Origin of the sequence: Actinomycetospora corticicola, assembly GCF_013409505.1 — a bacterium.
Classification (GTDB): domain Bacteria; phylum Actinomycetota; class Actinomycetes; order Mycobacteriales; family Pseudonocardiaceae; genus Actinomycetospora; species Actinomycetospora corticicola.
The window spans coordinates 2,214,986-2,327,349 of the sequence record NZ_JACCBN010000001.1; the positions used below are offsets into that span (position 1 = coordinate 2,214,986).

Below are 112,364 nucleotides of genomic sequence, written 5' to 3' on the forward strand. Positions count from 1 at the left end.
CGCGACCCGGCGCCGACCGGCGAGCCGGAGCCCGCCGTGCCGGCGTGAGCGGGCTCAGTACGCGATCGACCCGGCCTGGCCGGCCTTGGCGGCGGCGAGGAACGCCTGCCACTCGGCGCGGCTGAGCGTGAGCGTGCCCTGCTCGGAGTGTCCGCCGTGGCGCAGCTGGACCTGTCCGCCGTCGAAGCGCCACTCCACCTTGCTGGGGCCGCCGCTCGAGAAGGTGCTCGACTGCCAACGCTGACCCTGCACGTTCACTGCTGACCACTCCGGCCGTGTCGGAAACATGAACGTAACAAGGGTACGCGAAAGCGGCACGGCCCTCGACCTTCACCCGATCGGGGCGCCGCGCTCCATCGCCTCGCGCCACCGGGTGAGCAGGTCGAGCGCGAACGCGCGCTGCTCCGTGGTCCCCGAGCCGCCGGTGACCGCGATCGAGCTGCCGGTCTACCCGGTGTTCGGGCGGAAGTCCGCGACGGAGCTGTCGAACTCGGCGTAGGCGTCGTAGTCGAGGACCCGGTAGAGCTCGTCGCGGGTCTGCATCCGGTCCACGAGCCCGGCCTGGGTCCCCTCGGCGGCGAGCGCCGCGAGACCGTCGGCGATCGCGCCCATCGCCAGGCGAAGCAGGGTGACCGGGTAGATCACGGCGTCGACGCCGACGTCGGTGAGCTGCGCGACGGTGAGCAGCTCGCTGCGGCCGAACTCGGTCATGTTGGCCAGCAGGGGGACCTCGATCGCCGCGCGGAACCGTTCGAACTCCGCGGCGCCGGCCATGGCCTCGGCGAAGATCATGTCGGCGCCCGCGTCGACGTACCGGCGCGCCCGCTCGATCGCGGCGTCCAGACCCTCGACGGCGGCCGCGTCGGTGCGGGCGCAGAGCACGAAGTCGGGGTCACGGCGGGCGCCCACCGCGGCGGCGATCGTCCGCTCCATCGCCTCCGGCGGGCGGATGCGCTTGCCGGCGAGGTGCCCGCAGCGCTTCGGGTTCTCCTGGTCCTCGAGGTGGCACCCCGCGGCGCCCGCGTCCTCGAGGACCTGCACGGTGCGGGCCGCCGAGAGCGGCTCGCCGAACCCGGTGTCGGCGTCGACCAGCAGCGGGAGGTCGGTGACGCGGGCGACCTGCCCCGCCCGGCCCGCGACCTCGGTGAGGGTGGTCAGCCCGACGTCGGGCAGGGCGAGGTCGGCCGCGACCACCGCACCCGAGAGGTAGGCCCCCTCGAACCCCGCCTCCGCGATCAGGCGGGCCGCCAGCGGGTTCGGGGCACCGGGCAGGCGTTGCAGGGTGTCCGACGCCAGGCCCGCGCGGAACGCCCGCCGTCGCTGCGCGGGGGTCGTCGTCGTGTGCAGCACGGGATCCGACTACCCCGGCGCCGGCGCTGTCAGGCTGGACCGGTGACCGGCTCCACGGACCTCGCGCAGATGCTGGCGACGCTCGACGTCGTCGTCCGGGACGGAACGTTCGTCTACGCCACGGTGCCCGCCGGGCACCCGGCGACCGCGCGGGCCCACGCCGTGGTCGTCGAGGACGAGGGCGTCACGCTGGTCCTGCGGAGCACGGACGCCGAGGAGTTCGACGTGTCCGCCACGTTCGACGCGGCGTGGCTGACGCTGACGGTGCACTCCGCGCTCGAGGCGGTCGGGCTGACCGCGGCGTTCTCCCGCACGCTCGGCGACGCCGGGATCCCGTGCAACGTGCTCGCCGGGTTCCACCACGACCACCTGCTCGTGCCGGTCGACCACCGCGACCGCGCCCTCGCGGTGCTGCGGGCCCTGCGCGACGACGCGCGGGAACCACGCGGGGCCGGCGGGCGACCCGGCCGGTAGTCGTCCGGCGGGATCGCCCGTGTTCCCGTCCTCCCCGACCCGGGTCCGCACCGTCGTGTTCGCCGCCCCCGGTCGGTGTCCTCACGTCGGCCCGCCGTGCCCCACATCCACTCGCCGCGCGACGGGATCGCGGTGGGTGCTCACCCGCGCGGGGCGCACACCCCGCAGCGAGCTCACCACCGCGATCCCGTCGGCGCGCTCCAGGTCGGCGGGGTACAGGACCCGTTCGACGAGCTCGCCCCGGTCCACGAGGTCGGCCCGTCCCACGCCGGGCAGCGCGCCGCCGCCGAGCGGGGGCGTGTACCACCGGCCCCCGAGGCGCACCGCCAGCGACGCGATCGTCGTCTCGGTCACCTCACCGTCGGTGTTGACGAGGACGACGTCGTCGGCCTCCGGGCACGCGCGCCGGGCCGCGGCGAGCCGGCGCTCGTACGGGTCGCGGTCGGTGAGCTTGTGGTGCGGCCAGGACGCCCGGGCGTCGACGGGGTCGGAGAGCAACGGCGGGGCGAGGCGGACCGGGCGGCCGTCGTCGACCGGCAGGGCGGCGCACTGCACCTCGACCCGGCCGTCCCGGTGCAGCACCACCCGCACGCGGGCGTCCACCACGCCGGCGAGCTCCGCGTCGAGGACCGGCCGCACGGCGGTGGCGTCGAGCCCGAGGTACGCCGCGGAATCGGCGAGCCGGGCGAGGTGCCGGTCGAGGTGCACGGCGACGCCGTCGCGGACCGCGAAGGTCTCGAGGAGGCCGGCGCGGGATCCGCGGCGGGTGAGGACCGCGGCCTTCGCGCGCAGTTCGGCGTACTCGGCGGCCGCGTCGGAGTCCCACGTGACCCCGCCGCCGGTGCCGTAGACCGCGCGTCCCGTGGTGCGGTCGGCCACGACCGTCCGGATCGGCACGCTGAACTGCACGTCCGGCAGGCCGGTGCCGTGGCCGGGCGGCGCGACCCAGCCGACGGCGCCGCAGTAGACGCCGCGCGCGGAGTCCTCGAGCTCGGCGATCAGGCGCATCGTCGACCCCTTCGGCGCCCCCGTGACCGATCCGCACGGGAAGAGCGCCCGCAGCAGCGCCGTCACCCCGACGCCGGGTCGGGCCGTGGCGGTGACCTCGCTCGTCAGCTGCCACACGGTCTCGTAGCGCTCGGCGACGCACAGGGCCCCGGCCCGGACGGTGCCGTCGACCGCCACGCGCGCCACGTCGTTGCGCAGGAGGTCGACGATCATGACGTTCTCGGCGCGTTCCTTCGGGTCGCCGCGCAACCGCGCGACGACGACGTCGTCCTCGGCGGTGGTGCGCCCGCGCGCGGCCGTGCCCTTCATCGGCCGCAGCGTCAGACGATCGCCCTCGCGCCGGACGAACAGCTCCGGGCTCGCGCTGACCACCACGAAGCGCCCGAGGTCGAGCAGCGCGTGGTGCGCCCCGCGTTGGGCGTGGGCCAGGTCCGCGTAGAGCCCCGTGAGGTCGGGGTCGCCCACGAGGTCGAGCTCGCCGTCGACCCGGGTGGTGAGGTTGGTCTGGTAGGTCCGGCCCGCCGCGATGTGCTCGTGCACCAGGGCGACCCGGCGGGCGTGCGACGCGGCGTCCTCGCGCACGGTCCACCGCCCGGGCGCGGCGCCGGCCGGGGCCACCACCGGCACCTCCCACGGCGCCGTCGTGGTGAGCCCGAACCGGACCAGGGGCGGGCCGTCGGGGTCCGGTTCGCGGGTGACGAGGTGGGCATCGAGTCCGCCGGCGGCCTCGTAGGCGACGTGACCGTAGGCCCAGGCCCCGCGCGCGACGGCCGCGTCGAGGGCCTCCAGGACCGGGACCACCTCGTCCGGCCGGGTCGCGACGAGCAGGTCGTCCGGCGCGGCGAAGGCCAGGGCCCGCCCGGCCCGCAGGTCGTCGAAGCGGGCGCCGACGGCCGGGCGCGGCGTCACCGGTGGGGCCGCCGGACGGGGCCGACCAGCGCGCTGACCAGCACCACCGCGGTGGCCGGCGCCAGGACCAGCCACGGCGCGACGAAGGCGTACGTCCGTCCCTCCGCGAGCATCGCGCCCCACTCCGGCGTCGGCGGCTGCACACCGAGGCCCAGGAACGACAGGCCCGCCAGGGTCAGCATCGCGCCGACGAACCGGGCGGTGAACGCCTCGCGGAGCGGCGCCGCGATCGCGGGCAGCACGTGGACCCGCAGGATCCAGGTCGGCCCGGCGCCGAGCGAGCGGGCGGCGAGCACCCACTCCTCGGCCCGGGCCGCGACGGTGAGGCGGTGCGCCAGCCGCGCGAACGGCGCCCATCCCATCACCACGATCGCCAGGATGGCGGGTGCGAGCCCCGGGCCCAGCACCGCCGCCACCAGCAGGCCGACGAGCAGGGCCGGGAGCGCGACGACGAGGTCGACCACGGACTGCACGAGCGTCGCGACGATCCGCGCCCGCGTCCCGTCCAGCCACCCCGTCGCCAGCCCCAGCGCGGCCCCCAGGACCAGGCTCACCAGCACGGCCACGAGCCCGAGCCCGACGGTCCACCGGATGCCGCCCAGCACACGCACGAGGACGTCGCGGCCGAGCTGGTCGGTCCCGAGGAGGTGCCTTCCCGACGGCGGGTCGAGACGGTTCGCGAAGTCCGTCACGTCGATGGGCAGGTCGATCACGGCGACGACCAGCAGGGCACCCACCAGAGCGCACCGCACCGCGACGGCGGGCCTCACCGGAGTCTCGGGTCCAGGGCCCGCGACGCGACCTCGGTCGCCAGGGTCAGCAGCATCGCCGCCGCGACCACGACGACGAGCCCCGCCTGGACCGTCGGGAGGTCCCGGGAGCCGATGGCCTCGGCCAGCGTCCGTCCGAGCCCCGGGACGTCGAACACGACCTCGACCACCACCGCGCCGCCCAGCGTGCCGGCGAGGAACGGGCCGGCCTCCGCGAGCACGGCGGTGAGCGAGCGCGGGAGCACGTGGACCGCGAGCACCCGTCGTCGGGACAGGCCCTTGGCGACGGCGGTGGTGGTCGAGGGGTGCGCGAGGGCGACCCGGGTCTCGGCGCGCACGAGCCGGGCCGCGAGCGCCCCCGGGAAGAGCGCCAGCGTGAGCACCGGCAGGACCGCCCGGTCCGCGGTGCCCCATCCGAGGGCCGGCAGCCAGCCCGCCCACACCGCGAGCAGGAGCACGAGGGCCGGGCCGACCACGAACTCCGGCACCGCGAGGGCCGCCGCCCCGACGCGGTCGACGGCCCGGTCGGCCGTCCGCCCCGGTCGGTCCGCCGCGAGCACGCCGGCGGGGAGCGCGACCAGCACGGCGACGACGAGGGCCAGCAGCGCGAGCACGGCCGACACCCCGGCCGCGCCGAGGACCTGCGGGGCGACCGCGGCCCTCGTCGTGAAGGACCGCCCGAGGTCGCCGCGCAGCGCGCCCCCGAGCCACGCGAGGTACTGGTCGCGCAGCGGCCGGTCGAGCCCGAGTTCCGCCGCGAGCCGCGCCTCGGCCGCCGGGTCGGGCGCCGAGGCGAGGCTGCGCGACCGGATCACCGACCGGGTGACGTTCCCGCCCAGCAGCCGCGGCAGGCAGAACACGACCGCCGAGACGACGAGCAGGACCGGCGGGATCAGCAGGAGACGCCGGACGAGGAGTCCGGTCACCCGGCCGGCGCGAGCACCGGGAGCACCGGCCGGAGGTCGAGCGGGTCGGGCACGAAGCCGGTGACGCCCTTCTCGGCGGCGGTGTTGCGCGGGTGCACGATCGGCACCCCGACCGCGTCGGCGACCAGCATCCCCGCGGCCTGCCGGGAGAGCTCCGCCCGGGCTATGGGGTCGGACAGGGCGCCCAGCTGCGCCACCAGCGCGTCGAACGCCGGCGAGCAGTACCGGTCGATCGCGTACGACCCCCCGCAGGTGTAGTCCGAGGCCAGCGTGCCCGCGGCGTCCGGGAAGTCGGAGAGGTAGCTGCGCGAGTTCAGGAACATGTCGTAGCGGCCGGCGAGCACCTCGGGCTCCTGGGCGTCGTACTGCCCGACGGTGATCTCGGTGGTGATCCCGGCCGCCTGCAGCTGGCCGGCGATCGCCTGCGCGAGGACCGGGAGCTCCGGGCGGTTGGGGAAGGTCCACAGCCGGACCCGCAGCGGGTTCGCCGGCCCGTGGCCGGCCTGCGCGAGGAGCGCCTGCGCCCCGGCGACGTCGGCGGCGGGCGGGGCCTGGATCGAGCCGTAGGGCACGGCCGGGCCGAACAGGTCCGAGGCGGGCAGCGCGGATCCGCCGAGCACCTGGTCGGCGAGGACGGTGCGGTCGAGCGCGGCCGTGACGGCCTTCCGCACCCGGACGTCGGCGAACGGCGGGGCGGACTGGTTGAGCTGGAGCAGGATCGTGCGGGCCGAGGGGAACTCGGTGAAGGTCACCGCCGGGTCGGCCCGCAGCCCCGTCCGTGAGGTCTCGGGCAGGCCCTCCGCGAAGCCGACGTCGCCGGAGCGCAGGGCGAGCTCGCGGGTCTGCGGGTCGGTCACGTACCGGACGTCGACCCGGGCCGCCGTCGCCGGCTGGCCCCAGTAGCCGTCGTAGCGCTCGAGGGTCGCACCCTCGGTGCCCCGGACCTCCGTCATCCGCAGCGGCCCGGTGGCCGTGCCCACCGGCGACGGCTGCTGTCCCGTGGCGTAGGCGGCGGGCGAGAGAATCGAGGTGGTGCCCGAGCTCAGGCGCAGCGGCAGCACCGGGTCGGGCGCCGTGGTGGTGGCGCGGACCGTCATCGGACCCTCGGCCGCCACCCGGAGGCCGATGTCGGTGATCGCACGCGGCGGGGCGGGGCGACCGAGGACGTAGGTCAGGGCCGTGACGACGGCGTTCGCGTCGAGCGGTACCCCGTCGTGGAACCGCACGCCCTCGCGCAGGGCGAAGCGCCACGAGGTGCCGTCCTGGGTCCAGTCCGTCGCGAGGCCGGGCACCGGACCGCCCTGCCGGTCGAGCGCGACCAGCGGCTCGGCGACGCCGAGCTTCGTCAACAACCCGCCGTCGTCGGCGTCGAAGGCGTAGCCCGCCCGCGGCGGGAACTGCAGGGCGACCGACACGGCTCCGTCGCCGGTCGAGGCTCCTCCCCCGCACCCGGTGAGCAGGAGGGCGAGCACGACGACGACCGGGGCCAGGGCTCTCACGGTCGGGCATCATCTCATCATCCGATGAAGTATTGCGGCAGGGTCTCGGTCACACTGGCCGGGTGCTGCGCCTCCTGGACGAGTTCGTCACCGGTTGGGTGGACGACCCGCTGGCCGGGTTCGCCGTCGGGACCTTCGGCGCGACCGCGGAGTTCCTGCACCCGCCGGGTGTCACCGTCACCGTCGAGCACGCCCCCGGACTCCACACCGCCGTGTGCGACGAGGGCGCCCTGCGGCTCGACCTGCAGCACGGCTGCCTGACCCCGCGCGCGTGGCGCCGCCCGGTCGGGGTGGACGACTGGACGCAGGCCGTCGCGCTCTGCCTGCCCGTCGACCACGCGGCGGGGCCGGGCCGCACGGCCGTGACCGTGCTCGGCGCGGACCCCGACCCGCTCGTCGCCCCCGGCACCCTGATCGACCTCGGCCTCGGCGTCCCGCACCTCGAGGCCTGCATCCGCACGGACGACCGCGCCCTGGTCGACCGCTGCGCGGAGACCTCCGTGCTCGACGGCGGGCTCGTCGGGGCGATCGTCGCCTCCGGGGCCACGCGGGTGTTCCGGACGGTGATCGCCCGGGTCGAGGTGTGCACGCCGATCCCGCCGCCCGACGGGGAGAGCCCGCTCGGGCCGCACACCCACCTGCTGCCCGACCTGCTCGCCCACCGGCGGACCCACGCCGCGACGGACCCGATCCCCGACGGCGAGCTCGCGGTCGCCTCGGTCTTCCCGCCGCACCCGCTCCGGGACGCCCTCGGACGGGCCCACCCCTGGTACGCCCCCGCCGACGCCGCGTTCGACGCCGCTCTGGAGGCCTTCGGTGACCCCGATGAGCTCGCGGCCACGCGCGCCGCCCTCGCGGGCGGGCCCGCCCCTGCCGTCGAGAACGCCGCGACGCGTCGCGGTCGGCGGGTGGGAGCGCTGCGGGCGCACCGGGCGTGAACGCCGGCGATCACGAGCGTGGTCCCGGGAACGCCTCGGCCGCGGCCCGCAGGACGGCCGCGACGTGGCCCGCCTCGGTGACGTCGCGCGGCGGGAAGAGCAGCGTGTAGCTGCGCGGGAGTCCGCCCCGGCCGGCGAGCGGGTGCACCACGCCCCAGCCCCGCTCCTGCACCGTGTCGAGATCAGCGGGTGGGAGGACGACGTGACAGCTGCCGTCGACGGGATGGACGTGGGCGATCTCGTCGGTGCTGCCCCACCAGAGCGCAGCGTGATGCCGTTCCCACCGGCTCGTCGCCATCTGCAGGGGCGGCCGGCGGGCCAGGTCCTCGAGGTGCCGCTGCAGACCGACGACGAGCTCGTCCGGCGCCTGCTGGTCGACCACCCGGTGCGGCACCGGGTGCGGCGCCACGGTCGGTCGGGGCGCCGCGCGCCGCGGGAGGTTCTCGACCTCCTCCGAGGGTGGTCCCTCCTGGCTCCGGGACGGCGCCGGCAGGAGGGCGACCCCGCGCAGGGCGGTCACGCACACCCATCCCCACGGCGTCGGGGGCAGCCCACCCTGTCCGAGGGCGCGCCACGCCCGGTAGTCCCGGCGCGCCCAGGCTCCGGCGACCAGGGCGCCGGCGAGCACAGCTGCGCTCGTCACGGGACCCGTCCCCGGACGCTGCGCCGAGGTCCACTCCTCCACGACCCGCGACCGTACGCAGACGATCATGGTCCGGCCCGGCTGGTGTAGGTGTGGCCGGTCGGGGTGGTGGTCTCGACGGTGTGCGGGTGGTCGCCGAGCCCGTCGTGGACGACCCGGTGGCGCCAGCCGGGCAGTTCCTTGTCCTGGTTGTGGCGCACGCAGCCGCCGCGGCCGTTCCCGAAACTGGTCGGCCCGCCGGCTTTGGAGCCCGTGATGTGGTCGATGTGGCGGATCGGGGCGGTGCAGAACGCCTCACGGCACCAGCCGTGGTCGCGCCAGGTGATCAGCTTGGTGAGGAACCCGTCGAACAGGCGCCGTTGGGACTCCCCGCCGATCAGGGTGCCGTGGGCGGGGTGGGTGAACAGTCGCCGCCACCACCGCCGCCCCTTCGACGAGCCGAGGATGTCCCGGACGATGCCGGCGGGGAGCGGCCCGTGTCCGATGAGTTCCCCGGTGCCCGCGTCCTGGAAGTCGGTGAGCGTGTCGAGGGGCAGGACGATCCCGACCTCGACGTTCACATCCTCCGCGCGGGCCTGTCCCGTCAATCGCTCCACCAAGGCGTCGGCGACGATCTGATCCCGGCTGCGGCCGTCGGTGTCACCGGTGGCGATCAACGAGTCGGCGTGTTTCCGCAGGGCGGCCAGGCACGCGACGCCCTGCTCGACCGGCAGCAACCCGGAGAGCACGCTCATGGTGTCCGGCGCCGGCCGCAGCGTGACCCGCCGATCCTTCCGCGCTGTGCGCGCTCGGGCGACGAACCCGGCCGGGTCGGCTTCGTAGGCCACCTTCTTGATCGCCGCTACCGCTTGCTTGCGGCTCACCTCCTCGAGCCCGGCCTCGGCGCACTGCTTGTCCACGAGAGCGCGGAGTTCCGGGTCGAGGTGGTCGGTCAGCGACACGATCTGCTCGGCGAGGTACTCGCTGATCCGCCCGGCCACCAACGCGGCCCGGGTGCAGGGCAGGTCGGTCGCCAGCGCCCGCGCGACGGACAGGCGTCGGTCGGCGACGTGCGGGGGGACGTGCGCGGCGAGGGCGATCTGGTCGGCGATCCCGCGGCCGAGTTTCTCCGGGTCCAGCGAGCCGTCGTTGATGTGATCGATCTGTGCTTCGACCTGGGCGCGCCCGAAGGTGACCATCGCGGTGTGCTGGGCGGCGGCGACGGTGGAGCGCAGCTGTTCGAGGACCGCGATCCGATCCACGCACCCGGCGCCCTGATCGCCAAGAGCGGGCTCGGTGGGCAGCGAGGCGAGCTCGACCAGGCGGGCGTGGATCGCGGTCAGCTCGGCGCTGACCGCGTCCACCCCCTGGTTCGAACTCATGTTCGCAAGCTAGCAGCGACCCCCGACAATCACGGCCGTCGTGGAGGCCCTCACCTGAGACGACGCGGCGAACCTGTCACTGGACGCCAGCAACGACGCTTTCCTGCCACCCGGGAAGCGGGCCACCCGGGAGGCGGGCACGCGTCAGGAGCCCGGTGTGGCCAGCCCGCCCGCCTCCGGCGTCCCGGGAACGGCGATGCCCGCCGGCGCGGCGGAGGACGCCCCGGCCGTCGAGCCACCGACCGCGGGCACGAACGACCCGGCGCGGTAGTAGACCCACGTGTCGCCCGGACGGTGCCCGGTGCAGCCGGTGTCGGGCACCCGCACCGCCGCCGTGGACACGCAGACCTCGCTCGTGTCGGCGTCGCGCTGGAGCACGGCCGAGACCACGAAGAGCACGACGATCGCGCCGAGGCCGACCCAGACGGTGACGACGAAGCCCCCGCCGGCCTCCCGGATGCGCTCCCACGACGTCACGGGAGCTCAGTCTGCCGGACGGCCGACCGGTGGCAGGCTGGTGGCGCACACGAGGGGGAGGAAATCGGCGTGGCCGGACGCGTGACGAGTGACCTGTTGTTGGTGGGCAGTCTGCCCACGCCGTCCGCGGAGGAGGCGTTCCGGGCCGGCGCCGGTTTCGTCGGGCACCTCGTCCCCGCCCTTCCCGACGGCGAGGCGGGTCCGCTCGGGGCGTGGGTGGGCTTCGACCGGACACAGCTGCTCGAACCGCACCCCGATCTCGAGGTGCTCGCCCCCACCGGCTCCCCCACCGGCCGGGCGCGGCACGCCTACGACACCGCGCGGCTGACCGTGCGCGACGGCGTCGACGCTATCCGCTTCGACGCGTGGCCCCGCGTGCCGGTGATGCTCGAGTCGTACGCCGTGTTCCGCCGTCTGCGCGACGAGGGCGTGATCCCGGCCGGCCGGCGGTTCCAGGTCAACTTCCCGTTCCCGTCGAGCGTGTTCACGGCGGCCTTCAAGGACCACTACGCCCGCGACTGGGCGGTCGTCGGGCCGGCCCTGGAGGATCTGACGCGGCGGTCGATCGACGAGGTGCTCGCCACGGTCCCGGCGGACGACCTGGCCCTGCAGTTCGACGCGGCGTACGAGGTGCTCGACAACGAGCAGGTCCTCGGCTGGACCGAGGGCGGGCCGGACGGCGCGTGGGACCGCTTCGCCGGGCCGTGGTCGCGGCTCGCGGCGCACGTGCCCGCCGACGTCCTGCTCGGGCTGCACCTCTGTTACGGCACGTTCCCGGAGTGGCCGATGTTCGAGGCCCGGGACATGGGCCTGCTCGTGCGGATGGCGAATCACGCCGCCACGCACGCCGGGCGGCCGCTGGACTGGCTGCACCTCGCCGGGCCCCGCTACCTGCGCAGCGAGGACGCGTCGTTCTTCGCGCCGCTCGCCGACCTGCGGGTGCCGGAGACGCGGGTCTTCCTGGGCATCGTCCTGCCGCTCGACGGCGAGCTCGGGCTGCGCCGCCGGCACGCCACCGCGTCGCGGTTCCTCGACGACTTCGGGGTCGCGATGTACTGCGGCTTCGGGCGCCAGCCGGGCCAGGACCCGGCCGAGACGCTGCGCGAGCATGCCGCGGTGGTGAGGGACGTGCTCGGACGATCCTGAGCCGAGCAGGTCGGCCCTCGGCGCGGTCCCGTCAGTTCGCGCTCACTCCACGGTGATCGTCAGGAACGAGCGGCTCTCCCGCCCCAGGGAGTCCACGGCGGTGTAGGAGACCTGGTCCAGCTGCGGGGCGTCAGGGTCCGGACGCGACGAGGCGTCCTTGAGCACGTAGGTGTAGCTGCCGTCGCGGTTGATCGTGGTGGTGCCGTACGTCCCTTCGACCTCCGTGGGGTTCTTCACCGTGAGGGGGTTGTCCGCGGTGTTGGGGGTGTCGTTGCTCAGGACGTTGCCCGTCGCGAGGGGACGGTCGTCGGACACCGTTGCGACGTCGGGGTTCGCCTTCGGCGCGGGGGGCTGCACCGTGATCGACACGGAGGCAGGGGCGCTGGCGCTCCGGCCGTCGCTCGCGGTGTAGGTGAAGCTGTCCGCGCCGGCGTAGCCCTGCTGCGGCGTGTACGTGAACGACCCGTCAACGTTGAACACGAGCGTCCCGCGCGTCGGCGGCGCGGACACGCTCGCCGTGAGCGGGTCGCCGTCGGGGTCGTTGTCGTTGGCCAGCACGCCGGGAGCGGCGACGGTCAGCGCCGTGTCGTTCGGGGTGCTGTAGCTGTCGCCCTGCGCCCTCGGCGCCTGGTTGACGGGCGGGGTCGTGGTGGTCGTCGTCGGGGTGGTCGTCGTCGGGGGCGTCGTCGGGGTGCTCCCGGCGACGACGAGGTTGCCGTTGGAGACGGTGCCCTGGACGGTCCGGCCGTCGACGGTCGCGCTGACGGTGTCCCGGCCGGCACCGTTCGGGTTGGCGCGGTCGGCGACGACGGCGCGGAAGGCGACGTTCTGCCCGCGCGACGTGCGGACCGTGCCGACGACCGTGGCGCTGTCGGACGCCGTGCCCGCGCCCCGGGTGACCGAGGAGATGCCGGTGCACGACGCGGCGAGCCCGGGGCCGCTGACGGCGCAACGACCGGTCCCGCCGGCGGCGGTGCCGCGGACGTCGAGGCTGAGGTTGTAGGTCTGCCCGGCCGAGCGGAACTGGGCGGCCCCGGAGACGGTCACCGTCGGGGCGGTGCTCTGCGCAGGCGCCGCGGTGGCGACGACCGCTCCTCCCACCAGCAGCGCCGTGGCGAGCACACCCGCCGATCCCGCTGCCACCATCGACCGACGATCCATCACGAAACCCACGAACGCTCCTGTCACCACGACCTCGACGGCACGAATCGGACGGGACGTTAACGATCAGGCCGCAGCGGCACCCTGGGGAAAATTCCTAGGTCCTGGCGCGAGGTGGATCGGGACGCCGGCCGCTCCCGACCCGGAACGCACGAACGGCACCCCCGCCGCCCCGAGAGGCGCGAGGGTGCCGTTCGATCACCGCGAGGACCTCAGGCTGCGACGGGCTCCTGCGCCGCGCGGCGCGCGTCGGCCTCGGCGGCCGGCGTGCTGGTCGCGTTCTCGCGGCGCAGCCCCTCCGACTCGTGGGCCTCCTGCTCGGCCGCGAACTTCTTGTTCGGCAGCGCGAGCCGCCAGATGGTGCGGATCGACTTCCAGAACTGCTTCGGGAACGGCCCGATGTTGTACGGGAGGTCGTACTTCGCGCAGATCTCCTTGACCCGCTCCGCGATCTCCGGGTACCGGTTCGACGGCAGGTCGGGGAACAGGTGGTGCTCGATCTGGTAGCCGAGCGAGCCGGACATGACGTGCATGAGCCGGTTGCCGGTGAAGTTCGCCGAGCCCAGCAGCTGGCGAAGGTACCACTCGCCCTGCGTCTCGTTCTCGAGCTGGTCCTCGGTGAACACCTCGGCGCCGTCGGGGAAGTGCCCGCAGAAGATGATGGCGTAGGACCACACGTTGCGGATGAGGTTCGCCGTCAGGTTCGCGGTGAGGGTCGTGATGAAGAACGGCCCGGTCAGCAGCGGGAAGAGGATGTAGTCCTTGCCCATCTGCTTGCGCATCTTGCGCCCGACCTGCTCGAGCTTGGCCTTGAACTCCTCCGGGTCCTGGATGTCCCGGCGCAGCAGGCCCTCGATGTCGAGGTCGTGGATCGCCACGCCGTGCTGGAACAGCAGCATCAGCAGCGTGTTGAAGACCGGCTGCCCGAGGTTGACCGGGTTCCACTTCTGGTCCGAGGTGACCCGCAGGATCTCGTAGCCGACGTCCTTGTCCTTGCCGAGGACGTTCGTGTACGTGTGGTGCAGGTAGTTGTGCGAGTGCTTCCACTGCTCGGCGGGGCAGACGTTGTCCCACTCCCAGGTGGCCGAGTGGATCTCGGGGTCGTTCATCCAGTCCCACTGGCCGTGCATGACGTTGTGGCCGATCTCCATGTTCTCGAGAATCTTGGCCACGCCCAGCAGGGCGGCGCCCGCCATCCAGAGCGGGGGCACGACGCTACCGAACAGAGCCGCACGGCCCGCGATCTCGATGCGGCGCTGGGTCTTGATGATCGACCGGATGTACTCCTCGTCGGCCGCACCGCGCGTCGCCTCGACGTCGCGGCGGATCTGGTCGAACTCCTCGCCGAGGGCCTCGACGTCGGCCTCGGTGAGGTGGGCGAATTCCTTGATGTCGGAGATGGCCATGGTGGTGGCTCCTCTCTTACAGGTCGACAGTGCAGTCACCGGAAGCGGCGGTGACGCAGGTCTGGACGGTGCGGGTGGACTGGTCGGTGTCGGCGACGCGCGACTCGGTGCCGTCGCGCAGGTCGCGGACCGCGCCGCTGCTCAGGGGCGCGACGCAGGTGTGGCAGATGCCCATGCGGCAGCCGAAGGGCATCGGGATGCCGGCCTGCTCGCCGGCCTGGAGGACGGTCGTGGCGCCGTCGGTCTCGACGGTGCGACCGCTGCGGGCGAACGTGATGGTCCCGCCCTCGGCGGAGCCGGAGAACGAGGCCGCGAACCGCTCGAGGTGCAGCGCGTCGGTGCGGCCCGCGTCGGCGAAGGACTTCTCGGCGTCGTCGAGCATCTCGGCGGGGCCGCAGGCCCAGGTCTGGCGCTCGCGCCAGTCCGGGACGACGTCGTCGAGCCCCGCGGGGAGCGCGAGGTGCCCCTCGGTGCGGGTGTGGCGCTGCACGATCCGCCACGACGGGTGGCGGCGGGCCAGCAGGTCGAGCTCGTCGGCGAACAGGGCCCGGTCGGCGTCGGGGGCGGAGTGCACGAGCACCACGTCCTCGCCCGCGTCCGGACGCCGGTCCAGCGACCGCAGCATCGCCATGACCGGGGTGATCCCGGAGCCCGCCGTCAGGAAGAGGACCTTCTCCGGCAGCGGGTCGGGCAGGACGAACTCGCCGGCCGGCGGGGCCAGGCGCACGACGGTCCCGGGCTCGACGCCGTTCACGAGGTGCTGCGAGGCGAACCCGTCCGGCATCGCGCGGACGGTGATCACGAGCCGCTTGCCGTCGCGGGCGGGCGGCGTGGTCAGCGAGTACGAGCGCCACACGAAGCGGCCGTCGATCGCGACCCCGATGCCGATGTACTGGCCGGCGGCGTGCGGGAAGTCCCAGCCCCAGCCGGGCTCGACGACGATCGTCGCCGCGTCCTCGGCCTCGGGGGTGACGCTGACGATACGGCCCCGCAGCTCTCGGGCGGACCACAGCGGGTTGATCAGGGTCAGGTAGTCGTCGGGGAGCAGCGGCGTGGTCAGGCGGGTCGCGAGGTCCCGCCAGCGCCGGGCGCGGCTCGAGAGTGCGGCCGTCACGGTGTCTCCTCTGCCTGGTGAATTGCTAGGTACCAGAAGTACCGGACACCTGAGGTTACCGCTACCCGCGGTACCGAAAACACGGCACGATCCGGCTCACAGTCGCGTCTGTGCGCCCGGTCACCCGGCTCCGAGCCCGGTAATTAGTTCCCGACGACGGGCTCCCACGGCCTGCTCCCCCTCGGTTGACTCGATCTCGACCGACTCGTGAGGAGAACCCGTGACGCTCGTGGATCTGGTGGTGCTCGCCGTCGTCGCCCTCGCCGCCTGGCGCGGCTGGCGGCGGGGCGGGACGTCCCTGGTGCTCTCCCTGGCCGGGGCCGTCCTCGGGGTGATCGCGGGTGCCGCGATCGCCGGGTGGTGGGACGCCGCGTCCACCCCGTTGCTGATCGCCTGCGTGCTGGTGGCCGGGCTGATCGGCCTGGGCCTCGGGCGTCGGCTCGCCGACACCCTCGCCGCACGCGCCGGGGGCCGCTACGCGCGGCCGGTGCTCGTCGACCGCATCGTCGGGGTGGTGGCGCACGGCGGGCTGGCGCTGGTGGTCTGCGTCCTGGCCGGCGCGGCCGCGATGGCGGTCGGCCCGGCGTGGGCCTCGCGGGCCGCCGAGGGCAGCGGGGTCCTGACGACGGCCGCCGACCACCTCCCCACCCCCGCGCAGGTCGCGGGCCAGGTGCCGGGGCTGGAGCGGGTCACCGCCATCGGGGCGGACCGATGACCAGGACGAAGCTCGTCACCGGCGGCGTCCTCGCGGGCGTGCTGCTCCTGTGGTGGACCACCGGCTCGCTGCTGGTCGCGGTGCTGATCGTCGTCCTGGTGGCGCTCGCCGCGGGGCTCGTCGTCGTGGTCGCGGCCTGGGCGCGTCCGCGTCCGGAGCCGCTCGCCACTCCCCCGTCCACCACCGCGACCGTCGACCTGGCGGCGGCCCCGTCCGGGGGCGCCCCGGTCCGCCGTGTCCTGCGCACGCTGCTGGCCCGGCCGTGGGTGCACGGCGACGGCCTGCTGCGGGTCACCGCGGAGCGCCTCGACGGCGACGACGCCCTGGTGTGGACCCCGCGCGGGCAGCAGGTGGCCGCACCGCACCTCTGGGTGGAGTGGAACCCCGTCGACGGCGCCGAGATCGCCGGACGGCGCCCGCTCGAGGCGCTCGCCCGCGAGCTCGCCGAGGGCTACGTCGAGCACGGCCGCGAGCGCGGGGTGCGCCGCCTGGCCGAGCGCACCTGGGTGCACCTCCTGGTCTCCGACGACGTGCCCCTCGGGCGCGCCGTCGTCACCGCGGCCTTCTCGGAGCCGCAACGGACGCCCGTCGCCGCCGCGTGTGCGGCGACGGCGACCCCTCTCGCCCCGGCGCGGGGAGCGGGAGGGGGATCGGCCCGGATCGGGACGGGTCGTGTCGGGGACGGCCGGGGCAGCGGTCCCGTCCCACCGGGGTCCGGGGGCGGGAGGCGCGCCCCCGGATTCCCGGTTCTCCCGGCGCCCCGGTCCGGTGGACGTGGCGAGCCGCTGACGTCCGTCGTCGGCGACGGGCCACGGCCGGCACGCGGGGGCGGCGCCCTCGCGGCGCTCGCCACCCGGGTCGGGGCGGTCCCCGCGGCGCTGCGCACGCTCGTCGTGCGGCGCACCGCGGCGGTGCTCGTCGTGGAGGACGCGGCGGGCGCGCGGCTGACCGACACCGAGCTGACGGGCGCGACCGAACTGGGCCGCGACCCCTCCGCGGGCCTCGTCGTCGAGCACCCCGGGGTGTCCTGGCGCCACCTGCGCCTCGCGCCCGATCGCACGGGCCGCTGGATCGCGACCGACCTCGGGTCCACCAACGGCACCCGCGTCGACGGGCGGCGCATCGAGGGCCCGACCCCGCTGCCGCCCGGGTCCGAGATCACGCTCGGCTCCGACGGTCCCCGGCTCCGCCTGCTCACCGCGGAGGGGACCGACCCGGCCCCGACCACCCAGGTCCTCGCCCGGGGATACTGACGCCGTGCGGCTGCCGGGCGTCGGGCGTCTCCCCCTGGGCGGGTTGGCGCTGCTCGACGTCCGCACCGAGCGGCGGCTCTCCGTGCCGTGGGGCGACACGGCCACCATCGGGCGCAACGCCGCCGGCGACCGGCACGTCCACGTCGACGACGACCAGGTCTCCCGGGTCGCCGCGGAGATCGAGATCCGGGACGACGCCTACCTCGTGATCAACCGGCAGCGCCACGGCGGGCAGCTGACCCTCGTGGTACCCGGCGTCGCCGGTCAGGACCGGATCCGTGCCGGCAACGGTCTGCTCGTCCGCGACTCGCGGGCCTCGCTCGGCCTCTGGCTGGCCGACGGACGCGAGGTGACGCTGGCACTGCTCGCGTTCGCCCCCACCGCCGCGGCGGCCGACCGCGACGACCTCACCGGCGGCCGGACCGTGAACGCCGAGCTGCCCACCGACGAGACGTGGTGGTCGGTGCTGGTCGCCGCGTGCGGGCCGACCCTCATCGCCGCCGCCCTGAGCCCGGACGGGACCGCGCGCGACGTTCACGGTGACGCCGACCAGATCGCGGGCTGGCACCGCACCTCGGGCCGGCCCGTCCCGAGCCCGAAGACGCAGAGCGAGGCCTTCCGGCACGCCCAGCGCTGGTTGCGCGGGGTGCGCCTGAACGACAAGACCCGCGGGTGGCGGGTGGCCGTCGTCGACCAGGTGATCGGCCTCCGGCTGGTGACCCTCGACGACGTCCGGCGGCTCTTCCCGGCCGAGGTCCCGACCCCCCTCGTTCCCCGGCCGTCCTGACGGTTCGCGCCGTGTCCTCTCGCCCCCCGGGGGTGTGAGGTCGTACGGTGCTCAATCGTGTCGCGTCACGCGACGTGAAGGGGGGCCGCGTCACCGTCCATACCGGACGGGTGACGTGCTGTACGCGTCGGACGGAGTGCGCGGTCGGTCTTCACCACCGAGGACGACTCCTCGTGACCGCCCGTACCGCCGTTCGGCGCCCTGGGGGAACGGGGACGAGATGACTGGGGACGACGACCGGAAGGCCGGGAGCGGCGAGACCGACGGGGCGGGGAGGGGCCGGGGGCGGCCCACGACGCCCGACCGGCTGCGGGGAGCACCGGGCTTCCTCGCACGCCGCCTCTACCAGGCGTACGCCGCCGCGTGGTTGCGGCACGTGGACACGACGCTCACCGGACCACAGTTCGCGGTGCTCACGGCGGTCCGCGAGTACCCGGAGGTCGACCAGGGGTCGCTGGCCGCCAGTGTGGCGCTCGACCGCTCGACCATGGCCGACGTGTGCAAGCGGCTCGAGGACCGGGCCCTGATCCGCCGGGACACCGCACCGTCCGACGGTCGGCGCAAGCTGCTGTCGATGACCGACCAGGGCTCCGCGCTCCTGGACGACGTCACCGCCAAGGTCGCCCGCCTCAACGCGGACCTCATGGGCGTGCCCGACGGCGCGGCCGACTCCGACGGCGAGCTCGCCGGCCTGCTCGGTGAGCTGGACCGGCTCTGCAGCCGCTGGGAGAAGGTGGCCGAGGGCTGACCGCGCCGGTCCGGCCGCGGCCGCACCGTCACGCGGCGCCCGCGCAGGCGGCCTCGCCGGGCGGTGGGCCGAGCGGGTCGGACGCGTCGACGTCGACGACGGCACCGGCCGCGGAGCGGAGCTCGCAGCGCACGACGGTGGCCGCGGGACGACCGGGCGGGCCCGCCACCCGCGCCCACAGCCAGTTGCCGTGCTCGTAGGGGACGGGCAGCACGACCGCCGGGCGCTGCGGGGACAGCTCGACCGGTGTGGCGTCGACCCCCTCCCCCTGCAGTCCGGAGGGGTTCCGCTGCCGGGTGTCGAACCAGACGGTCGTCGGCTCGTCGGTCTCCGCGGACACGGTCAGCGTCATCGCCGGTCGGGTGTCGGTACCGACGTCGGCGTCGGTGCGGATGCCGGTGGCGGGGGCGCACCCGGTCAGGAGACACACCCCGGCGCCGCACGTCGCGGCGAGCAGCCGCACGATCCTGGTCCCTGTCCTCGTCACCCGGGCCTCCGCCTCGCCGCCGTCGCCGTCGGTACGCCACGGTGCAGGCACATCGACGGCGGAGCATCGGCTCGGTGGGACACATCCGCGCGGCGGCCTTCCACCCACGGGGTCGGCACGGCGGCGCCCGGCACGCAGGCGGGAAGGGTCGACCGGGGCGCCGCCTCGTCGTGGTGACCCGGGCGTCCCGGTGGATCGCGGTCGGGGCGGCGCTACCGGCCGCGCGGCGCCGGGGAGGCGCTGCCGGAGCCGGCGGACCGGGCGAGCTCGGCCGCCTCGGCCTGCGCGACCTCCTGACGGTGTGCCCGCATCAACAGCAGACCGATGCCGCTGACCCCGGCGACCATCATGAGGATCACCGCCACGAGGTAGGGCAGCCAGCCGTTGCTCACGAGGGCGAAGGTCAGCACGTAGACGGCCGCCAGCGTCGAGAGCGGGAACGTGAGCCGGAACAGGAAGCGGTTCCGGTCGGTGTCCGGCGGGGGCCACGTGATCGCACCGGACAACCGGCCGAGGAGCTCCGCGAGCATGGGGTGACCGTACGCGGGCGTCCTCAGGCGCCGCGCGGGGCGTACATGATGACCGCGACGCCGGCCAGGCACAGCAGCGCGCCGAGCACGTCGAACCGGTCGGGCCGGTACCCGTCGAGCACCATCCCCCACGCCAGCGACCCGGCCACGAACACCCCGCCGTACGCGGCGAGCACCCGGCCGAACTCGGCGTCGGGCTGCAACGTGGCGACGAACCCGTAGGCCGCGAGCGACACGATCCCGATCGCGATCCACACCCAGCCGCGGCCCTCCCGCACGCCCTGCCAGACCGCCCACGCCCCGCCGATCTCGGCGACGGCGGCGAGCAGGAACAGCAGGATCGACCGGGTCGTCACGCCACGATCATCCGCGTCCGGGTCACCTGCCCCCGCTTCACCGCGGTCAGGGTCACGACGACGAGCTCGGTCGGCTTCCCGGTCGGCGGCCCGGGGAGCAGCCAGCTCAGCTCACGGTCGTGGGTGAAGGCGAAGACCTCCTCGTCCACCACTCGGAAGCGGTCGCCGGTGCGCGAGGTCCGGCGCACCGTGAGGTCCCCGGGGACGACGACCTGCTCGGCGACGAACCGCTCGATCTCGTCCGCCCCGGTGGCGCCGACCCCGGACGGCAGGACGTCGAACGTCGCGTCCTCGGCGAGCAGGTGCGCGACGGCGGCGCCGGCCCGGATCGCGGTGTGCAGCGCGTCGTGGACCCGCTCGACCGCGATCATGAGGTCCTGCACCGCCTTGGTCACGCCTCCACGGTGCGCGAGCGGCGTCCGGTGGGCAAGTTCATGACCCGGGAGGTCATCGCGCCCGTGCCGGGGCGCGACCAGGCTCGTCGTCATGAACGCATACGCGGTGGGCCTGCTCCACGACATCGACGCGAACGACGAGATCCTCGACTACCTGCGTCGCATCCAGGCGACGCTCGACCCGTACGGCGGCCGGTTCCTCGTCCACGGCGCGACGCCGGAGGTGCTCGAGGGTCCCTTCGACGGCGTGCTGGTGCTCATCGGTTTTCCCGACGTCTCCTCGGCGCGGGCCTGGTACGACTCCCCCGCCTACCGCGAGATCCTCCCGCTGCGCACGCGGAACACGCGCAGCGTCGCGTTCGTGCTGGAGGGATGCGGTCCGGACCACGACAGTGCGGCGATGGCCGACGAGATGGCGGCGGCGCGGTGAGCGCGGCCGGGTGACGGTGACCCGGGGCGGAGGCGCGGCCCCGGGTCGCCGAGTGTTCACCACGTGACGGGCAGGGCCTTCACGCCGCCGGTGAGGTGCTGGGTGCGCACGTCGATGTCGTCGAGGTCGACGGCGAGACGGAGACCGGGCAGGCGCGTCGCGAGCGTGCGGAACACGGTGCGCAGCTCGGTGCGGGCGAGGCTCGCACCGATGCAGAAGTGCCCGCCGTGGCCGAACCCGACGTGGGCGCGCTCCTCGCGCTCCGGCTCGAACTCCTCGGCGTCGGCGAACGCCTGCGGGTCCCGGTTGGCCGCGTTGATGGAGATGACCACCGCGTCGCCCTCGTGGATCGTCACGCCGGCGATCTCGACGTCCTGGTGGGCGTAGCGCACGAGCCCGAGGTCGCCAGGTGCCCCGAGGCGCATGATCTCCTCGACCACACGGTCGGTGCGGCCCTCGGGGTCCTCGACGAGGTAGTCCCACCGCTCCCGCTGGGTGAGCAGGAGGAGCACGCCCAGGCCGATCCGGTTGACCGTGGTCTCGTGCCCGGCGAACAGCAGGCCGACCGAGAGCCGGATCATCTCCTCGTAGTCGTAGGCGTCGTCCTCCTCCTGGGCGTGGACGAGGTCGGAGATGACGTCCTCGGCGGGCTGCGAGCGCTTCTGCTCCGCGAGCGCCGCCATGTACCGGCCGAAGTCCTCGCGCGCCCCGTGGGCGTCGGCGGCCGGGTCGAAGGTCGCCATGCGGTCGGAGAGGTCGCGGAAGTACTCCGAGTCGTCGGTCGGCACGCCCAGGAGCCGGCAGATCACCGCGACCGGCAGCGGGACCGCGAGCGTCTCGTGGAGGTCCGCCACCCCGTCGGCCTCCCGGGCGCCGACCAGGGTGTCGACGTAGCCGTCCACGAGGCCCTGCACGTCCTCGCCCATCTGCCGCATGCGCTTCGCGGAGAACGCGGGCGTGAGGAGGCGCCGCATGCGGGTGTGGTCGGCCTCCTCGGTCTCGTAGTTGCCGCTCGGTCCGTCGGCGATCGCGGCGTGGGTGATCCGCGCGGCGTGCTCGGGGTCAGGATGCGAGCGGCCGAAGCGCTTGTCGCCGAGGAGGTCACGGACCTCCTCGAAGCGCGTGACCAGCCACGCCGGGTCACCGGCCGGCGTCGTCACGGCGGCGACCGGGGCCTCACGGCGCAGGACGTCGTACAGCGGGGCGATCTCGAGGATGTTCGGACGCTCGAAGGGCAGGTGCAGGTCCGCGGCCCGGTCGGTGGTGGCAGTCATGACGGCTCCTCGATGTGACGGCGACATCACCGACCGTACGTCTTTGTGGCAGTCAGTGCCATTAAAAGGTGGGTAAGGTGTGCGGATGACCACAGCCCGGGACGACGGGCCGGTCGGCCGTCGGGGACGGCCGCCGGTCACCGACGAGCAGCGCCGCCGACGCAGGCTGGAGATCTCGCGGCACGCCGTGGCGCTGTTCCGCGAGCACGGCGTCGGCGAGACCACCGGCGAGCAGGTCGCCCGCGCCGCCGGGGTCTCCGAGCGCACGCTGTGGCGGCTCTTCCGGTCGAAGGAGGCCTGCGTCGAGCCGCTGCTGTCGGTGTCGCTGGATGCGTTCGTCGAGGTCCTGCGCTCGTGGCGGCCGTCGGACGAGCTCGGCGACCACCTGCGCGCGGCCTACGTGGTGTCGCCCGAGGACCTCGAGGCGGTGCTCGCCGTCGTGCGGATGTCGCGCGACGAACCGGGAGTGCGCGCCGTCTGGCTGGTGCTCCACGAGCGGGCCGAGCCGGTCTTCGCGTCCGTGCTCGGGCAGCGCTTCGGCCTGCCCGCGCACGACCTGACGATCCTCGTGCGCGCGGCCGCGGTGAACGCGGCCCTGCGCGTGCTCACCGACGCCCTCGCGTGGTCGGACGACGCCGACCCGTCGTCGGGAATCGTCGACGAGCACCGCGACCGCCTGGCCGAGGAGCTCCGCGCCCTGACGGAGCTCCCGGCACAGCGACCCTGAGTCCGACTAGAGCCCGATCCCGATCCCGAGCCCGAGCACGTCGAGGGCGTTCTTCGCCATCACGCCCTCGCCGACGAAGTTCGGGTGCACCGGCGCGGCGTTGATCGGGACGATCGGCTCGACCCACCGCTTGAAGGGCGACTGACAGGCGTCGTGCCCCTGGGAGATCGCGGTGACGTCGAGGTACGTCGCGCCGGTCTGCTGCGCGGCACGCTTCACGGCGTTGTTGAGGGCGGCCTGGATGCCGTTGAGGTACGGCACGTCGCCCGCGGCGATCGGCATGATCGGGTAGCAGCCCTGCGTCGCGGGCAGGATCGTGAGGTAGCCCGAGATCGCGACCCGCGCGTTCGGCGCCTTCGCCCGCACGTCCTTCAGCGCCTTGACGATGTTCGGGTAGTTGCTCGAGTTGATCGTGTCGACGAACGAGTCGCCGTACGCGCGCTGGCAGGGATTGCCCTGGCCGGCCGTGGTGGCGGCGGCGGTCGCGCACTTCTGGATCGACGATGTGAACACGCTGTTGTCGTTCCCGCCGATCGTCAGCGTGACCAGCTTCGTGTCGGCGGTCAGCGCGTTCAACTGCGGTGCGACCCCGGGCGACTGCGACGCGCGGAAGTCGCTGGTGTCGGCGCCGCTGCACGAGACGTCGACGAGCTGGTAGCGCTTCACCCGGGCGATGTCGTGCGCCCAGTTGAGCTGCGACTGGCTGCACTGGGGCGGCGCCGTGGCCACGGCGGGCTGGATGCCCGCGCCCGAGCTGTAGCTGTCGCCGAGATTGACGTAGCGCAGCGGGGCCTCGTCCGCCCACGCGGCCGTCCCACCGAGGAACAGACCGATCACCGCCAACGCAGCGACCACAGCTCGACGTGCACCCATGCCTCGTCCTCCCCGCCCTCACCCGACCCGGGAGTGACGGTAGAGGGAGACCCCGACGGTCGGCAGGGCGGCCCGCCCGAACGATCAGGCGACGGCGGCCTCGTCGAGCCAGGACACGACCGTGCGCACGGTGAGCCCGGTCGACCGCGAGAGCGCCTCGCGCAGGAGCCGCGCCTTGCGCTGGTCCGGCAGTTCGGTCAGCGACCGCGCGAGCTCCACGACGCGGACCCGCCCGTCGTCGTCCAGCCCCAGGTCGTCGATGTTGACCAGGGTCGACCACGCCGCCAGGCGAGCGCGCTCGCCCCACACCGTCGCTTCGTGCACGAGAGGGATACTAGAACTCTCAACCGATCGAACACCAGCGGGTCGTCCACAATTCAACTGGTCCGGACCAGCCGCACCCTCGTGGCAGCGAAGCGTCGTTGCTGTCGTCCAGTGGCAGTCGCGCCCCATCGTCGGGATGACCCCCCGGAACGACCCCACGGAACGACGAAGGCCCGGCTCCCTGCGCGGGAACCGGGCCTGCCTGCGAGTGGGCGATACTGGGATCGAACCAGTGACCTCTTCGGTGTGAACGAAGCGCTCTCCCCCTGAGCTAATCGCCCGCAGCAGGGATCAGCCTAACTCACGCCATGATCGGGCTGTGCAGCCAGGTCCAGTGTCCGAGCCCGACGATCCGGGCGACGATCCACAGGGCGTCGAGCAGCCAGAGCGTCGCCAGCACGACCACGCCCGTGGCCAGCGCCAACAGCAGCTGCACCGCCGTGTTCTGCCGCTTCACCCACGCCACCCACCGGTCGTAGTAGCGGCGGGCGAAGCGCAGGACGCGGCCGGCCCACTCGAACTCGGTGGACAGGATCCCGAGCCCCGTGAACACGATCAGCCATCCGGGGCCGGGGTACGGGATCGCGATGATGCCCACGATCAGCACCACGGCGCCGATGAAGCCGATGCCGCAGCGCCAGGCGCGGTTCCAGTGCGGGCGGGCACGCACCGTCATGCGGAAGGCCCGCACGCGGACCCGCAGGCCGTGCAGGCGCCTTCTCGACGGCGGCTCGGTCGGCCCGGACGGTGCGGTCTCGGTCGGTCGTGCGGAGGTGGTGCCCTGGTCCTGGGTCATCGCCTTGCCTGGCCTCGTCGTCGGTGCAGGCCCGCGGAGGGTCAGCCCGCCAGCTGACCGCTCGCGACGACCTGCGTCGGCGTGGCGGGCACCGTCCGCCCGGGCTCGTAGGAGACCGCGAACCCGGCGAAACGACGATCCGCCGACATCGAGGGTACGGAAGCCGTCACGGGCCCCGAACCGGACATGTCGAACGCCTGCAGCCCGACCGGTCGCCCGCCCGCGAGGCCCCACAGGACGTAGGTGTGCGCGCCGTCGTTCGGCGGCAGCCCGGTCGCGAGGAACTCCGGGCCCGCGCCCCGGTCCACGACCAGCCCCACGAAGCCACCGCCGGTCGACGCCAGCACCGCGTGCGGCGTCCCCGGCCGCGCCGCCGCGTCGACGAGCTCCACGACCTGCCGGCCCCGGTCGGCCTGCGCGGCCGCCGCGTCCCGTTCCTGCGCGAGATCGCGGTTGGCGTTCACCAGACCGCCGATCACGACGACGAGCGCGGCCGCGGCCGCCACCGCGAGTCCGGCCACGATCCGTCGGCGACGGCGCAGCGGGACGACGTTCGACGACGGGGCGTCGGTGCCACGGGACGACAGCGACGCTCCGCTGTCATCAGGGGCGGCTTCGGCCTCCGCCGCCTCGAGGATCCGGGCGCGCAGCGACGGCGGCGGCTCCGCCGGCTCGGACGCGGCGCCCAGCAGCGCCCCGACCCCCTCGGTCTCCGCCACGATCCGTCGGCACGCCTCGCACGCGGCGAGGTGCTCGGCGAACTCCGCGTCGTCCTGCGGGTCGAGGGCGTGCAGGGCCCAGGCGACGGCGAGCTCGGGGTGACCGTCGGGTGTGCCTCTCATGCCGGCCCCTCCTCCCGCTCGACCTGTCCGTCCAGCATCCCCCGCAGCGACCGAATCGCGGTGAACATGCGCGATTTCACCGTGCCCAACGGGACGTCCGCGATGCTCGCGACCTCCCGCTGCGTGAAACCGCCGAAGTAGGCGAGCGCGAGGGCCTCCCGCTGCTCGGCGGGCAGCCGACCCAGCGCCTCCCGGACCTGGCCGGCGACGACCCGCTCCAGCGCGGCCTCGTCGGCGCCCGGCCCGGCGGGCAGGCCGTCCTGACCGCCCCGGTCGTCACCGTCCTCCACCGGGGGGACGGTGTACTTGCGACGGGTCGCCTCGCGCCGGACGGCGTCGACCGCCCGGTGGTGGACCATCGTCATGAGCCAGGTCGCGACGCTCCCGCGCGCGGCGTCGAAGCGCTCGGGATGACGCCAGACGTGGAGGAAGACCTCCTGCACGACGTCCTCGGCCAGGGACTCGTCCACGCAGATGCGCCGGGCGAGGGCGTAGGCCCGCCGGGAGAAGCGGTCGTAGAACGCGTCGAGCGCACGAGGGGCCCGTTCGGCCACGGCCCGCAGCAGTGTGGTGTCCGCCACGGCCTCGTCGGACACGTCGTCACGCTCCGCAGTCGCCTCGGATCGGCTCCGGGAGGCCTCCGCCACGGGCTCACCTCCTCCTCGTGCTCTCGTGTCCGGGTCGGATGCGGCACAGGTTAGTGCTGTCGGGTAGCGGAGGGCGCTCCGGCAGGGAGGGTCGGTCGTTACGGAGGCGGACCGGGTAAGGGCTCGACCGGGTACTCCTAAGATGGCTTCGGTGCGTGAGCCGGGTGAACCGGCGTCACAGGCTCGGCCGCCGGTCGTTCCCCTCTTCGACAGCAGCGTGCGCGAAAGGCAGCCTTCGAATGCACAACGACCACGTGACGATCCGGTCCACGGCGGTGTTCGACCTCATCGGTCCCCCGAATCCGCCCGTGCCGGTCCAGGTCGAACTCCGGTACGACACCCGCGACCCCTATGCGGTGCAGGCCGCCTTCCGGACCGGTCGCGCCGGCTGGGTCGAGTGGGTCTTCTCCCGCGACCTCCTCACCGAGGGACTGATCGACGCCGCCGGTGACGGCGACGTCCGCATCCGCCCCTCCGAGGGCGAGTCGGTCGAGATCGAGCTCTCCTCCCCCTCCGGGCACGCGACCTTCCGGGCGCTCACCCGGGAGGTCTCGGAGTTCCTCCAGCGCACCCACGAGGTGATCGAGCCGGGCTCCGAGGACGACTGGCTGGACCTCGAGCACGCCCTGGGCCTGCTGCTCTCCACCGACCCGAGCTGATCACCACCCCCCTCATCGGGGGCCGCGCGCGATGCAGTAGAGTTCTCATCATCGGCAGGGAGAACTTCTCCGGAACTTCTTACCGATGACAGGCGGACGTAGCGCAGCTGGTAGCGCATCACCTTGCCAAGGTGAGGGTCGCGGGTTCGAATCCCGTCGTCCGCTCGGGGAGGCAGGCCTCCGAGGATCCCGGCGGAGTGGCCGAGTGGTTTAGGCAAGGGCCTGCAAAGCCCTGTACGCGGGTTCGATTCCCGCCTCCGCCTCGGGCGATTAGCTCAGTGGGAGAGCACTACCTTGACACGGTAGGGGTCACTGGTTCAATCCCAGTATCGCCCACAACAGGCCCTGGTCACCTATGTGACCAGGGCCTTTGTCGTGTCCGGGGTCCTCCCCCGTCCCGACGCCGGGTCGGTGCCGGTCTTCGGCGCCCCGGCGCGACGAGCGGCGCGGCGACACCGTTGCTGAACCGTGACGTCGGCAGACGGAGCAGCCCGACCCGCCGTCCGGAAGAACCTGCCGCCGTTCGCCGCAGCAGACGCCCCCCTGCACGGCGTGTGCGGTCGCTCGCTCTCAGCAAAGCCCGATTCCCGACGACGGGCTCCCTAGCGTTCTGGCTGCGCCGCCGCGGGAAGCCCCCGACTCCCGCGGCGGCACCGCTCCCCAGACCGAGAGGTACCTCCGCCATGCGCCCCGATGTCCAGCAGGACCCGCGACCGGAGTTCGGCATCCCCGTCCCCCGGGACGCACGTCGGTACGACGGCTACGACGCCCCGCGCACCGGTGGGTACCCCGCCGCCCCGTACTCCGGGCCGATCGCCGGACCGGCCTCCGGCCCGCAGCCGGTGAGCCCCTACGGCACCGGGGCGCACGCCGCCCAGCCGTACTCCGGGCCGCAGCCGGTCTCCGGGTACCCGACCACCGGGCCGCGCGGGCTGCCCGAGCGCCCGATGTCCGGGCCGCAGTCGTTCCCCCACGACGTCGGGCCCCGCGGTGCCGCCGAGCCGACCGTCCGTCGGCGGCTGGCCGACGACGTCGAGCCCCGCCGGCGCGACGAGCACCCCAGCGGCCCGCTGCCCACCGGTGGTCACCGCCGCGGCGCGCGGGGCGGACGGGGGCGGACGGCCCTGCTCGCCCTCGTCGCGGCCGGCGCGGTCGCGGCCGGTGCGGCCGGGTACGTCGCGATCGCGCACTGGGGCACCTCCTCGGACCAGGCGGTCGCGACGACGGCGGGCGCGGGTCAGGTGGCCCCGACCTCGCTGACCGGGGCGAACCTCGCCACGCGGCAGACCCCGCTCGGCACCGTGGCCACGAGCGACGGGTACACGCTGTACTCGTTCACGAAGGACTCGAACAAGCCGGCCGCGAGCACCTGCACCGGGACCTGCGCCGAGCAGTGGCCGCCGGTCCTGGCCTCGGACGCCGACCCCTGGCTCAAGGGCATCGACGCCAGCCGCGTCGGCACCGTCGACCGTCCCGACGGCACCAAGCAGCTCACGCTCAACGGCTGGCCGCTCTACCGCTTCGCGAAGGACGCCGCGCCCGGCGAGACCGCGGGCAACGGCGTCGGCGGGACGTGGCGTGCGGTGGGGCCGGACGGCAAGCCGGTCGCCGCCAATGCCGCCGCCCCCGCGGCGGGCGGCAGCAGCACCGGAACCGGGGGTAGCGGCGGCGGGTACTCCGCCCCGGCCGCTCCCGCCGCCCCGGCCGGCGGCGGCTCGTCCTACGGCGACGCTGGCGGGTCCTCCGGGTACTGAGCCCCGCCCGGCGGGCCGGCCTCGATGGTCACCGGGAACGCCACGCTGCGCGCGATGAAGCAGGCCTCGTGCGCAGCGTGGTGGAGCGTGTCCAGGTCGGCCGGCGGACCCGTCGTCGTGACCTCCGGGTGGAGGACGACCTGTTCGAAGGACCACCCGCCGTCGTCGTCGCGCGTCATCCGCCCCACCGCACGGTCGGTGTAGGCGGTGACGACGACGCCGGCCTCGGCGGCGACGTGCAGGAAGCTGAGCAGGTGGCACTCGGACAGCGCCGCCACCAGCAGGTCCTCGGGATTCCAGCGGGAGGCGTCGCCGCGGAAGGCGCGGTCGGCCGAGCCGTCGAGCGTCGGCTTCCCCGCCGCCGTGACGGTGTGGTTCCGCGTGTAGGACCGGTAGTCGACGGTGCCCGGGTCGTCCGACCAGGACACCGTCAGCCGGTACTCGTGCGCCACCCGTCCCCCGTCACCAGTTGTCCCGGTCCTTGCGGTCCTCCTCCTCGGTCCGCTCCCGGGCGATCTCCAACGCCCGCGACGCGGTGTCCCGGTCGGGGTAGGGACCGAGCCGGTCGGCCGCGCGGCAGCCCTCGTAGGGCTCGACCGTGTTGTGCTTCAGGCAGTAGTACCACTCGTTCTCGTGGGCCACGGCCCGCAGCCTGCCACGGATCAGCACCCGTGCATGGGTCAGACCCGGGAGAGTCGCGCGGTGCCGAGGATCAGCTCCGCGGTGAGCTCCGGGTCGTCCGCCATCGGGACGTGCCCGCACCCCGGCAGCACCACGACGCGGGCGTCGGGCAGCACCCGGCGCAGGCGGCGGACCTGGGCGCGCGGGAGCAGGAAGTCCCGGGACCCCCAGCCGACCATCGTCGGCACGTCCGCCCGGCGCGGCGCGGTCCAGGTGTCGAGCGCGGCGAGCATCGTCGCGAACCCCTCGCGCGGACGGGCGAGACCCTGCAGGTCGTCCCCCATCCCGGCGTAGTGGTCCCGCCCGGGGTGGGCGACCAGCGCGCTGAGCAGGGCGTACCGCCCCGCGGGGGTCGAGAGCACCGAGTCGAGCCGCTCGCGCGACCAGCTCTGCAGCACCTTCGACGCGCCACCCAGGAGCGCCTTCGCCCAGGCCCGCCCGACCGGCGACCAGAACCCGGCGGGCGAGAGTGCGGTCGCCGACCGCACGCTGCCCCGCGCCGCCATCTCGAGGGCGATCAGGCCGCCCAGCGAGTTGCCGGCGATGTGCGGGCGGTCGATCCCCAGATCGTCGGCCAGGCCCTCGACCGCCTCGACCAGCGGCCGGGCCGACCCGTCGAACCCGGGATCGACGTCGGCGGACTCCCCGTGGCCGGGGAGGTCGATCGCGATCACCTCGTGCTCGCGCTCCAGGAGCGGGAGCACCGGGTCCCAGCCCTGGCGGCGGTGTGTGATCCCGTGGACCAGGAACAACGGTTCCCCGCTCCCGGACCGGCTGTGGGCGAGCATGATCGGACCTCCCCGACGTCGATGTCGGGGCGACCGTAGCGGGACTACTCGCGGGTGTGGATCACGACCTTGCCCGTCACGCGGCGCTCCGCGAGTTCACCGACCGCCGCGGCCGCCTCCGCGAGCGGGTAGACGCCGCTGATCGGCGGGGCGAGCCGTCCCGCGGCGATGTCGGCGGTGAGGTCGTCCCACTGCCGGCGCATGTAGCCGGGGTTGTTCCAGGCCCACTCGCCCCAGCCCGCGCCGACGACCTCGGTGTTGCGCAGGAGCAGCCGGTTGACCTTCACGGTCGGGATCTCGCCGCCGGTGAAGCCCACGACGACGAGCCGTCCCCCGCGCGCGAGCGACCGCAGCGAGTCGGTGAACCGGTCCCCGCCGACGGGGTCGACGATGACGTCGACGCCCCGCTTGTCGGTGAGCGCCAGCACCGCGTCCTTGAAGCCGGTGCCCTCGGCGTCGGTGACCAGCACGGCGTGATCGGCGCCGGCCGCCCGCGCGACCTCGGCCTTGCCGTCGGTCGAGACCACCGCGATCACCGTCGCGCCGCGGGCCTTCGCGAACTGGATGCAGGCGATTCCGACGCCGCCGGCCGCGCCGTGCACCAGCACGGTGTCGCCGTCGGCCAGCCGGCCGCGGGTGGCGACGACGAACTCGGCGGTCAGGTAGTTCATCGGCAGCCCGGCGCCGACGTCGAACGAGACGCCGTCGGGCAGCGGGAACGTCTGGTCGACCGGGGCGACGACGGTCTCGGCGAACGCGCCGACCACGCACAGCGCGGCGACCCGGTCCCCGGGCGCGAACCCGGAGCCCTCGGGCGCGGTGCGTACGGTGCCCGCCACCTCGGACCCGAGGACGAACGGCAGCTCGGGCCGCATCTGGTACTCGCCCCGGGTCTGCAGCAGGTCGGGGAACACCACACCCGCCGCCTCGACGTCGATCAGGACCTGGTCGGGGCCGGCGACCGGCTCGTCGATCTCGACGACCTCGAGCGCCTCCGGCCCTTCGAGCTTGCTCACCTGCACTGCGCGCATGGGGGCGATCATGCCCCACGGGCCGGTGGGTCGAGCGCTACAGCCCGAGGACGTGCAGGTGGGACAGCGCCCCGATGACGTAGATCGCCAGCAGCACCAGGACCGCCACCACGCCGCGGACCGCGCCGGGCGTCGCGAGCAGGTCCGAGACGGTGCGCCGGCTCTCCTGCTCGCGGGTGCCGTGCTCGTCGGTCGTGCGTCCCGTCGTCGTCATCGTGATCCTCCCGGGGGTCGGCGGCCGTCACGGGCGGCGGCCGGAGGACATCCGACCGCCGCACTCACGTGTAGGACGCACGCCGCGCGGACATCGTCACGGACTCGACCGGATGGAGTACGTCACGATGGCGGGAGGGCCCGTCGTCAGGAAGCCCGGAAGTCCGCCGGACGCTCCGCCGGGGCCTCCGCGAGCGCCTTCCGGACGCCCTCGGCGTCGAGGTCCGCGCCGTAGACCGGCGTGCCGGGCTGCTGGCGCCACGACTCCTCGAGCGGTCCGGCGTCGACCGCGTCGAACCCGAGCTCCTCGACGAGGGCGAGCACGGTGTCCTTGCCGGGCCCGTCGGCCCCCGCGACCGGGAGCGCGATCCGGCCGGCCTCGCCGCGCGGCTTCCCGTTCTCGAGCAGGTGCTTCCAGTAGATGCCGTTGAAGGCCTTGAACACCGGCGTGCCGAGCTGCTCGGAGACCCACACGCTCTCCGGGGTGCCGTCCTCGATCGCGTCGATCCTGCCGTCGCGCTGCGGGTAGTAGTTGTTGGTCTCGACGACGGGGGCGTCGGGCTTCCGGCCCGCGACCACGCCCTCGGGCAGGTCGGGGGTGGCCTTCTGCGGGATGCTCACGACGACGAGGTCCGCGTCCTGCGCGGCGTCCTTCGCCCAGACCGCGGTCGCGCCGGTCTCGGCGGCCAGGTCCGCGAGCGTCTCGGGGTCGCGGGAGTTCGCCACCCGCACCTCGTGGCCCAGGGCGGTGAGCCGCCGCGTCAACGTGCCTGCGATCAGGCCCGCTCCGATGATGCCGATCCTCATGCGCCGGGCAACCCGGGCCCCGCCGCCGGCATTCCACCGGCGACGGTTCCGCGGGTCACGGTTCGGGGGTCACGGTTCGGGGGTCACGGTTCTCGGCTCAGGCCGAACGCAGCATCGCGATCTCGTCCTCCGGGGTCGGGGCCCAGGCACCCGCCGGCGGCAGCCCGATCGAGGCGGCGTGGCCGCGGAAGTTCTCCAGCCAGTGCCGCCAGTCGTCGGGGAGCATCGAGAACGGCGCCTCGTGCCCGAGCTCGCGCGCCGCCCACAGCGGCCAGTGCGGGTTGGACAGCGCCGGGCGCCCGAGCAGGACGACGTCGGTCAGGCCGGCCTCGATCGCCCGGTTCGCGTTCTGCGGCACGCCGAGGTTCCAGGAGCAGACGGTCGGGATGCCGACCTCGCGCCTGACCTGCGCCGAGCGCTCGAGCATGAAGCCCGGGTCGTTCATCGGGGGCTTGCGTTCCATGTCGTCGGTGTTGAACCCGAGGCTCATGTCCGCGGCGTCCAGCCCGTGCTCGGCCATCCATGCGACGGCCTGCAGGGACTCCTCGAACTGCACCCCCTGCGAGTGGAAGTCGTCCGAGCCGAGCCGCATCGTCAGCGGGAGCCGCTCGGGCCACACCTCGCGGACGGCGTCGAGGGCCTCGAGCAGGAACCGTGCCCGGTTCTCCAGCGAGCCGCCGTACTCGTCGTCGCGCCGGTTGGCCAGCGGCGAGAAGAACTCGGCGCCGAGGTAGCCGTGGGCGAAGTGCATCTCGAGCCACTCGTAGCCGGCGTCGGCCGCGCGGCGGGCGGCGTCGGCGTAGGAGCGGTGGAGACTCTGGATCTCGTCGCGGGACAGCGCGTGCACGTCGAAGGGATGGTCGCCGCCGTAGGGGACGTTCGACGGGCCGACGCACTGCCAGCCCCGGTCGTGGTCCGGCGGGAACTGGGCGCCCGGCCCGTACTCGCCGATCCGGTCGTGCGCCGCGACCTCGCTGCCCTTGCGGCCGGTGTGGCCCAGCTGGATCCCCGCGACCCCGCTCTGCCGCTTGATGATCGCGGTGACCCGGGCGTGGCCCTCGACCTGGTCGTCGTCCCAGATGCCCGCGCAGTCGACGGTCGTGCGCCCCTCCGGCACGATCGCGACCTGCTCCGGGAAGATCAGCCCGAAGCCCCCGGCAGCCCGGGCTCCGAGGTACATCACGTGATAGTCGTTCATCTTCCCGCTGCGGTCCTCGCAGGCGTGCTGCGTCATCGGGGACATCCCGATGCGGTTGCGCAGCGTCACGCCCTTGAGGGTGAACGGGCTGAAGAGGTCGGCCACGGTGAGCCTTTCGGGATCGACGGAGGGACTCACCGTCGACAATTGCGCGCAACCGTTTCGCCGGTCGCTCGATGCTGTTGCGTCCGTGTGTCCCGGTGTGAGCTCCTCGCTGCCGTGGAGGACGACCGCTCGGTCCGCCGCACGACCTTCGACGAGGACGCACTGCTCTACGACCGCGCCCGGCCCACCTATCCAGAGGACCTGTTCGACGCGATCGACCGTCGGCTCCCCGCGGACCGGCCCCGGACCCTCGAGATCGGCTGCGGCACCGGTCAGGCCACCGTGTCCCTCGCGCAGCGCGGTCACCGCGTCCTCGCGGTCGAGCTCGGTGCAGCGCTGGCGGAGGTCGCGCGTCGGAACCTGGCGCGCTTCCCTCAGGTGGAGGTGGTGACCGCCGACGTCGAGCGATGGGAGCTCGAGGAGGCCGACTTCGACCTCGTCGTCTGCGCCACGGCGTTCCACTGGCTCGACCCCGCCACGCGGTTCGCCCGCGTCGCGCGCCTCCTCCGCCACGGCGGTCTGCTCGCTCTCGTCCAGACCATCCACGTCGCGGGCTCTTCCGCTGCGTTCTTCACCGAGGTCCAGCAGTGCTACGCCCGATGGGACCCGGCGACCCCTCCCGACCTCCGAATCCCTGCGCTCGGTGACCTGCCTCCCGCGAGCGCCTACGGGCTCGAGGACGCCGAGGAATTCGACGCCGCGGAAACTCGGAGGTTCGGTGTCGACCTGAGCTACGACGCGGCTCGCTACCTGGACCTGCTCGCCACGTTCTCGAACCACCGGAGCCTGCCGACGGCCCAGCGCGAGGGACTCTTCGCCTGCCTCCGACGACGTATCGCCCGGGAACCCGGTGGAACCGTCGTCCGGTCGGTCGCGTTCGAGCTCAGCACCGCGTTCCGGCGTCCGGGGTGATCTGCCAGGGCCGGTTGTGTCTCGGTGTTCGGGTGGGGTCGAGCCAGGCCGGTGGGGTGAACCAGGGCTGGTGGTCGATCATCGCGACGTCCCATCCGGCGTGGTGGACGAGGTCGTGGTGATACCGGCAGAGGCAGACGAGGTTGTCCAGGGCGGTGTCGCCGCCGTGGGCCCAGTGGGTGATGTGGTGGAGCTGGGTGGTGCGGGTTCTGCGGCGGCAGCCGGGGAAGGCGCAGTGGCGGTCGCGGTGGATCACGGCGCGGGCGATCCCGGCGGGGACGGCGCGGGATTTGCGGCCGATGTCGAGGACTTCGCCCTTCGAGCCGAGCACGACGGGGATGATCTCGGCGTCGCAGGCCAGGCGGCGGGCGGTCTCGGGGCGGATCCAGGTGGAGTCCCCGAGCAGCGCGAGCGTCTGGTGGGCGTCGGTGAGCTGTTGGCGCAGGGTCTTGTAGTCCAGGGTGACGGTCAGGGTGACCCGCTCCCGTCCCGGTAGCGACATCGCATCGAAGTCCGGTGGGCTCCACGGCTTGTGCGGCGGCGGTTCGTCCTCGGGCTCATCGTCGGGTGATCCGTCGCTGGGCAGCGGTGACTCGTCCTCGGGCTCGTCGTCGGGTGGCCCGTCGCTGCGCAGCGGTGGCTCGTCGGTGTCGGTGTCGGCGTCCTCGCCCGGCGGCACGGTCGCCGCGTTGCGCTCGGCGCCGTCGTCGGTGTCGTTGCCCTTGTCGGGATCGGTGTCTTCGTTCCGGTCGCTGGCGTCGGGCGGCCGCGGGTTCGCCGGACCATCGTGATGGCGTTCGTCGTCCTCGGACCCCGGGCCGTCACCGCGGTCGTCCTCGCCGCGGGTGGCGGTGGCGTCGGAGCCGCCGGCCGCGTGCCCGTCCTCGGTCGCACGGCGGGTAGCCGCGTCGGCGTCGGAGGACTTGTCACCGGTGTCGGCGTCGGGTGTGGGTTCGGTGGGCCAGGCGGTGGTGTCGCCGTGGTCGTCGAGGTCCGGGAGCGGCATGGAGGCGGTGGGGCTGCCGGGGTGCTGCTCGTCCTCGGAGTGGTCGAGCCCGGCCCGGTGGCTCGCGGAGATCAGGTCCAACAGCCCGGAGGCCTGCCGGTTGGGTTTGGAGTCCCGGGCCTCGACCCGCGGATCGACCCCCACCCGACGACCGCCGTCTGGATCATCGGAGACCGGCGGCAACCCGGTCTCGGGGTCGGCGGTCACCGCCGACGCCGGAGCAGGTGTCGCAGACCGGATGGCGTCGGCGAACAACGCCGCTGCGGCCGCCTCGCGCAGCACCAGCTTGGCGTGCAGGGAGCCGTTGCGGCGGGTGGTCAGGTGCAGCTCGTTGCCGGCCGGGTCGTCGTCCTTCGGGCGGGCACCATCGGGGTCGAGGCGGTCGGCGACCGTCTTCGCCGCCGACGCCAACGCCCGCGGCGAATGCGTCGCGGCCAACCCCGCGAGCTGCTCCTCGGCCACCGCGAGCACCGTCTCGTCGAGGTCGTCGACCTTCCGGAGCCGGTCCATGGTCTTGGCGACGATCTCGACGTGGTGCCCGTCGATCACCCCGTCATCCACCGCCGCGGCGGTGGCGGGCAACTGGGCGGGGGTGGTCGCCCCGGTCGGGGTGACGTGCGGGTGCAGGGCTCCGGCGTGCCGGTCGAGTATCGCGACGGTCTTGGGGTCGAGCCGGACGTGGTCCTCCAACAACCGCGACAGCCGCTGATACCGGGTCTCAGCCAGCACGTCACTGGCCCGCAGCGCCGTCACCGCCCGATACAACCGGGCCCCGGCCAGCCGGTGCGCGGTGGTGGCGGCATCGACCTCGTCCAACACGGCCTGCGACGACGCCGACAACCCGCCCTCGCGGTCGGCAGCAGAGCCTGTGTCGGTGACCCCGGGCACCGCCCAGCCCGGCTCGTCAGCTCGGGACTCGTCGGCACAGGGCTCCTGCGCACAGGACCGATCCACACCCGGACCGTCGGCCGTGGGCACACCAACCCACGGCGCGTGGTCCTGCGGGTCCTCGGGCTCGAAGAACGGTGGCTCGGGTTCAGGCGCCCACGGGAAGAGCGCCTCGAACTCGACGTCGGAGAGCGGGCGCCAGGTGGGCTCGTCGAGGTCCTCGGGTTCCCACGGCGATTCAGGCTCAGGCCCCACGCTGGGGTCCCACGCCGCGTCGATCGCCATGCACCCAATATCGAACACCAGTTCGATTAGATCAACCGGCGAACGGAGCAACTTCGACGACGCCCTGCACCAGACACGCCACTCGAGGGCCTAGGAACGATCGGAAGGTGAACCTGAGCGACGACGGCCCCCGGTGCACCCTCGTCCTGACCCCGAGGGAGTGCTCACCCCCGGGATCGGCCGCCTGCCAAACAGCCGGCACCTCCCTCGGCGAGGTCGCGGACGCCGCGCTCGACGGCCACCACCTCCTCGACGCCTCGGCCGTCGGCTGGGCGCCATCGAGCCGCACCGCGCGCGGGGTTCACGCCCGGCCGGTGACACTGGGCCCATCAACACCTCCGGCACGGCGGACCGGCTCCTCGGACGCCGTCGGTTCCTCGCGTCGCTCCTGCCCGGACTCGGGCTCGGCGTCGGGCTCACCGCCCTGACCGCGGCGGACGCGCCCCGACCCGTCGTCGGGACGAACACGGTCGACGTCCGCGCCTTCGGCGCCCGGGGCGACGGGACCACCCGCGACACCGCGGCGATCCAGGCCGCAGTCGACACGGCGGGGAGAAGCGGCGGCACCGTCGTCCTCCCCGCCGGGAGGTTCCTCTCCGGGACGATCGAGCTCCGGTCGCACGTCACGCTGCACCTCTCCCCCGGCGCCGTGCTGCTCGGTAGCCCGGACATCGCCGACTACCCGGCGCACGACCTCGGCGTCCGCGACCTCGACATCGGCGGACGACAGGTCTGGGCCCTGCTCCACGCGCAGGGCGCCGAGCAGGTCACCATCGAGGGCACCGGCACGATCGAGGGCAACGGCCACGCCTTCCCGAAGGTCCCGACGCCCGATCCCGAGGTCGCCACCGGTCCACGTCCTCGGATGATCTTCCTCCGGGGCTGCCGGTCGGTCGTCCTGCGGAACGTCACGTTGCGCGAGGCCGGCATGTGGACCGTCCACCTCGCCCAGACCACCGGCGTGCACGTCGAGAACCTCACGGTCACCTCCTCGCAGCACGTGCACCAGGACGGGATCGTCCTCGACAGCTGCGCCGGCGCGGTGGTCCGCGGGTGCCGCGTGGACACCCTGGACGACGCCGTCGTCCTCAAGAGCTCCTATCCCCAGCCGTGCGAGGACGTCCTCGTCACCGGCTGCACCCTCAGCTCGCGCTGCGCCGGACTGAAGCTCGGCACCCAGTCCCTCGGCGGGTTCCGCGCGATCCGGCTCGAGCGGTGCGTGTTCCGCGACTGCCGCCTGGGCGGGCTGAAGCTGCAGACGGTCGACGGCGGCGACCTCGAGGACGTCGTCGCCTCCGACCTCGTCATGCACGACGTCGCCGCGCCGCTGAGCATCCGCCGTGGCCACCGCGGCTTCGACTACGGGCGCACCGACGTCGTCCGACCGCGTCCCGTGGGAGCCCTGCGCGACGTGCACGTCCGCGACGTCCGCGCCGTCGTCAGCCGCTCCGCGGGGCCGCCTGCGGGCGACGTCATGAGCATCGCGGGCCTCCCCGGCTTCCCGGTCGAGGGCGTCACGCTCGAACGCCTCGACATCCGGACGCCGGGTGGCGGCACGCCCTCCGACGCGCGCCGCTCCGGCATCCCGGAGCTCGCGACGGCCTACCCGGAACACACGATGTTCGGCGTGCTCCCCGCCCACGGCCTCTGGGTGCGGCACGCGCGCGGCCTCAGCGTCCGCGACCTCCGGATCACGACCGCCGGACCGGACGCCCGCCCTGCCGTCGTGACCGACGACGTGGAGGGCCTCGACCTCCGCTGACCGACGACGCCGACCGACGACGCTGACCTACGACGCCGACCGACGACGCTGACCTACGACGCCGACCTACGACGCGACGGGCGGCAGCCCGATGCTCTCGGCCGGACCGCGGAAGTTCTCCAACCACCAGCGCCAGTCGTCGGGCAGCAGCGAGAAGGGCCGCTCGTGCCCGAGCTCGCGCGCCGCCCAGACCGGCCAGTGCGGGTTGGCCAACGCCGGGTTGCCGAGCAGCACGAGGTCCACCCGCCCCTCGCGGACGGCGGCGTCCGCGACCTGTGGACGGCCCAGGTTCCAGCTGGCCATCGTCGGGATGCCGACCTCCTCGCGCACCCGCGCGGCCCGCTCCGCCATGAACCCCGGCCGGTCGAAGGGCGGCCGGATCGGCGGCTTCGCGGTGTTGAAGCCCATGCTCATGTCGGCCATGTCGAGCCCGTGCTCGGCCATCCACGCCACGGCCCGCACCGACTCGTCGAACTGCACGCCCTCGGGATGGAAGTCGTCCGAGCCGAGCCGCATCGTCAACGGCAGCCGCTCGGGCCACACCTCCCGCACGGCGTCCAGCGCCTCGAGCAGGAACCGCGCCCGGTTCTCCAGCGACCCGCCGTACTCGTCGTCGCGCCGGTTGGCCAGCGGGGAGAAGAACTCGCCCGCGAGGTATCCGTGGGCGAAGTGCATGTGCAGCCACTCGTACCCGGCGTCGGCGGCCCGTCGCGCCGCGTCCGCGTACGACCGGTGCAGGCCGCGGATCTCGGAGACGGTGAGCGCGTGGACCGGGTGGTCGTGCGTCCCGTCGTCGTAGGAGACGGCGGACGGGCCGCTGACCTGCCAGCCGCGGTCGTGGTCCGGCGGCAGCTGGGACCCGCCGCGCAGGCCGTCGATCTCGTCGTGCTTGGCCACCTCGCTGCCCTTGCGGCCGGTGTGCCCGAGCTGGATGCCGGCGACCCCGCCCTGCCGCCGGATGATCCCCGTGACCCGGGCGTGCCCCTCGATCTGATCGTCGTCCCAGATACCCGCGCAGTCCACCGTCGTGCGGCCCTCGGGGACGATCGCGACCTGCTCCGGGAAGATCAGCCCGAAGCCCCCCGCGGCCCGGGCCCCCAGGTACATGACGTGGTAGTCGTTCATGCGTCCGCTGCGGTCCTCGCAGGCGTGCATCGTCATCGGCGACATCCCGATGCGGTTGCGCAGCGTCACGCCCTTGAGCGTGAACGGGGAGAAGAGGTCAGCCACGTGACGGTGCTTACCCCTCAACGCAGCCGGTGCACCGTGGTCGGGGTGACCGACCGGCCCTCGAGGTCCGTCGTATCCGGCACGTCGTAGTTCGCGAGCGCCTCCACCCGCCGCCGGGGCAGGTACTCGCGCCCCGGATCGCCGACGTAGACCTCGATCCCGACCCCGGTCGCCTCGTCGAGGAACTCCAGCATCAGCCGGGCCATCGGCTGCTCGTAGAAGACGTCGCCCGCGAGGATCACGTCGACGTCGAGCTCCGGCCCCTCCCCCGTCATCAGGTCGCCGACGACGTCGACGGTGAGGCCGTTCAGCGCCGCGTTGCGCGCCGTCGCCACGCGGGCGCGGGCGTCGTGGTCGGAGGCGACCACGGAGGCCGCCCCCGCCCGCAACGCGGCGAGCCCGACGATGCCCGACCCGCTCGCCAGATCCAGGACCTTCTTCCCGACGACGAGCTCGGGCCGGTCGAGCACGAAGCGCGACAGCGCCTGCCCGCCCGCCCACGCGAAGGCCCAGAACGGGGGTGCGGCCTCGTCGGTCTCCGACCAGGTCCGGTGGATGTCGTCGGCGAGGAGCAGGGTCACCTCGGGGACCAGCGGGGCCGTCCCGGGGGTGGTCCAACTCGTCACCTGGTCATCGAGTTCGCGCTCGGTCACGACCTCGTCACCCGCCGTCATACATTGCCCCGGACGGACGCAGCGCCGGACCGCGCGCCCACCTACCCTGTTGCGGAACCGAGCGGTGCCGAGGAGGCAGACCATGTCCGACGACGACGACACGGACGCCGTCCTGCTCTACCTCGGCGGCCCGCTCGACGGTCGCGTCGAGGTCCGCGAGGCACGCCACGGCGCCCCGTTGCCCACGGTGACCCACACCCACCTCCACGACGGTCCGAAGGTCGTGCACCACTACGACCTCCATCCGCTCACCGACGGTGCGGGTGTCTACCACCTGCGCGTCGAGCCCGTGCCGCAGACCGTGGACGCCGAGTCCGCGTAGGCGCCCGGCTCAGGCCAGGTACCAGCCGAGCGCGCACAGGGCGCCCCAGGCACCCGCCACCGCGATCGCCTTCGTGCGCGCCTCGCGGTCGGGCAGGCTCGTGCCGAGCAGCACCAGGTCGACCACGTCCGAGCCGACGCGCACGGCCGTCGCCGTCTTCAGCGACTGTCCCTCGGGGGCGAACGCCATCGCGAGGCCGGAGGCGAGGTCCCGCCCGCCGAGCGCGCGGATGCCGATCGCGGTGCCGCGCGAGAGCGACTCACCGTCCTTCGCGAGCTTGGTGGGGCGGGCGAACAGCTCGGGCTTCGCGATGATCGCGACGGAGTAGGCGGCGGTCGCGGCACCGAGCACGCGGGGCAGCCAGGGCGCCTTCGGGGTGGACGTCGTCAAGGTCATGGGCCGCGTGTACCCACTCCGTCAGGCGGCCGCCCGTCGTCGTCCGGACAGCGCACCGTGGACCGGCACGACCACCCGGGCGAGGACCGGGCCGAGGACGGCCATGAGGAGCACGTAGGTCGTCGCGAGCGGCGCGAAGCCCGGGTCGATCGACGCCGAGGTGAGCGCGAGCCCGGCGATGACGATGGAGAACTCGCCGCGCGCCACCAGCGCCACCCCCGCGCGCCAGCGCCCGAGCGACCCCACGCCCGACTGGTGCGCGGCGAACCACCCGGCCCCGATCTTCGTCAGCGTCGTCACGACGGCGAGCGCGAGCGCCACCGGGATGACGGCGGGGATCTCCCGCGGGTCGGTGTTGAGGCCGAACACGACGAAGAACACGGCGGCGAACAGGTCGCGCAGCGGGCTCAGGACCCGCGTGGCGTTCTCCGCGGTGTCCTCGCTGATCGCGATGCCGAGCAGGAACGCGCCCACGCCCGCGGAGACCTGCAGCTGCGAGGCGACGCCGGCGACGAGCAGCGCCACGCCGATCACCCGCAGCAGGAAGACCTCGGAGGTCGGCGAGTCGACCACGGCCGACACCGCGCCGCCGAACCGGAGGGCCACCACGAGGACCACCACGAGCAGGACCAGCGCGATCCCCACCGTCCGCAGCCCTGCGAGGAACCCGAGCGACGCGAGCACCGCCGTCGTGATGGGCAGGTAGAGCGCCATCGCGAGGTCCTCCATGACGAGCACCGACAGCACCGCGGGGGTCTCCCGGTTGCCGAGGCGGCCGAGGTCGGAGAGGACCTTCGCGATGATCCCGGAGGACGACACCCACGTGACGCCGGCCATCGCCAGGGCGCCCACGGGGCCCCAGCCCAGCAGCAGGGCGGCGACCGCGCCCGGCGTCGCGTTGAGGACCATGTCGACGATCCCGGCCAGCCACGACCGCTTGAGCCCGCCGACGAGGTCGGAGGCCGAGTACTCGAGGCCGAGCAGGAGCAGCAGCAGGACGACGCCGACCTCGCTCGCGAGTTCGGTGAACCCCCCGATGCCCGCGAGCGGCAGCAGTCCGCCCTGGCCGAAGGCGAGCCCGCCGAGCAGGTAGAGCGGGATCGGCGAGATCCCGATCCGACCCGCGAGCCGGCCGAGGACGCCGAGGCCGAAGAACAGGGCCCCGAGTTCCTCGAGGGCGAGCGCGGTCTCCACTCAGCCGGCCTCGAGGATCTCCGCCGCCTGCTTCAGGCCCTCCCCGGTGCCGACGATCACCACCAGGTCCCCGGCCGCGAACACGAAGTCCGGGCGGGGCGACGGGGAGACGACGTGGTCGCGGACCACGGCGACGATGGACGTGCCCGTCCGCGTGCGCATCGCGGTGTCCCCCAGCGCCCGGCCCACGTACGGCGAGCGCTCGGCGATCGGGAACTGCGCGGTGTTGACGCCCTCGACCTCACGCTGCTGGTCCTGCAGCTTCGCGACGAGGTTGGGCGCGCCCAGCAGCGTGCCGAGCGCGTTGCACTCGGCCTCGGTCATCGGGAGGGTGGCCACGCAGCTGTCCGGGTCCTCCCGGCCGGCCAGCAGCAGCTCCCGGTGACCGTCCCGGTGGGTCAGCACGCCGACCCGTCGTCCGTCGCCCGTGACGAACTCCTGCTTGGTCCCGATCCCGGGCAGTCTCGTCAGCTCGACGTCCACGCCTGCCCACGCTAACCGTCACGGCGACCGACGGGGACAATGGACCGTGATGACTGCTCCGTCCCTGCTCCCGACCCCCGGCGCCGACCCCGACGACCTGTTCGAGGGCTTCTCCGCCTGGGCGGCCGAGCGCGGGCTGGAGCTGTACCCGGCGCAGGCCGAGGCCCTGATCGAGCTGGTCACCGGCGCGAACGTGATCGTCTCGACGCCGACCGGCTCCGGGAAGTCGCTCATCGCGCTCGGCGCGCACGTGGCCGCGATGTCCCGCGGCGAGCGCACCGTCTACACCGCGCCGATCAAGGCGCTGGTGAGCGAGAAGTTCTTCTCCCTCGGCGCGCAGCTCGGGTACGCCAACGTCGGGATGCTCACCGGCGACGCCGCGGTGAACCCCGAGGCGCCGGTCATCTGCTGCACCGCCGAGGTGCTCGCGAACTGGGCGCTGCGGGAGGGGACGACCGCCGACATCGGCCAGGTCGTCATGGACGAGTTCCACTTCTACGCCGACCCCGACCGCGGGTGGGCGTGGCAGGTCCCGCTGATCGAGCTGCCGCAGTGCCAGTTCCTGCTGATGAGCGCCACCCTCGGCGACGTGTCCTTCTTCCAGGAGGACCTCACGCGGCGCACCGGACGCGAGACCGCCGTCGTCGCGAACACCGAGCGCCCGGTGCCGCTGAGCTTCCGCTGGTCGACCACCCCGCTGCACGAGACGATCTCGGAGCTGATCACCGGGAAGCAGGCCCCGGTCTACATCGTGCACACCACGCAGGCCGCGGCGGTCGAGCAGGCGCAGGCGCTGATGAGCCTCAACGTCTCGACGAAGGCCGAGAAGGAGCAGATCGCCGAGCTCATCGGTTCCTTCCGGTTCACCGCGGGCTTCGGGAAGACCCTGTCCCGGCTCGTGCGCCACGGCATCGGGGTGCACCACGCCGGGATGCTGCCGAAGTACCGGCGCCTCGTGGAGACCCTCGCCCAGGCCGGGCTGCTGAAGCTGATCTGCGGCACGGACACGCTCGGCGTCGGGATCAACATCCCCATCCGCACCGTGCTGTTCACGGCGCTGACCAAGTTCGACGGCCAACGGGTGCGCCACCTGCGGGCCCGGGAGTTCCACCAGGTCGCTGGCCGTGCCGGGCGCGCGGGCTACGACACCGCGGGCTTCGTCGTCGTGCAGGCCCCCGAGCACGAGGTGGAGAACGCGAAGCGGCTCGCGAAGGCGGGCGACGACGTCAAGAAGCAGCGCCGCGTCGTGCGCGTGAAGGCCCCCGACGGCTTCGTGTCGTGGTCCGAGCGCACGATGGAGAAGCTGGTCGAGGCGCAGCCCGAGCAGCTCACGAGCCAGATGCGCGTGACGACGGCGATGCTGCTGCAGGTCGCGCAGCGCCCCGGCCCGTACTTCCCGGCGATGCGGCACCTGCTCGAGGACAACCACGCCGACCGGGCGACGCAGCGGAAGCTGATCCTGCGGGCGATCCAGCTCTTCCGCGGCCTCATCGAGGCCGACGTGATCGAGGTGCTGAAGACCCCCGACGCGAGCGGGCGGACGGTCGCGCTCGTCGACGACCTGCAGGTCGACTTCGCACTCAACCAGCCGCTCTCGCCGTTCGCGCTCGCCGCCTTCGAGCTGCTCGACGACGAGTCCCCGACGTACTCCCTCGACCTCGTCTCCGTCGTCGAGTCGACGCTCGACGACCCGAAGCAGGTGCTGCGCGCCCAGGAGAACGCCGCACGCGGCGAGGCCGTGGGCGCGATGAAGGCCGAGGGGCTCGAGTACGAGGAGCGGATGGAGCGCCTCGAGGAGATCACGTGGCCGAAGCCGCTGGTCGAGCTGCTGGAGCCGGCGTTCGAGACCTACCGCAAGGGCCACCCCTGGGTCGGCGACGCGGAGCTCTCCCCCAAGGCCGTCGTCCGGGACCTCTACGAGCGCGCGATGACCTTCGTCGAGTTCGTCTCGCACTACAAGATCGCCCGCTCCGAGGGCCTCGTGCTGCGCTACCTCACCGACGCCTACCGGGCGCTGCGTCAGACGATCCCGGAGACGGCGGGCACGGACGACCTCGACGACCTCATCGCCTGGCTCGGCGAGCTGGTCCGCCAGACCGACTCGTCGCTGCTCGACGAGTGGGAGACGCTCTCGAACCCGACCGAGCTGGACGCCGCCGGCTCCGCGGCCGCGCCCGTCGACCAGGGGCCGCCGCCGGTCACCCGCAACGAGCGGGCCTTCCGGGTGCTGGTGCGCAACCAGATGTTCCGCCGCGTCGAGCTCTTCGAACGCCGCTGGCCGGCCGACCTCGCCGACCTCGAGGACGACGGCCCGTCCTTCGAGGTGTGGGCCCGCGCGATGGAGGAGTACTTCGCCGAGTACCCCACGCTCGGCGCCGGGCCGGACGCCCGCGGGCCCGCGCTCTTCCGCGTCGTCGACCGGGGCCGCACGTGGGAGGTCCGCCAGGTCTTCGACGACCCGGAGGGCGACCACGACTGGGGCATCACCGCGACCGTCGACCTCGACGCCTCCGACGAGGTCGGCTCGGCGGTCGTGCACGTGACCCACGTGGGGCCGTTCGACGCGGTCTGACCGGTCAGCGGATCCCGGCGGCGAGACGCGCCTCTCGCCGACGCACCATCGCCCTCCGCCACCAGGCCCGGTCCCCCTCACGAGTGGCGACGAGGTGCAGCCCGTGGACGAGGTGGAGGAACTGCCCGGCCGCGCGGGCCTGGCGGTCGGGGCGGTGCAGCGCGTAGGTCCGCACCATCGACCGCACGTGATCCCGGACGGCGATCCGGAACGCCGCGACGATCCGGTCCCGCTCCTCGTGCGGCACGAGCGACACCTCGACGCCCTGACGGTGATCCGCGCCGATCACCCGCCGGACGTGACCGTCCGCCTCGAGCCGCCGGAGCATCTTCGACACCGTGCTGCGCGTGAGGCCCACCCGCTCGCCGACGGCCCCGCTCGACAGGGGACCGAGATGGCGCAGGAGGTCGAGGCACAGCAGTTCGGGCAGCCCGAGCCCCAGTCGTCGTGCCGTCTCGATCCGGAAGCGGTGGACGACCGGGAGGAGGAGGTCGACGACGAGCGCCGTGAGCTCCTCCGTGGCGGCCTCGACCGCTGCCCGGTGCTCGGCCTGGTCCTCGGTCACGACGTCGAGCATCGCGCAGTGACCGCCGTCGCCGGGCCGGAACGACGAAGTACGTCCGACCATCCGAGTCACCGCGACTCGGATCCGAGATAGCAGTCCGGCCCGGCCGCCGGCCAGGCCACGACCCGTCGGCGCCCCTCAGGCCTTCTTCCGCCGCGGGGCGCCCTTCTTGGCGCCGAGCGACGGCGGCGGGACGACGGGGCCGATGTCGCCGTCGGGGGCCTCGTCGAGGTCGACGATCACCGGGGCGTGGTCGGACGGGCCGGTGCCCTTGCGGGCCAGGCGGTCGACCCAGGCGGCCTGCCGGCGCTCGGCGATCGGGGCGCCGGCGAGGACGAGGTCGATGCGCATCCCGCGGTCCTGGTGGAAAGCGCCACCGCGGTAGTCCCAGTAGGTGAAGGCGGGGACGTCGACCCAGCGGTCGCGGACCACGTCGTGCAGGCCGGTCTTCTCGATCGCGGCCAGCGCCTCGCGCTCGGGCGGCGTCACGTGCGTCGACTCGGCGAACACCTCGACGGAGTAGACGTCGAGGTCGGCCGGCGCGATGTTGAAGTCCCCCGCGACGACGGTCGAGGCCGGGTCGCCAGCCTCGACCATGTCGCGCAGCACGCCGAGCCACTCGAGCTTGTAGGCGTAGTGCGGGTCGTCCACCGTGCGGCCGTTCGGCACGTACACGCTGGTCACCCGCATCCCGCCACACGTCGCGGTGACGGCCCGCGCCTCCTGGTGCGGGTAGCCGGGCGCCCCCGGGAGTCCGTTCACCACGTCCTCGAGGCCCACCCGCGAGAGCAGCGCCACGCCGTTCCAGCGGCCCTCGCCGTGGTGGGCGACCTCGTACCCCCGCTCGGCCAGCGCGGCCCCGAAGGTCTCGTCGAACGCCTCGTCGGAGAGCTTGGTCTCCTGCAGGCACACGACGTCGGGCGCGCGGTCGTCGAGCCACCCCAGCAGGCGCGGCTCGCGGGCCTTCGCGGAGTTCACGTTCCAGGTCGCCACTCGCACGACCCCACGCTAACGGGCGACCCCGACGACGTCCTTCGAGGACTCCCGCGCACCGAGCGGCTGCGCCCGGCGCCACACGAGCTCCGCCTGGAAGGCGACCATCACGGCGATCATGAGCAGCACCTCGCCGATCCCGCCCGAGTCGCTGATCCCGGCGAAGTAGGCGACCGTGCCGAGCGCGAACTTCACGACCACCATGCCCAGGAACAGCCCGATGGTCAGGGCCGTGCCCTGCGCGTAGACGCTGCCCCCCTCCGCCCAGATTCGCGTGTAGCGCCCACGGGCGAGCCCCACCACCACCGACAGCGCGACGGACAGGCCGAGGAAGAGCCACGCCAGCCCGTTCGGCGGGACGTGGTAGCCACCGATCGCGATCCCCACGACCCCGTAGATGATCGCGAGCCTGAACCGCGAGGAACCGACGACCTCGTGGCGCTGGGACTGCTTGTAGACGGCGTATCCGACCATCGCGAGGATGATCACCAGGGAGGACGCGGGCATCTCGGGCTCCTGACGGCGGGTGGGACGGCGGGTGCGGTGCGGCTCAGGCCGACACGCGGACGGGGGTGGCGCTCTCGTGGGCGCCGGGGGCGGTGCGGCGGGCCGTGGCGCGGCGCGCGGCCCAGGTCGTGACCGCGGCGATCAGCGGGACCAGGAAGCAGGTGGGGATCGCGCCGACGTTGTCGGGTGCGGTGTTGCCGTGCATCAGCCACTGGGTGACGTGCTGGATGCCGTCGAGCCAGAGCTGCACGAAGGCGATCGCGATGACCGCGCTCATCCAGCCGCCCCGGAAGCGGCGCCACGCGACGACGACGCCGGCGATCCCCACCGCGAGGTCCGAGCCGCCGTTCTCCCACTGGAAGGGCGAGGGCGCCCAGCCGATGCTCTCCGCCGCGGCGGGTGCACCAGGTCCCAGGTGCACCAGGCCGGCCAGCACGCCGTTGACGCCGAGGCCGACGACCACGAACCAGAGGGCGGTCAGTTCGAGGACGCGGGCACCCGTCCGCCGCGCGGGCGACCGGTCGAGGACCACGTGGAGTACCAGCCCCACCAGCAGAATGGTCCACATGAACAGGAAGAACGACATGACCGGCCCTTTCGACGGTGTGCTCAGCACGTAGCGTGACCGGGATCCGCCGTCGGAACATCCGTCTCATGACGTAGACGGAGCCACTCCCCCGTCCCGCTGTCGGGCCGCCGTCGTCGCGAGCTCGACCCGGGTCCGCAGGCCGAGCTTGCGCAACGCGTTGGACACGTGGGTCTGCACGGTGCGCGGCGAGATCGCGAGCCGCGCCGCCATGTCGGGCCCGGCCACGCCGTCCGCGATCAACTCGGCGACGCGTCGCTCCGTCGGCGTCAGCGCCGCCCAACCCTCCGGCGGCCGTCCGCGCCGACCGGCGGCCCCCAGCCGGACCCCGGCGGACCGGAGCCGCCCCGCCAGCCGCCGCGAGACCCCGTCCGCGCCCAGCCCGTCCGCCGTCTCCCGCACCCGGGCGGCGGCGGCGCGGGCGGCGTCCGCGTCACCGAGCCGGGCCGCCAGGCAGGCCACCTCCTCCCGGGCCGCGAGGCCGCCCGCCACGTCGCCGGCCGCGTCGAGGGCGTCGGCCGCGGCGAGGACCGCCGGCAGGTCGTCCGCCGCGAGCCCGGACATCAGGTCGACCACCGGCCGGACCAGCACCCCGTCGGGCGGATCGGCACGCAGCGCGGCGGCGAGGTCGTCGAGCACGTCCCGCCGCCCCGCACGCAGGGCGAGGCGGGCGACGTCGACGCCGAACATCGCGAGGGCGACCGTCCGACCGCCCCGCAACGCCGTGCGCCAGGCGTCGTCCGCACGGCGCAGGGCGGCGTCCGGCGCGCCCCGGGCCTCGTCGAGGAGGGCGGTCGTCATCGCGACGGCGGGGAGGCCGAACTGCTCGGGTCGGCCGGCGGCCCGCTCGAGCACGACGGCGGCCGCGTCGACGTCACCGCGGTCGAGGTCCATCCGGGCCCGCCCGCCCACCGCGAGCGAGGTCCACCCGGTGCCGGTGCCGGCCGCGGCGGCCAGCCCCGAGTCCATCTCGGCCGACGCGTCCGACCACCGCCCGGCGATCACGTGCACCCGCGCCGCCACGAAGTCGTGGTACGGCCCGAGCCAGAGGTGCCCGGCCCGCGCGGCACGGTCCCGGACCTCGCGGGCGTCGCGTTCCGCCGCCGCCGGCCCCTCGGCGAGCAGCCGGCACCAGGCGGGCCACACCGTCGCCGACGCCGCGTCCGCCCACGACTCCCCCGCGCGCGCCGCGACCGACGCGACGGCCTGCTCGGTCGCCCGGGCGGTGCGGCCGCGCAGGAAGGACGCCATCGCCGCGTTGAGCAGGGCGGTGGGGTGGCCCTCGACGGGCTCCGCCGCCGGCACCGGCCCGTCCCCGGCCAGCAGGTCCACCCAGGTGCGGAGGTGGACGAGGCGGTCGTGCTGCTCCCGGGGCAGCGGGAGGGCGAGGACGGCGTCGATCTCGGCCCGGGCGTCCTCCACCCGCGCCGCGCTGATCAGGGTGAAGATCAGGAAGGAGCGGATCCGGGCGCGGACCGCCGGGTCCTCGGCGGCCGCGAGCTCCCCGCGGGCGACCCGGACCGCGTCGTCGACCCGGCCCGCCCCGGCCAGTGTGCCGGCCCGGGAGAGCGCGTCGGCGCTGTCCAGCGCGGCCACGTGGGCGGAGTGCAGGAGGCGGCGCAGGGGCCGGGGGATCGCGTCGTAGGCGACGTCCCGGTCCTCGACGCGGACGAACTCCAGCCGTTCGTCGTCGCGCCAGAGGAGCAGGCCCGCGTCGGTCGCCTCGCGCACGGCGCGCAGCATCGCGCCGGCCGGGAGGCCGGACACGGCGGCGAGGTGGTCGACCGACGCCGCACCGCCCCAGACGGCGAGGGTCGACACCAGGTCCGCCGCCGGGCCGTCGAGCCCCAGCACGTCGGTCCGGGAGGACCCGTCGTCGGGAAGCACCCCTCGATCCTGACGACGGGTGCACGGACCGCCACCTGCATCACCCGGACGGGCGAACGACGGGCCTCAGGCCGCCCGGCCCTCGACGCGCGCCTTCACCGTGGCGAGCGTCTGCGCCATGCCCTCGCGGTTGCGCGCGGGGCTGTCGTTCGTACGGGCCTTCCCGACGAGCGAGGCGATCGCGGTGCGCTTGTCGACCCAGCGCTGGGTGATGCGCGTGCCGGCGCCCTCGGGCTCGAGGGTGAAGCTCCAGCGGGCGACCGACTGCCCCGCGACGTCGACGTCCCAGCTGATGAGCGAGGCGGGTACGTACTCGGCGACGGTGCTCGTGGTGGGCCAGCGCAGGAGGCCCTTGCGGTTCCAGCCGATGAAGCGCGCGCCCGGCTTCGGGCCGGTCGCGCGGCCGAGCCAGCGGACCGAGTAGCACTCGGGTGAGATCTCACCCATGCGGGCCGGGTCGCCGACCAGCTCCCACACCTTCTCCGGCGGGGCCGCGATGGTCTCGCTGACGACGACGTCTGGCGCCTTCTCCGGCACGGTCGACCTCCTGGGGTGCGCAGTGGTACCGCTCGGTACCGCTGCGCACCCTAGAGGATCAGTTGACCTTGACGAGGTCCACGACGAACACGAGGTGGGCGTTCGGCGGGATGACCCCGCCCGCGCCCTGCGGTCCGTAGCCCTGGTGCGGGGGCACGACGAGGATGCGGCGGCCGCCCTCGCGCATGCCCGAGATGCCCAGCTTGAACCCGTCGATGACCTGGCCGAGGGGGAACTCGACGGGCGTGCCGCCGCGGCGCCACGAGGAGTCGAACTCGGTGGAGTTCGACACCAGCTTGCCCTCGTACTGCACCTGCACGGTGTCGCGGTGCGTCGCCTCGGCGCCGCCCCCGACGACGAGGTCGGTGATGTCCAGGTCGTTCGGGAGGGTGTCGGGGGTGACCGACGCACCCGGGGCACGGGTCAGGTCGTCGGTGTTCTCCACGGTGACTGCCATGCGCCCCACCGTAGGCGGTGCGGCTCAGTCCTTCGGCGCGAGGCCCAGCAGCGAGCGGGCCTTCGCGCCGACGGTCTCGCGCACGCCGTTGGCGATGATCGACAGCGCGTCGGGGTCACCGGTCACCTGCGAGCGGGCGGTGTTGAACGCCTGCTGCAGCGTGACGTGCGGCGGCACCAGCGGGATGTCCTTGTCGACCTTCGCGTCGACCACGAAGGGCCGGTCGGCGGCGAACGCGCGGTCCCAGACCGACCCGATCGCGTCCCGCTCGGTGAGGGTCACGCCGTCGAGCCCGAGGAGCTTCGCCCAGTCCGCGTACGGCACGTCGGGCAGCGACTGCGACTGCGGGTCCGGCGCCTCGCCGAGCATCCCGCGGGTCTCCCAGGACACGAACGAGAGGTCGTCGTTGGAGAGCACCAGCACGACGAAGCGCGGGTCGGCCCACGTCCGCCAGTAGCGCTGGACGGTGATCAGCTCGTTGACGCCGTTCATCTGCATCGCGCCGTCGCCGACGAGGGCGACCACCGGCCGGTCGGGGTGCGCGGTCTTCGCGGCGATCGCGTAGGGCAGCGCCCCACCCATGGAGAGCAGGGTGCCCGACAGCGACCCCCGCTGGGTGGGCCGCAGCGTCAGGTCGCGGGCGTACCAGGACGTCGCCGTGCCGCAGTCGACGGCGATCTGCGCGTCCTCGGGGAGGCGGTCGGAGAGTTCCCGGACGACGAGCTCGGGGTTCAGTGCCGAGGTGTGCGCGTGGGCGCGCTGCTCGGAGTACGAGTCCCAGGACGCGGTCCAGCGCTCCACGTGCGCCCGCCAGTCCGAGCTCTCCTTCTCCCGCAGCATCGGCAGCAGCGCCGTCAGGGTCGCGTCGGCGTCGCCGGTGAGGTTGACGTCGGTGTCGTAGCGGATGCCGCAGCGGGACCCGTCGACGTCGATCTGCACCGCGCGGGCCTGGCCGGGCGCCGGGTAGTACTCGGTGTAGGGCATCGTGGAGCCGACGATCAGCAGCGTGTCGCACTCCCGCATGAGGTGCCACGACGCCGTCGTCCCGAGCAGCCCGATCGCCCCGGTGTTCCAGGGCGAGCGCTCGTCGACCACCCCTTTGCCGAGCAACGCCGTCGAGAGCCCGGCCTGCAGGCGGTTCGCCACCTCGGTGAGCACCTGGGAGGCCCCGAGCGCGCCGGCGCCGGCGAGGATCGCGACCTTCTCGCCCGCGTTGAGCACCTCGGCGGCGGCGCGCAGGGCGGAGTCGGCGGGAGCGCCCGGATCGGACGAGGGGACGGCGGAGGTCTGGTAGTAGCCGTGCGCGTCCGGCGGCTCCGGGACCGCGTCCTCCTCCAGCACGTCGCTGGGCAGGATGATCACCGCGACGGTGCGGTCGGCCAGGGCCGTGCGGCAGGCCCGGTCGACGATGTGTCGCACCTGCGAGGGGTCCTTCACCTCGGCCACGTAGCCCCCGACGTCGGAGAACAGCGTGGAGAGGTCGACCTCCTGGTAGTAGCCGCCGGCCTGCGCGGTCTGCGCGGTGTGCCCGAGCAGGGCGACGACGGGCTGGTGGTCGAGCTTGGCGTCGTAGAGCCCGTTGAGCGCGTGGATCGCTCCCGGACCGCTCGTGACCGCGCAGCAGCCGATGGGCGACCCGCGGTACTTGACGTCCGCGCAGGCGGCGAACGCGGCGGTCTCCTCGTGGCGGACCTGGACGAACTCGGCGTCGTCGCGCTTCGGGATCGCGGTGAAGATCCCGCCGATCCCGTCGCCGGGGTAGCCGTAGAAGCGGTGCACACCCCAGGCGGCGAGACGGTCCAGGACGTGCTCGGCGACGTTCTTCGGTGCACTCACGCCGTCGGGCTACCCACTGGCCTCACATGTCGATCGGGCCCAGCGGCCGCAGCGGGTGCTCCAGCGGCGCCGGCGCGGTGCCCTCCGGACCGAACGGGGAGCCGCCGAGCTCCTCGCGGTGGTGCGGGGTGTCCCAGGCCGTCAGCGGTCCGAGCGGGACGATCTGTGTCGGGTTGATCGTCGTCTGGACCTGGTAGTAGTGCCGCTTGATGTGGTCGAGGTCGACCGTGTCGCCGAACCCGGGGGTCTGGTAGAGGTCGCGGGCGTAGGCCCACAGCGCGCCGAACTCGGCGAGCTTCTGCCGGTTGCACTTGAAGTGGCCCTGGTAGACCGCGTCGAACCGGGCGAGCGTGGTGAACAGGCGGACGTCGGCCTCGGTGATGTGGTCGCCCACGAGGTACCGCCGGCTCTCGAGCCGCTCCTCCAGCGCGTCGAGGCGGGCGAACAGCGCCGCGTAGGCCTCCTCGTAACGCGTCTGCTTCGTGGCGAAACCCGCCTTGTAGACCCCGTTGTTCACGTCGTGGAAGACGCCCTCGTTGACCTCGTCGATCTCCGCGCGCAGGTGCTCCGGGTAGAGGTCGGGGGCGCCGGCGCGCTGGTGGGCCCGCCACTCCTGGCCGAGGTCGACGGTGATCTGGGGATAGTCGTTCGTGACGAGCGCCCCGGAGGCCACGTCGACGATCGCCGGCACCGAGACGCCGTTCTCGGTGCCGTCCTCCGGGTCGCGCGCGAGGTAGGCCTGCTCGAGGTGGGTGTAGCCGAGCACGGGGTCGACGCCGCCCTCGTCGAGGGAGAACCGCCAGGACCGGTCGTCCTGCAGCGGGTCGGTGATCGCGAGCGAGATCGCGTCCTCGAGGCCCATGAGGCGGCGCACGATGACCGAGCGGTGCGCCCACGGGCACGCCAGCGAGACGACCAGGCGGTAGCGCCCCGGCTCGGCGGGCCACTCCCCCTCGCCCGACGGGTTCGCCACGATCCGGTCGGTGAACCGGGGACCGCGGCGCTTGAACGAGCCGCTGGAGTCGGCGTAGGCCTTCGTGTTGCCGGCAGTGGTGCTCACGGGGACCGAGATTCCCCCGGGGAGGTGTACGCGAACCGACATCCGGGGAACGATGCCCGACGTCCCCCGTCGACGTGGGCGTCCGACGACCCCACCCACGAGGAGACACGCCGTATGAGCACCGGCCGCCGTTCCGACTCCGTGTCGACCGAGACCAGCGTCTCCTCCGAGTCGGAGCACTCCGCGCTCCGGACCGACATCCGGCGGCTCTCGACGCTGCTGGGGAAGACGCTCGCGCGCCAGAACGGCGACGACATGCTCGACCTCGTCGAGAAGGTGCGCCACCTCGTCCGGGAGGTGCCCGAGCGCGGGGACACCGAGATCCGTGACCTGCTCGGCTCGCTCGACCCCGGTACGGCGGCCGTACTGGCCCGCGCCTTCGCCACCTACTTCCACCTCGCGAATGTCGCCGAGCAGACCCACCGGGCCTCGGAGCGCCGGGCGGTGCACGAGGGCGGGGAGGGCCCGATCCACCTGCTCGCCGAGCGGCTGGTCACCGAGGCGGACCCGGAGGAGGTCGCGACCGCGCTCTCGCGGCTGGAGCTCAAGCCCACCTTCACCGCGCACCCGACCGAGGCGCAGCGCCAGTCGGTGCTCGGCAAGCTGCGGGCGATCGCCGGCATCCTCGGCGACGGGCTCTCGGAGGAGGTGGCGGAGACGAAGCTCGAGCGTCTCGTCGACCTCATGTGGCAGACCGACGAGATCCGCCCGGAGCGCCCGACGGTGCTCGACGAGGCCCGGTCGGTCGCCTACTACCTGGAGCAGCTCGGCCGTCACGCGGTCCCCCAGGTGCTCACCGTGCTCGACGAGGAGCTCGACCGCGTCGGGCTGCACCTGCCCGAGGGCGCCCGCCCGCTCGTGCTCGGCTGCTGGGTGGGCGGCGACCGCGACGGCAACCCGAACGTCACCGCCGAGCTCACCACCGACGTCATGACGGTCTACGCCGACCGCGGCGTCCGGATCCAGATCGGGCTGATCGAGGAGCTGGTGCAGGAGCTGTCGGTCTCGACCCGGCTGGTGGGGGTCAGCGAGGACCTGCGCCGCAGCCTCGCCAAGGACCGGCGCCACCTGCCCGAGGTCTACGACCGGTTCGTGCGGCTCAACGCCGAGGAGCCCTACCGGCTCAAGTGCTCCTACGTGCACGCCCGGCTGGAGAACACCCGCGCCCGCTACGCCGACGGCTCGCCCCACGTGCCGGGACGGGACTACCTGGGCTCCGCGGAGTACCTGCACGACCTGGAGGTGATGGACCGGTCCCTGCGGTCCCACCAGGGCGATCGGATCGCCGACGGGATGCTGCGCGACGTCATGCGCACGGCGAACGCGGTCGGCCTGCACCTCGCCTCGATGGACGTCCGCGAGCACACCAAGTTCCACCACACCGCGCTCGCGGCCCTGTTCGACCGGCTCGGCGAGCTGGAGACCCCCTACGCCGAGCTCGACCACGACGGCCGGATCGAGGTCCTCTCCCGCGAGCTCGCCGGACGCCGGGCGCTCACGCCGCGGCGGAACTGGCAGGCCATCGGCGACGAGAGCTTCCGGGAGACCCTGGAGGTCTTCGACACCATCCGCGAGGTGCAGGAGACCTACGGCGAGGAGGCCCTGCACACCTACATCATGTCGATGGCCCAGAACGTCGACGACGTGCTCGCGGTGGCCGTGCTCGCCCGCGAGGCCGGCCTGATCGAGCTGACCGTCGACGGGGCGCGCTCGTCGATCGACATCGTCCCGCTGTTCGAGACCGCGACCGAGCTGAAGATCTCCGGCGACCTGCTCGACGGGATGCTCTCCGACCCGTCCTACCGCGCGATCGTCGCCGCGCGCGGTGACGTCCAGGAGATGATGCTCGGCTACTCGGACTCCAACAAGGGCGCGGGGATCACGACGAGCCAGTGGTCCATCCACACCGCGCAGCGCCAGCTGCGCGACGTCGCGGCCAAGCACGGCGTGCGGCTGCGCCTGTTCCACGGCCGGGGCGGCTCGGTCGGACGCGGTGGTGGCCCCGCCGGCGAGGCGATCGCCGCGCAGCCGCACGGCGTGGTCGACGCGGTGATGAAGGTGACCGAGCAGGGCGAGGTCATCTCGGACAAGTACTCGTTGCCCGGCCTCGCCGAGGACAACCTCGAGATCATGCTCTCGTCGGTGCTCGAGGCGACGCTGCTGCACCAGACCAGCCGGGTGCCCGCCGACCAGCTCGAGCGCTGGGACGAGGCGATGGACGTCATCTCGGACGCCGCGCAGGAGGCGTACGGGAAGCTCATCGAGCACGAGGGGCTGCCGAACTTCTTCACCCAGGCGACCCCGGTGGACGAGCTCTCGATGCTCAACGTCGGGTCCCGCCCCGGCAAGCGCCCCGGGGCGGGCGGGGACGCCTCGCTCGACGACCTCCGCGCCATCCCGTGGGTGTTCGGCTGGACCCAGACGCGGATGATCGTGCCCGGGTGGTTCGGGCTCGGCTCCGGTCTCAAGGCCGCCCGCGAGGCCGGGTACGGCGACGTCATCGAGGAGATGAAGGACTGGGCGTTCTTCGCGAACCTGCTCTCCAACGTCGAGATGACCCTCGCGAAGACCGACATGCGCATCGCCGGCTTCTACGTCTCGGAGCTCGTCGACCCCGAGCTCACCGACGTCTTCGAGATCATCAAGACCGAGCACGCTCTCACGCTCCGCGAGGTGCTCGCCCTGTCCGCCGGTGACGCCCTGCTCGCGAACAACCCGCTGCTGCGCCAGACCCTCGAGGTGCGCGAGAGCTACCTCGAGCCGCTGCACCACCTCCAGGTGCACGCCCTGGCCGAGCGGCGCACGGTCGACGAGCCCGATCCCGATCTGCAGCGCGCGCTGCTGCTCACGGTCAACGGCATCTCGGCCGGGATGCGCAATACCGGATAGCGCACGACCGAATTCGGGGCCGATCGGATCCCCGACCTTCGACCCGTTGCTTTCCGCCGTGACTCCGATCACGATCGACCGCGATCACATCGTGGCCTGGACATCGTGGCGATCATCTCGGCGGGGAGCACCGGTATGGAATCGATCTTGTTGTTCGTGATCGGCATCGCGGTGCTGGTGTTCAGTGCGGAGAAGTTGATCGGCTATCTCGTCGGGGTGGCGAGTCGCTGGACGATCTCGCTGTTCCTCATCGCCGTGATCTTCACGGGGATCGAATTCGACGACCTCGCGTTCGGGATCGTGCTGAACCTGGAGGATCTGAGCAACGTCGCCCTCGGCACGGTGATCGGGACGACGGTGGCGATGACGGGCGTCGTGCTCGCGATCTCCGCCATCGTCGCCCCGTGCGAGGTCGAGGTCCCGCGCAGTTACCTCGCGCTGTTCGTGCTCGCACCGGTCGTCATGCTCGCGTTCGCCCTCACCGGCTTCTTCACGGTGACGTCGGGGATCGTGCTGCTGGCGGCGTTCGTGGCGTTCGTCGGCTTCGTCGCCTGGCGGGAGTACGCCGCGCGCAAACCGGTGTTCCGCAACGCCGAGGTCTACGAGCAGCTCGAGAAGGTCGGCGCCGGCGTGGGCGGGAGCGGTGGCGCGGTCGCTCTCGGCGACCGGGACGACACCCCGCCCCCGTCGGGCAGCGGCTCCGCGGGCCACGGCTTCACGCTCCCGCCCGACCTCCGGGTCGACCAGGGCTTCCTCAAGGCGCGGGCGCACTCCCCCGGGGTCGGCCTCGGGCTCGCCGTGCTCGCGCTCGTGGGCCTCGTCATCGGGGCCGTCGCCGCGGGCCAGGCCACGGAGGGGGTCATCGAGACCCTCGGGATCGAGGGCACCGTCTTCGGTGTCACCATCGCGACGCTGGCCCTCTCGCTCGAGGACATCTTCCTCACCGCCGAGCCGCAGCGCCGGGGCGCCCCGGAGATCGCGGTCGCCAACGTCATCGGCAGCGTCGTGTTCTCCGTGACCGGCAAGCTCGGCGTCATCCTGCTCACGGGCGGCGCGATCGCGGTCGACGAGGACGTGGTGGCCTGGCACCTGCCGGTCCTCATCGTCATGACGGCGATCGCGGCGGGCTTCCTCGCCACCGGGCGGCTGCGCCGCTGGCACGGCGTGGTGCTGCTCGCCCTGTACGTCGCCTACTTCGTGGTGAGCCTCGTGGCCTTCGGCGGCGTGCCGATGGACGACTAGGTGGCTTCGCCGGGTGAGCAGAAAGTGGGGCTATAGCCCCACTTTCTGCTCACCTGCGAAGCACCTACGCGTGCGGGCGCGCCACCAGCGGCAGCTCGACCGGCCGGGACTCCTCGTTGGCCTCCGCCACGGCCGCCTCGACGATCCCGTGGTCGGGCGCGAGGTGGCAGACCGGGTCGGTGCGGGTGGCGTCGCCGGTGAGCGCGAACGCCTGGCAGCGGCAGCCGCCGAGGTCGATCTCCCGGCGGTCGCAGGACCGGCAGGGGTCCTGCATCCAGTCGGTGCCGCGGTAGGCCGAGAACATCGGCGAGTCCCGCCAGATCCAGGACAGCGCGTGCTCGCGCACGTTCGCCGCCGGCAGCGGCAGGTCGTGCGCCGCGAGGCACGGCAGGGAGTTGCCGTTCGGGACGACGACGAGCTGACGTGCGCCCCAGCCGCCCATGCAGGGCTTCGGGTACGTCGCGTAGTAGTCCGGGATCACGTAGATGATCTCCATGCGCCCGCGCAGCCGTTCCTTCGCCTCGCGGACCACCACCTCGGCCGCCGCCAGCTGCTCGCGTGAGGGCAGCAGCGACGCCCGGTTCACCGCCGCCCAGCCGTAGTACTGGGTGTTGGCCAGCTCGATCCGGTCGGCCTCCAGGTCCTCCGCCGCGGCGAGCACCTCGGCCACGCGGTCGATGTTCTGTCGGTGCAGGACGACGTTGAGCGTCAGCGGCCAGCCCAGCTCCCGCACCCGTCGCGCGGCCTCGATCTTGCGGGCGAACGACGGCGAGCCCGCGATCCGGTCGGACAGCGCCGGCTCGTCGGCCTGCAGCGACACCTGCACGTGGTCGAGCCCGGCGTCGTGCAGCTCGGCGGCCCGGGCCGCCGAGAAGCCGAGCGCGCTCGTGACGAGGTTGGTGTAGAGCCCCTGCTCCGAGGCGGTCCGGACGAGGTCCGCGAGGTCCCGGCGCAGCAGCGGTTCACCGCCGGAGAGGTGGCACTGCAGCGCGCCCAGGTCGGCGGCCTCGGTGATCACCCGCTGCCACTCCTCGGTGGTCAGCTCCTCGCGGTACGCCGAGAGTTCCACCGGGTTCGAGCAGTACGCACACGCCAGCGGGCAGCGGTAGGTCAGCTCCGCGAGCAGCCCGAGGGGACCTTCCACCATGGTCGAGCTCCGCTCCGCTGCGTCTCCGGCCACATCAGCCATCGATGATCTCCAGGTGTCGGCGCTCCGCGAGCTTCGCGAGGTAGGCCACGACCTGCCCCTCGGGGACGTCCCCGTACTGCTCGCGCAGCGCCTCGACGATGTCGGCCACCGTCCGGACCCCGTCGCACAGCTCGAGGATCGCGGTCCCGGTGGCGTTGAGGACGACCACGGTCTCCGGCAGCAGCAGCACGTGCCGTTCCCGCGCGCGGTCGTACCGGAACTTCACCCCGCGCCCCAACCGGGGCACGCCCGTCGTCGCGAAGGGGACCCCGGTCGATGGTCCAGCTCCGCTGCGCTGTGTGTCCGTCACGCCGGGTACGCCGCGTCGATCGCGTCCATCATCGACCAGAGCACGTCGTTCTTGAACGCGAGCGCGTCGTACGCCGCCTGCTCGAGCTCCGGGGTGCGGCAGTGCTCGAGCACCACCTCCAGGGCGTGCTCGGAGTCGCGCGGGGCCTGGTGCAGCCGGTTGCGGAAGTACTGCAGGCCCGCCGGGTCGATCCACGTGTAGTACTTCTCGAACGCGGCGAGGCGGGTCGCCATGAGGTCGGGGGCGAACAGCTCGGTCAACGAGGACGCCACCGCGACCGGCCACGGCTTCGTCCGCGCGAAGGTGATGTACGCGTCCACCGCGAACCGCACCCCGGGCCGCAGGTGCACGTGCGAGGTCATCTCCTCGCGCGGCACCCCGCACGCCTCCCCCAGCCGGAGCCAGGCCTCGATCCCGCCCGGGTCGTCGCCGACGCCGTCGTGGTCGGTGATCCGCCGGATCCAGCGCCGCCGCACCGTCACGTCCGGGCAGTTCGACAGGATCGCCGCGTCCTTGATCGGGATGGCCTCCTGGTAGGCGAAGCGGTTCGCCACCCACCCGCGGATCTGCGCCGGGGAGAGCTCGCCGTCGTTCATGCGCACGTGGAACGGGTGCGCCGCGTGGTACCGGGAGGCCTGCGAGCGCAGGCGCTCGGTCAACGTCGTCTCCACCACTGCGGTCATGCCGAGATCTCCGTCCCGTCGGTCCCGATCTCCACCCCGGCCTTCCCGACGACGGGGCGCTCGGCCGCGTCGGGCAGGAGGATCGGGTTCGAGTTGTTGACGTGCACCAGCACCACGCGCGGCACGCCGAGGTCGGCGAACGCGTCGAGCGACCACTCCAGCGCGACGTGCCCCATGTCCGCCGCGGTCTTGCGGCCGAGCCCGAGCCGGACGAGCTCGTCGTCGTGGAAGCAGGTCCCGTCCACGAGCAGTACGTCGGCGCCCGCGCAGGCCGCCCGCAGCGGCGCCAGGTCGGCCACGCCGGGGGCGTACACGACGACGCCGCCCGTGCGCCGGTCGTGGAACCGGTAGCCGACGACGCGACCCTCCTCGGGACCCGACGTCGGGAAGCGGGGCGTCTTGCCCGTGGGCAGGTCGAACGCGGTGTAGCTGAGGTCGTCGGTGAGCGCGTGCTCGACCCCGATCCCCACCTCCACCACCGTGACCGGGCAATAGGCCTCCAGCGTCGTCAGGAAGCCCGTGCCCTCCCGCAGGACCGCCTCGGAGGCGGCCGTCGCGTGCACCGTCACCCCGGCACCCTCGCGCAGGATGAGCAGGCCGAGCGTGTGGTCGATCTCCGCGTCGGTCAGCAGGATCGCCTCGACCGGGTTGCGCCGGGTCGCCCCCGGGTGCAGGTCGGGGGCCGCGGTGAGCTGCTGGCGGACGTCGGGCGAGGCGTTGACGAGAAAGGCACGAGCACCGGCGGGTCCGTCGTCGACGACGGCGATCGAGGACTGGGTGCGCGGCTCGACGGTGCCCGTGCGGGCGGCCGTGCAGCCGGCGCAGGAGCAGTTCCACTGCGGGAGCCCGCCGCCGGCGGACGACCCGAGGACGCGGACCTTCACCAGAACTTGATCCCGACGGACTTGAGGCGGCGCTTGTGCAGCTGCTCCACCTTCTCGATGTCCTGACGGTCGATGAGCTCGCCCCAGGCGTTCGCGGCCTTCATGCCCTGCTGGAGCAGCTCCTCCATCTCGTCGGAGACGACGTCGGCGCTCTGGATGACGCGCGAGCCGAAGCCGATGTGCCAGCGCTCGTCGCGCAGCACCAGCTCCATGCCCTTGTGTACCCCGGGCATGCCCACCGAGCAGCGGTCGAGGGCGGCCAGCAGCGCGTGCTGCCCGGCCGTGAGGACCACACCCTCGAGGATCATGTGGTAGAGGCTGACCGCCGCGGTCAGGTCCTTCTCGCCGGCCGCGAGGTCCTCGGCGAGGGTGGGCAGCCGCTCCTCGAACAGTTCGAGCAGCTCCGGGCTCACCCGCTCGCGCAGGACGTCGAGCCGCTCGGCGAGGTTCTCCCCGGGGATGCCGACGACCTCGCCGGCGACGCGGTCGAAGAAGCGGGCGTGCCGGGCCTCGTCGCGTGCCTGGGCGCGGAAGCAGCCGGCCATGGAGTCGTCGGTGGTGGCCCGGTCCTCGAAGGAGCCGAGGTGCGTGGCGACCGCCATCTCGCCGACGCAGAACCCGGCGATCAGGCCGAGCACACGGTCGCGCTCCTCGCTCTCGAGCTTCGACCACGCCTCGACGTCGCCGGTCAGGTCGATGGCCTGCTCGTCCCACTGCAGCGACTCGGCGAGTTGGACGAAGTGTCCGTACCCGGTGATCATAGATCGAGATCCTCTCCCGGTTGCACCTCGCGGAAATCCGCCTTCTCGGCGCCGCAGATCGGGCACATCCAGTCGTCGGGAATGTCCTCGAAGGGCGTCCCGGGCGGGATGCCGCTGTCGGGGTCACCCTCCTCCGGATCATAGATGAGTCCGCACATCTCGCAGATCCACTTGCTGGCCACGGGCGGCGCACTCATCGGTTTCCCCGTTTCTCGCTGTATACGCCGACCAGGGGCGTCGGATTCCTCCGACGCCCCTGGCGGGCATTACTCGATCAGTCGTCCATCTGGGCGACGTACATCGTCACCTCAGGGGCGACACCGATTTCGGTGAACTCCGGGGTCTCCCACGTCATGTCAGACCTCCCTTCCTCGAATTCGGTCCATCAATCGTCCCTCGGACTCAGTCCTCGGGCAGTGCGAAACAGAACAGCGCGTCACCCGCGGAGGCGCCGAGCAGGCCGGGCAGGAAGCCCTCGACCCAGCCGCCCCAGCCGGTCGGCACGGCCACGTACTGCCGCCCGTCGACCTCGAAGGTGATCGGGCTCGAGTGGTGTCCGCTACCGCACTGGAACTGCCACAGCTTCTCGCCGGTGGACGCGTCGAGGGCGACGAACTCGCCGCTCGGCGTGCCCTGGAAGACGAGCCCGCCCGCGGTCGTCACGTTCGACGCGCACATCGGGTACTCGTGGTTCCAGCGCCACTTCTCCTCGCCGGTCAGCGGGTCGACCGCGCTGACGAAGCCGTAGTGGTCGTCGAGGTCGACGGCCACGCCGGCCCCCCAGTAGGGGATCGACTCCTTGAACTCGCGGCGACGGCGGGTCGCCGTCGCCCCGACCTCCTGGACCGGGATGTAGATCAACCCGGTCTCCGGGTTGTACGACATGTGGGTCCACTCCTTGCCGCCGGCCGGGCCGGGCCAGAAGTGGACGGGGACGCCCTCCTCGTCGGGGTAGATCTTCGGCGTCACCTTGCCGTCGGCGCTGATCTCGCCCCAGGTGATGCGGTCGACGAACGGGAAGACCCGCACGAGCTCGCCGTTGCTGCGGTCGAGGACGAAGAAGTAGCCGTTCTTGTCCGCGTGGGCGAGCAGCTTGCGCCCGTCCGGAGCGTCGAAGAGGACGTTCTCCATCGTCGAGTCGTAGTCCCACAGGTCGTGGGGCGTGAACTGGTAGTGCCAGCGGATCTCGCCGGTGTTCACGTCGATCGCGACGGTCGAATCGGTGTAGAGGTTGTCGCCCGGGCGCACCCCGCCGTCGAAGTCCGGCGCCGGGTTGCCCGTCCCCTGGTACAGGAGCTCGAGGTCCGGGTCGTAGGTCGGGGTGATCCAGCAGTTCGCGCCACCGCGCTGCCAGGCCTCGCCGTCGTCCGGCCAGGTCTCCGAGCCGGGCTCGCCGGGCTTCGGCACCGTGTAGCAGCGCCAGCGGCGCTCGCCGGTCTGGGCGTCGAAGGCGTCGAGGTGCCCGCGGACACCGAACTCGCCGCCGGCGCTGCCCACGACGACCATGTCCTTGACGATCAGCGGGGCGGCCGAGCCGCTCTCGCCGGCCCGGACGTCACCGTTGGTGGTGTCCCAGACCTTCTCGCCGGTGGTCGCGTCGAGCGCGATGAGGTGGGCGTTGAGGGTGTACATGTACACCTTGCCGTGGCCCACGGCGACGCCGCGGTTGACGTTGCCGCAGCACAGCGAGGTGTCGAACGGCGAGGCGTGCTTGTACCGCCAGAGCTCGTCGCCGGTCTTCGGGTCGATGGCCCAGACCTTGCCGTCGGGGCCGGAGACGTACATGACCCCGTCGACCACGAGCGGGGTGGCCTCGAACGAGTAGGTCGAGGCACCGGAGTGCATGCCGGTCGAGCCCGCCTGGAAGACCCAGGCCGGGGTGAGTCGGCGGACGTTGTCCTTGGTGATCTGGTTCAGCGTCGAGTAGCGCTGTCCGTCGTAGGTGCCGTAGTAGGTGAGCCAGTTCTCCGGCTCCGACCGGGCACCCTGGATGCGCTCGTAGTCGACGTTGCGTGTCGCGGGCGCCTCGCCCTTGACGTTGGACAGTGTGCGGTGGGCGACGGCCTCGCCGGCGTCGACGTAGTCGGTCATGGTGTGCTCCTCTCGCGGGTCAGGGACGGGGCTGGGCCGGGCGGTCGAGCTTGGCCGAGTCCGGCACCTCGCCACCCATGACCAGGGCGGCGGTCAGGCCGCGGCCCTCGTCGTTGCCGGTGGTGGAGCCGTACCAGTAGGCCCCGGGACCGTCGAGGTTCAGCCGCGCCGTCCCCTTCGAGTGGTTGACGAGCCAGATGATCTTCGGGTCACCGTTGTGCGGCAGGAGCGCGCAGTGGGTGTTCTTGTCGTCGTTGATCAGCGTCAGCTCGATGTCCCCGCCGTGCGGGAACACGATGATGCTGGGGTCGAAGATCAGCTGGTCCTCGGGGATGCGGACGGTGGCGCGCATGACGCCGTCCTCGCCCTCCTCGGCGTAGCCGACGTTGCCGGTACCGAGCATGCGCCCCAGCGTCGTGCGGTTCTGTCCGTCCAGTCCCGCTGCATGGAGCTCCTGGGCCCGATCGTCTGCCGTGGCCGTCATCGGCCGTCCCCTCCTCGTCACGACTGCACTGGTCCTCCCCGCGCCGGAACGGCGCGGCGGAGATGTCGGGCGGCGTCGAACGGGGCGGGCCGGGAGGGCCCGCCGACCGTGTGCCTGCGCAGGGTCCCGGGAAGTGCGCACACGATGCCGCCACGCGGTCGATCGACCGCTCGGCCGACGTCGTCGGCCTGTGGGCGGCAGGACACGCCGTGGATGTCGACGACTGCACGTGGTCAGTCGCCGAGCGGTGTGTGCTGAGCCACTTCCGACCATAGATACCGAGCCGGACGACGGCAAGTGGATCGTGCTCGACCCGAAGATCTCGATCACGGCGAGCCCCTCGTCGCCGGGCGGGCGAGGCCCTAGAGTCGCGGTCGACGGGTCGACGAGGACCGCCGTCACGGTCCGGTGGGAGGCCGAACGACGTGCCCAGGTTCGGGATGCCGGAAGCCCTGTCGGAACTCATCGGCACGGACGGCCTGGCCGACAGCGTCGAGCTGAAGGCGCTGCTCGCCTGCCCCGCCGGCCCGGCGGCCGAGGCCCTGACCGGTCGGGCCGCGCCGACCTGGAGCACCCGGCGCAGCTACCTCGTCGACACCCCCGCGCTCGACCTCCTGCGGGTCGGCGTCGAGGTCCGGCTGCGCCGACGGACCCGCGGTCGCTACGACCTCGCGGTCTCGGCCCGGCGCGGGGGCTCCACGGCGCACCGGGGCACCCCCCGCGGCGGTCGGGTCGAGCTCGACGTCGTGCCCGGCGGGCTGTGGCTCGACGTCGAGGTCCGCGCCGAGGTGGATCCGGAGGCGGCGGCGCGGGCGATCGAGGGCGCGGTGGCGGGCGTGGACCTGCTCTCCGCCGCCCAGCGCGCCTGGGCCTGCCGCGGCGGGGCCGGCCCCGTGGACGACCGCCGGCTGCGCGACCTGCGGGTGCACGGCCCGCTCGTCGTCAGCCGCGTCAAGGTGGCCGCGGCCCGGTGGGGCCTGCGGCGCGCCGACCTCGAGCACTTCCGGTTCCCCAGTGGCCGGGAGCTGGTGGAGCTCTCCACGCACTGCGGCCCGCGCGAGGTCGCGGAGACCGTCCCGGCCTTCGAGCGGATGCTCGACGAGCAGCACGTCGTGTGCGCGTCGGCCTACCGACCGCGCACCGCGGTCTGGCACGACGAGCTCGACCCGGCGCGTCGGCGGAACTGACCGTCACGACGACGGGTCGGGACCGTCCTCGACGGCCGTCACCGTGCCGAGCAGCGCCTCGCACGCGGCGGCCAGCACGGTGGCGGCGTCCCGGACGTCCCGCGCGGTGCCCGGGTGGCCGGCCAGCCGGGCCCAGGCGGTGCGCTGCTTGCGGGCGAGCCGGGCGAGCTCGAACCGGTCGGCCGCGCGGTCGACGCCGAGCCGGGTCGCGGGGTCGCCGCCGCGCAGCAGCCGGGCCGCGGCGTCCCGGCGGCCGGGTGGGAGGGCGACCCGACCGGCGTCGAGGTCGTCGGCGAGCGCCTGCTCCGCGAGCTCGCGGGCGCCCGCCGCCCGGACCCGTTCGAGCTCCACGGCGAGCCGGCGCGTCCAGGGCCGCCCGGGCGCCGCCGCCACGAGGCCGTCCGCCGCGTCCAGCGCCGCGAGGGCCCGACGACGGGCCGCCACGGGACGGCAGCGGGCCACCAGCACCGTCGCCAGCCGGCCGAGGTTCGTCCCGCCGAGGGCACCGGGACCGGGCAGCGCGACCCGGACGACGCCGGTGAGCGGGTCCTCCGCCGACACCGAGACCGCGGGCACCACCCGGGCCCCGACGGTGGGCACGGCGGCGAGCCAGTCCGGGACGCGGGTCCCGGTGTCGTCCTCGGCCAGCAGCACCAGCGCGTCGACGACCTCGTCGGGGGCGAGCGGGCCGAGCGCGGCGCGGCCCGCCAGGTCGACGACGGCGGCGGGCCGCTCGACCACCCCGGCGAGCGCGGCCGCGACGGCGGCGCCGTCCCGGGGCGTCGGGCCGGCGACCCCGTACCGCCAGGGGTCGCCGAGCGCGACGGCCAGGGCGGCGACCCGCTCCGCCGCGGGATCGCCGACCGGGACCTCCTCCAGGGTCCGGCGCAGCACGGACTGGGTCTGCGCGAACAACGGCGACCCGGGGTCGGGCAGGGGCGGGCCCACCGGGCCGACCGGGCGGCGTGGTCCGGTCCCGAGCGTCGGGACGACGGCAGGCAGGCGCGGGTCGGGGGCCTGCGGGACCTGCGGGGCCGCCGGGGTCCGGACCGGACCCACCTGCCGGGTGGCCTCCTCGACGAGGGCCCGCGCGCGGACCGCGATCCGCTCGCGGGTGGCGTCCGACCCGCCGTCGGGACCGGGACCGGCGACGAGGGCGGGGACGAGCCCGGTCGCGGCGTCGGTCGACGGGGGCCCGGGCTCCGACGGGGTGGTCCCGACCGGGATCTCGGCCCGGACGACGGTCCCCTCGCCCGGCGCGGAGGTGAGCGTGACGCGTCCCCCGACCCGGGCGAGGCGGGCGTCGAGGTTGCGCAGGCCGCGGCCCGGGCCGTCGCGCTCGACGGTGAAGCCGGGTCCGTCGTCGGCGACCCGCAGGACCAGGACGCCGCCCCGCTCCTCCAGCCGCACCCGGACCGCGGCGCCCCCGGCGTGCTTGCGGGCGTTGTTCACCGCCTCGAGGCACACGAAGTAGGCGGCGGCCTCCACCGCCTCGTCGTGCCGGTGGACGCCGACGGCGTGGAGCGTGACGGACGGGTCGCCGGCGAGGTCGGCCTCGAGGGCGCCGACGAGGCCGAGCCGGGCCAGGGTGGCCGCGGACATCCCGGCGGCGGCCCCGGCCAGCACCGTGCCCGCGGTGTCGAGCTGCTCGCGCAGGACATCCAGGCGCTCGCGGGCGTCCGCGAGGCGACCGGCGCCCACCAGGTGCTCGACCAGGCCGAGGGTGAGCCGGAGCGAGACGAGGTGGTGCTGGGCGCCGTCGTGCAGGTCCCGCTCGAGGCCGCGCCGCTCGGCGTCGGTCTCGGCGACCAGGCGCCGCCGGGCGGCCGCGATCTGCTCGGCCTGGGCGACCCCGGCCCGCAGCTGGCGTTCGAGCTCGACCTCGGTCCGGTGCGCGACGAGGGCCCCCTCCAGGCCGGCCGCCACCTCGGCGACCAGCCGGGTCCGGTCCCCGGCGCCGGCGAGGGCCTCGGCGTCCACGGCGAGCGACCCGATCTCCCGGTCCGCGTGGTGGATCGCGAACGCGACCTCCTCCTCCCCCGCGCCCGGGTCGCGCCAGGCGACGACGCGGTCCCGCAGGCCGTCCCGGTGCACGGTGAGGCGGACGGCGCGGGCACCGAGGGCCCGTCCGACGGCCTCCGGCACGTCGTCGAGACCACCGTCGTCCCGCGCGGCGGACGCGACCCGGGCGAGGACGTCGGCGGGGGTGGCGCGGTTGCCGTGGAGCAGGCGTTCGGCGAGGCGGTCGGCCGCCGCGGAGACCGGGAGCCAGAGCACGGCGACGGCGAGGGTCGCGACGACCCAGCCGGTCACCGATCCGCCGGTGGCCCGGCCGGACAGGGCGGACACGAGGGTGGCGAGCAGGACCGCGAGCCCGCCGAGCCCGACCACGGCGAGCAGCGCGGCGAGGCCGCGGTGCAGGAGACGCTCGGCCGAGCGGGCGCGCCGGGCGGCGAGCACGGCCAGGGCGAGCACCGCGGCGGTGAGCCGGGAGAACCAGAACAGCAGCGCCAGCGGGAGGCCGACGCCGGGGCCGCCGTGCCGGGCGGTCGGGTCGTCGAGGGTGAGACCGGGGCGGCCGAGCAGCGCGAGGACCAGGGTCAGCAGCCCGAGCACCAGCGCCGCGCCGAGGGCGGCCACGAGCACGCTCGTCAGCAGCCGCGCCCGGGCGCGGGCCTCCCGGTCGGGCCCGCGGCGCACGGCCGGTCCGACCGCGGCGAGGCCCAGCAGCGGCACCCCGAACCCGAAGAACACCACGCAGCTCACGGTGTGCGGCAGCAGCGCGGTGCCGAGGCCCGCGAGGAACAGGACCGCGGCGACCACCGGCACCAGCGCCCGCGAGCGGCGCCCGCCGGGCGGGTCGACGACGGTGAGCAGGGCCCCGGCGTAGGCCGCGCCCGCGATGCCGTGCAGCAGGATCTGGTGCAGCTCGCCGATCTCGAGGCCCGTCGCGGCCCGGACGGCGGCGGTGGCCGCGTGGGCCTGCAGGTTGAACGCTCCCGCCGACCCGACCATGGCCAGCGCGAGCAGCCGCGTCGGCCACGCGTCGCCCCCGGAGCGCAGCAGGACCACGGCGACGAGGAGCGAGACCCCGCTCGCGAGGTAGTCGACGACGGCCTGCCCGGAGGGCTCGTCGAGCGCGGCGGGCCCGGCCGGTCCCACCACCGCGACGACGGCGCCCACCGCCAGCCACACCAGCGTCATCGCGGTGACGACGCCGAGCACGACCCGGTACCCGACCCGTGTCGCGGTCCGGCGCGTCACCCCGGAACCGGGCGCGACGGCGGGCGGCAGCGCCACGCCGCCGGTCACCGGGCGTCCGGGAAGAGCTCGACCGGGAGCCGGATCCGCAGGCCCGAGGCGTCGACGTCGAGGGCCCCGCCGAGCGCGGCGAGCCGGTCGGCCTCGTCCGCCAGGGCGCCCGGGTCCACGGTGCCCTCGGCCCCGTCGGCCACGTCGGCCCCGTCGGCACCTTCCGCACCGGATGCCCGGGTGACCTCCACCGTGGCGCGGTCGCCGGCGCGGCCGAGGGTCACCTCGAGCGGGTCGTCCCCCGGGACGGCCGAGAGCACCGCCAGTGCGGCGTAGTAGAGCCCCGACTCCACCTCCCAGGGCAGCCGGTCGGGCAGGCGCCCGGCGAGGTGCACCGGGCGGGGCAGGTCGGCGACGACCTCCTCCAGTGCGGCTCGCAGCCCCTGGTCGCGCAGCACGGCGGGGTGCACGCCGCGGGCGATGACGCGGAAGCGGTCCAGGAGGTCCTCGAGCCGCTCGCGGGCGACGTCGAGATGGTGGCGGGCCAGCTCCGCGGCCTCGGTGCGGTCGTCGTCGGCGGCGTCCGGGGCGAGCCCGTCGTCGAGGACCTCGCCGGCGTCGTCGACGGCCCGACGCAGGGCGACGAGCCGGTCGCCGGTCGCGTCCGCGAGCTCGCCGGCGAGGCGACGGCGCTCGGCCTCCCGCGCCCGTCCGAGCCGGCGTCGGGACTCCCCGGTCTGGCGGGCCAGCTCGGCGACCCGCTCCACGCGGTCGCGTAGTTCCGCCCCGCGTGCGAGGCCGCGCACGAGCAGCCCGGTGGCGTCGGCGACGTCCGCGACCAGGGCGCGGTCGGCCGCGGTGACCGGACGTCCGGGCTTGCCGACGGTGAGCACGGCCCGCAGCCCGGCACCGGACGAGCCGGGAGGTCGGTCGAGGACCGGGTGCGCGTGGTCGACGTCGGGGCGGGCGAGCAGCTGCGCGAGGTCGGCCACCCGCTCCCCCGTGCGGCCGACCAGTCCGTCGCCGCCCGCGAGCCAGACGTCGGCGGACGCGGCCCGGGTGCCCTCGCGCAGCACCGTCGCGAGGGCGGGCAGGGAGGCCGCGTCGCCGGTCGCGGCGGCCAGCACCGCCGACCGTCCGACACCGGACGACCGGCCGCCGTCACCCGGGGCGGCGAGGCCGGTCACCGCGAGCACGGCGGCCGCGAGGCCGACCCCGGCGAACGGGGCGAGGACCGGACCGGCGGCGCCGAGGGCGAGCTCGCCGGCGACGACGGCGAGGAGCAGGCAGATGGCGACGACACCGGCGACGGACAGCGCCCGCAGTCCACCCGTCGTCATGAGGTCCCCGTCCGCCACGCGTGGGCACGGAGCGTAGGCACCGCGCCGGGGGGTCGTCTACGCCTCGCCGCGCTGCGAGCGCAGATAGGTGAGGACGGCGAGGACACGGCGGTTGCTGTCCGTGGCGTCCGCGTGCAGGCCGAACTTGTCGAAGATGCTCGCGATGTGCTTCTCCACGGCCTTGCCGCTGACGAAGAGCTGACCGGCGATCGCCGCGTTGGCGCGCCCCTCGGCCATGAGGCGGAGCACGTCGCGTTCCCGCTCGGACAGCGTGGCCACCACGTCCGCCCGGTCGTTCCGGGGCTTCTCCACCAGCCGCCGTGCCAGCACCGGCTCGATGACGATCTCGCCCTCGGCGATCCGGGTCAGGGTGTCGGACAGGACGTCGACGCTGCCGACCTTCTCCTTGAGCCGGTAGCCGATCCCCTCGGTGCCGATCTCGAGGATGCGCACCAGGTAGTGCGACTCCGCGTAGTGCGACAGGAACAGCAGCCCCGTCCCCGGGTGGCTCGCCCGGAGCCGCTCGGCCGTGACCAGACCCCCGTCCGGCTCGGGCGGCATCCGGATGTCGAGCACCGCCACGTCCACCGGGACGCCCTCCAGGGCGCGCAGCAGCTCGTCCCCGCCGGGCTCGACGGCGACCACCTCGTGCCCGGCCGCCTCGAGCAGCATCACCAGCCCCTGCCGGAACAGGGCCCCGTCCTCGGCCAGCGCTACCCGCACGGGAACCTCCCGACGATCGTGTCCGGTCCGACCCGCACCTCGCCGCCCAGGGGCGTCGCCTCGTCGGCGACCACCGCCGCGAGCCCCGGGTCGGCCCCGGAGATCACGACGACGAGGGTGGTGCCGTCCCGCCGCGCGGTGACGGTCAGCGGTGCGGGGACGGCGGCGAGGACCTCGACGAGCGCGAAGTAGGCGGCGCCCTCCGCGGCCGGGCCGTGCCGCTCGCCGTCGACGTCCACGGTGACGTCGGCGCCGGTGGTCCGGACCCGCTCGAGCAGCGCCGGACCGAGCCCCGCCTCGTGCAGGAGCGGCGGGTAGATCCCGGCGGCGACCGCCCGCAGCTCGTCCAGCGCCGACGCCACCTCCGCCTGCAGCGCCTCGACCTGCTCGCGCGGGGCGTCGAGCACGCCCAGGCGCAGCGCCAGGGAGGAGATGCGCAGCGCGGCCCCGTCGTGCAGGCGGCGCTCCAGCCGACGCCGCCGCTGCCAGTGCTCCCGCCGCCGTTCCCGACGACCGGTGGGGTCCTCCGCCGTCGTCATGGCCACGAGTCTCCGGCGCCCCGACCCACGGCGGGGAGGGGGCGCTCCCTCCCGGCGGGTAGGGCTGACCCCCTTGACGCGGGGTCGCGGTGACGATCCGTGGCGCACGGGGCGACCGTGCCCGAAGTGCTCGCCCGTCCGCACCATCGCTGGTTACGATCCGTCGAGATCGTCGCCCGAGGAGGCCTCCGTGTCCTACGTCCTGGGCGTCGACCTCGGGACGACAACGGTCGCGGCCGCCGCCGGGGACGCCGGGCGGGCGGAGATGGTGGCGCTCGGCGACCGGACGGTGCTCGCCCCCGCCGTGGTGGCCCGCCGGACCGACGGTGCGCTGGTGACCGGGGAGTCGGCCCTGCGGCGTGCCACGACCGAGCCGCACCGGGTCGCGCGGGCGGTCCGCCGACGGCTGGGCGACCCGACCCCGGTCCTGCTGGGCGACGAGTCCGTGGGGCCGACCGATCTGCTGGCCGCCCTGCTGCGCGGGGCGGTCGACCGGGCGACCGGGGTGCAGGGCGACCGGCCGCGCCGTGTGGTGCTGACCCACCCGGCGTCGTGGGGGCCCTACCGCCGCGGACTCCTCGACGACGTCGCCGCGGCGGCCGGGCTCGCGGACGTCGTCACGGTGTGCGACCCCGAGGCCGCCGTGGGCCGGGTCGCCGCCGTGCGCGGCCTGCCGGACGGGGCACCCCACGCGGTCCTCGACCTCGGCGGGACCTCCTGCGAGGCCGCCGTGGTCGACGGCGGGACGCTCGTCGGGGTACCGGTCGCGGTCGAACGGCTCGGGGGTGACGACCTCGACGAGGCGGTCGCCGCCGTGGCCGACGAGGCCTCGGGCGGCCTGCTGGCCGAGCTGGACCCGGAGGACCCGGCCTCGGTCCCGGCGCTCACCCGGTTCCGCGCCGACTGCGTCGCCGCCAAGGAGGCGCTCTCGGTCGACCACGAGGCTGTGGTCGGACTGCTGCTCCCGGGCCGGCACGTCGACGTCACCGTGCGGCGGGCGGCCTTCGAGGCCCGGATCGCCCCGGTGGTCGAACGCGCGGTCGCGGCGCTGCGCCAGGCCCTCGACGCCGCCGAGGTGCGCGCGGACGACCTGGGGGCGGTGCTGCTCGTGGGCGGGTCCGCCCGGGTCCCGCTCGTCGTGCGCGCGGTGCGGACGGCCGTGGCGGCCCCCGTGGTGGTGGAGCCGCACCCCGACCACGTGGTCGCGCTCGGCGCGGTCCGGCTCGGGGCCGCGCGCGGTGTCGCGGCGTCGGCCGCTGGTGGAGAGACGGGCGGGGACGACGGCGGGGAGGGGCGCACGAGCCTGACCCCGCTGCGGCCCCCGATCGAGGACGGCCGGACCACCGCGGTGCGCGTGCCGCCCGCGGCCGGGGCGCGCGGAGCCGGACCACGCGGGCCCGCCGCGCGCGGGGGTGGTCCACGGCCGGGACCCGGTGGTCCCCGTGCGTCGGGTCCAGGACCCGGTCGGTTCCCGCCGACGGGCCCGTTCCCCCCGGCCGGCGCGGTCCCCGGCACCGGCCCGTTCCCCGGCCCCTTCTCCGGGTCCGGCCCGTTCCCGCCGAGCGGGCCGTTCCGGGCGGCCGGGCCGCCTCCCGGCCGGCCCGCCCGCCCCGGGGCACCGGTCGGTCCGCCGGGTCCCGGAGGCCGTCCGACCGGCCCTCCCCCGCCGTCGGCCCCGGGGTCGTCGGCCCCGGAATCGTCGGCTCCCGGGTCGGGCGGGCGGTCCGGACGCGGACGGACCGTGCTGCTCGTGCTCGTCGTCGTCCTCGTGGTGGCGGCCCTGGTGGTCGGCGGCGTCCTGCTCCTGGGGGGTTGAGGCCACTCGGACGGTGGGTCCGCCCCGCCGTGGGGCAACCCCGGCGCGCCCCAGGCTTCTCCTCATCACCGACGAACCGAGGAGCCCACCGTGACCGTCACCCTCGACACCGCTGCCGCCGCCCTCCCCGCCCGCGACCGCGCCGTCCTCGCGGCCCTCGCCGCCGGCCGGGGCACCGTCGTCGGCGACCGCATCATCGTCGACGGCCTCCCGCTGGCCGACCAGTTCGTCGCCGCCCGGCTGCGCGCGGCGGGGCTGCTGGACGCGTCCGGCCGCGCCGCCTGATCCCCGCGGCCACTCCCGGCCGCCGTGCGTTCCCGGCGGTCCGACGGGGCACCCCGGCGCGGTGATCAGCTGCCCGAAGCGGATGCGGTACGGCCCGTGCGGCGGGGTCCGGCCCTCCGGGGCCTGCGAGCTCGACGAGGCCCTCCCCTGCCCGTGGACCTCCGGTGACCCCGTCCTGGCGTGGGACGGACCCGAGCCGGACGCACCCGCCGTCGTGGACCCGCCGGTGGTGCTCTCCGACCTCGCGGTCCCCGCGCGCGACCCCGCGACGCTGCGGGCGGTGGCCACCCGGCTGGCCGACGGGGCGGACGCGGTGCTGGTCGCCGACCTGCACGACCGCGCCGACTTCCCGCCCACGATGATCGCCGCGACGCTCCTGGAGCTCGGGGTCCGGCCCTGGATCACGCTGACCTGCCGGGACCGCAACCGGGTCGTGCTCGAGCAGGAGGTCGTCGGCCTCGCCGCGCTGGGGGTCGGCGGCGTGCTGTGCGTGACCGGGGACAGCCGCCCCGGCAGCGGCGCCGGGACCACCGTGGGCGCCGGCGCCACCCAGGTCTTCGACCTCGACGCGACCCGGCTCGCCCACCTCGTCGCCACGAACGGGCTCGTCGCGACGGTCACCGCCGCCCCCGCGGCACCGCCCGACCCCGCCGCCCGCGCCGCGGGCCTCGCGGCCAAGCAGGCCGCGGGGGCCCGGCTCGTCGTCACGAACCACGTCGCCTCCCCCGCGGTGCTCGACGACTTCCTGACGGCGGGTCGCGCGGCCGGGGTGAGCCTCCCCGTCGTCGCCGGGGTCGCGGTGTTCACCGACGCCCGCACCGCCCGCGGGCTCGCGGACCTGCCGGGGCTGGCCCTCGACCCGGACGCGGTGGCCCGCGTGCTCGACGCCGACGACCCGGTCGAGGCCGGGATCGAGGAGGCCGTCGCCGAGGCGCGCGCGCTGCTCGCCCTGGACGGGGTGGTCGGCGTGAATCTCTCCGGTGTCGGATCGAGCGCGGGCTGGGTACCAGCGGCCGATCTGAAGGCCGAGGTGGGGCGACGCGTGCGCGCGGCCCACCGGGCGGAGAGCGAGTCCCTCCGCCCCGCATGAGGGGACGTGGGGTGCAGGAGGCGCTGGAGGTCGAGTTCGACACGGTGGCGGCGTGGACCGAGGAGGCGGTGGCCGCACTCGGTGCGGACCACGCCATCCCGGCCGCGTGCCGGGGCTCGGGGCGGCCCGCGGACCTGGCGTGGCTCGCGGACGGCCTGGAACTCGCCGACGGCGACCGGTTCCTCGACGCCGGGTCCGGCCTCGGCGGCCCGACCGCCTGGCTGGTCACCGAGTTCTCCTGGCGCTGGCGGGGGTCGGTCGTCCTCGCCGAGCCGATGGTGCACGCCGCGACCGCGTCCGTGCGCCTGTTCGGTCACCCGGCGGTCGCGGCGTGGACCGAGGAGCTCCCGCTGGCCGACGGCTGCGTCGACGCCGCCTGGGCGCTCGGGGTCCTCGACACCGTGCCGGACAAGCGGGCGGTGCTCACCGAGCTGCGCCGCGTGCTGCGGCCGGGCGCGCGGCTCGGCCTGCTCGTGCTGGTCGCCCGCGGGGAGCGGGCCGCGGAGCTGGAGTCGAACTCCTTCCCCACCGACGTCGACCTGCACCGGGATCTCGCGGCCACCGGGTTCCGGGTGCACGACCGGGTGGAGGCCTCGACCCTGCCCGACGCGCCCCCGGAGTGGACCCGCCGGGCCGACGCGGTCGAGGCGTTCCTCGCCGAGCAGCACGCCGACGACCCCGCGTGGCACCAGGCCCAGGAGCAGACGGCCGTCCTCGGCGGTCTGCTCGACTCCCGCGACGTGGTCATCGTGCTGCTGCGCTGCGAGGCCGTCTGACCCGGGTCACACCCCGTGTCGTCTGGCGGTACGGCCGGTCGAGTGACCGCCGCTGGAGTGGACCGCCGATCGCGGAATCGGTTCAGCCCGGCGCGGGTACCTGCGTGACGGCTGGCCCGCGGGGGCGCCGTGCCGTTGGGTCGGACAGGCCGCTCCCACCTCGGGGGCAGGAGGAGGAATCCGTGACGTACGACGCGGTCAGCGCCTACACCGTGCTGCTCGGGGACGGGGTCGGCCCGACCACGGTGAGCGTGCACGGCAGCGCCGTGGACGCCTGGGCGGCCCTGGCGTCGGCGGTCGGGGTCGCCCCCGACACCGCGCCCCGTCGCCGGTTCGGGTTCCGTGCCCCCGTGGCCGTCGTGCCGCGCGAGGGGCTGGCGCAGGAGGAGGTCCACGAGGCCGCCGAGGTGTGGCGGACCGTCGACCCGGAGCGCCGGTTCTGGCAGGTCACCTCGCACCGGCTGCAGGTCACGGTGCCGGCCATCAACACCGGCCCGCTGGTGAGCCGGACGGCCTAGTCCCCGGAACGCACGAACGGCACTCTCGCAGCATCGACGTGCGCGAGAGTGCCGTTCGCTCAGCCGGTGGCGCCGCCGATCAGGCGAACGCGCGGTCCCCCGGGTTGATCGGCCGCGGGAGCACGGTGCGCCCCGTCAACTTCTCGTCGACCCCGCGGGCGGCGGAGCGGCCCTCGGCGATCGCCCAGACGATGAGCGACTGCCCGCGCCCGGCGTCGCCGGCGACGAACACGTTCGGCACCGAGGTCTCGTAGGACGCGTTCCGGACGACGTTGCCGCGCTCGTCGAGCTCGACCCCGAGCGCCTCGACCAGCCCCTCGCGCTGCGGGCCGAGGAAGCCCATCGCGAGGAACACCAGGTCGGCCGGGATCTCGCGCTCACTGCCCTCGACGGGCTGGAACTTGCCCTCGACCCGCTGCACGTCGACGAGCTTGAGCGCCCGCAGGGTGCCGTGCTCGTCGCCGAGGAACTCCTCGGTGTTCACCGAGAACAGCCGCTCGCCGCCCTCCTCGTGGGCCGAGGACACCCGGAAGACCGCCGGGTAGGTCGGCCACGGGTTGCTGGCGGGGCGGTCGGCCGGCGGGATCGGCATGATCTCGAGCTGGGTCACCGACGCGGCGCCCTGCCGGTGCGCGGTGCCGACGCAGTCCGCGCCGGTGTCCCCGCCGCCGATCACGACGACGTGCTTGCCCTCGGCGTCGATGTCCGAGCGCGAGTAGTCGCCCTGCTGCACCCGGTTCGACGGCGGGAGGTACTCCATCGCCTGGTGCACGCCGTGGTTCTCCCGGCCCGGGATGGGCAGGTCGCGCCACGCCGTGGCCCCGACCGCGAGCACGATCGCGTCGAACCGCTCCTGCAGCTCGGCCACCGTGATGTCGTGCGGTCCGGCGCCGCCGACCTCGACGCCCGCGACGAACCGCGTGCCCTCGGCGGCCATCTGACCGAGCCGACGGTCGAGCCGCCGCTTCTCCATTTTGAACTCGGGGATGCCGTAGCGCAGCAGGCCGCCGATGCGGTCGGCCTTCTCGTAGACCGTCACGTCGTGCCCGGCCCGGGTGAGCTGCTGGGCGGTGGCGAGGCCCGACGGCCCGGAGCCGATGACGGCGACGAAGAAGCCGGTCTTGGTCTCGGGGAGCTCCGGGCGGACCCAGCCCTCCTCCCAGGCGCGGTCGATGATCTCGATCTCGACCTGCTTGATGGTCACCGGGTCCGAGTTGATCCCGAGCACGCACGCCGCCTCGCACGGGGCGGGGCACAGCGTCCCGGTGAACTCCGGGAAGTTGTTGGTGGCGTGCAGGCGCTCGATGGCCTCCGACCAGTCGTCGCGCCACACCAGGTCGTTCCACTCCGGGATCATGTTCCCGAGCGGGCACCCCTGGTGGCAGAACGGGATGCCGCAGTCCATGCAGCGCCCGGCCTGCTTCTTGAGCGTCGTCTCGTTGAGCTCCTCGTAGACCTCGTGCCAGTCCTTTAGGCGCAGGTCGACGGGCCGGCGGCGGGGCAGCTCGCGGCCGGTCGTCATGAAACCCCGGGGGTCAGCCACGAGCCGCCTCCATGATCGCGTCGTTGACGTCACGACCGTCGCGCTCGGCGTCGGCGGTCGCCTCCAGGACCCGCTTGAAGTCCACGGGCATCACCTTGGTGAACCGCATCGTCGCGGCCTCCCAGTCGGTGAGCAGCCCGTGCGCGACGGCGGAGTCGGTCGCCGCGTAGTGCTTCTCGACGAGGACCTTGAGCTCCTCGAGGTCGGAGGCGGTCGGCACCTCCAGCTCCACCATCTGGTGGTTCACCCGCTGCTCGGGCAGGTCGAGCACGTAGGCGACGCCCCCGGACATGCCGGCGGCGAAGTTCCGGCCGATCGGACCGAGGATGACCGCACGTCCCCCGGTCATGTACTCGCAACCGTGGTCGCCCACGCCCTCGACCACGGCGTGCGCCCCGGAGTTGCGGACGCAGAAGCGCTCGCCGACCTTCCCGCGCAGGAAGATCTCGCCCTCGGTGGCGCCGTAGGCGATGACGTTGCCGGCGACGATGTTGTCCTCGGCCACCAGCCGGGAGTCCGGGTGCGGCCGCACGCTGATGCGACCGCCGGAGAGCCCCTTCCCGCAGAAGTCGTTCGTGTCGCCGACCAGCCGCAGGGTCACCCCGCGCGGCAGGAACGCCCCGAACGACTGACCGCCGGACCCGGTGAACGTCACGTCGATGGTGTCGGCGGGCAGGCCCGCGCCGCCGAAGCGCCGCGTCACCTCGGTCCCGAGCATCGTCCCGACGGTGCGGTTGACGTTGCGCACCGGCAGCTCGAGGCGCACCGGCGACCCGTCGGCCAGCGCGCCCTCGGCGAGCTGGATCAGGGTGTGGTCGAGCGCCTTGTCGAGGCCGTGGTCCTGGCTCTTCGAGCAGTACAGCGTCTGCTCGGCGAAGGACCCGCGCAGCTCGGGCCGGTGCAGGATCGGCGCGAGGTCGAGGCCCTCGGCCTTCCAGTGCGACTCGGCCGCCCGGGTGTCGAGCACCTCGGTGTGACCGATCGCCTCCTCGAGCGACCGGAAGCCCAGCGCCGCGAGGTGCTCGCGCACCTCCTGGGCGATGAACTCCATGAAGGCGACGACGTAGTCGGCCTTGCCGTCGAACTTCGCGCGCAGCTTCGGGTTCTGCGTCGCGACGCCGACCGGGCAGGTGTCGAGGTGACAGACCCGCATCATGATGCAGCCCGAGACCACCAGCGGGGCGGTCGCGAAGCCGTACTCCTCGGCGCCCAGCAGCGCCGCGATCATGACGTCACGGCCGGTCTTGAGCTGACCGTCGGTCTGCACCACGATCCGGTCGCGCAGGCCGTTGAGCAGCAGCGTCTGCTGGGTCTCGGCCAGGCCGAGCTCCCACGGCCCGCCCGCGTGCTTGATCGACGACAACGGCGAGGCCCCGGTCCCGCCGTCGTGCCCGGAGATCAGCACGACGTCGGCCTTGGCCTTGGACACGCCCGCCGCGACGGTGCCGACCCCGACCTGCGAGACCAGCTTGACGTGGATCCGGGCGCGGTCGTTGGCGTTCTTGAGGTCGTGGATGAGCTGGGCGATGTCCTCGATCGAGTAGATGTCGTGGTGCGGCGGCGGACTGATCAGGCCCACGCCCGCCGTCGAGAAGCGGGTCTTCGCGATCCAGGGGTAGACCTTGTGGCCGGGCAGCTGCCCGCCCTCGCCGGGCTTGGCGCCCTGCGCGATCTTGATCTGGATGTCGTCGGCGTTGACCAGGTACTCGCTCGTGACGCCGAAGCGCCCGGAGGCCACCTGCTTGACGGCGGAGCGGCGCGAGTCCCCGCTGGGGTCGCGGGTGAACCGCGACGGGTCCTCCCCGCCCTCGCCGGTGTTCGAGCGGCCGCCGAGACGATTCATCGCGATCGCGAGGACCTCGTGCATCTCCTGCGAGATCGACCCGTAGGAGATGGCCCCGGTGTTGAACCGCTTGACGATCGCGGAGACCGGCTCGACCTCCTCGATCGGCACCGGCGTGCGCTCGCCGTCCTTGAACCCGAACAGGCCGCGCAGGGTCAGCAGCGCGCTCGACTGCTCGTCGACGGCGCGCGTGTACTCCTTGAACGTGTCGTAGTTCTGGGTGCGCGTGGAGTGCTGCAGCTTGAAGACCGTGTGCGGGTTGAACACGTGCAGCTCGCCCTCGCGGCGCCACTGGTACTCGCCGCCGACCACGAGCTCGCGGTGCGCGGCGTGCACGCCGTCGGCCGGCCACGCCACCCGGTGGCGCAGTGCGACCTCCTCGGCGAGGACGTCGTAGCCGATGCCGCCCAGGCGGGAGGTGGTGCCGGCGAAGCAGTCCTCCACGACCTCGTCGCCGAGCCCGATCGCCTCGAAGATCTGGGCGCCGATGTAGGACGCGACCGTCGAGACGCCCATCTTGCTCATGATCTTGCGGACGCCCTTGGCCAGCGCCTCCACCACGTTGCGGGTGGCGGTGGGCACGCCGACGCCGGTGATCACGCCGCGGTCGATGAGGTCGGCGACGGAGTCCAGGGCCAGGTACGGGTTGACCGCCGAGGCGCCGTACCCGAGCAGCAGCGAGACGTGGTGGGTCTCGCGGACGTCGCCCGCCTCGACGACGAGGTCGACCCGCGTCCGGGTCTTCTCCCGGACGAGGTGCTGGTGCACGGCCCCGGTGAGCAGCAGCGACGGGATCGGCGCGAACCGACCGTCGGAGTTGCGGTCGGACAGGATGATCACGCGGGCGCCCTCGGCGATCGCCGACGAGACCTCCGCGCGGATCTCGGCGAGCCGGCCGCGCAGCGCGTCCCCGCCGCCGGAGGCCTCGTAGAGCCCGGACACCACGTGCGGGGCGAAGCCGGGCAGGTTCCCGTCGTCGTTGATCCCGACCAGCTGCGCGAGCTCGTCGTCGTCGATGACCGGCAGGGGCAGGACCACGCGCCGGCAGGACGCGGGCGAGACCTCGAGCAGGTTGGTCTCGGAGCCGAGCTGGACCTGCAGCGAGGTGACGAGCTCCTCGCGGTAGGCGTCCAGCGGCGGGTTGGTCACCTGCGCGAACAGCTGCGTGAAGTAGTCGAACAGCGACCGGCTGCGGCTGGAGAAGGCCGCGAGCGGCGCGTCGTTGCCCATCGAACCGGTGGCCTCGGCGCCCCCGGTGGCCATCGGGCGCAGGAGCAGCGTGAGCTCCTCGCCGGTGTAGCCGAAGGTCTGCTGCCGGCGGACCAGCACGTCGTGGTCGAACGGCACGCGGTGGCGGGCCGGCAGGTCGGCCAGCTCGATCATCCCGGCGTGCAGCCACTCGCCGTAGGGGTGCTCGGCCGCGAGCTCGCCCTTGATCTCGTCGTCGTCGACGATGCGCCGTCCGACGGTGTCGACGAGGAACATGCGGCCCGGCTCGAGCCGGCCCTTCCGGACGACGGCGGAGGGCTCGATGTCGAGCACGCCGACCTCGGAGCCGAGGACGACCAGGCCGTCCTCGGTCACCCAGTACCGCGCCGGGCGCAGACCGTTGCGGTCGAGCACGGCGCCGATGACGGAGCCGTCGGTGAAGGCCGCGAGCGCGGGCCCGTCCCAGGCCTCCATGAGGGTGGAGTGGTAGCGGTAGAAGGCCCGGCGGGCCGGGTCCATCTCGGTGTGGTTCTCCCACGCCTCCGGGATCATCATCAGCACGGCGTGCGGCAGCGACCGGCCGCCGAGGTGCAGCAGCTCGAGGACCTCGTCGAAGCTGGCCGAGTCGCTGGCCCCCGGCGTGACGATGGGGAACAGCCGGTCCATGTCGTACTTGGAGAAGGCCCCGGTCGAGAGCATCGACTCCCGCGCCCGCATCCAGTTGCGGTTGCCGCGCAGCGTGTTGATCTCGCCGTTGTGGGCGAGGTAGCGGTACGGGTGCGCGAGGCCCCACGCCGGGAAGGTGTTCGTGGAGAACCGGCTGTGCACCAGCGCGATCGAGCTGGTGGTCCGCTGGTCGGTCAGGTCGGCGTAGAACGGTCCGAGCTGCTCCTCGGCGAGCATGCCCTTGTAGACCACGGTGCGGCTCGAGAGCGAGGGGAAGTACGTCTCGCAGCCCGTGGCGGCAGTCTCGTGCTCGGTGCGCTTGCGCAGCGCGAAGGCGCGGCGCTCCATGGTGAGCTCGATCCCGGCCTCGTCGTCGCCCGCGTTCGGCGTGTCGACGACCGTCTCCACGTCCTGCGGGAGCCCGATGAAGAGCTGACGGAAGGTCGGCATGACCTCGCGCGCGGTCGGGCCGATCCCCGCCCCGTCCGGGTCGACCGGCAGGTCGCGCCAGGCGAGGACCTCGACGCCCTCCTCGGCGGCGAGCCGCTCCACGATGGCCACCGCCTCGGCGGCCCGGTCCGGGTCCGCGGGCAGGAAGGCCACGCCGGCCGCGTACCGGCCGACGGGCGGCAGCGTCACGCCCTGCTCGGCGAGCACCGGGCGGTAGAGGCCGTCCGGGAGCTGGATGAGGATGCCCGCGCCGTCCCCGGTCGCGTGCTCGGCCCCGCGGGCCCCGCGGTGCTCGAGGTTGATCAGCGCCGTCAGCCCCTTGGCGACGATGCCGTGGTCGCGGCGACCGGCGATGTCGGCGACGAAGGAGACCCCGCAGGCGTCGTGCTCGTGGGCCGGGTCGTAGAGCCCCTGGCGGGGCGCCGTGGTGGTGGCGCCGGCGGCTGGGGTCGCAGGGGTCGTGCTGGCGGCGGCGCCCTCGGCGGCAGCCCCGGAGGTGATGGTCACGGCCTCGTGCCCTCCCGTCGTCGTGTGGTGGTCGTCGCGCCGCGGTGGGTCCGCGGGGCGGCGCCGGGTGTCCCCGGGGTGGGTCGGTGGGCGGCACGCTGGTGCCGCCCGGGAGCGGGCGCAGGTCGGTGGGATCGGGCCGGCTCCGGCGGCCGGGACGCGTCCGTGCGGCCCGCGCCGGACGTCGTGGCCGTGTGGTGGCCGAAGCAACACGACGTTAACGGTGGTGATCGCCGGGCGCACCCGTCGGCCACCGATTCGAATCGTGCTGATCGCCACGTTCCGGCAACGATCCCGCCTCCCCGCCGCCACCGGCCCGTGACGACGCTGTCACGAACGGGGTGGGATGTGGTCGTGCGGAGGACGGTGCAGGGGCGGAGACCTCCGGCCCGCCGCGCGGGGTCACCGCGGCCGGTGGCCGGTCCCGGTCGTCCGACCGTGGACACCGCAGCCCGATCTGCGGGGTCCGTCGGGTATCGGGACCCCGGTGTCGGGGTATGCCGCTACCGTGTCGAACGGGTGTTCGATCGCCCGGCGGGTCTGTGTCGACCCGTCCGATCATCACCCGTCGCCAGCCGACCACGCCGTACGACGGCCGAGAACCCGGGAGCCATCATCATGAGCGAGACCGACACGCGGGACAGTCTGCCGGGCGACACGCCGTCCGGCCAAGACCCCGCCCGTCACACGGGCGTCACAGCTCCGGATCCGCACGAGGTGAAGCAGCAGGGCGAGGGGTCCGCCGCGGAGAAGGACCCGGCGAACTGGGTCACCGGCGACGAGCCGATGACCGGCCCGCAGGCCAGCTACCTGGAGACCCTGGCCCAGCAGGCGGGCGAGGAGCCGCCCTCCGACCTGACGAAGGCGCAGGCCTCCGACGAGATCGAGCGGCTGCAGGGCTCGGCCGACTCGAACCGGCAGGAGCGGCCGACCGGGGAGTGGGTCACCGGCGACGAGCCGATGACCGGGCCGCAGGCCAGCTACCTGGAGACCCTGGCCCAGCGGGCGGGCGAGGAGCCGCCGGCCGACCTGACGAAGTCGCAGGCCTCCCGCGCCATCGACGACCTGCAGAAGCGCACGCAGGAGTGAGGCACGTCTGGCCGCCCGGCGGTCCCGCCGGGGAGCTGGACCGCTCGGCGCTGGCGGAGCTGTACGCCTACCCGGCGCACCGCCCGTTCGTCCGCGTGAACTTCGCGGCGAGCGCGGACGGGGCCGTCAGCGTCGACGGTCGCTCCGCAGGCCTGGACGCCCCGGGCGACCGGGCGGTGTTCGGCCTGCTCCGCGAGCTGGCCGACGTCGTCCTCGCCGGGTCGGGCACCGTGCGCGCCGAGGACTACCGGGGGGCACGGACCTCCGCCGCCGTACAGGAGCGGCGGCGGGCGCGGGGGCAGGCCGCGGTGCCGCCCGTGGCGGTGGTCACGGCCTCTCCGGCCCTCGACCCGGCGGCTGCACTGTTCACCGACACCTCCGTGCCCCCGCTCGTCGTGACCACCACGGCGGCCGCCGACACGGCCCGCCGGCGCCACGGCGACGCCGCGGAGGTCGTCGACGCGGGCGACCTCTCCCCCGCCGCGGTGCTCGACGCGCTCGCCGCCCGCGGGCTGGGACGGGTGCTGTGCGAGGGCGGGCCCACCCTGTTCGGTGCCTTCGCGGCGGCCGGGCTGGTCGACGAGCTCTGCCTGTCGCTCGCGCCGAGCCTCGTGGGCGCCGGACCGGGTCGCATCCTGGCCGGTCCCGACCTGCCGGTCCCGCTCCCGATGCGGCTGACCTCCGCCCTCGCCCACGACGACGGACTGCTCCTGCGATACGCCGTTGGTCCGTTCGAGTGACAATGCGTGAGGGTCACCCGGCGTGTGGCGTCGGACGGGTAGTCGCCGCGCACAGCGGTCGACGCCCACGGCGGCGCACGGCCGCCACCCGATGCCTGCGCAGAGGAGCGCCCTCATGACGACCCCTTCCGACTCGGCCATCTCCACGCCGGCCGCGCCGCGGACCGGTGGCGCGAACCCCGCCCGCCTCGCCGACGACTCGGGGCAGGGCAAGACCACGATCGCGTCCGGCGTGGTGCAGAAGATCGCCGGGATCGCCGCCCGCGAGGTCTCCGGCGTCTACTCCATGGGCGGCGGCGTCTCCCGCGCCTTCGGTGCCATCCGCGAGCGGATCCCCGGTGGCAGCGGCACGTCGCAGTCCGCCGGCGTGCAGGTCGAGGTCGGCGAGAAGCAGGCCGCGATCGACCTCGACATCGTCGTCGAGTACGGCGCGGGCATCGTCGAGCTCGCCCGCGCGGTCCGCCGCAACGTCATCGGCGCCGTCGAGCAGATGACCGGTCTCGAGGTCATCGAGGTCAACATCGCCGTCAACGACATCCACCTGCCCGGCGACGAGGACGACTCCGCGCCCGCGCCCGCCCCGACCTCGCGGGTCGAGTGACCGGCCCCGCCGGGCGGGGCCCGGCCGTCGGCAGCGGCGCCGTCCCGCCGGCCGGCCCGCCGTCGGGCACCGCCGCGGGGATCCGCGCCGTGTCCCCCGGGTCCGCCGACGCGCCCGGGCTCGGCACGCTCTCCGAGCGCGTGGCCGGGGCGCTGCTGGCGCACCCCGACGTCGTCCGGCTCTCCGGCGGCACCTTCGGCGCCATCGCCACCTACCTGCCCGGCCGCCGGCTCCTCGGCGTCGCACTCGGCGACGGCGACGAGCCGACCCGGGTGAGCGTGGTGCTCCGCCTCGGGGCGCGGGTGCGGCCGACCGCCGAGGCGCTGCGCGCCCTGGTGGCCGCCGAGACCGGGGCGCGCCGGGTGGACGTGGTCGTCACCGACCTCGCCGACCCCACCGATCCGGTCGGATCCGCAGCCACCGCCGGCCACGCGACACCGTGAACGCCGCCCCGACCCCGGCCGCCGAGTTCCGGGCCTTCGTCCGTCGGCACCATCCCGACGTCGGGGGCGACCCGGAGGTCTTCCGCCGGGGTCTGGCGGCCTTCCGCGCCGGACGCTCGCCGTTCGAGGTCGTCCCGGCCGCGGACGACGGCCGCCCCTCCGACGCCCGGACCGACGCAGCGTCGCGCTGGTCGATCGCGGAGGACGACCCCCGGCTCGACGCCCCGATCGTCGCGGTGTCCGGCCACGTCGTCCCCCGCACCCTGCGGGCCGGCCGCCGCTGGCTGGGCCGCGCGCCCCTGAACCCGGTCCGTACCCGCCGGGTCGTCTGACCCGTCCCACCCTCGAACACGGGAGCACACCATGAGTGCCACCACGGCCGGCCTGTTCGTCGGCCTCCTGCTCGGCGTCGCCGCCGCCGCCGGCGGTCTCGTCGGGTTCTTCATCGCCCTCGTCCTCGGCATCCTCGGTCTGGTCGTGGGCCGCGTGCTCGACGGCGAGCTCGACATCACGCAGTTCACCGGCCGCGGTCGCGACCGATGAGCAGCCCGGCCTCGGACGCCACCACGCCCGTCCCGGTCGTCACGCCGTCGACCGCGCCCGCCGCGGACGACGAGGCCGGCGGGCGCGGACGGCTCGACATCGCGTTCGGTGTCGTGCGGCGCATCGCCGAGCACGCCGCCGACTCCACCGAGGGCACGGTGCGCACGGAGCGGCGCGTCGCCGGGCTGGGCTTCGGCGAGGCCGGGGCGTCGGCGAAGGTGTCGGGCTACGGCGACCAGGTCGACGTGCGGCTCGAGGTCCCGCTGGCCTACCCGGCCCCGATCGCCCTCACGGTCGACGCGGTCCGCGGCAACGTCCGCGAACGCGTGCAGACGCTCACCGGGTACGCCGTGCGCTCGCTCGACGTGACCGTATCCGCCCTGTCCGTCCCGGCCGGTCCCCCGGCCCCGACCTCCCGGGTCCAGTGATGCGCGTCGTCCTGCGGCTGCTCTCGCCGCTGCTCGGTCTGCTCGTGGCCGCCGTCGGCGTCCTGACCGCCCTCGAGGTGATCGTCGCCTGGGTCGCCCCCTCGTCGTCGCCGCTGGTCGTGCCCTGGCCCACCTGGCAGGCGGCCCTCGCGGGCCTGACCTGGTCGTCGGCCGCCGTGCGCGGCGTGGCGATCGGGGTCGGCGTCGTCGGCCTGCTGGTGCTGCTGGTCGGCCTCGTGGCGCGCCGCCACGACGTGACCCTCACCGAGCCGGTCCCCGAGGTCACCGTGACCACCTCGCCCCGTTCGCTGGCCCGCGCGGTCGGCCACGAGGTGCGGTCGCACTCCGACGTCGTGTCCGCGTCGGTCGTCGCCTCGCCGAAGAAGGTCGTGGTGCGGGCGGGCACGCTGGACACCCCCGAGGAGGTCCGGACCGCGGTCCGCGAGCGCGTCGACGAGGCCCTCGGCCGTCTCCCGCTCGCCCGCCGCCCCCGGGTCTCCGTCACCGTCGCCGCCACCAAGGGGGTCAAGTGAGCCGCCGCTCCCGGGCCGCCGTCGCCCGGTCCGCCGCCGGGGACCGCACGCTCGTCGTCCTCTCCGGTCTCGTCCTGCTCGCCGTCGGGGTCCTCGTGGTCCTTCTGGGGGCGGGGGTGTTCGGGTCCAACCGGGCCCAGCGCCCGCTGTTCGACCCGGTGCTCACCGGCTGGGTCGGTCAGAACGTCGACCTGACCCGCTGGATCGCCATCGCCGCCGGGATCGTGCTGCTCGTGATCGGTCTGGTCTGGGCGGTCCGGTCGCTGCGCCCCGAGCCCCGTCCCGACGTCGTCCTCTCCGAGACCCCGGGCGAGCGCCTGTCGGTGGACCACTCCGCCGTCGCCGACGCCGTCCGGCACGACGCCGAGGCGATCCACGGCGTCAGCCGGGCCCGCGTCCGGATGGTGGGCACCGAGCGTCGACCGGCGCTGCGGATGTCGCTCTGGCTCGTCGAGGGCACCGACGTCCGTGACGTGTGGGCCGACATCGACGGGCGGGTCCTCGCCCGCGCCCGGCAGGCGTTCTCGGTGGACGCGCTGCCGACGGCGGTCCGGCTCGAGCTCGACGCGGCGGCCTCGCACAGCCCGCGCGTGCAGTAGCGGGACACCGGCGGAGGAGACTGTCGCCGTGGACCTGCCCGTGATGCCGCCGGTGCTGCCGATGCTGGCCAAGCCCGTCACGTCGATCCCGGCCGACCAGTGCTTCGAACCGAAGTGGGACGGCTTCCGGGCGATCGTCTTCCGGGACGGCGACGAGGTGGAGATCGGCAGCCGCAACACCAAGCCGATGACGCGGTACTTCCCGGAGGTGGTCGAGGCCCTCCGGGAACGGCTGCCGGAGCGATGCGTGGTCGACGGCGAGATCATCGTCGCCACGCCGGACGGGCACGGGCTGGACTTCGAGGCGCTCCAGCAGCGCATCCACCCCGCCGTCTCGCGGGTCACGCTGCTCTCCGAGCAGACCCCGGCGTCGTTCGTGGCCTTCGACCTGCTCGCCGTCGGCGACGAGGACCTGACGCGGCGCCCGTTCACCGAACGCCGCGCCCGGCTCGTCGAGGTGGTCGACGACCGCGCCCCGGTGCACGTCACGCCCATGACCACCGATCACGACGAGGCGCAGGACTGGTTCGTGCGCTTCGAGGGGGCGGGGCTGGACGGACTCATCGCCAAGCGTCCCGACCTCACCTACCAGGCCGACAAGCGGGTGATGAGCAAGATCAAGCACGTGCGCACCGCGGACTGCGTCGTCGCGGGCTACCGGGTGCACAAGTCCGGCCCGGACGCGCTCGGGTCCCTGCTGCTCGGGCTGCACACCGCCGACGGGACGCTCGCGAGCGTCGGCGTCGTCGGGGCCTTCACCATGGCCCGGCGTCGGGAACTGATGGCGGAGCTGCAGCCGCTGGTGACCAGCTTCGACGAGCACCCGTGGAACTGGGCGGCCCACGAGCAGGGCGAGCGCACGCCGCGCAAGAACGAGACCAGCCGGTGGAACGCCGGCAAGGACCTCTCGTTCGTCCCGCTGCGCCCCGAGCGGGTGGTCGAGGTGCGTTACGACTACCTCGAGGGCGACCGCTTCCGGCACACCACGCAGTTCGTCCGCTGGCGCCCGGACCGCGACCCGGAGTCCTGCACCTACGAGCAGCTCGACCGTCCGGTCAGCTTCGACCTCGCCGACATCCTGCCGCCGGGCTGACCCCCCGGCGCCGACCCCCGGCGCCGACCCCACCGTCCGGACGCCGGGTCGTGCCCGGCCCCGGTGCCGGGCCCTCACCCCGGGTCGACCGCACGCCCGGCATCATGGGCGCGCGGCCGGCCGTCGTGGCTGCCCGCCGCCCGCCCGCCGTCGTCCGCCGTCGTCCGCCGCCGTCCGAGAGGTCCCGCCATCCGTCTGCCTCCCCGTCGCCGCGCCCGTCCGGGGACGCCGTCCGCCTGGCTGCTCGTCGCACTCCTCGCGGTGCTGCTCGCCGGGTGCGCCGTCGGTCCCAGCCGGCGGCCGCCCGTGGCGACGGTGAACAGCGACGAGCCGGCCGCCCCGGCGCCGAGCAGCGCCGCGCCCGCTCCCCCGCCGCCCTCGCTGCTGCCCCCGCTGATCGCCTCCCGACCCCAGCTCGACTTCGTCGACTGCACGGCCGGCCAGCTCGCCCGCCTGGGCGGCGCCGCCGTGTTCGCCGGACGGGACCTGCGGCTGGGGTGCGCCACCGTGCCGGTGGGCGGCGGCTACGCGAGCGGGTCGGTCACGAGCGCCGCCGAGGTCGACGTCACCCGCGTCTCCCTCGGGCCCGCGCCCGACGCCCCGACGGTGCCGATCGCGGTGCTGGGCGACCCGGGTCGGCGCTCCGGGGTCGAGCAGGCCGTCCGGCTCGCCGCCCGCGCCCCCGCCGACCTGCTCGACGGGCGGACCCTCTACGGGGTCGACGTGCGGGGCGCCGCCGCCGGCGGCGTCGACTGCATCACGCCCACCACCCGGGCCGCGATCGCCGACGCCGACCCGGCCGCCGCCGACCCCGCCGCCCTGGCCCCGCTGGCGGCGGCCGCGGCGACGGCGGCCCGGACGTGTTCCCAGCTGCTCGAGGACTCCCTCACCGAGTACGACACGGCGACCGACGCCGACGACCTCGACCAGGTCCGGCGGGCGCTCGGGGCCGTCCGGCTGCACGCCGTCGGTCTCGGCGGCGGCGCCGCGACCCTGGCGCGCTGGGCCCAGGACCACCCCGAGCAGCAGGGCCGCCTCGTCCTCGACGCGCTGCCCGACCCGACCGCCGCCGCCGGCCTCACCGCCGACCAGCGGGGCGACGCCGCCCGCCGGGCCCTCGACGCGTTCGCCCAGAACTGCGTGGCGACCGGGTGCGCGCTCGGGGCCGATCCCCGGGGTGCCGTGACGGACCTCGTCGCCCGGCTGCGCACCGCACCGCTCCCGGCGTCGCCCAGCGCGACCGGCTCGGTCCCGGGACGTCGGGTGACGGCGGGGACGGTGGTCAGCGTCCTCGTGCCGGGCCTCGCCGACCCCGACGGCTGGCCCGCCCTCGCCACGGCGCTGGCCGCCGCCCGCGCCGGCGACCCCGCGGGTGTCCTCGCACTCGCCGATCGGGCCGAGAACGACGGCGGGTTCGACCTGGGCCTGGTCTCCGCGTGCAACGACGAGGCGGAGCGGCCGACCGTCGACCAGGTGGCGCAGGCGGCCGCGCGGGCCCGGGGCGTCGACCCCGTGTTCGGCGGCTGGTTCGCGCAGCGGGCGCTGGTGTGCTCCTCCTGGCCGGTGCCGACCGACCCGCCGACCCCGCTCGCCGGCACGGCCGTGCCGACCCTGCTGCTGGGGACCTCGGCCGACCCGCTCGTGCCGTTGGCGGAGAGTCAGCGGGTCTCGGCGGGCATGCAGGGCTCCGCCCTCGTGTCCTGGCTCGGCACCGGGCACGGGGCCTACCCGGCGACCCCGTGCATCAGCGGGATCGTGGACGACTACCTCCTGCGGGAGGACGTGCCCCGCGAGGAGACGGTCTGTCCGCCCTGATCCACCCCGGTGTTGATCACGTCCTGCGACGGGGGGCGGGGCGCCCGTAGGCTCTCGCCCCGTGCCGTTCCCGCGACTCCCGCGCCTGGTCGACGCCGCGCTCGACCGCCTCGTCGTCCCCGGGTACTCCAAGCTCGGTTACCTCGCCCGCTCCGCGGGCTGGCCCGCGCTCGCCCCGGACGCCCTCGCCGGCCGCACGATCGCGGTGACCGGCGCCAGCTCCGGGCTCGGGACCGCCACGGCCGTCGGTCTCGCCGGGCTCGGCGCCGCGGTGGAGCTCGTCGTCCGGGATCGGAAGCGGGGCGAGGCCACCCGGGAGGAGATCCTCGCGGCGCACCCGCAGGCCCGGGTCACGGTCGCCCGCTGCGACCTGTCCGACCTCGCCGACGTCCGGCGCTACGCGCTCGACGCCCGCGACCGTCTGCTGGCCCTGCACGGCCTGGTGCACAACGCCGGGGTGCTGCCCGCGGAACGGGTCGAGACCCCGCAGGGCCACGAGCTCTGCCTCGCCACCCACGTCCTCGCGCCGTTCCTGCTGACCCGCGAACTGCTGCCGCTGCTGCGGGCGGGGTCGCCGCCGGACCGCCCCGGCACCCCCGCCCGCGTCGTGTTCGTCTCGTCGGGGGGCATGTACACCGCCTCGCTGCGCACCGACGACCCGGAGTACACCGAGGGCCGGTACTCCGGCGGGGCCGCCTACGCCCGGACCAAGCGCATGCAGGTGGTGCTGGCCGAGCTGCTCGCCGACGACCTCGCCGCCGCCGGCGTGGTGGTCCACAGCATGCACCCCGGCTGGGCCGACACCCCCGGTGTGGCCGACTCGCTGCCCGGCTTCCACCGCCTCACCGGCCCGCTGCTGCGCACTGCGGAGCAGGGGGCCGACACCGCGGTGTGGTTGCAGGCCGCGGTCGAGCCCGGCCACTGCAGCGGGCTCTTCTGGCACGACCGCGCGCCCCGTCCGACGCACTACCTGTTCGGCGAGGAGACCGCCGCCGAGCGGGCCGCGCTGTGGACGCTGTGCGTGGATGCCACGCACGACGCCGAGGCCCGCTGAGGGTCGGTTCACCCGGATCGGTCCCTCCGGTTAACACCGACGGCCCCGCCGACGATGCGCCGGTCGAGGGACCCGCGTCGGAGCGGGGCCGCCGGCGCCATCGGGGGCGAGGCATGAGCCAGGAAGCACCGCAGCTGCCCGGACCGGGCGAGCACGACACCGGGGCGGTGCGGGACCGACGACCGTCGCCGTCCGGGCCGCCCTCCGGACCGCCGGTCGTCCCGCCGCAGGCCGGGGCGCCGTCCGGGCCGCCGCACGTCGGGCCGCCGTCCGGAGCGCGGCCGATGGGACCGCGGCCGATGGGACCGCCGCCGATGGGACCGCCGTTCGTGCCGCCGCCCGGGATGCCGCGGCAGGGCCCGCCCGGGTACGGCCACGGCCACCCGCCCCCCACCGGCGGCTGGGCCCCCATCGTCGACGACGTCGAGGACCCCGCCACCCCGGGCAACCCCGCCGCGGCGTTCTCGCTCGTCCTGGGGATCCTGGCCCTGCTCGTGGGCCTGCGCCCGCTGGCCTTCGGCAGCATGGCGCTCTCCTGGGACGGCTTCCTCGGCCTCGCGATCGCGCTCGTGGGGGTCGTTGCCGGGGCGTTCGGCCTGCGCGCCCCGGTACGCCGACCGCTCGCCGCGGTCGGGATGCTGCTCGGGGTGGCCGCGCTCCTCGTCGTCGCGACCCTGCCGACCTTCTGACGGCTCAGAACGTGATGACGAGGCGCCCGCGGACGCCGCCCGCCTCGAGCCGCCGGTGGGTCTCCGCCGCCTGCTCGGCGGGCACGGTGTCCGCGACCCGAAGCGTCAGCACGCCGGACTCCACCTGCTCGCGCAGCCGGTCGAGGGCGGTCCGGTTGCGGGCGTAGTCCCGCACCCACACCGGGTGCCAGGTGATCCCGCGCCCGCTGCCGCCCTCGGGGCCGGCGTAGCCCCGGACGGTCGCGATCCGACCACCGTCGACCAGCGCGGGCACCAGGTCGTCGGTCTGCAGCGACCCGTCGGCGATGCCGTCGACCCCGCCGCCGACCGCCTCCCGGATCCGGTCGGCGACCCCGTCGCCCCGCCGGACCACGACGTCCGCGCCGAGGCCGCGCACGAGGTCCTCGTCGGCCTCCGACGCGTCCGCCACCACCCGGAGGCCCTCCGCGCGGGCGAGCTGGACCACGTAGCCGCCGAACGCTCCCGCCGCGCCCGTGACGGCGATCGTCGCGCCTGCGGGCAGCGCCAGGAGGTCGAGGGCGAGCCGTGCGGTGAGCCCGTTCATCGGCAGCGTGGCGGCCTCGACGTCGTCGGCGTCCGCGGGGGCCGGCGCGACCGAGTCGACGGGCAGCGCGATCCGCGACGAGTACCCGCCGTGCGCGCCGGACGGCACGACGATGCCCATCACCCGGTCGCCGACGGCGAGGCCCGCGTCCGCGGTGTCGGGACCCAGCGCGGCCACCGTGCCCGCGACGTCCATGCCCGGCACGTACGGCGGCGGGTCCCGGCGCAGCGTCTCCGCCCGCGCCCCGTTGCGGACGTACGTGTCCGTCGGGCTCACGGCGGCCGCCGCGACGTCCACGACCACCTCACCCGGGCCCGGCTCCGGGTCCGGCAGCTCGACGACGTGCAGGGCCTCCGGCCCACCGAACTCCGTCACTCCGACTGCTCGCATGCGCCGGGGCTTCCCCCGACGGACGGACGCCGATCCCCGTTGTGATGACGTCGCTGGGCCCGGCGCCGCGAGGGTGGCACCGTCGACCGCCATGTCCTCCGACGTCGACGCGTTCCGCGGCACCCCGATCTTCGACGAGGTCGACCGGTGGGCCCGGCGACCGGAGGAGGGGGCGCCGACGATGCTGACCTTCACCGGGACCCCGACCGCGCCGCCGTCGGGCGCACGCACCGTCCTCGCCCTGCTCGCGGCGGCCCGCGAGGAGCGCGCGCCGCGCCACGCCCTGCGCCGGGCGTGATCGTCCGGGACCGTACGATACGCGCGTGACGTCCTCCGAGTCCGCGCCGACGGTCCCGGAGCTCCCCGTCCCCGTCTCCGCCTGGGCGGACGAGGCGGTCGGGGAACGGACCCGCCGGACCCGCCGTCGTCTGCTGCTCGCGGCGGCCACGGTGTTCGACGCCCAGGGCTACCGCGGGGCCGCGCTGAGCGACATCCTCGCGGTCGCCGGCCTGACCAAGGGCGCGCTGTACTTCCACTTCCGGTCCAAGCAGGCCCTGGCCGAGGCGTTGCTGATCGAGGTGTGCGCCTCGTGGCTGCTCCTCGTCGACGAGATCGGCGCCCGGGAGCTGGACCCGATGTGGCGGCTGCTGCTCGAGACCGACGCCTACGTGGCCCGCTGGATGTACGACCCCCTGGTGCGGGGCATCAGCCGGGCCATCTCCGAACCCGATCTCCGCGAGCACCGCACCGCGTGGCTCACCGGGTGGGAGGAGGCCACCGCGGAGCGGCTGCACGAGGCCGAGGCGGCGGGGCTGCTGGCGCCGGGCGTCGACCCGGTGCGGGCCGCCCGCGCGATCGTCGCGGTGGCGTCCGGGAACTACAGCATCGCCGACGGTCCGGAGGCCCTCTGGACGCGGATGTCGGAGTCGTGGGAGGGCCTGGTCCCGATCCTCACGTGCCAGGAGTGGTCCGCACGATGGGCCGCGTCCGGGTGGCGGGACCGGCCGTGGCCGGACGGCGAGCGCTACCGCGCGGCCCGGGAACCCTAGGCGGGCGTGGTGCGGGCGAGGGCCTCCCAGCCCTGGTCCGCGGCCCGTGCGGCCTCCTCGGCGGCCGCGCCGCCCCGGAGGCCGAACAGCCGTTTCGCCACGAGCAGGTAGACGACGACGGCGACGTTGACCACCAGGGCGATCACCTTCGTCGGGGTGACCCGGACGGAGAGCTCGTAGATCTCGGGCACGAGCAGCACCGAGGTCGCGACGAGCGTGAGGTACTCCGCCCACCGCCGGCCCCACCACAGGCCGAGTGCCTCGACCCCCTCGAGCAGGGCGTAGGCCCCCAGGGCCACCCCGACCAGGACGATGGTCCGGTCCTGCGCGGTGAAGGCGCTGGTCACCTCGCCGAGGATCCCGTCGCGCAGGCTGTCGCCGAACCCGAGCGAGTCCCGCAACGTCTCCAGCACGGCGAAGAACGGGGTCCGCAGGGCGGCACGGTCGGCGAGGAAGACGAACACCGCGGCCGTGGCGAGCCCGAGCCCCACGAAGTGCAGCAGCCGGTCGAGGGCGATGAGGCGCAGGACGAACCGGTCGCGCAGGGCCCGGCCGCGCAGCGGCAGGTCCACCTCGTCGCGCGCGGGCAGTCGGTCGCGGATGGGGGCGGACGGCGGGGGCAGCGGCACCCACGAGTCGCACCGCAGGCAGCGGTGCCAGCGGCACCCGTCGCCCTCGCGCACCACCTGGTCGACCTCGAACCCGGGGTCGGGCGACCCGAGTGCGGCGGCGTCGGTGCCGAGCAGGGCGTGGCCCCGCAGGCCGCAGGTGATGAGCTCGTAGTGGAAGCGCGGGCGGAACCGGGCCGGGGGCACGGTGCCCGGGGGGCGGTGGACCACGGCCTGACGCGTCACCCGGTGATCGTAGGCCGGGGGCGGCCCGGCCCTACACCGCGACGGCCTCCATCGGGGCCGCCACGGCGGACCCCGCGACGGCCGGCACGGTCTCCTGCACCCAGACCTGCCCGTCGTCGGTGACCGACACCGCGTGGGTGCGGACCGGCTTCTTCGCGGGCGGTCCGTCCGGCCGGCCGGTCCGCAGGTCGAAGCAGGCGGCGTGCAGCGGGCACTCCACCGCGCACCCCTCGAGGAACCCGTCGGAGAGCGACGCGTCCTGGTGGGTGCACGTGTCGTCGATGGCGAACAGCTCGCCCTCGGCGTGGAACACCGCGATGGCGACCGTCCCCTCCACCCGGACCGACTCGCCCTCGGGGATGTCGGCGAGCTCTCCCACGTAGATCATGTCCGCTCCTGTTGCGTAAGGCGCACCCGGTCTTGCTATCCGCAACACCAGCGTGACGATGGCGCGAAGCACCGTCAAGAGGTACACGCGACGATTCCGTGCCCGTCTGTTGCCATTGGATGACACGGCTGGTACTCGACTGATATGTCAGTGGGTCGGCCACCCCGGCGCCGCCGGGGTGACACACTGCGGGCCGCGAACCGGGGTCCGCCCCGTGCCCGTCGGGGGGAGGCGCATGGTCGACCGGCCGCACCTCTGGCGCTCCGGGGGCCCACTGCCCGCCGTCGAGGGCGAGTACGTGCTGCGGCGGGCGACGACGGCCGCGGCCGTCGGGAACGTCGCGGAGTGGTACGACTTCGGCCTCTACTCCTACCTCGCGGGGACGGTGCTGAGCCGGGTCTTCTTCCCCGACGCGGGCCCCTGGGCGGCGGTCTACACCCTCGGGGCCTTCGCGGCGGCGTTCGTCATGCGCCCCCTCGGCGGACTGGTCTTCGGACCGCTCGGGGACCGCATCGGGCGGACGAAGGTCCTCTCGGCCACCGTCGTGCTGATGGCGGCGGCCACCCTGCTGCTCGGTCTCGTGCCCGGCCACGGGACGCTCGGGATCGCCGCCCCGATCCTCGTCCTGGTCGTCCGCATGCTGCAGGGCTTCTCCGCGGGCGGGGAGTACACCGGGGCGCTGACCCTCATCGCGGAGTACGCGCCCGACCGGCGCCGCGGCTTCTTCGGCAGCTGGCTGGAGTTCGGGACGCTGACCGGCTACACGCTGGGCGCGGGCGCGAGCGCCACGGTGATCGCACTGCTGCCCGACGAGGCGCTGCTCTCCTGGGGCTGGCGGCTCCCCTTCATGCTGGCGCTCCCGCTCGGGATCACGGGCATCTACCTGCGGCTGCGCCTCGAGGACACCCCGGCGTTCCGCCAGCTCATGGACCGCTCCCCCGCGCTGTCCGGCATGCCGTTGCGGCGCGCGCTGCGGATCGTGCTCGTCCGCTACCGCCGGGGGGTGCTCGTCGCCGGCGGCCTCGTCGTCGCCTGGAACGTGGCGAACTACGTCATGACCAGCTATGTCCCCACGTACCTCACGAGCACGCTGGTGGAGTACGGCGAGGCCGGCAGCGGCAGCGCTGTGGCGACGGGTCTGCAGGTCGCGGTGATGCTGGGCATGCTGGCGGTGATCACCGGCCTCGGGCGGCTCAGCGACCGCGTCGGGCGCCGCCCGATCCTCCTCACCGGCAGCATCGCCCTCGTCGTCACCGGGTTGCCGTCGGTGTGGCTGCTGCGCCAGGGGCTGGCCGGCCAGGTGGGCGGGCTCGCACTCATGGGGACGTGCCTCGTCTGCTTCGCCGCCGTGGCGCCCTCGACGCTGCCGGCCGTCTTCCCGACGCTGGTGCGCTACGGCGGCCTGGCGCTCACCTTCAACATCGCGGTGTCGGTCTTCGCCGGGACCTCGCCGACCGCCATCGCGGCGCTCACGGCCGCGACCGGCTACCTGGACTGGGCCGGCTGGTTCCTCGTCGCGGCCGGGGTCGTCGGGATCGTCAGCGTGGCCTTCCTCGAGGAGAGCGCCGGACGACCGCTCGCCGGTGCCCGGCCGCTCGCCTCGAGCGCGGACCTGCCGCTCCCCGAGCGGTCGCCCGACGGGGTCTTCCTGGAACACCCCCGGGACTGATCCCGGCGCATCCTCGAGGCGCGCGTCAGCGGGTCGCGGGACGCGGCAGCTCGGTCCGGCGCAGCCGGCCGAACGTGCGGGGGTCGGCCATGGCGAACAGGCCCGTCGTCGTGCCGTCGGCGCGACGGTAGCGGGCGACGAAGCGCCGCTCGTCGACGTCGCCGTGCAGGATCTCGACCTCGTCCGCGGGATCGGGGTGCCCGGCGAGCTGGAGCATCCGCCCGTACTGCTCCGACCAGACGTAGCCCGAGGGCGCCACCGTGCGGACCGTGGCGCCCGCCAGCAGGTTCTCCGCCGCCACCGCGGCCTGCTCCCCCGCGCTGGTCCAGTGCTCGTGGCGGTGCGACGCCGGGCCCCGGGACCAGCGGGCGACGTCGCCCACGGCCACGACGGCGGGCACGTCGGTCACCATGCCGTCGTCGGTGCGCGCCCCCTGGTCGACCTTGACCCCCGAGCCCTGCAGCCACCCGGTGTTCGGGGTGATGCCGACGCCGACCACGACCACGTCGGCCGGGACCTCCCGCCCGTCGCGCAGGCGCACCCCGGTCACCCGACGGCCGCCGTCGGCCGTCGACGCCGTGGCGAGCCCCTCGACCGCGGCGCCGGTGTGCAGCGTGGTGCCGTGCTCGGCGTGGAGGGCCACGCAGGGGCGGGCGAGGGTCTCCCCCAGGACCGGCGACAGCGGCGTGGGGAGCCCGTCGAGCACCGTGACCGGCAGGCCGAGTGCCCGGCACGTCGAGGCGACCTCGGCCCCGATGAACCCGCCCCCGACCACGACCACCCGCGCGCCCGGCACGAGCTCCGCCCGCAGCGCGCGGGCGTCGTCGAGCGTGCGCAGCGCGTGCACGCCCCCGACGTCCTCCGTGCCGGGCAGCCGCCGGGCGGACCCCCCGGTGGCGACCACGACGCCGTCCGCGCCGAGCTCCGTGCCGTCGTCGCAGCGCACGCGGCCCGCCGCGGTGTCGAGCGCGACGGCGCGCACCCCCGCGCGCAGGTCCAGCGACAGGTCGGCGAGGTCGTCGTCGTCGAGCAGCGCGAGGTCCGCCTCGTCGCTCCGCCCGGCCAGGTAGGCCTTCGACAGGGGCGGCCGGTCGTAGGGGGCGTGCGGGTCGTCGCCCAGCAGGGTCAGCCGACCGTCGAACCCGGCCTGCCGCAGGGCCTGCGCCGCGCGCACCCCGGCCACGGAGGCCCCCACGATCGCGATGGTCTTCATGCGTACTCCTCACCGACGGGGGAGGGAGACCGCGGCGCGACACGGGGCCGCGGCACCGGAAGGACCGACGTTGCGTCCTGAGCGCGCGTGATCCTTCATGCGCAACACGAACCGTGCGATACGGCCCCCGGCCCCGTCAAGGACCCGTCGTCGGACGGACGGAACGTCCGGTGACCGAGCAGGCCTTGACACGGGTCCTTCCCGACCTGGACCGTGCTCGTTGCGCGATGAGAACAGTAGTTCCGTATCACGCAACAGGGACACCGCGGTTCCGATTCTCCGGATCCGTCGCCCACCCGGGCCGACCCCTCGTCGAGGAGCACGCACGATGACCACTGGTGAGTACGTCGGGTCGATCGCCGACACCCAGCTCCCCGAGAGCCTCCGGGCCACGTTGCCGGGGCGGTACTACACCGATCCCGCGATCTTCGCGGCCGAGCAGGCACTGATCCTGGAGGAGGGCTGGTTCTGCGCCGTCCTCGCGGCCGACATCCCGACGGCGGGCGACTTCGAGACCGTGCAGGTCGGCCGCGAGAGCGTCATCGTCGCCCGCGGCCGGACCGGCGACGTGCACGCCTACCTCAACGTGTGCCGGCACCGCGGTGCCCGGCTCTGCACCGAGGAGAAGGGCTCGGTCCGGCGCTCCTTCCAGTGCCCTTACCACGCCTGGACCTACGGCCTCGACGGCAAGCTCATCTCGGCCCCGAACATCGCCTCGATGCCCGACATCGACCGCCGCGAGTACGGGCTGAACCGCGTCGCGGTGCAGGAGTGGCTCGGCTACGTCTGGGTCTGCCTCGCCGACGAGCCGCCGTCGTTCGCCGACACCGTGATCGCGGACGTCACCACCCGGCTCGGCTCCCCCGAGGCCATCGTCGGCTACGACGTCGCCGGCCTGCAGCTCGGCCGGCGCATCTCCTACGACGTCGCGGCGAACTGGAAGCAGATCGTCGAGAACTTCATGGAGTGCTACCACTGCGGCACGATCCACCCGGAGCTGACCGAGGTGCTCCCCGAGTTCGCGGACGGTCTCGCCGCCCAGTACTTCGTCGGGCACGGCGCGGAGTTCGGCGAGGACGTCGCGGGCTTCACCGTCGACGGCTCGGCGGGTCTCGCGCGGCTGCCCGGCGTCGCCGCGGAGCAGGACCGCCGCTACTACGCGATCACGGTCCGCCCGCAGGTCTTCATCAACCTGGTGCCCGACCACGTGGTCCTGCACCGGATGTTCCCGCTCTCCGCGGACCGGACCCTCGTGGTCTGCGACTGGCTCTACCTCCCCGAGGTCGTCGCCTCGGGTGCCGACCTCGACCGCTCCGTCGAACTCTTCCACCGGGTCAACCAGCAGGACTTCGAGGCCTGCGAGCGCTGCCAGGTGTCGATGGACTCGCGTTCCTACGCGCGCGGCGGGGTGCTCGTGCCCAGTGAGCACCACATCGGCGAGTTCCACGACTGGGTCCGCGAGCGCGTCGGCTGACGCCGCTCCCCCACCTCCACCCCACCCCTGCCGACGAGACGAGCCATGAGCGCCGACCCGGACCCCACCTCCCGTCCCCTCGCCCCCGAACCCCTCGCCGACGCCTTCGCGGTCGCCGACCAGCTCGCCGTCCACGGCAGCGACTGCGTCTGCCCGCGGTGCGCGGGGCGCCTGCCCTTCCTCCTCCGCGACCTCGCGCGCGCCCTCGACGGCGCCGACGGGCCGGACGGGTCCGGCCGGTCGGCCGACCAGGGCAGATAGCCTCCGCGGATGTCCGAGCCGACCGCTGCCGCGTCCGGGGCGACCCCCCGGGTCGGCGCGGTCCAGTCGGTCGACCGCGCGATGACCGTCCTGGAGATCGTCGCCGAGCACGGCGAGTGCGGGATCTCCGAGATCGCGGCGGCCCTCGACGTGCACAAGTCCACGGCGTCGCGCCTGGTCGCGGCGCTGGAGCGCCGGTCCCTGGTCGAGCAGCACGGCGACCGGAAGAAGTACGCGCTCAGCTTCGGGCTGATCCGGCTCGCGGCCGCGGCGACGGCGCGGCTCGACGTCTCGCGCCTCGGCCGGCCGGTGTGCCAGCGCCTCGCGGAGTCGCTCGGCGAGACGGTGAACATCGCGGTCAGCGACGGCGAGGCGGGGATCACCGTCGCGCAGGAGAGCGGGACGGCCTCCGTCGTCAGCGAGAACTGGGTGGGCCGCCGGACCCCGCTGCACGCGAGCTCGGCGGGCAAGGTGCTGCTCGCGTGGATGGATCCGGCGGACCGCCGGCGGGTGCTGCGTCGCCCCCTGGAGCGGTTCACCGAGGAGACGATCGTGTCGGCGCCCGCGCTGCGGATCGAGCTCGCGCGCGTGTTCGACGAGGGCCACGCCCGCTCCTTCGAGGAGCTCGAGGTGGGGATGCACGCGGTCGCCGTCCCGGTGTTCTCCGGCGACGGCTCCGTCGGGTCGTCCCTGTCGGTGACCGGCCCGGCCTACCGGCTGCCCCGCCGCCGGGCCCGCGCCGTCGTCGGCGAGCTCCGGGAGGCCGCGGCCGAGCTCTCCGCGAAGCTCGGCCACACCTCCTGACGACGGATCGGCGCCGGACGACGGGTCAGCGCAGGACGACGGTGCTGTGGCCGTCGAGGAGCACCCGGTGCTGGCAGTGCCAGCGCACGGCGCGGGACAGCGCGAGGGCCTCGGCGTCCCGCCCGACCATCTGCAGGGCGTGCGGGTCGTAGGAGTGGTCGATCCGGATCACCTCCTGCTCGATGATGGGGCCCTCGTCGAGGTCGGCGGTGACGTAGTGGGCGGTCGCCCCGACGAGCTTCACCCCGCGGTCGTACGCCTGGTGGTAGGGCTTGGCGCCCTTGAAGCCGGGCAGGAACGAGTGGTGGATGTTGATGGCGCGGCCCCGCAGGGCGGTACACGTCCGGTCGGAGAGGACCTGCATGTAGCGCGCGAGCACGACCAGCTCCGCGTCCAGCCGCCGGACGACCTCGAGGAGCCCGGCCTCGGCGTCGGCCTTCGTCGCCGGTGTGACCGGCAGGTGGACGAACGGCAGCCCGGCCGCCTCGGCCATGGGGCGCAGGTCCTCGTGGTTGGACACGACGCCGACCAGCTCCGCGCCCAGCGAGCCGGAGCGCCACCGGAAGATCAGGTCGTTCAGGCAGTGCCCGAGCTTCGAGACCATGACGAGGACCCGGACGGGGCGGGCCGGGTGGAACGTGTGCTCCATGTCGAACGCGGCGGCGACCGCGTCGAACCCCGCGGCGACCTCGTCGACCGTCGTGCCGTCCGGCACGGCGATCTCGGTGCGCATGAACAGCCGGCGGCGCACCGCGTCGTCGAACTGCTGGTGCTCGACGATGTCGCAGCCTCGGGCGGCGAGATGGCTCGCCACCGCGTGGACGATGCCACTGCGGTTCGGGCAGCTCAGGGTGAGGGTCAGGGTGTCGCTCACGATCGTCTCCTCAGCACTCCACGACGGTGAGGGCGAGACCCCCGCGAGCCGTCTCCTTGTACTTGACCGACATGTCGGCCCCGGTCTCCCGCATGGTCCGGATGGCCCGGTCCAGCGAGACGTGGTGCGCGCCGTCGCCGCGCACGGCGATGCGGGCCGCGGTGACGGCGGTCATCGACGCCACCGCGTTGCGTTCGATGCAGGGGATCTGGACGAGGCCGCCCACCGGGTCGCAGGTCAGCCCGAGGTTGTGCTCGATGCCGATCTCGGCGGCGTTCTCCACCTGCTCCGGCGTGCCCCCGAGGAGTTCCGCGAGGCCGGCCGCCGCCATCGAGCAGGCCGAGCCGACCTCGCCCTGGCAGCCGACCTCGGCGCCCGAGATCGACGCGTTGCGCTTGAACAGCATCCCGACGGCGCCGGCGGTGAGCAGGAAGCGGACGACGTGGTCGTCGGAGAACCCGGGCAGCACCTGCGCGGCGTGGTGCAGGACCGCGGGCACGATGCCGGCCGCGCCGTTGGTCGGGGCGGTGACCACCCGCCCGCCCGCGGCGTTCTCCTCGTTGACCGCGAGCGCCCAGAGGGCCACGTGGTCGCCCGGCTGCGTGTCGTGCCCGGCGGCGGCGTCCTGCTCGAGCCGGCGGCGCATGGCCGCGGCGCGGCGCCGGACCCGCAGGCCACCGGGGAGCACGCCCTCGGTCGAGGCGCCGCGCTCGACGCACTCCCGCATCACCGACCACAGGTGCAGCAGCCCCGCCCGGGTCTCGGCCTCGGGCCGCCAGGACGCCTCGTTGGCGAGGACCACGTCGCTGATCCGCAGGCCGGCGGCGCGTGCCCGGGTGAGCAGCTCGTCGCCGGTGGCGAAGGGGTGGGCGACGGGGACCTCCGCCTCGCGCAGCACCGGCCGTCCCGTCTCGTCCTCGTCGAGGACGAAGCCGCCGCCGACCGAGTAGTACTCGCGCCGGTCCACCACGTCCCCGTCGGCGTCCAGCGCGGTGAAGACCATCCCGTTGCTGTGGAAGGACAGCGTCGCCGCGCGGTGCAGCACGACGTCGGTGTCGACGTCGAAGGCGATCGGGTGCTTGCCGGCGAGCAGGAGGGAGCCCTCCGTGCGCACCGCGGCGACGAGGGGACCGGTGGCCGCCGGGTCGACGAGGTGCGGCTGCTCCCCCAGCAGACCCAGCACGACGGCGGGGACGCTCCCGTGCCCGTGTCCGGTGGCCCCCAGCGAGCCGAACAGCTCGCAGCGGACCCCGGCCACGCGGCCGAGCGCCCCGGCGCCCCGCAGGCGGGCGGCGAACAGGTACGCCGCCCGCATCGGGCCGACCGTGTGCGAGGACGAGGGGCCGATACCGACCTTGAACAGGTCGAACACCGAGATGCTCACGAGATCTCCCGCCCGCTCGCGCCATTCGTACGCGACTAATATATGAGTTGCCGACGTGCTTGTGAAGACTGCGCGCACCACCGCTATGATCGGGAGGTGACCGTCCTCCCGGAAGCACCGACCGCCCGTGGTCCGCTGTCGCTGTCCGAACAGGCCTATGCGGCCATCCAGGACCGGCTGATCATGTTGGACATCCCCCCGATGTCCCCCATCGACGAGGTCGGCCTGGTCGCCGCCCTCGGCGTCGGACGCACCCCGGTGCGGGAGGCCCTCAAGCGCCTCGAGGTCGACCGGCTGGTGGTCTCCTACGCCCGCCGCGGCACGTTCGCCACCGCGGTGGACATCACCGACCTGGCCTACATCTCCGAGATCCGGGTGCAGCTGGAGCCGCTCGCCGCCCGCCGGGCCGCCGACGTCTCCACCGCCGACGTGCGCGACGAGCTGCGCGCGCTCGCCGACGCGACCGAGGCCCTCGACGTGCCGACCCTCACCCGCGACGAGCTCATGCGCTGGGACCTCCGCGTCCACCGGGCGATCTACCGGGCGGCGGGCAACCCGCACCTCGAGGACACGCTGGTGCGCTACGACAACCTCGCGACCCGCATCTTCTGCCTGTTCCTCGACCGGATGTCGGACTTCGTCTCCCACGTCGAGGAGCACGCGGGCCTCCTGCGCACGATCGCGGACGGGGACGGCGACGCCGCGGCCCGCCGCGCCCGCCAGCACGTCCAGGGCTTCGAGAAGGCGGTCCGCGCGGTCATCTGACCGGGAGGGGTCACCGCACGATCTGCTCCCGCACCGCGGCCGTCACCTTCGCGGCGCGCAGGACCAGGTCGTCGACGTGCTCGACGGCGTCGAGCAGCTCCTCCCGGACGGCGGGGTCGGTGATCCCGGTGAGGGCGACCTCGACGTTGACCCGGGCCGTGCCCGCCGCCGCCCGCAGCACCTCGGCCGCGGCCGCGATGCCCGGGGCCGCCGGGCGACCGCCGACCGGCCGCAGCACCTCGGCGAGCGTGAGGACCTGCTCGGTCACCCCGATCACCCGCACCGCGAGCCGACCGGCGGCGAGGAGCGCCTCCGCGCGCCGGAGCTCCGCGTCGTCGGCATCCTCGTGGCCCCCGTCGTCGGGTCGTGGCACCGCCGCCACCCCGGCGGCGACCCGGCCGTCCTCGGCCGCGAGGTCCAGCGCGAGCTCCCGGAGCTCGTCGCAGCGGTCCCGGGTCCGGGTGGCGACGTCGGACGCGGCGGGCCGCCCGCCGGCCGACGACCGCGCCACCGCGGCGACCAGGGCCGCACCCTGCGCCGCGTGGAGCGCGGCGCCGGGACCCGTGCCCGGTACGGGGGCGCGCGCCGCCGCCCCCGCGAGGTACCCCTCGATGGTCTCGGTGCGCACGGCTGGCTCCTCGTGACGGTGGACCCGGCTCAGCGCCGGATCCGGGTCATCTCCGGGTCGACGAGCGGCTCGGCCGCCACGGTCGCCCGCACGGACGCCCCGAAGTACCGGATGTCCACCGCGTCCCCGGGCTCCAGCCCGGCGGGCAGCCAGGCGTAGGCGATCGGGCGGCCCACGGTGTGCCCGAAGGCCGCCGAGGTCACGTGGCCGGCGGGCTCGCCGTCGACGTACACCGGCTCGTGGCCGAGGACCACGCTGCGCCCGTCGTCGACGGTCAGGCAGGTCAGCCGCCGGCCCGCCGTCTCCGCGCTACGCCCCGCGAGGGCGTCCCGCCCCACGAAGTCGCCCTTGGTCTGCGGGCGCACCGCGAACCCGACCCCGGCCTCGTACGGGTCGTGCTCGGTGGACATGTCGGTACCCCAGGCGCGGTAGCCCTTCTCCAGACGCAGGCTGTTGAAGGCGGCCCGCCCGGCCGCGACGACGCCGAGCGGCTGCCCGGCCCGCCAGAGGGCGTCCCAGAGCCGCTGCCCGTACTCAGCGCCGGTGTAGATCTCCCAGCCGAGCTCGCCCACGTAGGACAGCCGCATCGCGACGACGGGCACACCGGCGATCACGGCGCGGACCGATCGGAAGTACCTGAGGCCCTCGTGCGAGAGGTCGGCCGGGGTGAGGGGCTGGACGAGGTCGCGGGCGAGGGGGCCCCACACACCGATGCAGCACGTGCCGCCGGTGACGTCGCGGACCCGCACGCCGGGGTACGCGGCCGCGACCCGCTGGAGGTACTCGACGTCGAGCGGGCCGTTCGCGCCGACCTGGAACTCCTGCTCCCCCAGCCGCGCCACCGTCAGGTCGCTGCGGATGCCGCCCGCCGCGTCGAGGGCGAGCGTGTAGGTCACGGAGCCGACGGACTTGTCCATCTTCCCGGTGGTGATCCCGTCGAGCATCGTGACGGCGTCCGGCCCGCTCACCTCGACCCGCGTCAGCGGCGTCATGTCGTACATCGCCACCGCCGTGCGGGTCCGCCACGCCTCGACCGCGGCGATCGGCGAGTGGAACTGCGCCGCCCACGGGTCGCGCGCGGGCGGGGCCCACTCGGGCGGGAGGTCCGCGACGAGCGGGGCGTTCGCCTCGTACCAGTGCGGGCGCTCCCAGCCATGGGACTGCAGGAACACCGCGCCCAGTTCCTTCTGGCGCGCGTGGAACGGGCTGACCCGGACGTCGCGCGGCGAGAGCCGGGGCTGCAGCGGGTGCACGATGTCGTAGATCTCGACGAAGTTCTGCTGGGCGGTCTCGGAGACGAACTCGTCGGTGGTCTCGAACTCCTCGAACCGGTGCACGGAGCAGCCGTGCAGGTCGATCTCGCTGCGGCCGTCGACGAGCAGCTGCGCGACGCTCCGCGCGACCCCGGCGGAGTGGGTGACCCACACCGCCTCGGCGATCCAGAAGCCGGCCACCTCGGGCGACTCGCCGATCAGTGGCCCGCCGTCGGGGGTGAAGGAGAAGATGCCGTTGAACCCGGTGTCGATCTTCGAGTCGCGCAGCGAGGGCAGCAGCGTCCGGCTGTGCTCCCACTGGGGGGCGAAGTCCTCCTCGGTGAACGGCAGCATCGAGGGCTGGCGGGACTCGCTCATGTCGCCGCCCTGCACCTCGGGCAGCTCGTCCAGCGAGACCGGCATGGGCCGGTGCGCGTAGGAACCGATGCCGAGCCGGTCGTCGTGCTCGCGGTAGTAGAGGTCCTGGTCCTGGTGACGCAGGATCGGCAGCCGGGCCTCGACGTCGGCGTCGTTGCGGCCGACGAGCGCGGGGACCTGGCCGGTGAACACGTACTGGTGGGCGAGCGGGAGCAGCGGCACCTTCATCCCGACCAGCTCGCCGAGGGCCCGGCCCCAGAACCCGCCACACGACACGACGACGTCGGCGGGCACCTCGCCCGCGTCGGTCCGCACCCCGGTCACCCGACCGCCCTGCTGGGACACGCCGGTCACTCGGGTCGACCCGCGGAACACCGCCCCCCGGGCCTGCGCGCGCCGCATGAGGGCGACGACCGCGCGGGAGGCCTTGGCCAGGCCGTCGTCCGTGGTGTGCAGGCCACCGAGGACCTGGTCGGGGTCGAGCAGCGGGTGCAGCTCGAGGCAGCGCTGCGCGTCGACGACCTCCGCCCCGACCCCCCAGGAGGTGGCCCAGCCCTGCTTGCGGTGCAGGTCGGCGAGCCGCTCCGGGGTGGTCGCGACCTCGAGGCCACCGACCGGGTTGAAGCACCAGGCGCCGTCGACGTCCAGCGCCGAGAACTTCTCCTTGGTGTAGGTGGCGAACCGGGTCATGGTCCGCGACGCGTTGGTGGCGAAGACCAGACCGGGCGCGTGGGAGGTGGACCCCCCGGCGAGCGGCAGCGGCCCCTGGTCGAGGACGGTCACGTCGGTCCAGCCGCGGGCGGTGAGCTCGTCGGCCAGGTTGGCGCCGACGATCCCGGCCCCGATGACGACGACGCGGGGGGGGGTGGCCATGGCGTCTCTCTCCAGTCAGGCGGAGGCGGGTGCGAGGGACCGGGCGGCGTCGACGAGACGGTCGACGACGTAGCCCGCGAACGAGGTGCGGACGAGCACGACCAGGTCGTCGTCGCCGTGGGCGACGAGCAGGACGGCGGCCTGGCCGAGCAGCGTCTGCGCGCAGCGGCCCCGGCCGAACCGGGTCGGGCGGAGGTCGAGCGAGCAGCTGGACGCCAGCAGCTCGCGGGCCGAGCGGCCCTGCAGCCGGACCCCGACGCGTTGCGCGGTGACGTCCACGGCCATCCCGCCGAAGGGCGCCGCGAGGGCGTCCACGCGGTCCTCCCAGCGCTCGGGGGTCGCCGTGGCGTCGGTGAGCAGCCACTCGTCCGGGCCGAGGCGCAGGGCCTGCCCGTCCGCGAGGGCGGTCCAGGCGTCGGCCGGGTGCGGGAGCACCCCGCCGAGCGCCGCGCCGAGGGCGGCGAGCGCCCCCGGCTCCGGGTCGACGCGCAGGTCGACGACGCTGACCGGCGGTTCGAGTGTGAGCGTCGGGTCGCCGGTGAGGGCCTCGAGCGTCGCCCGCCGGCTCTCCAGCGGGTGGCGTCGGGTGAGGACGGTGGGAGACGGAGCGGAGCGGAGCTCGACCCCGCTGGTCAGTTCAGCCATCACGACGGGCTCCTTCGGGGTCGACCAGGACGGGGCCGCCGATCTCCACGGACACGAGCTGGTCGCCGATCGGGACGGCGACGACGTCGCCGATGCGCTCCCGACCTCCTCGGACCAGGGCCAGGGCGAACGGCCGCCCGAGAGCGGCGCTGCGGTAGCTGGAGGTGACGTGGCCGAGCATCGGCACCGGGGGCGGCGGCAGCCGCCCGTCGTCGGGAAGGGCGACGACCTGCGAGCCCTCGGGCAGCGTCGTCGTCGCGTCGGTGGGGAGCAGCGAGACGAGGTGCTTGCGCTGCGGGTCGGCGTTGAGCGGGCGGGCGAAGGAGCGCTTCCCGACGAAGTCGGGCTTCTTCCTCGAGACCGCCCACGACATCCCGAGGTCGTGCGGCGTGACGGTGCCGTCGGTGTCCTGCCCGATGATCGGGTAGCCCTTCTCGGCGCGGAGGACGTGCATCGTCTCAGTGCCGTAGGGCGTGATGCCGTACTCGGCGCCCGCGGCGAGGAGCCGGTCCCACAGCGGCGCGGCGTACCAGGAGGCGACGCTGACCTCGAAGGCGAGCTCGCCGGAGAAGGAGATGCGCGCCAGGCGCACCGGCACGCCGTCGAGGACGGTGTCCTGCCAGGTCATGAAGCCGAAGGCGTCGTTCGAGACGTCGACGTCGGCGAACACGCGACCGACGACGTCGCGGGACCGCGGGCCGGCGACCGCGAGGATCGACCACTGCTCGGTGACCGAGGTCAGCCGCACGCGCAGGTCGGGCCACTCCGTCTGGAGCCACTCCTCCATCGTGTCCAGCACGTGGGCGGCGTTGCCGGTGGTGGTGGTGACGAGGAACCGGTCCTCGGCGAGGCGGAGCACCGTCCCGTCGTCGACCACCATGCCGTCGTGGCCGCACATCACGCCGTAGCGCACGCGGCCGACCTTCAGCGTGCTCATCAGGTTCGTGTAGAGGTGGTCGAGCAGCACCCCGGCGTCCGGCCCGCGCACGTCGATCTTGCCGAGCGTCGAGCCGTCCATCATGCCGACCGCGTCCCGCACGGCCGCGCACTCCCGCAGTACCGCCGCGGTCATGTCCTCCCCCGGGTGCGGGTAGTACCGCGCCCGCTTCCACTGCCCCACGTCCTCGAACACCGCCCCGGCCTCGACGTGCCGGTGGTGGACGGGCGTCGTGCGCACCGGGTCGAACAGGTCGCCGCGGTCCCGGCCCGCGAGGGCCGCGAACGGCACCGGCGTGTACGGCGGCCGGAAGGTCGTGGTGCCCATCGCCTCCACCGGGCGGCCGAGGAGCTCCGCGGTGATGCCCGAGGCGAGCACGCCGGAGGTCTTGCCCTGGTCGTGGGCGGTGCCGATCGTGGTGTAGCGCTTCACGTGCTCGACCGAGGTCATCCCGGCCCCGACGGCGCGGGCGACGTCGGCGACCGTCGCGTCCCGGGCGATGTCGACGAACTGGCGGGCCGGGTCGCCCGGGGTGCGCCAGAGCAGCGCGCGCGGGGTGATCTCCTCGGGCCGGGCGGTCGGCGCGTCGTCGCCGCCCGCCTCCCGGAGCACGTCGGCCAGGGCGTAGGCGCCGTTCGCCGCGCCCACCACGGCGGTGCGCGGGAGGTCCCCGGCGGGCCGGAAGGCGACGAGCCCGGCGTCCCAGCGCAGCGGTCCGCCGACGTGGCTGAACAGGTTCGCGGTGGGGTTCCACCCGCCGGCGAGCAGGAGCAGGTCGCAGGGCACCGCCCGGCGGTCCTCCCCCACGAGCACGGCCTCGACCCGCCGCTCCCCGACGGTGCCGCGGACGTCGGTGCCGGCCTCGACGGGCACGCCGGCCTCGGCGCACCGCCGGGCCCAGCCCGCGGGGGCCTGCGGCCGTCCGTCGACGACCCGGACCGAGGCCCCGGCCGCGTGCAGGTCGAGCGCGGCGGCGTAGGCGCTGTCGTCGACGGTGAACACGACGACCTCGCGCCCGGCGAGGACGCCGTACCGGTGCAGCAGGTCGCGCGCGGCGGAGGCGAGCATGACGCCGGGTCGGTCGCCGTCCTCGACGACGATCGGCCGCTCGATCGCGCCGGCGGCGACGACCACGCGGCCGGCCCGGATGCGGTGCACCCGCTGCCGGGGCCCGGGGCCACCCTCGCCGCGGCGCTCGAGGGCGAGCACGAACCCGTCGTCGTAGTGCCCGAAGGCGGTGGTGGCCTGCAGGTGCGTGACGTGGGGGGCGGCCGCCAGCTCGGCGACGACGTCGGCCACGAACTCGTCCGCGGGACGGCCGTCGATCGTCTCGGTGCCGGTCAGGGTGCCGCCGGGGGTCGCCCGGTCGTCGACGAGCACCACGTCCTGCCCCGCCCGGGCCGCGGTGCGCGCGGCGACGAGCCCGGCCGGGCCGGCACCGACGACGAGGACGTCGCAGTGGACGTGCCGGTGGTCGTAGCGGGCGGTGTCGCCGACCTCCGCGAGGCGTCCCTGGCCGGGCACGCCGCGGGCGACGAGGCCCTCGGTGACCTCGACGGTCGTGGCGAGCAGCATCGGCTCGGGGAAGGGCTCCTCGATCTGGACGAGGCCGCCCGGGTCCTCGGTCCAGGCGCCGACGACGCCACGGGGACGGCCGAGCTTGACGCTCGTGCCCAGGGCGACGACGTCGTGCGCGAGGAGCGCGGAGGCGAGGGTGTCGCCGGGGTGGGCGGTGTAGCCGACCCCGTCGAAGGTGAACGACACGGTGCGGGACCGGTCGACCCGGCCGTATCCGTCGACGCGGCTCATGCGGACCTCTCGGGGCGAGCGGAGCGACGGGGGAAGGACCCGTAGGGACGGGTCTCGGCGAAGACGTAGGTGCGGGTGTCGCGCACGGCGCGCAGCCAGCGGCGGCACCCGGCGTCGTGGCACCAGCGCTCCGCGAACGCGCCCTCGGGGTTGTCGCGGAAGAAGACGAACCGGGCCCACTGCTCGTCGTCGAGCGCGGCGGGGTCGGCCGGGTACTCGAGGCCGGCCTGGCCGCCGTAGCGGAACTCGTTCTCCTCGCGCGGCCCGCACCAGGGGCAGGTGATCAGTTGCACGGTGGTCTCCGGGTGGGTGCGACGGGGTCGGTGCGGGAACGGGTCAGTGCGCGACGCCGGCGGCGCCGTGCTCGTCGACGAGCGCGCCGGTGACGAACCGTTCGAGGGCGAAGGGGGCGACGAGCGGGTGCGGGCGGCCGTGCGCGACGGTGTCGGCGAAGGCCCAGCCGATGCCCGGGGTCGCCTTGAAGCCGCCGGTGCCCCAGCCCGCGTTGACCAGCACGTTCTCGTAGGGCGTGTGGCCGACGATCGGGCTGGCGTCGGGGGTGACGTCGACGATGCCGGCCCAGCTGCGCAGCAGGTGGGCGCGGGCGAACACGGGGAAGAGCTCGACGGCGGCGGCCATCTGGCGCTCGATGACCCCGAAGGCCCCGCGCCGGCCGTAGCCGTTGTAGCCGTCGACGCCCGCGCCCATCACGAGCTCGCCCTTGTGGGCCTGCGAGACGTACACGTGGACGGCGTTGGACATGACGATCGTCGGGTGGACCGGCTCGAGCAGCTCGGAGACGAGCGCCTGCAGCGGGTGGGACTGCAGCGGGGTCCGCACGCCGAGCCGGTCGAGCAGCACCGAGGTGTGCCCGGCGGCGCAGAGCGCCACGGTGCCGCAGCCGATGTCGCCGCGGGTGGTGCGGACGCCGGTGACCCGGTCGCCGTCGACGACGAAGTCGGTGACCTGGCAGTTCTGGATGATGTCGATGCCGGCGGCGTCGGCGCGGCGGGCGAAGCCCCAGGCGACGTAGTCGTGCTTCGCGATCCCGGCCCGGGGCTGGTAGGTGGCGCCCTGCACGGGGTAGCGGATGTCGTCGGAGACGTTGACGATCGGGCAGATCTTGGCGACCTCGTCGGGGCCGAGCCACTCGGCGTCGATCCCGTTGAGGCGGTTGGCCTCCACCCGGCGCACCGAGTCGCGGACGTCCTGCTCGGTGTGGGCGAGGTTGAGCACGCCGCGCTGGCTGAACAGGATCGGGTAGCCGAGGTCGTCCTCGAGGCCCTCCCAGAGCTTGAGGGAGTGCTCGTAGATCGCGGCCGACTCGTCCCACAGGTAGTTCGAGCGGATCAGCGTGGTGTTGCGGGCCATGTTGCCGCCGGCCAGCCACCCGCGCTCCAGCACGGCGACGTTCGTGATGCCGTGCTTCTGCGCGAGGTAGTGGGCGGTGGCCAGGCCGTGCCCGCCGCCGCCGACGATGACCACGTCGTAGGTCTTCTTCGGCTCGGGCGTGCGCCAGAGGAAGTCCGGGTGCTCGGGCAGCGCGGCGCCGGGGGGAACGGTGCTCGTCATGACTGCAGCTCCGGGTAGAGGGGGTGGCGGTCGGCCAGCGCGGCGACGCGGTAGGCCAGGGCGTCGAGCTCGATCTCGGTGACGTCGGGGCGCAGGGCGCGGGCGACGACGTCGGCGACCTCGCGGAAGTCGGAGACGGTGAACCCGCGGGTCGCGAGCGCGGCGGTGCCGATGCGCACGCCGGAGCTGACCATCGGGGGCCGGGGGTCGAACGGGACGGCGTTGCGGTTGACCGTGACCCCGACGCGGTGCAGCCGGTCCTCGGCCTGCTTGCCGTCGAGCACGTGGTCGCGCAGGTCGACCAGGACGAGGTGCACGTCGGTGCCGCCGGAGACCACCCCGACGCCGGGCTCGGTGAGCAGCCGCTCGGCGAGGACGCGGGCGCCGGCGAGCGTGCGCTCGCAGCGCTCCCGGAACTCGGGGGTGCCCGCGAGCTTGAAGGCGACGGCCTTGGCGGCGATCACGTGCTCGAGGGGGCCGCCCTGCTGGCCGGGGAAGACCGCGGAGTTGAGCGCCTTGGCCAGGGAGCGGTCCGCCGCGAGGATCACGCCGCCGCGCGGGCCGCCGAGCGTCTTGTGCGTGGTCGAGGTGACGACGTGCGCGTGCGGCACCGGCGAGGGGTGCAGCCCGGCCGCGACGAGCCCGGCGAAGTGGGCCATGTCGACCATCAGGTACGCACCGACCTCGTCGGCGATCCGCCGGAACGCCGCGAAGTCGAGCTGCCGGGGGTAGGCCGACCACCCGGCGATGATCAGCTTGGGGCGGTGCTCCCGGGCGAGTCGGGCGACCTCGTCCAGGTCGACCCGGTGGTCGTCGGCCCGCACGTGGTAGGCGGCGACGTCGTAGAGCCGGCCCGAGAAGTTCAGGCGCATGCCGTGGGTGAGGTGCCCGCCGTGCGCGAGGTCCAGCCCGAGGATCGTG

At 74.3% G+C, this 112,364-nt stretch carries 115 protein-coding genes, 4 tRNA genes and 2 pseudogenes (2 of these 121 running past the window's edge); 48 read left to right on the plus strand and 73 right to left on the minus strand.

The features are described 5' to 3' along the window. Positions 1-48: the 3' portion of a sodium:solute symporter gene (locus tag BJ983_RS10590; protein WP_179793758.1), read on the plus strand. 1,455 nt of this gene lie to the left of the window's left edge; 48 of the gene's 1,503 nt are visible here — the last part of the coding sequence; the start codon falls outside the window, past its left edge; it ends in the stop codon at positions 46-48. Positions 49-54: 6 nt separating this feature from the next. Here BJ983_RS10590 and BJ983_RS10595 read toward each other — a convergent pair whose 3' ends face one another. Further along, positions 55-252, minus strand: coding sequence for a DUF397 domain-containing protein (locus tag BJ983_RS10595; RefSeq protein WP_343054009.1), 198 nt, complete (start codon positions 250-252; stop codon positions 55-57). A gap of 195 nt (positions 253-447) precedes the next feature. Continuing rightward, positions 448-1,350, minus strand: coding sequence for a methylisocitrate lyase (gene prpB / locus BJ983_RS10600; protein WP_179793759.1), 903 nt, complete (start codon positions 1,348-1,350; stop codon positions 448-450). Between the two features lie 42 nt (positions 1,351-1,392). Here prpB and BJ983_RS10605 point away from each other — a divergent pair, with 42 nt between their 5' ends. After that, positions 1,393-1,824, plus strand: coding sequence for an ACT domain-containing protein (locus tag BJ983_RS10605; protein WP_179793760.1), 432 nt, complete (start codon positions 1,393-1,395; stop codon positions 1,822-1,824). An 81-nt stretch (positions 1,825-1,905) separates the two neighbouring features. Here BJ983_RS10605 and BJ983_RS10610 read toward each other — a convergent pair whose 3' ends face one another. From BJ983_RS10610 to BJ983_RS10625, 4 genes are read right to left on the minus strand one after another with little or no spacing between them, the layout of a single operon-like run. After that, entirely contained in the window at positions 1,906-3,741 is a 1,836-nt protein-coding gene (locus BJ983_RS10610; protein WP_179793761.1) for a chorismate-binding protein, read from the minus strand. Then, positions 3,738-4,478 carry an ABC transporter permease subunit gene (locus tag BJ983_RS10615; protein WP_179793762.1) on the minus strand — a complete coding sequence of 247 codons (741 nt, stop codon included), beginning with the start codon at positions 4,476-4,478 and terminating at the stop codon, positions 3,738-3,740. The genes BJ983_RS10610 and BJ983_RS10615 overlap by 4 nt, the downstream gene beginning before the upstream one ends. 29 nt (positions 4,479-4,507) lie before the next feature. After that, on the minus strand, positions 4,508-5,437 hold the full coding sequence (locus BJ983_RS10620) for an ABC transporter permease subunit (RefSeq protein ID WP_179793763.1): 930 nt from the start codon (positions 5,435-5,437) through the stop codon (positions 4,508-4,510). Beyond that, positions 5,434-6,936: an ABC transporter substrate-binding protein gene (locus BJ983_RS10625; protein WP_179793764.1), complete on the minus strand. Its 1,503-nt coding sequence runs from the start codon at positions 6,934-6,936 to the stop codon at positions 5,434-5,436. Before BJ983_RS10625 ends, BJ983_RS10620 begins: the two co-directional genes overlap by 4 nt. A 62-nt stretch (positions 6,937-6,998) precedes the next feature. Between BJ983_RS10625 and BJ983_RS10630 the strand changes: the two genes are divergently transcribed. Then, a complete protein-coding gene (locus tag BJ983_RS10630) occupies positions 6,999-7,874 on the plus strand; it encodes a DUF6925 family protein (protein WP_179793765.1) in 876 nt (291 codons plus the stop codon). A 10-nt stretch (positions 7,875-7,884) separates the two neighbouring features. Here the strand turns inward: BJ983_RS10630 and BJ983_RS31620 are convergent, their stop codons facing one another. From BJ983_RS31620 to BJ983_RS10645, 3 genes are all read right to left on the minus strand, one after another. Next, entirely contained in the window at positions 7,885-8,517 is a 633-nt protein-coding gene (locus tag BJ983_RS31620; RefSeq protein WP_179793766.1) for a luciferase domain-containing protein, read from the minus strand. Positions 8,518-8,582: 65 nt separating this feature from the next. Next, positions 8,583-9,878 (minus strand): HNH endonuclease, encoded by a 1,296-nt coding sequence (locus BJ983_RS10640; protein ID WP_218890211.1) that lies wholly within the window; start codon positions 9,876-9,878, stop codon positions 8,583-8,585. 144 nt (positions 9,879-10,022) lie between these two features. Continuing rightward, positions 10,023-10,355, minus strand: coding sequence for a hypothetical protein (locus tag BJ983_RS10645; protein ID WP_179793767.1), 333 nt, complete (start codon positions 10,353-10,355; stop codon positions 10,023-10,025). A gap of 69 nt (positions 10,356-10,424) precedes the next feature. Between BJ983_RS10645 and BJ983_RS10650 the strand changes: the two genes are divergently transcribed. Then, positions 10,425-11,501 (plus strand): hypothetical protein, encoded by a 1,077-nt coding sequence (locus BJ983_RS10650; RefSeq protein WP_179793768.1) that lies wholly within the window; start codon positions 10,425-10,427, stop codon positions 11,499-11,501. A gap of 42 nt (positions 11,502-11,543) precedes the next feature. Here BJ983_RS10650 and BJ983_RS10655 read toward each other — a convergent pair whose 3' ends face one another. The 3 genes from BJ983_RS10655 to BJ983_RS10665 all read right to left on the minus strand — a co-directional run bounded on the left by BJ983_RS10655 (position 11,544) and on the right by BJ983_RS10665 (position 15,182). After that, positions 11,544-12,647, minus strand: a complete 1,104-nt coding sequence (locus BJ983_RS10655) for a cadherin-like domain-containing protein (protein ID WP_179793769.1) — start codon at positions 12,645-12,647, stop codon at positions 11,544-11,546. A 227-nt stretch (positions 12,648-12,874) separates the two neighbouring features. Continuing rightward, positions 12,875-14,068: a fatty acid desaturase family protein gene (locus BJ983_RS10660; RefSeq protein ID WP_179793770.1), complete on the minus strand. Its 1,194-nt coding sequence runs from the start codon at positions 14,066-14,068 to the stop codon at positions 12,875-12,877. A 16-nt stretch (positions 14,069-14,084) separates the two neighbouring features. Continuing rightward, positions 14,085-15,182: a 2Fe-2S iron-sulfur cluster-binding protein gene (locus tag BJ983_RS10665; protein WP_179793771.1), complete on the minus strand. Its 1,098-nt coding sequence runs from the start codon at positions 15,180-15,182 to the stop codon at positions 14,085-14,087. Positions 15,183-15,402: 220 nt separating this feature from the next. Between BJ983_RS10665 and BJ983_RS10670 the strand changes: the two genes are divergently transcribed. The 4 genes from BJ983_RS10670 to BJ983_RS10685 all read left to right on the plus strand — a co-directional run bounded on the left by BJ983_RS10670 (position 15,403) and on the right by BJ983_RS10685 (position 18,685). Beyond that, a complete protein-coding gene (locus BJ983_RS10670; RefSeq protein ID WP_179793772.1) occupies positions 15,403-15,897 on the plus strand; it encodes a hypothetical protein in 495 nt (164 codons plus the stop codon). Next, on the plus strand, positions 15,894-17,150 hold the full coding sequence (locus BJ983_RS31625) for an FHA domain-containing protein (RefSeq protein ID WP_179793773.1): 1,257 nt from the start codon (positions 15,894-15,896) through the stop codon (positions 17,148-17,150). Before BJ983_RS10670 ends, BJ983_RS31625 begins: the two co-directional genes overlap by 4 nt. Before the next feature lie 4 nt (positions 17,151-17,154). Beyond that, a complete protein-coding gene (locus BJ983_RS10680; RefSeq protein ID WP_179793774.1) occupies positions 17,155-17,937 on the plus strand; it encodes an FHA domain-containing protein in 783 nt (260 codons plus the stop codon). 220 nt (positions 17,938-18,157) lie between these two features. After that, entirely contained in the window at positions 18,158-18,685 is a 528-nt protein-coding gene (locus BJ983_RS10685) for a MarR family winged helix-turn-helix transcriptional regulator (RefSeq protein ID WP_179793775.1), read from the plus strand. 28 nt (positions 18,686-18,713) lie between these two features. On the opposite strand, the gene BJ983_RS10690 is transcribed toward BJ983_RS10685, so the two are convergent. The 4 genes from BJ983_RS10690 to BJ983_RS10705 all read right to left on the minus strand — a co-directional run bounded on the left by BJ983_RS10690 (position 18,714) and on the right by BJ983_RS10705 (position 20,453). Beyond that, complete coding sequence (locus BJ983_RS10690) at positions 18,714-19,148, minus strand: hypothetical protein (protein ID WP_218890213.1); 435 nt, start codon at positions 19,146-19,148, stop codon at positions 18,714-18,716. A gap of 236 nt (positions 19,149-19,384) precedes the next feature. Next, positions 19,385-19,702, minus strand: coding sequence for a hypothetical protein (locus BJ983_RS10695; RefSeq protein ID WP_179793777.1), 318 nt, complete (start codon positions 19,700-19,702; stop codon positions 19,385-19,387). Positions 19,703-19,725: 23 nt separating this feature from the next. Then, positions 19,726-20,058, minus strand: coding sequence for a YnfA family protein (locus BJ983_RS10700; RefSeq protein ID WP_179793778.1), 333 nt, complete (start codon positions 20,056-20,058; stop codon positions 19,726-19,728). Beyond that, the gene (locus BJ983_RS10705; RefSeq protein ID WP_179793779.1) at positions 20,055-20,453 is read right to left on the minus strand and encodes a nuclear transport factor 2 family protein; all 399 of its coding nucleotides are present in this window, start codon (positions 20,451-20,453) and stop codon (positions 20,055-20,057) included. The genes BJ983_RS10700 and BJ983_RS10705 overlap by 4 nt, the downstream gene beginning before the upstream one ends. A gap of 91 nt (positions 20,454-20,544) precedes the next feature. On the opposite strand from BJ983_RS10705, the gene BJ983_RS10710 reads away from it, so the two are divergent. Then, positions 20,545-20,883, plus strand: coding sequence for a DUF1330 domain-containing protein (locus BJ983_RS10710; RefSeq protein WP_179793780.1), 339 nt, complete (start codon positions 20,545-20,547; stop codon positions 20,881-20,883). A 56-nt stretch (positions 20,884-20,939) separates the two neighbouring features. Here BJ983_RS10710 and BJ983_RS10715 read toward each other — a convergent pair whose 3' ends face one another. After that, complete coding sequence (locus BJ983_RS10715; protein WP_179793781.1) at positions 20,940-22,157, minus strand: cytochrome P450; 1,218 nt, start codon at positions 22,155-22,157, stop codon at positions 20,940-20,942. An 85-nt stretch (positions 22,158-22,242) separates the two neighbouring features. On the opposite strand from BJ983_RS10715, the gene BJ983_RS10720 reads away from it, so the two are divergent. Next, a complete protein-coding gene (locus tag BJ983_RS10720) occupies positions 22,243-22,884 on the plus strand; it encodes a TetR/AcrR family transcriptional regulator (protein ID WP_179793782.1) in 642 nt (213 codons plus the stop codon). 6 nt (positions 22,885-22,890) lie between these two features. Here the strand turns inward: BJ983_RS10720 and BJ983_RS10725 are convergent, their stop codons facing one another. The 6 genes from BJ983_RS10725 to BJ983_RS10750 form a co-directional block, all read right to left on the minus strand. Continuing rightward, on the minus strand, positions 22,891-23,757 hold the full coding sequence (locus tag BJ983_RS10725; protein WP_179793783.1) for an SGNH/GDSL hydrolase family protein: 867 nt from the start codon (positions 23,755-23,757) through the stop codon (positions 22,891-22,893). Positions 23,758-23,841: 84 nt separating this feature from the next. After that, on the minus strand, positions 23,842-24,081 hold the full coding sequence (locus BJ983_RS10730; protein ID WP_179793784.1) for a hypothetical protein: 240 nt from the start codon (positions 24,079-24,081) through the stop codon (positions 23,842-23,844). Positions 24,082-24,290: 209 nt separating this feature from the next. Further along, positions 24,291-24,362: transfer RNA gene (locus BJ983_RS10735), tRNA-Val, on the minus strand. A gap of 20 nt (positions 24,363-24,382) precedes the next feature. Beyond that, positions 24,383-24,877, minus strand: coding sequence for a TIGR02611 family protein (locus tag BJ983_RS10740; RefSeq protein ID WP_179793785.1), 495 nt, complete (start codon positions 24,875-24,877; stop codon positions 24,383-24,385). A 41-nt stretch (positions 24,878-24,918) separates the two neighbouring features. After that, the gene (locus tag BJ983_RS10745) at positions 24,919-25,719 is read right to left on the minus strand and encodes an anti-sigma factor (protein WP_179793786.1); all 801 of its coding nucleotides are present in this window, start codon (positions 25,717-25,719) and stop codon (positions 24,919-24,921) included. Then, complete coding sequence (locus BJ983_RS10750) at positions 25,716-26,315, minus strand: sigma-70 family RNA polymerase sigma factor (protein WP_179793787.1); 600 nt, start codon at positions 26,313-26,315, stop codon at positions 25,716-25,718. Before BJ983_RS10750 ends, BJ983_RS10745 begins: the two co-directional genes overlap by 4 nt. 290 nt (positions 26,316-26,605) lie before the next feature. Here BJ983_RS10750 and BJ983_RS10755 point away from each other — a divergent pair, with 290 nt between their 5' ends. The 5 genes from BJ983_RS10755 to BJ983_RS10775 all read left to right on the plus strand — a co-directional run bounded on the left by BJ983_RS10755 (position 26,606) and on the right by BJ983_RS10775 (position 28,779). Continuing rightward, complete coding sequence (locus BJ983_RS10755; RefSeq protein WP_179793788.1) at positions 26,606-27,025, plus strand: SsgA family sporulation/cell division regulator; 420 nt, start codon at positions 26,606-26,608, stop codon at positions 27,023-27,025. A gap of 92 nt (positions 27,026-27,117) precedes the next feature. Next, positions 27,118-27,190 (plus strand) — tRNA-Gly (locus BJ983_RS10760). 26 nt (positions 27,191-27,216) lie between these two features. Further along, positions 27,217-27,288, plus strand: a tRNA-Cys gene (locus tag BJ983_RS10765). 1 nt (position 27,289) lies between these two features. Then, a tRNA-Val gene (locus tag BJ983_RS10770) sits at positions 27,290-27,361 on the plus strand. Positions 27,362-27,708: 347 nt separating this feature from the next. Then, positions 27,709-28,779, plus strand: a complete 1,071-nt coding sequence (locus tag BJ983_RS10775; RefSeq protein WP_179793789.1) for a hypothetical protein — start codon at positions 27,709-27,711, stop codon at positions 28,777-28,779. On the opposite strand, the gene BJ983_RS10780 is transcribed toward BJ983_RS10775, so the two are convergent. The 7 genes and pseudogenes from BJ983_RS10780 to BJ983_RS10810 all read right to left on the minus strand — a co-directional run bounded on the left by BJ983_RS10780 (position 28,746) and on the right by BJ983_RS10810 (position 33,635). Next, a complete protein-coding gene (locus tag BJ983_RS10780) occupies positions 28,746-29,231 on the minus strand; it encodes an OsmC family protein (protein WP_179793790.1) in 486 nt (161 codons plus the stop codon). The two genes, BJ983_RS10775 and BJ983_RS10780, sit on opposite strands and share 34 nt — an antisense overlap. Before the next feature lie 10 nt (positions 29,232-29,241). Then, complete coding sequence (locus BJ983_RS10785) at positions 29,242-29,421, minus strand: hypothetical protein (RefSeq protein ID WP_179793791.1); 180 nt, start codon at positions 29,419-29,421, stop codon at positions 29,242-29,244. Between the two features lie 38 nt (positions 29,422-29,459). Continuing rightward, complete coding sequence (locus BJ983_RS10790; protein WP_179793792.1) at positions 29,460-30,248, minus strand: alpha/beta fold hydrolase; 789 nt, start codon at positions 30,246-30,248, stop codon at positions 29,460-29,462. A gap of 44 nt (positions 30,249-30,292) precedes the next feature. After that, complete coding sequence (locus tag BJ983_RS10795; protein ID WP_179793793.1) at positions 30,293-31,279, minus strand: NADPH:quinone oxidoreductase family protein; 987 nt, start codon at positions 31,277-31,279, stop codon at positions 30,293-30,295. Positions 31,280-31,316: 37 nt separating this feature from the next. Then, positions 31,317-31,493, minus strand: coding sequence for a hypothetical protein (locus BJ983_RS10800; protein WP_179793794.1), 177 nt, complete (start codon positions 31,491-31,493; stop codon positions 31,317-31,319). 146 nt (positions 31,494-31,639) lie between these two features. Next, positions 31,640-32,302 (minus strand): annotated as a pseudogene (locus BJ983_RS10805) (NADPH-dependent F420 reductase); the annotation flags it as partial. A 94-nt stretch (positions 32,303-32,396) separates the two neighbouring features. Continuing rightward, complete coding sequence (locus BJ983_RS10810; RefSeq protein WP_343054017.1) at positions 32,397-33,635, minus strand: oxidoreductase; 1,239 nt, start codon at positions 33,633-33,635, stop codon at positions 32,397-32,399. A gap of 81 nt (positions 33,636-33,716) precedes the next feature. Between BJ983_RS10810 and BJ983_RS10815 the strand changes: the two genes are divergently transcribed. Next, positions 33,717-34,514 (plus strand): methyltransferase domain-containing protein, encoded by a 798-nt coding sequence (locus BJ983_RS10815; RefSeq protein ID WP_179793796.1) that lies wholly within the window; start codon positions 33,717-33,719, stop codon positions 34,512-34,514. Here BJ983_RS10815 and BJ983_RS10820 read toward each other — a convergent pair. Beyond that, a complete protein-coding gene (locus tag BJ983_RS10820; RefSeq protein WP_179793797.1) occupies positions 34,486-36,693 on the minus strand; it encodes a DUF222 domain-containing protein in 2,208 nt (735 codons plus the stop codon). The genes BJ983_RS10815 and BJ983_RS10820 overlap by 29 nt on opposite strands. A 160-nt stretch (positions 36,694-36,853) precedes the next feature. Here BJ983_RS10820 and BJ983_RS10825 point away from each other — a divergent pair, with 160 nt between their 5' ends. Further along, entirely contained in the window at positions 36,854-38,455 is a 1,602-nt protein-coding gene (locus tag BJ983_RS10825) for a glycosyl hydrolase family 28-related protein (RefSeq protein WP_179793798.1), read from the plus strand. A 66-nt stretch (positions 38,456-38,521) separates the two neighbouring features. Here BJ983_RS10825 and BJ983_RS10830 read toward each other — a convergent pair whose 3' ends face one another. Together BJ983_RS10830 and BJ983_RS10835 are read right to left on the minus strand one after the other, a co-directional pair. Beyond that, on the minus strand, positions 38,522-39,685 hold the full coding sequence (locus BJ983_RS10830) for an oxidoreductase (protein ID WP_179793799.1): 1,164 nt from the start codon (positions 39,683-39,685) through the stop codon (positions 38,522-38,524). 17 nt (positions 39,686-39,702) lie between these two features. Further along, positions 39,703-40,338 (minus strand): 50S ribosomal protein L11 methyltransferase, encoded by a 636-nt coding sequence (locus BJ983_RS10835; RefSeq protein WP_218890219.1) that lies wholly within the window; start codon positions 40,336-40,338, stop codon positions 39,703-39,705. Between the two features lie 103 nt (positions 40,339-40,441). Between BJ983_RS10835 and BJ983_RS10840 the strand changes: the two genes are divergently transcribed. Beyond that, entirely contained in the window at positions 40,442-40,681 is a 240-nt protein-coding gene (locus BJ983_RS10840; protein WP_179793801.1) for a hypothetical protein, read from the plus strand. Positions 40,682-40,690: 9 nt separating this feature from the next. On the opposite strand, the gene BJ983_RS10845 is transcribed toward BJ983_RS10840, so the two are convergent. From BJ983_RS10845 to BJ983_RS10855, 3 genes are read right to left on the minus strand one after another with little or no spacing between them, the layout of a single operon-like run. Then, entirely contained in the window at positions 40,691-41,077 is a 387-nt protein-coding gene (locus BJ983_RS10845) for a hypothetical protein (protein WP_179793802.1), read from the minus strand. 21 nt (positions 41,078-41,098) lie between these two features. Further along, on the minus strand, positions 41,099-42,271 hold the full coding sequence (locus BJ983_RS10850) for a cation:proton antiporter domain-containing protein (RefSeq protein WP_179793803.1): 1,173 nt from the start codon (positions 42,269-42,271) through the stop codon (positions 41,099-41,101). Beyond that, positions 42,272-42,754 carry a cation:proton antiporter regulatory subunit gene (locus BJ983_RS10855; RefSeq protein WP_179793804.1) on the minus strand — a complete coding sequence of 161 codons (483 nt, stop codon included), beginning with the start codon at positions 42,752-42,754 and terminating at the stop codon, positions 42,272-42,274. It abuts the gene before it with no gap. 49 nt (positions 42,755-42,803) lie between these two features. Between BJ983_RS10855 and BJ983_RS10860 the strand changes: the two genes are divergently transcribed. Then, a complete protein-coding gene (locus BJ983_RS10860; protein WP_179793805.1) occupies positions 42,804-45,326 on the plus strand; it encodes a DEAD/DEAH box helicase in 2,523 nt (840 codons plus the stop codon). A 4-nt stretch (positions 45,327-45,330) separates the two neighbouring features. Here the strand turns inward: BJ983_RS10860 and BJ983_RS10865 are convergent, their stop codons facing one another. From BJ983_RS10865 to BJ983_RS10905, 9 genes are all read right to left on the minus strand, one after another. Continuing rightward, positions 45,331-45,954, minus strand: coding sequence for a MarR family transcriptional regulator (locus BJ983_RS10865; protein ID WP_179793806.1), 624 nt, complete (start codon positions 45,952-45,954; stop codon positions 45,331-45,333). A 75-nt stretch (positions 45,955-46,029) separates the two neighbouring features. Beyond that, positions 46,030-46,890: an exodeoxyribonuclease III gene (locus BJ983_RS10870; protein WP_179793807.1), complete on the minus strand. Its 861-nt coding sequence runs from the start codon at positions 46,888-46,890 to the stop codon at positions 46,030-46,032. Positions 46,891-46,899: 9 nt separating this feature from the next. Continuing rightward, positions 46,900-47,391 carry a DUF1453 domain-containing protein gene (locus BJ983_RS10875; protein WP_179793808.1) on the minus strand — a complete coding sequence of 164 codons (492 nt, stop codon included), beginning with the start codon at positions 47,389-47,391 and terminating at the stop codon, positions 46,900-46,902. A gap of 43 nt (positions 47,392-47,434) precedes the next feature. Then, the gene (locus BJ983_RS10880; protein WP_179793809.1) at positions 47,435-47,977 is read right to left on the minus strand and encodes a DUF6790 family protein; all 543 of its coding nucleotides are present in this window, start codon (positions 47,975-47,977) and stop codon (positions 47,435-47,437) included. Between the two features lie 66 nt (positions 47,978-48,043). Beyond that, positions 48,044-49,864, minus strand: a complete 1,821-nt coding sequence (locus BJ983_RS32240; RefSeq protein WP_179793810.1) for a LuxR C-terminal-related transcriptional regulator — start codon at positions 49,862-49,864, stop codon at positions 48,044-48,046. A gap of 66 nt (positions 49,865-49,930) precedes the next feature. Then, complete coding sequence (locus BJ983_RS10890; RefSeq protein ID WP_179793811.1) at positions 49,931-50,401, minus strand: SRPBCC family protein; 471 nt, start codon at positions 50,399-50,401, stop codon at positions 49,931-49,933. Positions 50,402-50,459: 58 nt separating this feature from the next. Next, on the minus strand, positions 50,460-50,858 hold the full coding sequence (locus tag BJ983_RS10895) for an FKBP-type peptidyl-prolyl cis-trans isomerase (RefSeq protein ID WP_179793812.1): 399 nt from the start codon (positions 50,856-50,858) through the stop codon (positions 50,460-50,462). 24 nt (positions 50,859-50,882) lie between these two features. Further along, positions 50,883-52,694 (minus strand): thiamine pyrophosphate-requiring protein, encoded by a 1,812-nt coding sequence (locus BJ983_RS10900; RefSeq protein ID WP_179793813.1) that lies wholly within the window; start codon positions 52,692-52,694, stop codon positions 50,883-50,885. A 22-nt stretch (positions 52,695-52,716) separates the two neighbouring features. Next, positions 52,717-53,754 carry a glutathione S-transferase C-terminal domain-containing protein gene (locus BJ983_RS10905; protein WP_179793814.1) on the minus strand — a complete coding sequence of 346 codons (1,038 nt, stop codon included), beginning with the start codon at positions 53,752-53,754 and terminating at the stop codon, positions 52,717-52,719. A 114-nt stretch (positions 53,755-53,868) separates the two neighbouring features. Between BJ983_RS10905 and ppc the strand changes: the two genes are divergently transcribed. Both ppc and BJ983_RS10915 read left to right on the plus strand, forming a co-directional pair. Next, positions 53,869-56,643: a phosphoenolpyruvate carboxylase gene (ppc, locus tag BJ983_RS10910; RefSeq protein WP_179793815.1), complete on the plus strand. Its 2,775-nt coding sequence runs from the start codon at positions 53,869-53,871 to the stop codon at positions 56,641-56,643. A gap of 135 nt (positions 56,644-56,778) precedes the next feature. Next, positions 56,779-57,885: a sodium:calcium antiporter gene (locus BJ983_RS10915; protein WP_179793816.1), complete on the plus strand. Its 1,107-nt coding sequence runs from the start codon at positions 56,779-56,781 to the stop codon at positions 57,883-57,885. A gap of 64 nt (positions 57,886-57,949) precedes the next feature. Here the strand turns inward: BJ983_RS10915 and pqqE are convergent, their stop codons facing one another. From pqqE to BJ983_RS10960, 9 genes are all read right to left on the minus strand, one after another. Further along, positions 57,950-59,032 (minus strand): pyrroloquinoline quinone biosynthesis protein PqqE, encoded by a 1,083-nt coding sequence (pqqE, locus tag BJ983_RS10920; protein WP_179793817.1) that lies wholly within the window; start codon positions 59,030-59,032, stop codon positions 57,950-57,952. A 34-nt stretch (positions 59,033-59,066) separates the two neighbouring features. Then, the gene (gene pqqD, locus BJ983_RS10925; protein WP_425484750.1) at positions 59,067-59,384 is read right to left on the minus strand and encodes a pyrroloquinoline quinone biosynthesis peptide chaperone PqqD; all 318 of its coding nucleotides are present in this window, start codon (positions 59,382-59,384) and stop codon (positions 59,067-59,069) included. Continuing rightward, positions 59,381-60,067, minus strand: coding sequence for a pyrroloquinoline-quinone synthase PqqC (pqqC, locus tag BJ983_RS10930; RefSeq protein WP_179793818.1), 687 nt, complete (start codon positions 60,065-60,067; stop codon positions 59,381-59,383). Before pqqC ends, pqqD begins: the two co-directional genes overlap by 4 nt. Next, a complete protein-coding gene (pqqB, locus tag BJ983_RS10935; RefSeq protein WP_179793819.1) occupies positions 60,064-60,951 on the minus strand; it encodes a pyrroloquinoline quinone biosynthesis protein PqqB in 888 nt (295 codons plus the stop codon). The genes pqqC and pqqB overlap by 4 nt, the downstream gene beginning before the upstream one ends. Next, positions 60,948-61,712 (minus strand): ribonucleotide-diphosphate reductase subunit beta, encoded by a 765-nt coding sequence (locus BJ983_RS10940; protein ID WP_179793820.1) that lies wholly within the window; start codon positions 61,710-61,712, stop codon positions 60,948-60,950. The genes pqqB and BJ983_RS10940 overlap by 4 nt, the downstream gene beginning before the upstream one ends. Further along, positions 61,709-61,894 carry a rubredoxin gene (rd, locus tag BJ983_RS10945; RefSeq protein WP_343054021.1) on the minus strand — a complete coding sequence of 62 codons (186 nt, stop codon included), beginning with the start codon at positions 61,892-61,894 and terminating at the stop codon, positions 61,709-61,711. The genes BJ983_RS10940 and rd overlap by 4 nt, the downstream gene beginning before the upstream one ends. A 92-nt stretch (positions 61,895-61,986) precedes the next feature. Then, positions 61,987-62,067, minus strand: coding sequence for a pyrroloquinoline quinone precursor peptide PqqA (pqqA, locus tag BJ983_RS10950; RefSeq protein ID WP_179797660.1), 81 nt, complete (start codon positions 62,065-62,067; stop codon positions 61,987-61,989). A gap of 47 nt (positions 62,068-62,114) precedes the next feature. Then, on the minus strand, positions 62,115-63,803 hold the full coding sequence (locus tag BJ983_RS10955) for a PQQ-dependent dehydrogenase, methanol/ethanol family (RefSeq protein WP_179793821.1): 1,689 nt from the start codon (positions 63,801-63,803) through the stop codon (positions 62,115-62,117). A gap of 19 nt (positions 63,804-63,822) precedes the next feature. After that, positions 63,823-64,287: an MSMEG_3727 family PQQ-associated protein gene (locus BJ983_RS10960; RefSeq protein WP_179793822.1), complete on the minus strand. Its 465-nt coding sequence runs from the start codon at positions 64,285-64,287 to the stop codon at positions 63,823-63,825. 440 nt (positions 64,288-64,727) lie between these two features. On the opposite strand from BJ983_RS10960, the gene BJ983_RS10965 reads away from it, so the two are divergent. After that, positions 64,728-65,474: a hypothetical protein gene (locus BJ983_RS10965; protein ID WP_179793823.1), complete on the plus strand. Its 747-nt coding sequence runs from the start codon at positions 64,728-64,730 to the stop codon at positions 65,472-65,474. Positions 65,475-65,477: 3 nt separating this feature from the next. On the opposite strand, the gene BJ983_RS10970 is transcribed toward BJ983_RS10965, so the two are convergent. The 4 genes from BJ983_RS10970 to BJ983_RS10985 are packed head-to-tail and all read right to left on the minus strand — an operon-like array spanning position 65,478 to position 71,328. Continuing rightward, the gene (locus BJ983_RS10970; protein ID WP_179793824.1) at positions 65,478-68,786 is read right to left on the minus strand and encodes an ATP-binding protein; all 3,309 of its coding nucleotides are present in this window, start codon (positions 68,784-68,786) and stop codon (positions 65,478-65,480) included. Further along, positions 68,783-70,084 carry a hypothetical protein gene (locus BJ983_RS10975; protein WP_179793825.1) on the minus strand — a complete coding sequence of 434 codons (1,302 nt, stop codon included), beginning with the start codon at positions 70,082-70,084 and terminating at the stop codon, positions 68,783-68,785. The genes BJ983_RS10970 and BJ983_RS10975 overlap by 4 nt, the downstream gene beginning before the upstream one ends. A gap of 39 nt (positions 70,085-70,123) precedes the next feature. Next, the gene (locus tag BJ983_RS10980) at positions 70,124-70,789 is read right to left on the minus strand and encodes a LuxR C-terminal-related transcriptional regulator (protein WP_179793826.1); all 666 of its coding nucleotides are present in this window, start codon (positions 70,787-70,789) and stop codon (positions 70,124-70,126) included. Then, the gene (locus BJ983_RS10985) at positions 70,780-71,328 is read right to left on the minus strand and encodes a histidine kinase (RefSeq protein ID WP_179793827.1); all 549 of its coding nucleotides are present in this window, start codon (positions 71,326-71,328) and stop codon (positions 70,780-70,782) included. Before BJ983_RS10985 ends, BJ983_RS10980 begins: the two co-directional genes overlap by 10 nt. A gap of 190 nt (positions 71,329-71,518) precedes the next feature. On the opposite strand from BJ983_RS10985, the gene BJ983_RS10990 reads away from it, so the two are divergent. The 5 genes from BJ983_RS10990 (at position 71,519) to BJ983_RS11010 (ending at position 75,813) form a co-directional block, all read left to right on the plus strand. Next, positions 71,519-73,144 carry an Hsp70 family protein gene (locus tag BJ983_RS10990; protein ID WP_179793828.1) on the plus strand — a complete coding sequence of 542 codons (1,626 nt, stop codon included), beginning with the start codon at positions 71,519-71,521 and terminating at the stop codon, positions 73,142-73,144. A 90-nt stretch (positions 73,145-73,234) separates the two neighbouring features. Then, positions 73,235-73,429, plus strand: a complete 195-nt coding sequence (locus BJ983_RS10995; RefSeq protein WP_179793829.1) for a hypothetical protein — start codon at positions 73,235-73,237, stop codon at positions 73,427-73,429. A gap of 61 nt (positions 73,430-73,490) precedes the next feature. Next, positions 73,491-74,519 (plus strand): methylenetetrahydrofolate reductase C-terminal domain-containing protein, encoded by a 1,029-nt coding sequence (locus tag BJ983_RS11000; RefSeq protein ID WP_343054022.1) that lies wholly within the window; start codon positions 73,491-73,493, stop codon positions 74,517-74,519. Positions 74,520-74,530: 11 nt separating this feature from the next. Then, on the plus strand, positions 74,531-75,295 hold the full coding sequence (locus BJ983_RS11005; protein ID WP_343054025.1) for a class I SAM-dependent methyltransferase: 765 nt from the start codon (positions 74,531-74,533) through the stop codon (positions 75,293-75,295). A 182-nt stretch (positions 75,296-75,477) separates the two neighbouring features. After that, complete coding sequence (locus BJ983_RS11010; RefSeq protein ID WP_179793830.1) at positions 75,478-75,813, plus strand: hypothetical protein; 336 nt, start codon at positions 75,478-75,480, stop codon at positions 75,811-75,813. A gap of 79 nt (positions 75,814-75,892) precedes the next feature. Here BJ983_RS11010 and BJ983_RS11015 read toward each other — a convergent pair whose 3' ends face one another. Then, positions 75,893-77,356: a glutamate synthase small subunit gene (locus BJ983_RS11015; protein WP_179793831.1), complete on the minus strand. Its 1,464-nt coding sequence runs from the start codon at positions 77,354-77,356 to the stop codon at positions 75,893-75,895. After that, on the minus strand, positions 77,349-82,031 hold the full coding sequence (gene gltB, locus BJ983_RS11020; RefSeq protein WP_179793832.1) for a glutamate synthase large subunit: 4,683 nt from the start codon (positions 82,029-82,031) through the stop codon (positions 77,349-77,351). The genes BJ983_RS11015 and gltB overlap by 8 nt, the downstream gene beginning before the upstream one ends. Before the next feature lie 717 nt (positions 82,032-82,748). Between gltB and BJ983_RS30750 the strand changes: the two are divergent. From BJ983_RS30750 to BJ983_RS11090, 14 genes and pseudogenes are all read left to right on the plus strand, one after another. After that, positions 82,749-82,928, plus strand: a pseudogene (locus BJ983_RS30750) (DUF3072 domain-containing protein); the annotation flags it as partial. A 63-nt stretch (positions 82,929-82,991) separates the two neighbouring features. Beyond that, the gene (locus BJ983_RS30755) at positions 82,992-83,120 is read left to right on the plus strand and encodes a DUF3072 domain-containing protein (protein WP_179797665.1); all 129 of its coding nucleotides are present in this window, start codon (positions 82,992-82,994) and stop codon (positions 83,118-83,120) included. Continuing rightward, a complete protein-coding gene (locus BJ983_RS11035; RefSeq protein ID WP_179793833.1) occupies positions 83,117-83,860 on the plus strand; it encodes a pyrimidine reductase family protein in 744 nt (247 codons plus the stop codon). Before BJ983_RS30755 ends, BJ983_RS11035 begins: the two co-directional genes overlap by 4 nt. A 115-nt stretch (positions 83,861-83,975) precedes the next feature. After that, entirely contained in the window at positions 83,976-84,461 is a 486-nt protein-coding gene (locus tag BJ983_RS11040) for an Asp23/Gls24 family envelope stress response protein (protein WP_179793834.1), read from the plus strand. Then, entirely contained in the window at positions 84,458-84,904 is a 447-nt protein-coding gene (locus BJ983_RS11045) for a hypothetical protein (protein WP_179793835.1), read from the plus strand. Before BJ983_RS11040 ends, BJ983_RS11045 begins: the two co-directional genes overlap by 4 nt. Continuing rightward, complete coding sequence (locus BJ983_RS11050; RefSeq protein WP_179791916.1) at positions 84,901-85,236, plus strand: hypothetical protein; 336 nt, start codon at positions 84,901-84,903, stop codon at positions 85,234-85,236. Before BJ983_RS11045 ends, BJ983_RS11050 begins: the two co-directional genes overlap by 4 nt. 31 nt (positions 85,237-85,267) lie before the next feature. Beyond that, entirely contained in the window at positions 85,268-85,447 is a 180-nt protein-coding gene (locus BJ983_RS11055; protein WP_018334428.1) for a hypothetical protein, read from the plus strand. Further along, positions 85,444-85,875, plus strand: coding sequence for an Asp23/Gls24 family envelope stress response protein (locus BJ983_RS11060; RefSeq protein ID WP_179793836.1), 432 nt, complete (start codon positions 85,444-85,446; stop codon positions 85,873-85,875). Before BJ983_RS11055 ends, BJ983_RS11060 begins: the two co-directional genes overlap by 4 nt. After that, positions 85,875-86,408: a DUF6286 domain-containing protein gene (locus tag BJ983_RS11065; protein ID WP_179793837.1), complete on the plus strand. Its 534-nt coding sequence runs from the start codon at positions 85,875-85,877 to the stop codon at positions 86,406-86,408. Before BJ983_RS11060 ends, BJ983_RS11065 begins: the two co-directional genes overlap by 1 nt. Continuing rightward, on the plus strand, positions 86,405-87,007 hold the full coding sequence (locus BJ983_RS11070; RefSeq protein ID WP_179793838.1) for an Asp23/Gls24 family envelope stress response protein: 603 nt from the start codon (positions 86,405-86,407) through the stop codon (positions 87,005-87,007). The genes BJ983_RS11065 and BJ983_RS11070 overlap by 4 nt, the downstream gene beginning before the upstream one ends. A 28-nt stretch (positions 87,008-87,035) precedes the next feature. Beyond that, positions 87,036-88,100 carry an ATP-dependent DNA ligase gene (locus tag BJ983_RS11075; protein WP_179793839.1) on the plus strand — a complete coding sequence of 355 codons (1,065 nt, stop codon included), beginning with the start codon at positions 87,036-87,038 and terminating at the stop codon, positions 88,098-88,100. A gap of 315 nt (positions 88,101-88,415) precedes the next feature. After that, positions 88,416-89,915 carry an alpha/beta hydrolase gene (locus BJ983_RS11080; RefSeq protein WP_179793840.1) on the plus strand — a complete coding sequence of 500 codons (1,500 nt, stop codon included), beginning with the start codon at positions 88,416-88,418 and terminating at the stop codon, positions 89,913-89,915. Between the two features lie 61 nt (positions 89,916-89,976). Further along, positions 89,977-90,969, plus strand: a complete 993-nt coding sequence (locus BJ983_RS11085; RefSeq protein WP_179793841.1) for an SDR family NAD(P)-dependent oxidoreductase — start codon at positions 89,977-89,979, stop codon at positions 90,967-90,969. Positions 90,970-91,082: 113 nt separating this feature from the next. Continuing rightward, a complete protein-coding gene (locus BJ983_RS11090; RefSeq protein ID WP_179793842.1) occupies positions 91,083-91,658 on the plus strand; it encodes a hypothetical protein in 576 nt (191 codons plus the stop codon). Between the two features lie 4 nt (positions 91,659-91,662). Here BJ983_RS11090 and BJ983_RS11095 read toward each other — a convergent pair whose 3' ends face one another. Next, positions 91,663-92,598, minus strand: coding sequence for an NADP-dependent oxidoreductase (locus BJ983_RS11095; RefSeq protein ID WP_343054027.1), 936 nt, complete (start codon positions 92,596-92,598; stop codon positions 91,663-91,665). Between the two features lie 106 nt (positions 92,599-92,704). Here BJ983_RS11095 and BJ983_RS11100 point away from each other — a divergent pair, with 106 nt between their 5' ends. Next, the gene (locus tag BJ983_RS11100) at positions 92,705-92,911 is read left to right on the plus strand and encodes a hypothetical protein (RefSeq protein ID WP_179793844.1); all 207 of its coding nucleotides are present in this window, start codon (positions 92,705-92,707) and stop codon (positions 92,909-92,911) included. A gap of 25 nt (positions 92,912-92,936) precedes the next feature. After that, positions 92,937-93,662, plus strand: a complete 726-nt coding sequence (locus tag BJ983_RS11105; protein WP_179793845.1) for a TetR family transcriptional regulator — start codon at positions 92,937-92,939, stop codon at positions 93,660-93,662. On the opposite strand, the gene BJ983_RS32245 is transcribed toward BJ983_RS11105, so the two are convergent. Both BJ983_RS32245 and BJ983_RS11115 read right to left on the minus strand, forming a co-directional pair. Next, the gene (locus BJ983_RS32245; RefSeq protein WP_179793846.1) at positions 93,659-94,516 is read right to left on the minus strand and encodes a DUF2127 domain-containing protein; all 858 of its coding nucleotides are present in this window, start codon (positions 94,514-94,516) and stop codon (positions 93,659-93,661) included. The two genes, BJ983_RS11105 and BJ983_RS32245, sit on opposite strands and share 4 nt — an antisense overlap. 31 nt (positions 94,517-94,547) lie before the next feature. Further along, the gene (locus tag BJ983_RS11115) at positions 94,548-94,904 is read right to left on the minus strand and encodes a bifunctional 3-phenylpropionate/cinnamic acid dioxygenase ferredoxin subunit (protein ID WP_179793847.1); all 357 of its coding nucleotides are present in this window, start codon (positions 94,902-94,904) and stop codon (positions 94,548-94,550) included. 235 nt (positions 94,905-95,139) lie between these two features. Here BJ983_RS11115 and BJ983_RS11120 point away from each other — a divergent pair, with 235 nt between their 5' ends. After that, a complete protein-coding gene (locus tag BJ983_RS11120) occupies positions 95,140-96,573 on the plus strand; it encodes an MFS transporter (RefSeq protein WP_179793848.1) in 1,434 nt (477 codons plus the stop codon). A gap of 25 nt (positions 96,574-96,598) precedes the next feature. Here BJ983_RS11120 and BJ983_RS11125 read toward each other — a convergent pair whose 3' ends face one another. Next, complete coding sequence (locus BJ983_RS11125) at positions 96,599-97,786, minus strand: NAD(P)/FAD-dependent oxidoreductase (protein ID WP_179793849.1); 1,188 nt, start codon at positions 97,784-97,786, stop codon at positions 96,599-96,601. Positions 97,787-98,114: 328 nt separating this feature from the next. Here BJ983_RS11125 and BJ983_RS11130 point away from each other — a divergent pair, with 328 nt between their 5' ends. The 3 genes from BJ983_RS11130 to BJ983_RS11140 are packed head-to-tail and all read left to right on the plus strand — an operon-like array spanning position 98,115 to position 100,325. Further along, positions 98,115-99,260: an aromatic ring-hydroxylating oxygenase subunit alpha gene (locus BJ983_RS11130; RefSeq protein WP_179793850.1), complete on the plus strand. Its 1,146-nt coding sequence runs from the start codon at positions 98,115-98,117 to the stop codon at positions 99,258-99,260. A 45-nt stretch (positions 99,261-99,305) separates the two neighbouring features. Then, positions 99,306-99,521: a hypothetical protein gene (locus BJ983_RS11135; RefSeq protein WP_179793851.1), complete on the plus strand. Its 216-nt coding sequence runs from the start codon at positions 99,306-99,308 to the stop codon at positions 99,519-99,521. A 9-nt stretch (positions 99,522-99,530) separates the two neighbouring features. Beyond that, on the plus strand, positions 99,531-100,325 hold the full coding sequence (locus tag BJ983_RS11140) for an IclR family transcriptional regulator (RefSeq protein ID WP_179793852.1): 795 nt from the start codon (positions 99,531-99,533) through the stop codon (positions 100,323-100,325). Positions 100,326-100,350: 25 nt separating this feature from the next. Here the strand turns inward: BJ983_RS11140 and purU are convergent, their stop codons facing one another. Together purU and BJ983_RS11150 are read right to left on the minus strand one after the other, a co-directional pair. Beyond that, positions 100,351-101,199, minus strand: a complete 849-nt coding sequence (purU, locus tag BJ983_RS11145; RefSeq protein ID WP_179793853.1) for a formyltetrahydrofolate deformylase — start codon at positions 101,197-101,199, stop codon at positions 100,351-100,353. Positions 101,200-101,209: 10 nt separating this feature from the next. Continuing rightward, the gene (locus tag BJ983_RS11150) at positions 101,210-102,583 is read right to left on the minus strand and encodes an L-serine ammonia-lyase (protein WP_179793854.1); all 1,374 of its coding nucleotides are present in this window, start codon (positions 102,581-102,583) and stop codon (positions 101,210-101,212) included. Between the two features lie 96 nt (positions 102,584-102,679). Here BJ983_RS11150 and BJ983_RS11155 point away from each other — a divergent pair, with 96 nt between their 5' ends. Continuing rightward, positions 102,680-103,348, plus strand: coding sequence for an FCD domain-containing protein (locus BJ983_RS11155; protein WP_179793855.1), 669 nt, complete (start codon positions 102,680-102,682; stop codon positions 103,346-103,348). A 10-nt stretch (positions 103,349-103,358) separates the two neighbouring features. Here the strand turns inward: BJ983_RS11155 and BJ983_RS11160 are convergent, their stop codons facing one another. The 7 genes in view from BJ983_RS11160 to glyA are tightly spaced (at most 43 nt apart) and all read right to left on the minus strand, a layout consistent with a single transcriptional unit that may run on beyond the window. Next, positions 103,359-103,976: a cyclodeaminase/cyclohydrolase family protein gene (locus BJ983_RS11160; protein ID WP_179793856.1), complete on the minus strand. Its 618-nt coding sequence runs from the start codon at positions 103,974-103,976 to the stop codon at positions 103,359-103,361. A gap of 29 nt (positions 103,977-104,005) precedes the next feature. Beyond that, entirely contained in the window at positions 104,006-106,480 is a 2,475-nt protein-coding gene (locus tag BJ983_RS11165) for a GcvT family protein (protein WP_179793857.1), read from the minus strand. 15 nt (positions 106,481-106,495) lie between these two features. Beyond that, positions 106,496-107,125 carry a sarcosine oxidase subunit gamma gene (locus BJ983_RS11170; RefSeq protein WP_179793858.1) on the minus strand — a complete coding sequence of 210 codons (630 nt, stop codon included), beginning with the start codon at positions 107,123-107,125 and terminating at the stop codon, positions 106,496-106,498. Next, positions 107,118-109,871 carry a 2Fe-2S iron-sulfur cluster-binding protein gene (locus BJ983_RS11175; RefSeq protein ID WP_179793859.1) on the minus strand — a complete coding sequence of 918 codons (2,754 nt, stop codon included), beginning with the start codon at positions 109,869-109,871 and terminating at the stop codon, positions 107,118-107,120. The genes BJ983_RS11170 and BJ983_RS11175 overlap by 8 nt, the downstream gene beginning before the upstream one ends. Next, positions 109,868-110,164 carry a sarcosine oxidase subunit delta gene (locus BJ983_RS11180; protein WP_179793860.1) on the minus strand — a complete coding sequence of 99 codons (297 nt, stop codon included), beginning with the start codon at positions 110,162-110,164 and terminating at the stop codon, positions 109,868-109,870. Before BJ983_RS11180 ends, BJ983_RS11175 begins: the two co-directional genes overlap by 4 nt. A gap of 43 nt (positions 110,165-110,207) precedes the next feature. After that, positions 110,208-111,443 carry a sarcosine oxidase subunit beta family protein gene (locus BJ983_RS11185; RefSeq protein WP_179793861.1) on the minus strand — a complete coding sequence of 412 codons (1,236 nt, stop codon included), beginning with the start codon at positions 111,441-111,443 and terminating at the stop codon, positions 110,208-110,210. Continuing rightward, a protein-coding gene (gene glyA, locus BJ983_RS11190; protein WP_179793862.1) for a serine hydroxymethyltransferase crosses the window boundary here: on the minus strand, positions 111,440-112,364 show its 3' portion. 371 nt of this gene lie beyond the right edge of the window; the window shows 925 of its 1,296 coding nt (coding positions 372-1,296); the start codon falls outside the window, past its right edge — the gene reads right to left on this strand; it ends in the stop codon at positions 111,440-111,442. Before glyA ends, BJ983_RS11185 begins: the two co-directional genes overlap by 4 nt.

Excerpts from the sequence above, each read along its gene's own strand:
- BJ983_RS10740 (WP_179793785.1), bottom strand. The coding sequence starts at position 24,877 with ATGACCCAGGACCAGGGCACCACCTCCGCACGACCGACCGAGACCGCA.
- BJ983_RS11120 (WP_179793848.1), top strand. The coding sequence starts at position 95,140 with ATGGTCGACCGGCCGCACCTCTGGCGCTCCGGGGGCCCACTGCCCGCC.
- BJ983_RS11170 (WP_179793858.1), bottom strand. The coding sequence starts at position 107,125 with ATGGCTGAACTGACCAGCGGGGTCGAGCTCCGCTCCGCTCCGTCTCCC.
- BJ983_RS11130 (WP_179793850.1), top strand. The coding sequence starts at position 98,115 with ATGACCACTGGTGAGTACGTCGGGTCGATCGCCGACACCCAGCTCCCC.
- BJ983_RS11115 (WP_179793847.1), bottom strand. The coding sequence starts at position 94,904 with ATGATCTACGTGGGAGAGCTCGCCGACATCCCCGAGGGCGAGTCGGTC.
- BJ983_RS10940 (WP_179793820.1), bottom strand. The coding sequence starts at position 61,712 with ATGATCACCGGGTACGGACACTTCGTCCAACTCGCCGAGTCGCTGCAG.
- BJ983_RS11125 (WP_179793849.1), bottom strand. The coding sequence starts at position 97,786 with ATGAAGACCATCGCGATCGTGGGGGCCTCCGTGGCCGGGGTGCGCGCG.
- BJ983_RS10800 (WP_179793794.1), bottom strand. The coding sequence starts at position 31,493 with ATGACGACGACGGGACGCACGACCGACGAGCACGGCACCCGCGAGCAG.
- BJ983_RS11090 (WP_179793842.1), top strand. The coding sequence starts at position 91,083 with ATGAGCCAGGAAGCACCGCAGCTGCCCGGACCGGGCGAGCACGACACC.
- BJ983_RS11055 (WP_018334428.1), top strand. The coding sequence starts at position 85,268 with ATGAGTGCCACCACGGCCGGCCTGTTCGTCGGCCTCCTGCTCGGCGTC.
- BJ983_RS10695 (WP_179793777.1), bottom strand. The coding sequence starts at position 19,702 with ATGCTCGCGGAGCTCCTCGGCCGGTTGTCCGGTGCGATCACGTGGCCC.
- BJ983_RS10725 (WP_179793783.1), bottom strand. The coding sequence starts at position 23,757 with ATGGGTGCACGTCGAGCTGTGGTCGCTGCGTTGGCGGTGATCGGTCTG.
- BJ983_RS11135 (WP_179793851.1), top strand. The coding sequence starts at position 99,306 with ATGAGCGCCGACCCGGACCCCACCTCCCGTCCCCTCGCCCCCGAACCC.
- BJ983_RS10790 (WP_179793792.1), bottom strand. The coding sequence starts at position 30,248 with ATGCTCGCCCACAGCCGGTCCGGGAGCGGGGAACCGTTGTTCCTGGTC.
- BJ983_RS11175 (WP_179793859.1), bottom strand. The coding sequence starts at position 109,871 with ATGAGCCGCGTCGACGGATACGGCCGGGTCGACCGGTCCCGCACCGTG.
- BJ983_RS31625 (WP_179793773.1), top strand. The coding sequence starts at position 15,894 with ATGACCAGGACGAAGCTCGTCACCGGCGGCGTCCTCGCGGGCGTGCTG.
- BJ983_RS10745 (WP_179793786.1), bottom strand. The coding sequence starts at position 25,719 with ATGAGAGGCACACCCGACGGTCACCCCGAGCTCGCCGTCGCCTGGGCC.
- BJ983_RS11040 (WP_179793834.1), top strand. The coding sequence starts at position 83,976 with ATGACGACCCCTTCCGACTCGGCCATCTCCACGCCGGCCGCGCCGCGG.
- BJ983_RS10820 (WP_179793797.1), bottom strand. The coding sequence starts at position 36,693 with ATGGCGATCGACGCGGCGTGGGACCCCAGCGTGGGGCCTGAGCCTGAA.
- BJ983_RS10860 (WP_179793805.1), top strand. The coding sequence starts at position 42,804 with ATGACTGCTCCGTCCCTGCTCCCGACCCCCGGCGCCGACCCCGACGAC.
- BJ983_RS10915 (WP_179793816.1), top strand. The coding sequence starts at position 56,779 with ATGGAATCGATCTTGTTGTTCGTGATCGGCATCGCGGTGCTGGTGTTC.
- BJ983_RS11060 (WP_179793836.1), top strand. The coding sequence starts at position 85,444 with ATGAGCAGCCCGGCCTCGGACGCCACCACGCCCGTCCCGGTCGTCACG.
- BJ983_RS10640 (WP_218890211.1), bottom strand. The coding sequence starts at position 9,878 with ATGAGTTCGAACCAGGGGGTGGACGCGGTCAGCGCCGAGCTGACCGCG.
- ppc (WP_179793815.1), top strand. The coding sequence starts at position 53,869 with ATGAGCACCGGCCGCCGTTCCGACTCCGTGTCGACCGAGACCAGCGTC.
- BJ983_RS11065 (WP_179793837.1), top strand. The coding sequence starts at position 85,875 with ATGCGCGTCGTCCTGCGGCTGCTCTCGCCGCTGCTCGGTCTGCTCGTG.
- BJ983_RS10865 (WP_179793806.1), bottom strand. The coding sequence starts at position 45,954 with ATGGTCGGACGTACTTCGTCGTTCCGGCCCGGCGACGGCGGTCACTGC.
- BJ983_RS10660 (WP_179793770.1), bottom strand. The coding sequence starts at position 14,068 with ATGGCCATCTCCGACATCAAGGAATTCGCCCACCTCACCGAGGCCGAC.
- BJ983_RS10795 (WP_179793793.1), bottom strand. The coding sequence starts at position 31,279 with ATGCGCGCAGTGCAGGTGAGCAAGCTCGAAGGGCCGGAGGCGCTCGAG.
- BJ983_RS10685 (WP_179793775.1), top strand. The coding sequence starts at position 18,158 with ATGACTGGGGACGACGACCGGAAGGCCGGGAGCGGCGAGACCGACGGG.
- BJ983_RS10775 (WP_179793789.1), top strand. The coding sequence starts at position 27,709 with ATGCGCCCCGATGTCCAGCAGGACCCGCGACCGGAGTTCGGCATCCCC.
- BJ983_RS10720 (WP_179793782.1), top strand. The coding sequence starts at position 22,243 with ATGACCACAGCCCGGGACGACGGGCCGGTCGGCCGTCGGGGACGGCCG.
- BJ983_RS10710 (WP_179793780.1), top strand. The coding sequence starts at position 20,545 with ATGAACGCATACGCGGTGGGCCTGCTCCACGACATCGACGCGAACGAC.
- BJ983_RS10715 (WP_179793781.1), bottom strand. The coding sequence starts at position 22,157 with ATGACTGCCACCACCGACCGGGCCGCGGACCTGCACCTGCCCTTCGAG.
- BJ983_RS11140 (WP_179793852.1), top strand. The coding sequence starts at position 99,531 with ATGTCCGAGCCGACCGCTGCCGCGTCCGGGGCGACCCCCCGGGTCGGC.
- BJ983_RS10895 (WP_179793812.1), bottom strand. The coding sequence starts at position 50,858 with ATGGCAGTCACCGTGGAGAACACCGACGACCTGACCCGTGCCCCGGGT.
- pqqC (WP_179793818.1), bottom strand. The coding sequence starts at position 60,067 with ATGACCGCAGTGGTGGAGACGACGTTGACCGAGCGCCTGCGCTCGCAG.
- BJ983_RS10655 (WP_179793769.1), bottom strand. The coding sequence starts at position 12,647 with ATGGTGGCAGCGGGATCGGCGGGTGTGCTCGCCACGGCGCTGCTGGTG.
- pqqA (WP_179797660.1), bottom strand. The coding sequence starts at position 62,067 with ATGACGTGGGAGACCCCGGAGTTCACCGAAATCGGTGTCGCCCCTGAG.
- BJ983_RS11185 (WP_179793861.1), bottom strand. The coding sequence starts at position 111,443 with ATGACGAGCACCGTTCCCCCCGGCGCCGCGCTGCCCGAGCACCCGGAC.
- BJ983_RS11165 (WP_179793857.1), bottom strand. The coding sequence starts at position 106,480 with ATGGCCACCCCCCCCCGCGTCGTCGTCATCGGGGCCGGGATCGTCGGC.
- BJ983_RS10875 (WP_179793808.1), bottom strand. The coding sequence starts at position 47,391 with ATGCCCGCGTCCTCCCTGGTGATCATCCTCGCGATGGTCGGATACGCC.
- BJ983_RS11100 (WP_179793844.1), top strand. The coding sequence starts at position 92,705 with ATGTCCTCCGACGTCGACGCGTTCCGCGGCACCCCGATCTTCGACGAG.
- BJ983_RS10755 (WP_179793788.1), top strand. The coding sequence starts at position 26,606 with ATGCACAACGACCACGTGACGATCCGGTCCACGGCGGTGTTCGACCTC.
- pqqE (WP_179793817.1), bottom strand. The coding sequence starts at position 59,032 with ATGGTGGAAGGTCCCCTCGGGCTGCTCGCGGAGCTGACCTACCGCTGC.
- BJ983_RS10880 (WP_179793809.1), bottom strand. The coding sequence starts at position 47,977 with ATGTCGTTCTTCCTGTTCATGTGGACCATTCTGCTGGTGGGGCTGGTA.
- BJ983_RS10985 (WP_179793827.1), bottom strand. The coding sequence starts at position 71,328 with ATGACGACGGCGGAGGACCCCACCGGTCGTCGGGAACGGCGGCGGGAG.
- BJ983_RS10955 (WP_179793821.1), bottom strand. The coding sequence starts at position 63,803 with ATGACCGACTACGTCGACGCCGGCGAGGCCGTCGCCCACCGCACACTG.
- BJ983_RS10840 (WP_179793801.1), top strand. The coding sequence starts at position 40,442 with ATGTCCGACGACGACGACACGGACGCCGTCCTGCTCTACCTCGGCGGC.
- BJ983_RS10960 (WP_179793822.1), bottom strand. The coding sequence starts at position 64,287 with ATGACGGCCACGGCAGACGATCGGGCCCAGGAGCTCCATGCAGCGGGA.
- BJ983_RS10845 (WP_179793802.1), bottom strand. The coding sequence starts at position 41,077 with ATGACCTTGACGACGTCCACCCCGAAGGCGCCCTGGCTGCCCCGCGTG.
- BJ983_RS30755 (WP_179797665.1), top strand. The coding sequence starts at position 82,992 with ATGACCGGGCCGCAGGCCAGCTACCTGGAGACCCTGGCCCAGCGGGCG.
- BJ983_RS10965 (WP_179793823.1), top strand. The coding sequence starts at position 64,728 with ATGCCGGAAGCCCTGTCGGAACTCATCGGCACGGACGGCCTGGCCGAC.